Genomic DNA, 115,343 nt, shown 5'->3' with positions numbered 1-115,343 from the left:
CGCTGCCAGCTGCTGAGAGCAAAGCGACGCGGCTATGTGCAGCAGGTCGATTTCGCGGCCCTTCGCCAGCTGGCCATCGACCACGACATGATCGTGCACCTGGACTTCGCGCTCGGGGCCTTCATCGTCAGTGGCATGCCGCTGATGCGCATCGAATGGCCTGCGGGCCTGCCCGAAGGCGTCTCGGCGGGTGATGAGCTCGATGAGCATCATCAGGCAGGACTGATCAAGAAGCTGCGCGCGGCACTGGGCTATCTGGATGGGGAATCCGTCGATGACCTTCACGAGCACGGCCTGACCCAGCTGATGGAAGTCGCCATCAAGGCGCTGTCCCCCGGCATCAATGATCCGGGCACCGCACGCCTGTGCCTGCATCAACTCACCGAACTGCTCAGTGAGCGCATGCAGCTGCCCCTGTGCAACTGCTGCGTGGATGAGGAAGATCACATACGGGTCAGCTGGGAGATGGAGAGCTTCGACAGTCTGCTCTACCGCAGCATCTCCCCCATCCTGCACTATGGTCGTGATGACCTCTCGATCTGTCTGGCACTGCTCTCGCTGCTCAAGACACTGTCACTGCTGTGCAGCGATGACGCGCAACTGGCATTGCTGCAACAACATGCCGACAAGGTGGTGGAGGCCATCCTTGCCCAAGCACAGTTCGAGGTGGACAGGCGCTTCATCGAGCAGGGCCTCAAGGCCGGGCATCATCGTCTGACGCTGCCAGGTACCCCGTGGTGACGTGCTGGCCTGATGACTTGCTGCTGGCCTGATGACTTGATGGCTTGCTGACCTGCAGGCCTGATGGCCTGTTGAACACGCAAACGCCCGCAGCGGTCGCTACCGTCTGCGGGCGTTTGCGTCGTGATGAAAGCCGTCCGTATCAGGGCTTGCGACGCCCCTTGAAGAACGACACCAGGAACAGCACCAGGAAGACGACGAACAGTACCTTGGCGATGGTGGCCGCAGTACCTGCGATACCGCCAAAGCCGAGTACGGCGGCAATCACGGCAACGATCAGAAAGATGATGGCATAGTTGAGCATGGCAATTCCTTATGTCATGGAGAACCGGTAGTGGGCGACGACCGCAGCGGCACGACGACTGCCTCTGCATGTGGCGCCTCATTCGACGCGCTCGCCCTTCGCTCATCAGGTGTGGCTGCTGACGTGATTGCCAGAGGGCGGAGTCACGACAGACCGCTTGATCACCTTGTCCATGTGAAGATGGTAATCAATACAAGTAAAGTCAAGGCCATGTCTCGAATCGGTAAAAGATTTTCCCGCGCGGGTTGAAAGCCTCCCTCATCATCCGCAGGTCTATTTTCAGGCACACGGCAGGCGGCATCCGGTTGGCCGCACGCATGCAGCTCGGACAAGTGGCGCTGCTTGTCGGGTGCCGCCTGATCTCCATCGAAAACGCCCCGCCAGGAAGTTCCTGGCGGGGCGTTTTCGATGATGCCCATGCGTGTCGCGTCACGGCAGATCTCGTCGGCTCACACATGGGCTCAAGTGACGTTTACAGCGCCGCGATCATGGCCTCGGCATAGGCGATGAGCTCCGGCTCGCTCATGACCTCGACCCGATTCAGGCCACTGTCCACGCTGGCAGGCCGCCCTTCCTTCACCAGCAGCGTACGCGGATAGCCCGCCCCACCGATGCGCTCGCTCAGCTGCGCATGTGCCTCACTCAGATAGACTCCGCGAGTCTCCTGCACGCACAGGGTCACCAGCGGCAGACCACCTCGCGCCAGAGCCGCCTCGAAGGCCGGCAGCGCCGGACGCTGACGCACGGTGCAGTCCGGGCACCACTGCGCAATCTGATTGAGGACGAAGGTATCGCCGGCCGCCAGGCGTGCTTCGACATCGGCCAGAGTGGCGAGAGAAGACGTGTCATTGCTCATGGTTCACCTCAATACAGGGACGGATCGGATTTCTCTGGACGAGTCTTGAAACGGCGATGCAACCACAGGTACTGCTCGGGATGCTTGCGGATCGCCCCCTCGATGAAGGCATTGATGCGCGTGGCATCCGCGACATCATCGCCACTCGGGAAGTTGTCGAGTGCCGGGAGATACTCCAGCGTATAGGTACGATTGTCCGGATTGCGATGGAACATCAAGGGCATCACCGGCGCCCCTGTCATGCGGGCGATCTTGGCCGTCAGCTTGATGGAGGCGGCATCGATACCGAAGAACGGCGCGAAGACGCTGACGTCCCGACCGAAATCCTGATCCGGCGAATACCACACGCCATGCCCGCTCTTGATGCGGCGCACCACACCCCGCAGGTCATGACGGTCGATGGCGGTGCCGAAAATGCCATTGCGCGCGCGCGTCATGAAACGCTCGAACAGCGGGTTGTCATGCGGGCGATAGACGACATCGGCCGGGAAGAACAGCGAGTGCAGTGCGCCACCGAGATCCAGTGTCGAGAAATGGATGCCCACGATGAGCGCGCCCTTGCCCTGCGCCATGGCGCGCTCCATGTGCTCCTGACCCTTGAAAGTCACGCGGTCGCGCATGTGCTCCGGGTCTCGACACCACCCCGTGGCGGTCTCGAAGATGCCGATGCCGTTGGCATGGAAGGTCTTGCGTACCTGACGCGCACGCTCCGCTTCGCTCCATTCGGGGAAGCACAGCTTGAGATTGGTGTCCGTGATATGGCGACGACGCTTGCCGAAACGCCATGCCAGCTCACCGATGCCGCGCCCCAGCCACAGCTTGGCGCACCAGGGCAGGAAGGCCGAGGCCTTCATGGCCCCGATTCCCAGCCAGGCCGGCCAGTAACGGGGATGCGCAAAACTCTCGGGGTAGGTCTTCTTGGCCATGACTCTCTCGTTCAACGGGCAACGGCGGCCATTGTAGACCGCCCGAGCCCTGCCGTCAGGTCAGGCGCACGTATCCACAGCCTGAGAGGCCATCGGGTCCGCCTCGCGTGCCTGACCACCGTGATAATGCTTGGGAACACGCGGCAGGATCCCTGTCAGCAGGGTATAGCTGATGGTGTCACAACTGGCGGCCACGCGATTGACCTCCAACCCCTCGCCCCACAGCACCACGCGAGAACCGACGCCCGCTTCCGGCAGGTCGGTGATGTCCACCGTCAGCATGTCCATCGACACCTTGCCGGCCAGCACGGTCTCCTGGCCATCGACCAGTACGGGTGTCCCGTCCACCGCATGGCGATCGTAGCCATCCCCATAGCCACAGGCGACGACACCGATACGTGTCGGACGCGTCGCCACGAAACGTCCGGCATAGCCCACCGGCTCGCCGATGGCGATTTCGCGTACGGCAATGATGGCAGAAGACAGGGTCATCACCGGCTTCAGACGGCGGCTGGCATCATTGGCCCCTTCCAGCGGGTCCGCGCCGTACAGCATGATGCCGGGACGATTCCAGGCGGCATGCGATTGCGGCCAGGCAAGCGTCGCCGGGGAGTTGGCCAGACAGAGTGGCAGGGCAAGCTCAGCGGCCAGCGCTTCCACTGCCGCCATCTGATGCTGGAAATAATCGGGCGTCAGGCTGTCGGCCGTGGCGAAATGCGTCATCAGGTGAAGGTCCTGCGCCTTGCCACTCGCCACCAGGCGTTTCTTGACCGCCTTGGCCTGCTCGGCATCGAAGCCGAGACGATGCATGCCGGAATCGAACTTGATCCAGCAGGATATCGGCCCGGGGAGCGTTGCCGCCTCCAGGGCGGCCAGCTGCCATTCACTGTGGATGGCACACCAGAAGTCATGCTGCGCCGCCAGCTGGTATTCCGATGCCTCGAAGACACCTTCGAGCAATACCACCGGATGCGTGATACCGCCTTCCCGCAGCGCGAGCGCTTCTTCGATGGTCGCGACGGCAAATGCCGGTGCCAGATCTGCCAGCGCACGGGCACATGCCACGGCCCCGTGGCCATAGGCGTCTGCCTTGATCACGGCGAGCGAGCGGGAATTCGGCGCCAGCTCACAGGCCAGCTGATAATTGTGGCGCAGGGCATCCAGATCAATATCAGCACGCAACGGGCGGGACATGGGGCAACTCCAGACAATGAGAAAGAGGGACAGACACGACGAATCACGCACGGGTGACGCAGCAAGTTGGGACCTGCCAACGAGCGAGCAAGGCACGCACCATGAAAAGGAGGCGGCCAACCGGAGCAGGCGTTCTCCAGCCATCAATTATTTTCCATCATCGCGCCAAGGTCACGGTGAAAACCACCAAACATCAAGCCAACTTCTTGACGTTATCTCTGGTTTCCATCAAATCAATGGCATATTCCTCCAGATAAGCATCACAGCTGTTGTCATTCACGCTTAACGGCGAGATTTCTGCCCCCCGATACGCGAACACCCCCACCGGCAATGGCCGATGGGGGTGTCAGGAGAAGCCGGTCAGGCCAGTATCAGATCACTGGGCCGGGCCATCCAGCTCGGTGTCGTCTTCGTCCTGCAGAACCAGTGATACCTGACGATCGCGCTTGAGGCTCTCGTTCAGATCGCGCACGGTGTTGACGTCGATGATGCCCGCCGCCTGGCGCAGGTTGAGCAGATCCAGCACGTAGGTGTAACGCGAGGAGGCATAGTCCGCCAGGGCTTGATAGAGCGCCTGCTCGGCATCCAGCACATCGACGATGTTACGGGTACCGACTTCATACCCCGAGCGTGTGGCTTCCAGCGCGCTGCGGCTGGAGACGATGGCCTGCTTGCGCGCCTTGACCGTCAGGACGTCGCTGCGGACCTGACTGTAGAGCGAACGCACGCTCTGGGTAGTGGAACGCTGCTGGTCCAGCAGGTCGTACTGGCTCTGTTCCAGCAGGTGCGTGCTCTGGCGTACCTGCGCGGAAGTGCGACCACCGGTATAGATCGGCAATGACGCCTGGATACCGATCTGGTTGTATTCCTGATATCCCCCGGAGGATGCGACGTCGGTTTCATCATAGGAGTAGGTCGCGAAGGCACCGACTTCCGGCAGATGACCGGCACGCGAGGTCTTGACGTCACCCTTGGCGACATCGACACCCTTCTGCGCGGCACCGATCAAGGGATTGTTGACCAACGCCATCTCGACCCACTTGCCACGACTGGCGGGCACCGGCGCTTCGATGGCGAGATCCTCTTCCAGCCCATCGATGGAATCGTATTGCTGGCCGGTCAATTGCTGAAGTGCCTCGAAGCTGACCTGCAGGTCGGCTTCCGCGGCAATCCGCTGGGCGCGTGCGTCATCAAAGGACGCTCTGGCCTCCTGAACATCGGTGATCGCGATCAGCCCGACCTCGAACTGCTGATTGGCCTGATCCAGCTGACGGGAAAAGGCCTTCTCCTGCGCGATGCGCGCATCCAGCACATCCCGGTTGTTGAGGATGGTGAAGTATGCGGAAGCCACATCGTACAACAGCTGCTGCTGATCGGAATCCAGCAGCAGTTTCTGCTGCTCGGTACTGTCCTTGCTGGTCGCCAGCTCATACCAGTCGGCAGCGTCGAACAGCTGCTGATTCACGTTGAGCACGATGTTGCTGTCGGTGTAATCCCCTTCCACACCGCTCTGGGAATTGCCCGTGACATCGGTGCGTGACACGGTGCCGGTGGCCGAGATCTGTGGCAGCAGATCCGAAAGCTCGATCCGCTCGTTGTCCTCGACGCTCTGATACAGAGAGCGAGAGGACGACAGGCTGGCATTGTGGGTCAGCGCATCACGGGTAATGTCGAGCAGATCGGCAGCCTGGGCCTGGGTCGCGAAACCCATCGCCAGCACCAGAGGCAGTATGCGTATGTTGGCCATGTATGCGTATTCCTGATCGGTAACAGTCAGTCGTGACCTGCATGATGCGCCAAAGGCACCAAGGCAAGGGGAGATAAGGTCGTTTCACGGGCCGGCTGATGACGGCATCAGCCCCTTCGGGGGCGGGTCGTGGAAAAAGGACTCAGTCTAATCGTCGCCTTGCAAGGCGTCCAGTTAGTTGGCTAACTTCATTTGCCTTACAGCGTTTCCATCCCAGCAACAATGCAACACGGCCCCGGTGTCGAATCATATGCACCGTCATCTTTCTGCCAACCCCATAGCCTGCCAAACCAATGCTCAGAAAATATGAAAACGGCCCGCCCGCAAGCGGGGGGCCGTTTTCATGTCGTGTTGCGTCCACTATCCAGCAGGATGTCACGGATATCGGGCCAGACGATGACAGCTGCCAGCCCTGACGATGACATGTCAGCGAATCATTCGAAGATGGATTCCAGCGACAGGCCCTGTTTCTCGAGCATGCGACGCAGTTTCTTGAGCGCCTCGACCTGAATCTGACGCACTCGCTCACGCGTCAGACCGATCTCCTCGCCGACCTCCTCCAGCGTGGCGGCTTCGTGACCCCGCAGCCCGAAGCGGCGTACCACCACTTCCATCTGCTTGTCGGTCAGCTCCGCCAGCCACTCATCGACATGTGCCTTGACGTCGACATCGACCAGACTGGACTCGGGGCTGGTGTCATTTTCATCGGCGATCGTCTCGATCAACGGCTTGTCACTCTCGCCGCCCATCGGATAGTCCACCGAGGACACTCGCTCATTGAGCCCCAGCATCTTCTTGACCGTCTCCACCGGCTTGTCGAGGAAATCGGCGATTTCCTCGGCCGTCGCCTCGTGGTCAAGCTTCTGCGTCAACTGGCGAGCAGCGCGCAGATAGATGTTGAGCTCCTTCACGACATGAATCGGCAACCGGATGGTGCGCGTCTGATTCATCAACGCGCGCTCGATGGTCTGACGGATCCACCAGGTGGCGTAGGTCGAGAAGCGGAAACCGCGCTCGGGGTCGAATTTCTCCACCGCGCGTATCAGGCCCAGATTGCCCTCCTCGATCAGGTCGAGCAGTGACAATCCGCGATTCAGATAGCGCCGCGCGATCTTGACCACCAGACGCAGGTTGGATTCGATCATGCGCTGCCGGCCGGCAGGGTCTCCCGCCTGCGCCAGTCGCCCGAAATAGACTTCCTCTTCCGGTTTGAGCAATGGCGAGAAGCCGATCTCGTTGAGGTAGATCTGCGTTGCATCCAGGCTCTGGTAGTGCTTGCGCTCTTCACGGTTCAGGGCGCGTTCGAATGCCGCCTCTTCCGCTTCAGCCTCAAGCGTATCGTCTTCCTCGACATCATCGAGGGACAGCTCCACCTCGGCCTGATCGATATCCTTTTCCAGCATGCTCATGTCGATACCCCGTTGTCTCTGGTCTGGTGCCAGGAACTTCTTGTTGTGGCAGCGGTGGACGTCAGCGCTTGGGCAGGAACTTCAAGGGATCCTTCGGCTGCCCATCCTCGCGGATCTCGAAATGCAGCTGCGCACGTTCGGCGTCAGTGGCTCCCAGAGTGGCGATTACCTGTCCGGCCTCGACAACATCATTCTCCGAGACGCGGAGGCTGTCGTTGTGGGCGTAGGCACTCAGATAACGGTCATTGTGCTTGAGGATGATGAGGTTGCCGTAACCGCGCACTCCACTCCCCGCGTAGACCACAATCCCCGGCCCTGCTGCCTTGACAGGTTGCCCCTTTTGACCAGCGATATCAATGCCGCCCGTCACACTCTCGGACTCACCGAATTTGCCGATGATCTCGCCTTGCGTAGGCCACTGCCAGTCAACGTTTTTTACCGGCACATAGGTTTTCTTGGCCGGTGCCGCCTCGGGTGTGGCGCCCGCAACGTTGGTCCCCTTTTCAACCTTGTCGGAGGCACTTTTCACGTTTGCCGCCGCCTTGTCACGCTCGGCCTTGGCCGCTGCCAGCTGCTCGGCCTTCTCGCGATCCGCCGTCTCCTGCGCCGCCTTGCGAGCAGCAGCCTCGGCCTCACTCGCCCTGGCCTGGGCATTGCTGCCGGCACTCTCCAGTGCCTCGCCGGCTCGGGAAGCATCGTCCGCGGCCTGTGCACGCGCAGACTCCGCCAGCGCCTCTTCACTGCCTTCCTGATACACGGGCCCCGGGCCGACGCCCGCAGCAGCGGCCGCGCCCGTGGCAGCCGCCGCGACGCCGCCGCTACCGGTGGTCAGGGACTGCGCCTGGGAAGCACGCTGCTTCTGCTGAGCAATGTCCGACTCATCCGGAGCCAGCCAGTCCGGCACCTCGCCGCCGCTGGCGATGGCGTCATCGCTGCCGCCAAGCCCGGTCGCCACCACGCCCGTGCCTGATGCCGACCCCGATGCCGTGCCGGCCGTACGGGAGTTGCCGGCATTCGCGGGCAACGGTGCCTGAGGGTCGAGGCGCAGAGTCTGCCCGGGCTGCAAGGTGTAGGGCGGGCGCAGGCCATTCATGCGCGCCACGTCACGGAAGTCCTGGCCACTCTGCCAGGCGATGCCATAGAGCGTGTCACCGCGCTGGACCGTATAGCTGTCTGCAGTGATACGTGTCGTGTCACCACTGAGATCCTGGATCTGCGGACGCGTCGTGGCGGTACTGCACGCCGTCAGAGCGCCCAGCGCCAGACCCGCCAGCGCCAGCTTGAATCCCTTGTCCATCATGTCAGGCATGTTCCTGCTCCTTGCGGGAATCACTGGAAGAATCATCCGGTCCTGAGCGCTCACCCGCGAACCAGACCAGCAGGATACCTGCCAGCATCAGGGCAAGCGCCGCCCACAACTGGGCAGGCTCACCTGTCACGCTGGTATAGGTCTCCGGCATCATGAATTGATAATCTAGCGGTACCTGCTCCCCCTTGGGGCCCAGTCGATAATCGGTAATCGTGCGCCAGGGCCACAGCACCGGCAGCGAGCCGAGGATGAAGCCGACCAGCAGCATCAGTGTCGCGGTGTGATGGTGACGAAACAACCATGACAGTACACGCGAGAAGGTGAACAGTCCGATGGCGCAGCCACTTCCGAACAACAGGATCAGCGTCAGATCGAAGCTCTTGATACCTGTCATCACGGTGCCATAGAGGCCCATGGTCAACAGCAGGAAGCTGCCGGAAACGCCCGGCAGCAACATGGCACTGATGGCGATGGCCCCCCCGGCGACGATGACCCAGGGCGCATCAGTGCCCGCTGGCAGAAGGCTGGGCAGCTGAGTGGCCAGTACCAACCCCAGCACCAGCCACACCAGATACCCGACCCTGAAGCCGGTAATGCGCCGCGCCACGACCACACCGGAACACACCACCAGACCGAAGAAGAAGGCATTGAGCAGCAGCGGCTGCGCCTCCATCAGCCAGGTGACGAGGTGCGCCACGCTGATCAGGCTGGCGAGAATGCCGGCGGCAAGCGGTAGCAAGAACGCCAGATTCAAGTGCTGCCATAACGCCTTGACGCCCTGTTGACGCCAGACACCGATGGCGGAAGGTCCGAAGCGCTTGATGGTTTCGATCAATTCTTCATAGATACCCGTCACGAAGGCTATCGTGCCTCCCGAGACGCCGGGCACGGCATCGGCAGCGCCCATGCCCGCCCCCTTGAAGAACACGCTCAATGCTCGTTTCACCTGATCACTCCCTCGAGCAACGGCACGAAGCGCACAGCCTCGAGCCGCTGAATATCCTGAGTGTCGCCGACGTGGCGCACTCGTGTCAGCCATTGACGATCACTGCCGTCTTCCGCCAATGGCACGATCATCACTCCCTCCGGTGCCAGCTGCTGGAGCAATGCCTGTGGCAAGTGCGAGGCACATGCCGTCACCACCACCAGATCAAACCCCGGCAGGGTCACCGACTCCTGTGCGGCCGTCTCACGCGCCGTGGTCTGCCAGCCGTGCCCGCCATCGGCGTGACGCAGCTGGACATTGTCCAGCCCGAACCACTCAAGCCGCTGCCGGGCACGCAGATGCAACAAGGCGATGCGCTCCAGCGAGGCCACCTGACCGAACAGCCGCGCCAGCAGCAGGGTCTGGTAGCCCGAACCGGTGCCGACCTCCAGCACCCGACACTGCTCGCGCGGGCGCGGTGCCGAGGCCAGAGCCAGCTCCGTCATGCGGGCATGCATGTAGGGCTGCGACAATGTCTGCCCCTGCCCCAGCGGCAGGGCGGTATCCTCATAGGCGCGATGCGCCAGCGCCTCATCGAGAAACAGATGGCGCGGTTCCGCCGCCATCAGATCCAGTACCCGCTCGTCCTGGATGCCGGCCTCTTCCAGTCGCGTGACCATGCGATCACGCGTTCGTTGAGAGGTCATGCCGATACCGCTCAACTGCGCGGCATTCGGGCGCTCCAGGCGCATGGGCACCGGTGGCGATGAGGTTCGAGTGGCCGACGAATCCGCCATGGCTTGCCCACTCTCAGACTGCACTGCGGGAAAACCGTTCTGATACACGTCCTTCATGACATCGAATTACATCCTGTCGACCGACGCGCCTGCGCCGGCTTGCTGATCGATCCCCGACACCCCTGACCGCCAGGCGGTGGCGCGCGAGGTCAACTCAGTGCTTCCAGCCACTGCTCCACATCCTGACGCGCCGCATGGGAGGTCAGGTCGGTCATCAACGGCGTGATGGACACATAGCCGGCCGCGATGGCCGCGAAATCGGTGTCCTCACCATCGTCGACTCCGTCCCCGGCCAGCGCGATCCAGTACCGGGTGCGCCCGCGAGGGTCCTGCACGGCGATCGGTGCGCCCGCCGGACCACGATGCCCCTGACGCGTGACGCGAAATCCGCGGATCTCGTGCCAGGGAACATCCGGCACATTGACGTTGAGCAGCGAACGCGGCGGCAAGGCCAGCGTCTCGGCCGCGCCGACCAGACTCGCCGTCACACGCCCTGCCGTCTCGAAATGGGTCTTGCCACACAGCGACATCGCGATCGCCGACATGCCCAGCGAGCGGCCTTCCATCGCCGCTGCCACAGTGCCGGAATACAGCACATCGTCTCCCAGGTTGGCACCGTGGTTGATGCCGGAGATCACGATATCCGGTTTCTCGTCCCAGACACCGTTGACCCCCAGATAGACGCAATCGGCAGGGGTGCCGTCGACACTGTAGAAACCGTTGTCCATCGCGGACAGCATCAGCGGGCGACTCAGGGTCAGGGAGTTGCTGGCACCCGAACGATCACGGTCCGGTGCCACCACGCGAATTCGCGCGTGATCACTCAGCGCATCATGCAGGGCCTTGAGCCCGGGGGCATGTACCCCATCATCATTGGAAAGCAGAATCTTGCGCATCGTCTCACCTGTTCATGTTCATCGCGGTTTCATGTCGTGGCGCACGCTGGGTAGGCCGCTACAGCAGCGGGTGGGCAATCAGCTCACGCAACAGGCCGGTGGCGAAGCTGCCGCGCGGAAGATCGAAATGCAGCCACGCACTGGCCGCAGTCGCCTCGGCATCGGCCTGGGCCGGCGTGATGGCCCACTCCAGGCGGGCATTGGCAGGCATCAGGCGCAGTGGCCGACGCTCGGCCTTCACGCCAGCCTTCTCGAGGCCGTCACAGAGCTGGGGCCAGCTGGACGCCAGCACCTGCTCAAGCGCCGCGACCTGCGCATGGGACTCGCCACGGCCGGTGCCCCACAGCGGGCCCGTGGGGTGGATATCCCCGTCGGCAAGGCGCCGGGTCAGCGTCTCGACAGCTTCGCTGCCATCGGTGACGAAGCGCGATCCCGTCCCGTCGAGCGCGAACACCTCACCGCTCAACGCCGTCGCCCAGCAGCCAGCCTTGAGACGCGCGGCCAGCACTTCGTTGAACAGGAAGCTGCGCGCGGTGGACAGCAGCATGCCGCTGCGATCATCACGCTTGCGCCAGCCACGTATCAGTACGGCGCGTGCACGCCCCAGGTTATGCCCCTGGTGCCCGAAACGCTGCGGACCGAAATAGTTGGGCACCCCATCGCGTATCAATGTCTGCCAGCGAGTCTCGAAATCCGGATGGGCCACGGCCTCGCCGCTCACCCGCAGCGCAAAGCGATTGCCACGATGCACGCCCCGCTTGAGCTTGCGCGGGTGCCGCACGCTGGCCAGCACGCGGGCCCCCTTCTCGGCCAAGGCCTCACTCAGATGCTCAGGGGCTTCACGCCCCGGCAACCATACCGAGACCCACTGCTGGGTAATCGCCTGCTTGTCCTTGAGTCCCGCCACGCCAATGTCACGCGGTGCCACGTCACAAAGACCTGCCAGTTCGCGGCACAGCTCGTCAGTGGTCAGACCGCGCTTCTCGATCCAGAGCCACTGGTGCTCCCCGTGACCTTCGGGCACGAAGTCCATCAATTCCGTGACGCGAAAGTCTTCCGGCGTGTGTCGGAAGTCACCTGCGCCCAGCGGGCCGCCATGGGCATGCGGCCAGCGCTGCATCAGCTCGGCTTCCTTGACCCATGGCTCGCTGCCGGCGGCTTCCAGTGCCGTTCGCGCCGCGACAGACAGCGCATCGGACTCGGGCGGCTCAGACATGGCATTCACTTCAGACATGCTCGGCTCCACCCGCGGCGGGCAGCCTGCCAAGCACCGCCACGGCCTCGGCGGCGATGCCTTCCTTGCGACCGGTGAAACCGAGACGCTCGGTAGTGGTGGCCTTGACGTTGACGACCGCCACCGGCACACGCAGGTCCTCGGCGATCACCTCACGCATCGCCTGGATGTGCGGCGCCATCTTGGGGGCCTGCGCCATCACGGTGAGATCGACATTGCCGACCCCGAAACCAGCGGCATTGATCAGCCCGACGACGTGGCGCAGCAGGCCGCGACTGTCCGCCCCGGACCACTCGCTGTCGGTATCCGGGAAATGCTTGCCGATGTCGCCCATCCCGCAGGCCCCGAGCAGCGCATCGCACAACGCATGCAGCAATACATCGCCATCGGAATGCGCCACGAAGCCGTGTTCGTAGGGGATCTTCACGCCGCCGATCATCAGATGATCGCCGTCGCCGAAACGGTGGACATCGAAGCCATGCCCGATGCGCAGTGACATCGGGACATGCCCGGAGGTCGCGGGGGAGGTCGTGGAATTCGAAGTGTCGGGGGTCACGGGGTGATCCATCATGTCAGGCAGGTGTCCGGGGTCTGTCGGCGTGATCCTCGCGGGCCGCCAGCAACAGGCGTGCCATGGCGAGGTCTTCCGGATGGGTGATCTTGAGATTGTCGCGCGCCGCGGGCACCAGCACGGGGGATCGTCCACAGGCCTCGAGTGCCGAGGCCTCATCGGTGATGCGCTCGGGCTGCTCCGCGAGGGCGGCACGCAGCGCCGTGCGCAACAGGCCCAGCGGAAATGCCTGGGGCGTGAAGGCATGCCACAGCCCTGTCCGGGATTCGGTATGCGCGATGCGCTGCGCTGAGCCATCGGCACGCTCCACGGCATGGCTCAGCGCAGCGGCCCGCTTCATGGTGTCACTGGCGGGAGCGGCCAGGATGGCGCCGTCGTCACTCTCGCGTGCCGCCTTGACCAGCGCCTGAATGTCGCTCTCGCGGACACAGGGACGCGCCACATCGTGTACCAGCACGAGGTCATCATCACTCGCCACTCGGCTCAGACACTCGAGTCCCGCCAGCACGCTGTCGGCACGCTCGCTGCCGCCATCGGCGCGTAGCCACTCCTGCCATGGCACCATCGTCGGCGTGAAATAGGCATCCTCCGCGCCCAGCACCAGACACAATCCGGCCTCGGGCAATGCGCGCCTGAGGGTGGTGAGGGTCGCCTCCAGGACACTGCCGCCGGGCGTCAGTTCCAGATACTGCTTGGGACGGTCAGCCTGCATGCGGCTGCCCACGCCTGCGGCGGGTACCAGATACCAGAGACGCGGCGCCGGGGCATCATTCATGCGAGTCATGGATTGAGCACCTTGGGCAGGCCCTCTTCCAGTCCCTTGCCTTCCAGCGCCCCTTCCGCCACTTCATCCGCGGACGAGACCTGGCGCTTGGGTACCTCGACGTTGGGCACCCACAGGAACTGCTCATCCTTGCGCACCATGCCGAGATCGTTGCGCGCACGCTCCTCGATGGCCGCCAGACCATTCTTGAGATCGACCACTTCAGCGCCCAGGCGTTGATTGCGGTTGTCCAGCTGCGCCGCTTCCCTGGAGAGCTGCTGCACGCGGGCACGGATGTCGAACAATTCGGTGACGCCATTTTCGCCCCACCACAGCCGGTACTGGAGCAGAGCCAGCAGTAGCAGCAGTGAGATATTGATCCATTTGAGCATGGCAGTGTCCTTGGCCGTTGCAGCGGGCATTATGCCATCATCAGGGGACGCCGCGCAGGCTCTGCCACGCTTGACTGCGTCCTCGCCAGCGCACGTCTTTCCCCGGGGCGATTGGCGCCCTGGCACTCATCGCCCGTCACGTCCCTCAAGGAGGCCCACCATGTACAAACTGGCATTCTTCGTTCCACACGAAGCACTGGAAGGTGTCAAGGAAGCGCTTTTCGCCACGGGTGCCGGACGCATGGGCGAGTACGAGGCCTGCTGCTTCGAGACGCGCGGCACGGGGCAGTTTCGTCCGCTGGCCGGTGCCAATCCGCATATCGGCGAACGCGGCACGCTGGAACGTGTCGAGGAGGTCAAGGTCGAGATGGTGTGTGAGGACGCGCTGATTCGCACGGCAGTGGCCGCACTGCGCGAGGCGCACCCCTACGAGGAAGTGCCGATTGACTGCTGGCGACTGGAAAGCTTCTGAAGGTGCGATGCCCACCCCGGTCACGCCGTCAAGCGACGGCAGGTCCCGGGGTGAAGCCTGACCACGGCCCGCTCAGTGCTTGGGCAGATGTGTCGTCTTGAAGAAGCGCTCGCGCGTCTCGAGATCGATCTGTTCCAGATGCAACGGGAATTCGCCTTCTCCCTGGCGGGCACGACGGTCCTCGAAATAGCGCCTCAGCGTCACTTCCATGGTCGGGAAGGCCAGTGACTGCCAGGGAATCTCCTCTTCGGCGAACAGCGCCACCTCGAGACTCTCGATACCCGCGGAGAAATCACTGGTCAATTCGGCGCGAAACAGCATGTAGACCTGATTGATGTGCGGCAGATCAATCAGGGTGTAGAGGCCCTGGAGATTGACCTCGGCCCCCGCTTCCTCACGCGTCTCACGGGCAGCGGCCTCACTGGTGGTCTCCGCGTTCTCCATGAAACCGGCCGGCAGTGTCCAGTACCCCAGGCGCGGCTCGATGGCGCGGCGACACAGCAGCACCTTGCCATCGCGTATCGGCAGGGTACCGGCGATGATGCGTGGGTTCTGATAATGGATGGTGCCGCAGCTATCACACAGGTAGCGCAGTCGATCATCTCCTTGTGGCACCGCCAGACGCACCGTCTCACCACAATGGCTGCAGTAGTTCATTCGCTCTCCCGTGAAACTCTTGAACGCCGATGCCCGGGCTCGGCTTCTGGAAATGGTGCCGCTGACTCGGCCGGCTGTCACCTCACATCTTGACCGCCTCACATCCCACGCCACAAGATGAAGGTCAACGAGGACCCGACATGCTAGAAGCTCTGCGCCAGCGCCTGCAATCCCATCACCCCCGTATCGTGAGCAACGACCAGCCACGCGCTGCGGTACTCATCGCGTTGATCGACCGCCCGGAACCGACGCTGCTGCTCACGCAACGCGCCAGTCACCTGAGTCAGCATGCCGGCCAGGTCGCCTTCCCCGGTGGCAAGGCGGAGCCGGAGGATATCAGTCTGCTGGCCACGGCGCTGCGTGAGGCCGAGGAGGAAGTGGCTCTGCCCTCCGGCGAAGTGGAGATATACGGGCAACTGAGCGATGTGATCTCGCTGCACGGCATGACCGTGACGCCTTTCGTGGGGCGCATCGCTCCCGACCTGCCGCTGCGCGCCGACCCCGGCGAGATAGCGCATATCTTCGAGATGCCACTGAGCATGCTGCTGCGCGATGAACGCGCCCACACCGACGTCATCCGCGTGGGCGATGACACCTGGTACGTGCCCGGCTATCAGGTGGCCGGGCAGCTGCTGTGGGGGCTTTCCGCGATGATGCTGGTGGAGATGATGGCCATCGGGTTCGGACACACCATCAGCCTGTCCTCCCCGCCACCGCCCGGGGCTCCGTTGCGCCACCTGCCACCTCGCCCCCATGCACCACGGGCATGAGCCTCTGGCGTGATTGACGCATGTCTCGCGGGCTGAGGATTGCCAGGCCTTCACTCAAGGCATTGCGCCCCTGCGCGCGCTGCTCTATAACACTGCGCCTTGATGCCTTCTGCCCTTTTTCCGGAGCGCCCGATGCCCGCTGCACCCGCCCCACTGCTGGACCCCACCGCGCTCAACCTGCTGATCGATGAACTGGTCGAGCATGGCTACAGCGTGCGCCCGGACTTTCTGCCGGCACACCTGATCCGCCATCTCAATGACGAGTTGCGGGCGCTGGAGAGCCATCAGCGACTGACGGCTGCGGGAATCGGACGCGGGCGAGAGCATGACCTTCGCCCGGACATCCGCGGGGATGCGATTCGCTGGCTGGATCGCGATTCGCGTGCCCAGCGTGCCTATCTGGAGGCGATGAATGTCCTCAAGGATGAACTCAACCGTGCCCTCTATCTGGGACTGTTCGAGTACGAGGCGCATTTTGCCCACTATCCGGTCGGCAGCTTCTATCGCAAGCACCTGGACAGCTTCCGCGGGCGTGGCAATCGCCTGATTTCCAGCGTGCTCTATCTCAATGCCGACTGGCCGGCGGACGCCGGTGGCGAGATCGTGCTCTACGACCCCGAAGATGACAGCCGTGAAATCCGGCGTGTCACCCCCGAGGCCGGGACCTTCGTGTGCTTCCTTTCCGAACGGATCCCCCACGAGGTGCTGCCGACGAAACAGGCGCGCGCCAGCGTGACCGGCTGGTTCCGCCGCAACGCCTCGCAGGGCAACCTGGTCGACCCCTCCCGCTAGTGCGACCTACTCCTCTACCCTCAACTCCCCCCTTGCGACGCACGTGAGGCATGCCGCTCACACAAGTCCTCAATCTGCGTTGCGCCCGTCGGAAGCCTCGCCATGGCGGGACGTCTGGCGCTGGCTTTCGCCATCATGAGTCTCGATCTCCTCGAGACTATCCAGGGACGCCTCGGTGATCAGCTCCGGCATGTCGACGGCCAGCTCGCGAGTCACCTCGACCAGCGGGTCATTGACCTCGGCATCCCGCAGGTGCTCCTCGGCGGCCTCGACCAGTTCCGGCCCGACGGCAAGCTCCGTTCCCAGTGGTGTCTGTGGCGCATGGGTCTCGAAGGGGGCCAGCGGCTGCGGCGCCGGACGCATCACGCGTCGCCAGACGAAGAAGGCCAGCATGCCACCGCCCATCACCGCCAGACTCAGCGCCATGCCGGGCATGGCACCCATCTCGGCCATCGGCAGTGATACGGCCGGCGGTGACAGGGTCGAGCCCACGGCATTGATCAGCAACAATCCCTGACTCATGCGCACCAGCGCCCCGGCGGGGGCACGGTCTGCCGCATGGCTGACCGCGACCGGATAGAGCGTGAAGGCCGCGCCGCCGAGCAGGAACAACACCGTCAACTGCGCGATGCCTTCGCGTGCCGGCCCCATCAGCAAGGCGGCGAACCCGATGATGGCCACCGACAGGATGATCAATACCTGCTGACGATCATGACTGTCAGACCAGCGCCCGATGGGGTACTGCAGCAGCATGCCGCCGAGAATCACCAGCGCCATGCGCTGCCCGATCTCCGCGGTGTCCAGCACGCCGCCCTCCCCCAATGCCAAGGGCAGCAGGCTGTAGAGCACTGCCACCACCAGCCCCGAAGCCAGGCAGCCGAACACGCCGGTCGGCGTGATGCGAATCAGACGCCAGGGACTCAACGGCTCGGATTGCTCGATCAGCGGTGATACGCGCGGCAGCAGCACCAGCGGCAATACGGACGCCGCCGCTAGCATCGCCACCAGCATGAAGGCCGCCTCGAGACTCAGCATGGCGGTTACTCCCAGCAGCAGCTGCCCCAGCACGCCCGCGCCATAAAGCACGATCATGTAGAGCGCCAGCAGGCGTCCGCGTACGGCGGGGTCGGCGGCACTCAGCAACCAGCTCTCGATGACCAGATACACGCCGACCAGCGACCAGCCGATCATCATGCGCAGCAGGAACCACACCACGGGATGGTCTCCCAGTCCCATGGCCAGGGCGGCGACTGCCACCAGCGAGGCGAAGCCGGCGTAGGCTCGGATGTGTCCGATGCGCAGCAGCAGGCGGTCGTTGACCAGCGCTCCCAGTCCAAGCCCCAGATAGTAGGCGGAGCTGATCAGGCCGATCGCCTCGCTCGAGACACCGGCGGCAGACAGCCGCAGGGGGACCAGCGAAGTCAGCATGGCATTGCCGATCCCCAGCAAGGCAAGGCCCAGCAAGGGCGCGAGAGACATCAACAACAGATGACGGGGCATGACCAGTTCCTCGGCCAGGCGCAGGACTGCGTTCGGCCAATGCCGCAAGGTGCGGAGAGCTACGGGAGAGGGAAGCGCCCTGCAGGAATCTCGCAAGGCGCGGGCAATATAGTGACAGTCTGCGCCAAATCCAAGTGTTTTTGCGTCAGCTTCACGTCATTTCGCGACATCGTTCATTGTCTCGCCCCGAATCTCGCGGCCAGCCCGGTCAGGCGCACACGCGTGGGGCGGCTGGATCATGCCTCGGTAGCGGGCATCCTCCCTCCACACCTGCCACGCGAGCCCTTCAGGACATCGGTACACGGAAGATGACGCTATCGCTCGCAACCTGCTCGAAGGCCAGGCCATGGGTCCGCGCCAGCCAGGCGAAGGTCGTCGGGCTGAACAGGCAGACATGGGTCGGGTCACGCAGATAGTGCCAACGCTTGAGCGCATCCAGATCATCCGCGGCGGGTTGCGTCATGATCCCCAGCAGGCCACCGGGTTTGAGACACCCAAGCCACTGACGGAAGACATCGCCGGGCGCGTAGAGATGCTCGATCACCTCGGTACTGACGATGAAATCATGCTGACGGGCGAGCGCTGCCGGGTTCGGGTGGTAATACAGATCATGCAATGCCATCGGGTGGCCGACTTCCTCGAACATCCGTGCCAGGGCTGGCCCCGGCCCACAACCGAAATCGAGCCCGCTGGCACCGGCCGCCAGCCGCTCGCACATCGGCGTGAACAGCCTGGACAGGAAGGTGCGATAGCGCGGGTCTGCCGGGTCGTTCTGATGCTGGTCGTAGATATCCTGCTCTGCGCGGGCATCCAGTCGTTGAGAGGGCGCGAGATACAGCAGATGGCATTCGCCACACCGCAGGTAATCACGCTCGTCGGCAGGCGGACGCTGACCGGTCCGCGGACATGGCTTGCGTCGTTGCACCAGATGCAGCACAGGTTGACTGCCATGCGTCGCGCATAGCGGGCATTGATGGTCGGATTCAGGCAATGCCTGTGCCGGGGACTCGGGGGCAATGGGGGAAGATGACATCAGGGCTCCGCACAGGGCAAGGGACACGACAGGCACAAGACATGACAGGACGAGCACATCAGGGAAAGCGCATCAGGGAAAGCATCACCGAAAAGCACTACTGGAAAGCACTACTGGAAAGCACGGCACACGAGAACCGCTCGGGCAGTGCCGTGGTCTGACTGTCTGACAGAGCGCCTCGGGACCACGCCAGCGACGTGATCCCGGATGTGCCGATGCCAGCATGATACTGGCAGAGCAAACGGGCCGCACGCCCCGTGCCACACACGACGAAGGTCACTGCGTGCCCCCCGATGCCTCGAACCTGCATGACGTTCGCCCCTCTGGCACAATGGGGCGCGACGGGCAGCGCAGGACTCGCCCTCTGACCAGTGCGGTATCTCACGCCAGACCACCGGAACTTCATGTGTGACGATGGAAAAGACTCTCAAGCGTTTTGAAAAGGCCATGGAACAGCGCCTTTTACCCCTCAAGGCCAATGCCGTCGCCTGGCTATGGCAGCGACTCTCGGGCCTGACCACCCGCCAGCTGTGGTGGATGGCGCGCCCGCTCGCGCGTCTCGTGCAACTGCTCAATCCGCGGGAACGGCGCGTCACGCGCAGAAATCTTGGCCAGGCCTTCCCTCATCAGCCGCGTGAGACACGCGCACGCCTCGTGACCGAGAGCCTCGCCCACTCCACCGCCACCATGCTGGAGCTGGGCAAGGTATGGCTGGGTGATGAAGACGCGGTGCGCGATTCGATTCTCGAGGTGCACGGTCGCAATCTGCTCGACGAAGCCCGTGCCGAGGGACGTGGCGTGATCGTGCTGGCGCCGCACTTCGGCAACTGGGAAGTGCTCAATTTCTGGCTCTCGAGCCATTTCCCCTTCACTGCCATGTACGAGCCGCCCAAGTTCGAGCGGCTCGACCCGATCATTCGCAACGGGCGTGAGCGCATGGGGGCGAGACTGGTGCCTACCAACTCCCGCGGCGTGGCAGCGTTGCTGAAGGCGCTCAAGCGCGCCGAGGCGATCGGCATCCTGCCGGACCAGGAACCGGGACGCGGCAGCGGTGTCTTCGCCGACTTCTACGGCCGACCCGCCTACACCGCCACTCTGCTCCCCAAGCTGGTGGCGAGAACCGACGCCCGCGTGGTGACCGGTGTCGCTCAACGCCTGGAAGATGGCCATGGCTTCGCCATCCACTTCCTTGCGGCGGATGAGGCGGTCTACGCCGAAGACGAGGTCATCTCGGCGCGGGGAGTGAATGCATCAGTGGAAGCCGCGATCGCCCTGGCGCCCGCGCAGTATCAATGGGAATACAAGCGCTGGCGCAAGAGCCCGGAAGAACTGGACGAGCAGCCGGGCTGGCGTGAGAAGCGCTTCTATCCCCGGGACGATTCCTGGCTTTCCCTCAAGGGCTGGCGCCGCCACCTCAAGTACCGCCGCCGCAACGCGAAACGCTCCTGACTCTCCAGGGACAGGGCAGCACTGGCGCAAACCGGCACAAGCTTCCAGACTTTCCTGCACGGCGGCGAGCGATGCCAGTCGACTTGCCGAGGCAGCCGCGACAGGCCAAGGAGGCAGTGGAGCACATGAGCAAGCGCCAACAGGACATCCGTGGATGCGCAAGCATCAGACTGCTGATGGGGACGGCACTCATCGGCTGTCTCTGCGCGTCGTCTCCTGCCTGGAGCGAGGCAAGCAGCAGCGACACCCTCGATGGCGAGACCTCTGCTCATGCCCCGGCTCTGGCATTGCAGGCGGCAAGCTCGGTTCCCGAGGACGCCCCCTCCCTGAGGCTGCCACCAGGGGCCGGCATGACTCGGCTGGCATCGCTTCAGGCACCTCGCATGCTGCACCTCACCGCTCACGATGAGGTGTTGATCGGCTCGCGGGCCGGCAAGCTCTATCGAGGCCAGCTGGCCGATGATGGCAGCCTCAAGCGCATGGAAGTGCTGGTCGAGCTGGAAGGCTATCCCCACTCTGCCGTCGTCCGCGATGCGCGCCTGTATGTCGCGACCACGGACGCCCTGCTGGTCGCGGACTACCATCCCGGGATCTCCCTTGCCCCGAGCGACTTCCAGCGCGTGATCGCGATTCCCGGCGGCGGTGGCCACAACTCGCGTACGCTGAGCCTGGGCCCTGACAATGGCCTGTATCTGGCGCTGGGGATCCAGGGCAACTGCTCCGATCAATATCTGGCGGGCACCTCGCCTCGCTATCCACAGCAACAGCGCCGTGGGGGAGTGATGCGCCTTGAGGAAAGTGGCGAGCCTCCCGAGTGGCGTGCGTGGGCGAGTGGTCTGCGCAACCCCGTCGGCCTGGTCTGGCAGGCACTGGCGACAGGAGAGACGCGCCTGCTGGCCACCAACAACGGACCGGACCATTGGGGCTACGAGCATCCCCGCGAGCTGGTGGTCGCTGCCCGCGAAGGCAGCTTCCATGGCATGCCCTGGTATCAGTGGATCGATGGCCGCTGGCAGGCAGATGATTGCATCACGAGCGATTCACCGCGCGAGCGTGACGAGATTGCACCGCCACTGGCCGAGATCCCCGCTCGCAGTGCGCCGATGGGAATCGCGGTGGTACCGCCTGGGCATCCATTGGCTGCTGACATGGATGTCGTGGTGGCAGTCCACGGCAGCTGGGGCACGGCACCCTCCGGCAAGGCGTGGGGAGACCCCGCCAGTCGTCGTGAGCCTCGCCTGCTGGGCCTCAAGCTGGCGACGCCAGACACTGAAGCACACCTAGTGCCGGTACTGACCGGCCTGCAGGATGCCGCCAGCGGCGAGCGCTGGATACGCCCACTGGATGTAGCATTCGGCAAGGATGGCAGCCTCTACCTGACCAGCGATACCGGAGCCTCAGGACTCTATCGGATCACCTTCTCTCAGTGACCTCCAGCCGCCTCTGACTCGACACGGCGGCTCACGCGTTGATTCTTCGCCCAAGCGTTGAGCGAGCTTCTCGACGCTCTGCATCCATGGGGTGATCACATGCGTATGCTCTCAGGACGACGCCATCGCCGGAGCCTGCGCCATGACAAAGCCCTCCATCTTCTCGCCAGTTGCCAGCCCTTCCCCCGGGGCTGTCCGTTCGGGCAGCGCCCTGACACGCACCCCGTGGCTGAGCATCATCATGCCAGTCCACAACGAGGCATCCGGTATCGTCTCGGCCTTGATCGCCTTGAGTCCACTGCGCGCGAGCGGGGATTGCGAGGTCATCGTGGTCGATGGCGGCTCCACGGATACTACCCGCGAGCTGGCAACGCCGCTGTGCGATCGCTGCCTGAGCAGTGATCCGGGCCGGGCAACGCAGATGAACGCCGGTGCCTCTCAGGCTCGTGGCCAATGGCTGCTGTTCCTGCATGCCGACACGCGCCTGCCGGCACATGTCCTCTCGGTACTGTCAGAGACCCTCGCCGAGCATCGCGAGTGCGACTGGGGTCGCTTCGATGTCGACATCGAAGGAGATTCTCCGCTGCTGCCCGTGATCGCCATGCTGATGAATCTGCGCTCGCGCCTGACCAGCATCAGCACAGGTGATCAGACCCAGTTCGTACGACGCTCCACCTTCGAGGCCATCGAGGGCTTTCCCGTCGTGCCCCTGATGGAGGACATCCAGCTGAGCGTCAGGCTCAAGCGACTGACCTCGCCGCTGAACCTCTCCGCCAGAGTCACTACCAGTGGAAGACGCTGGGAAACCCATGGCGCCTGTCGCACCATCCTCAAGATGTGGGGGCTGCGCCTGGCAGCCTGGGGTGGCGTATCTCCTGTCCGTCTAGCGCGTCTCTATGGTTATGGTGCCGCCGCTCAGGCGTGTGAACAGCGTGGCTTGCCTCATGCCTGAAGCCTCGCTTGCTGACAGGGAAACCGACACGGCAGCATACGACATGCGCCCGACGCTCATCATCTTCGGCCGCCTGCCACTGGCCGGACAATGCAAGACGCGGCTGATCCCTGCCCTCGGTCCCGAGGGGGCGGCACGCCTCTACTCGCGCATGCTGCGCAGAATCGTTCAGCAGGCCTGCGCCTCACGCCTCGGCAAGGTGGTCGTGATGCTGACTCCCTCCCCCGAGCACGCCCGGCAGCAACCTGAGCTGGCAGCCCTGCTGACGGACCTTGAGGATCAGTTGCGTGCAGAGAGCATGGCGGCATATGGCAAGCGAATCACGCTCGAGGCACAGCCACAGGGTGGGCTTGGGGAGCGCATGCATCAGGCCATGCTGCGCCACCTGCCCGCAGGCCCCGTGCTGCTGATGGGCTCTGACCTGCCCGCATTGGACAGTCAACGTCTGCGCGAGGCGGCGCGGTGCCTGCATGACCATGAGGCGGTGCTGCAGCCCAGCGAAGACGGGGGATACGGATTGATTGGCCTGAAAGCAGCCTGCCCGGCGGCCTTCCAGCTGGATCACTGGAGCCATGCCGACGTGAGCCGGGAGACTCTTGCACTGCTGGCTCAGGCAGGCAGAAGCGTCGGTTGCCTGCCTGTCAGCTGGGATGTCGATGAGCCTCACGATCTGGTGCGCCTGAGGCGACACTTCCCAGCCCTGATGGCGAACCTCTCCTCCTGTCAGCCTGCATGACATCTTTCCTGCAGCGCATGACACGCTTCCCGCATCGCAGGAAGCCCTTTCAGCATCGCAGAAGGCCTCCCAAAGTCGCATGGGTTTTAGGGCGGCAGAGGCTTTTCCTGCACCGCAGGACTGTTACACTCGAGATATCGTGACGTCTGAGTCACAGCTTGACGGGGTGCCGGTAAGACCGGCTGAGATGTCATTCGCACTGTTCGAGGCCTTGCATCGAGGTGCGTGAATGACGATCCCGCCGAACCTGATCCGGTTAGTACCGGCGTAGGGATCAAGCGCGAAGTGTTGCCGCACATCATCTTCACCTCTTCCAGGTGAACGCCGCACCTCCCCCCGCTTTTTCCCTGCAGATTGCCGGACCTGACCACGCTCGAGCCAGACCTTTGCCACTCCATCACGGATTGGCAGCACGCTCACCGAGGGATGCGTCGATGCCCAGCTTTTCAGACCTGACCAGTGCCTGCGCCGAGGAATGGCGCGACTATCTCGAGCATGATTTCGTTCGCCAGCTCGGGGAAGGTCATCTGCCAGAGGAGTCCTTCCGCCATTACCTGCAGCAGGACTACCTGTTCCTGATCCACTTCGCGCGCGCCTGGGCGCTGGCCGCCTACAAGAGCCGCACCCTCGCGGAGCTGCGTCAGGCCACGGCCAGTCTCGACACCATCCTCAATACCGAGCTCGATCTGCATATCGGCTACTGCAGCGAGTGGGGCATCAGCGAGGATGACCTGAGTGAGCTACCGGAATCCCGCGCGACCCTGGCCTATACCCGTTACGTACTGGATTGCGGCCAGCGCGGCGATCTTCTCGATCTTCACGTGGCGCTCGCGCCTTGCCTGATCGGCTACGGCGAGATCGCCGAGTGGCTGCTGGATCAGGACACCACCGAGATCGAGGACAATCCGTACGCGGACTGGATCGCGATGTACTCCAGCGATGACTTCAAGGAAGCGGTGGACGCCGAACGTGAATGGCTGGACGCTCGGCTCTCGGAGGTCTCGGAGCGCCGGCTGGGCGAGCTGGTGGATGTCTTCCGCGATGCGACGCGTCTCGAGATCGACTTCTGGCAGATGGGGCTTGATCGCGACTGATCCGTGGCAGGCCCTTGCGTGACAGGCCGCGCCAGCGCGAACGGAAGACTCATCGATTTTCGTCGGCCTGGGGACGTGGTCCTCTCGCCAATCATCCAGACACACCACAGGCCATCAGAGCCTGAATGCGAGCACGATGATCTGGGCCAACACTACGCTCAGCACAGGTCATGCCCGCATTGAACTCTGAGCACGCTTGACGGGGTGCCGGTGGAACCGGCTGAGATCCTGCATGCATCACCTCGCCGCCAAATGGGCGAGGCTGCCAGCAAGGGGTCCCGTGGAACCTGAACCGGTTAGGACCGGCGTAGGAATCAAGCTGATGGTCAGCCGCTGCCCGCGGCCGCCTCGCTCCCGGGCCACCTGTTGGCAAGGAGTCGGCGATGGCCATCCTCTCCCTGCGCACGGTCTTCCCATGATGACGTCTGCCGTGACGTCGCCCTTTGAGGAGACCTGCATGAGCACTACCCCCACGACTCAAGATCCGCAAGCCACCAACGCCGCAGAACCGTCGTTCGCCCCCCAGCCTGAGGCTGCGCCGAAGGCGCGCGCACGTGCCGGTCGCAAGGATGGCAGTCGCCACCTCGCCAGCGAAGCCCGCGTCGACGCCGCCGCCATCGCGCCGCTGAGCGGCTCGCGCAAGATCTATATCGAAGGCTCCCGCCCGGACATCCGCGTGCCCATGCGCGAGATCGGCTGCTCGCCGACCCAGACCTCCAGTGGTCTGGAAGAGAATCCGCCGATCGTCGTCTACGATACCTCCGGTCCCTACACCGACCCGGCGGTCGAGATCGACATTCGTCGCGGGCTGGCGCCACTGCGCGAGAAGTGGATCGAGGAACGCGACGATACCGAACAGCTCAATCAGCTGAGCAGCGAATATGGTCGCGTGCGCCAGGCCGACCTGCGCCTGTCGTCCCTGCGTTTCGAGCTGGACCACCGCCCGCGTCGTGCCCTGCCGGGCAAGAATGTCACCCAGCTGCACTATGCGCGCCAGGGCATTATCACGCCGGAGATGGAGTACATCGCGATTCGCGAGAATCAGCGTCGTATCGCGCTGCGTGAGGAGTATCAGGGCAGTGACTCCGTCGAGAGCATTCTGGGCCACCAGCACCCGGGTCACAGCTTCGGCGCCAACCTGCCCGACGAGATCACCGCCGAATTCGTGCGTGAGGAAGTCGCACGCGGCCGCGCCATCATTCCCGCCAACATCAATCACCCGGAAAGCGAGCCGATGATCATCGGCCGCAACTTCCTGGTGAAGGTCAACGGCAACCTGGGCAACTCGGCGGTCACCTCCTCCATCGAGGAAGAGGTCGACAAGATGACCTGGGCGATCCGCTGGGGCTCCGACACCGTGATGGATCTTTCGACCGGCGCCAACATCCACGAGACACGTGAATGGATTCTGCGCAACTCTCCCGTGCCCATCGGCACGGTGCCGATCTATCAGGCGCTGGAGAAGGTCGATGGCGTGGCCGAGAATCTTGATTGGGAGATCTTCCGCGACACGCTGATCGAGCAGGCCGAGCAAGGCGTCGACTACTTCACCATCCACGCCGGCGTCCTGCTGCGCTATGTGCCGCTGACCGCCAGCCGCGTGACCGGCATCGTCTCGCGCGGTGGCTCCATCATGGCCAAGTGGTGTCTGGCGCATCACGAGGAAAGCTTCCTCTATCGCCACTTCGAGGACATCTGCGAGATCTGCAAGGCCTACGACATCAGCCTGTCACTGGGCGATGGCCTGCGCCCGGGCTCGGTGGCCGATGCCAATGACGCCGCCCAGTTCGGCGAGCTCGAGACGCTCGGCGAGCTGACGAAGATCGCCTGGCAGCACGATGTCCAGGTCATGATCGAAGGTCCGGGTCACGTGCCGATGCACCTGATCAAGGAGAACATGGACAAGCAGCTCAGCGAGTGCGACGAGGCGCCCTTCTACACCCTCGGCCCGCTGACCACCGACATCGCCCCGGGCTACGACCACATCACCTCCGGTATCGGTGCCGCGATGATCGGCTGGTTCGGCTGCGCCATGCTCTGCTACGTGACCCCCAAGGAGCACCTGGGCCTGCCCAACAAGGACGACGTCAAGACTGGCATCATCACCTACAAGATCGCCGCGCATGCCGCGGATCTGGCCAAGGGGCATCCGGGCGCGCAACGTCGTGACAATGCACTCTCCAAGGCACGCTTCGAGTTCCGCTGGGAAGACCAGTTCAATCTGGGCCTTGACCCGGACACCGCGCGCAGCTTCCACGACGAGACGCTGCCCAAGGATTCGGCCAAGGTCGCCCACTTCTGCTCCATGTGCGGGCCGAAGTTCTGCTCGATGAAGATCACCCAGGAAGTCCGCGACTACGCCAACGAACACGGCCTGACCGGTGACGCCGACAGCGTGATGGCCGGCATGCAGGAGCAGGCTGACAAGTTCAAGCGCGAAGGCAGCCAGCTCTATCAGGAGGTATAGGTAGAGGGATTGGCGCACGAAAGGCTGACGTGCTGAGCCGCACGAAAAACGCCCCGACCATCACTGGTCGGGGCGTTTTCAATGGCCTGCTGCCAACCGCTCATGACACGTCATGAGCGTGATCCAGAGATCACGTGCGGCTGGTGACTTCCAGCAGGTGATAACCGAACTGGGTCTTCACCGGGCCCTGCACGGTGTTGATCGGTGCGCTGAACACGACTTCGTCGAATTCCTTGACCATCATGCCCGGGCCGAAGGCGCCCAGGTCACCGCCACTGCGACCGGACGGGCAGGAGGAGTGCTCGCGAGCGGCATCAGCGAAATCGCGGCCGTTCTCGATTTCGGTCTTGAGAGCTGCACACTGTTCTTCGCTGGAAACGAGAATATGACGCGCTGTGGCCTGTGCCATGTCTATCACCTGTCACTGATCGAATAAATGCCGCCGGCAATCACCGGCGGCGTGGCAGCACATTGTGGCCCAAGGCGACGCTCGCCGCTAGCGTCCGCCACAGACCCGGCGCTGATACTGGATGGCATCAAGGTCGCTGCTGCCCAGCAACGCCGCTGTGGCAGCATTGCATTCCGCCTCTGCCAGTTGATCGGCACCTGATGATTCAGCCCACTGGATATTGCCGATGCTGGGCTGATAGCTGACCGCCGCATGGCAGGCCATGCGCCGCGTACTGTGGTAACGCTGGGAGGGCAGGGTCGGAGGATTGGCGGTCATTTCCTGACAGGTGGAAGCGAACATCTCACTGGCCGCCTGGCTGCAGCGGGTATGTGCCATGGCATTCTGCCGCTGGTTGGCACACACGGAATCATTGAGAACACGCCACTGCAAGGTATCGAAATCGATCATCTGCCCTTGATAGCGGGTCTCGACATGTTCTCGCTGAAGCCCTGCTGTCGACGTCAGATGAGACGCTACTCCCTCCCCGAATTGCCCACTCATGCCGGATACCGCGTCCATTAATGCTGCCAATGCCGCACTGACAGAATTCATCACACACTCCTTGTGTTGATGCCTCCCGACATATGCCGCCGGGGAGCCTTGCTCGATCATCCATGACCGTCACTTGCGGTGACATGACCTGATAGCGCTGCTTCATAACGAGACTGATAGCGCCGACTGACAGCGTCAGTGCGCTCACTGCGATATTACCCGCTCACCGCCATCATTGCCTTGACGCTCAAGGGGATGGTTCCAACGCTTCCTCCTCCCGCAACGAGCCGTCAGATTCAAGACTCCAGACGCGCGAACGCCCACCCGGAAGACCGGATGGGCGTTGTAGACGCTCGCCTGAGAGCGTCAGCAGCAGTCGCTTACTTGGCGACTTTCTGCATGGCCTCGGAGGCGGACTTGGCATTGTTCTCTGCCAGTTCCTGACCTTTCTTGGCGTATTCCTGGTTCAGCTCGACCACCTTCTGGGTGTCGTTCTGAAGCTTCTCGCCCAGAGACTTGACCGTCTCCTGCTGTTCCTTGACGAAGTTCTTCAGGCCTTCGCTGTCCTTGATCTCGAGCATGGAACGCGCCTGCGCCATGGAGGTGTCAACGTAGGACTTGGTCAGATCCATCTGAGCGCTGACCAGCTTCTCGCTGTAATCGAGACTCAGGGCGCTGAAAGCACGCAGCGGAGCGAAGAACATGTCGTCGAACTGCTGAGTGGTCTTCTCAAGATTGGTGTTGAACATGGGGCACCCTCCAGGGTTTGGCATCACACGGAAAATGAAGCGGAGCTTTGCTCCGTTGGCTACCAGGACTGAACCAAGCTTGTGAGCCATGAGGTCGAGATCTCACTGCAAGCCAGCATTCTCGACAGGTTCCATCCTCGCTGCAGTGCAGCATAAGCCACCTCTTGCTGCACTGCAACATCAGGAACGCAATATTGATCAACCACCTTGCCCTGCGAGTCTGCTGCCGGGCTGACTGCCCTCTTGTCCAGAGACGCCAAGCCCCTGAATGTCATGAAGATTTCAGTCGCTCGCACGACATCGCTGGCACAACATCCTGTCGCCCAGCAATTCGCGCTGACCCTCGCTACGACATAACGCCACACTGGCCTTGGACAACCAGCGACGACACTCATCACAACGTGGCTGCAGGTATTGCATCTCATCATGGCCAGACCCCATGCCACGATGGCCGTGCGACACGTCAGAGGATTTCGCGCCAGAGGAAGACACGCCCTCCAGCCTCACGTCAGAAACTGAAGGCTGCCAGTCCTGAGCCTGCAAGCCGTGGCACGTGGACGAGGGCATGGTCTGCGTCATGCCGGACATCAGTGTCTGGAAAGAGGATGAGGTGGCCTTTGGAGGAGTGGCCTGGCGAGTCTCGGAAGGTGTTGGCCCCTCCTCACGAGGCGTGACCTGAGGAGCGTCATCCCCGCTTGAAGAAGGGATGGCGTCATCACGCACGGGGGCCACCGAGGGGGAAGCGGATGGGTCCTGGGGTGGTACCCAGGCGTAGGCCGTCTGCTCATCGGGATGGATGGCCACGGTGGCATGTTCTGACAAGCCGAGTCGCGACGCCCAGTCGACCCGTGATGGGCCATGCTGCGCCAGGATGGCACGACCGAGACGCCTCAGACGACGCGGGTCGATCCGGTGGGTGAAATCACGCATGCGGGCGACGGAGGCCGCCCCGCTCCCCAGATTGAGGCATTCTTCGGACAACCCGCGCAGGTCCACCAGCGCTCGACTGTCCAGAATATCTTCGGGAGGCCGGCTGACCTGTTCCTCGGCGGCAATGACCAACCGATGCGTCAATTGTGGCTGCAGCACCATCCCGAGCCTGGAAGGCAGGAGACCTGAGCTCTCCAGCCAGCGGCGAAAGCACTGCTGCTGTTCCTTGAGTGCCAGCAGCGGTGATGGCGTCAACCGCAACTCATCACCGCTCTGAACGACCTCCTCGATATCTTCCAATGAGCCCTGCCCGACGGAAGCGCCTTGCTCGACAGAGGGGCTCTGGTGCGCGCTCAGCTCGCCAAATGGCGAGATCGTCAGCGGGAGATCAAAGCAGGACGCATCCAGTACCCAGAATTGCATGAGGCGATTGATCAACACGTGATCCAGCTCGATCACGCCATCATCCCCTTCCAGGCGCAGGTCATGCAGCACGACCCAGTCATCGCGCGACTCGAACAGGGTGTTCAGGAATCGGGCGAGCGAACGACGACGCTCCTGATGCGCTCGAACGCCTCGCAGCATCCTCAGAACCTGCTGGCGCTCCTGGGTGCTCAAGGTGGCATTCTGCGCCAATACCTCAAGTACCAGAACGTCATACTCCCTGGAGTCACAATCCTTGAGCAGCATGGGAGCCTCTAAATTTAGAACATTAAGATGTTTTCAGTGTAGTCATCGCAGTACCATCTCTGCCACCTGCTACCTGTCAGGGCATCCAGCCAGGGGGAACAAGCAGGGGAGAAACGGGTACCGGGCAGATCTTGAGGATAGCGCTTCAGGACAGACCTTAAGAATAGCGCTTCAGGACAGACCTTCAGGATAGATCAGGCTGATGATGATAGGGCAGCATCGCCTCCACCTGGCGTCGCGCCCCGCTCAACCAGCGCGCTTCCTCCTCAAGCGCGTCAGCCACGGCTGACTGCAGGCCGGGGTGTACCAGCCAGTGCAATGACCAGGTGTCATAGGCCGAGAAGCCGCGGCTGATCTTGTGCTCACCCTGTGTGCCCGGATCAAAGCGCGTCAGTCCCCGCTCAAGGCAGAACTCCAGCCCCTGGTAATAGCAGACCTCGAAATGCAGGCAGTCCGCCTGCACTTCACTGCCCCACCAGCGCCCATAGAGGCAATCGGCACCGACAAGGCACAACGCAGCCGCCACAGGATCGCCATGTTCATCACGCGCCTGCACCAGCAGCAGCTGTTCGGGCATGCTGCGCCTTAAGCGCTGAAAGAACGCCAGTGTCAGGTAGGGCCGTTGTCCGCGCTCCAGATAGGTCATGCAGTAACAGCGATGGAAAGCTTCGAGATCGCTCTCACCGATGGCTTCACCGCTGAGACGCGCGAGGGTGATGCCCTGCTCGAGCACCTTGCGGCGCTCGCGGCGGATCTCCTTGCGTCGCTTGGAGCGCAGACTGCCCAGCCACTCATCGAAGTCTCGCTCACCTCGCGACTGCCAGTGATACTGCATGCCACCACGCAGCATCAGCTGCGGGCTGACGGCTTGCCAGTCACGGCACTCGTCGAGATCCGCGAACAACAGATGAAAGCCACTGTGCTCAAAGCGTCGCAAGGGCCCGCCTGCGTCGACGGCGGGTGCCACGCCGGCCTGAAGCCTGGGCCACAACCAGGCAAGCAGCGCTCGGCGGGAAGGGCCTCCCGTCTCCGATGAGGCCAGGACCAGCCGCGGACCAGCGCTCGGCGTGAAGGGAACTGCCGACAGCTGCTTGGGATAATAACGCCCACCGGCCTGCTCCAGCGCCTCGGCCCATTGCTGATCAAAGACATACTCGCCCCGCGAGTGCAGCTTGAGATAGCGCAGCAAGCCGGCGACAAGCCGTCCTGACTCGTCACGCACCAGCAAGTGCGCCGGGTACCAGCCCGTAGACGCGCAGGCCGCGCCGCTGTCTTCCAGTGCACGAAGATAGGCATGTTGCAGAAAGGGATACTCTTTTCCCGCCAGCGCATCCCATTCTGCGGGCGTGACAGCGCTGATCGACGAGAGCACGTCCAGATGCCAGTTCGCGCCACGTCTGTCAGTGGCCTCAGTCCCGATCTGCCTTCGCGACGCATCACTCTCCTGATGCCCTGCTTCCCGGTGCTCGCTCACCCTGCTCTCCTCTGAAGATGCCCACCCTGCCGCCCGGCCGATATGCCGCCTGCCCCAGGACATGCTAGTGTGTCGCCATGATGCAAGACAATGAGACTGCCATGACTGATACATCGCCTCCCGCCGACAAGCCTGAGCCCACGCGCGATACGGCGACGGCTACCGAGCGTCCCGCCACTCCCTCTGCGCAGGAAACCCGCGCCGAGACCAATGCCATGGCACTGGCCTCCTTTGCCCTGAGCGTGCTGGGCTGTCTGCTGGCACCCGCGGCATTGGGTGGCATCGTCTGCGGTCATCTCGCCCGCCGACAGATCCGCCAGCGCGGTGATGCCGGCGATAGCTGGGCGCTGGCCGGCCTCATACTGGGCTACCTGCTCATCGCGTTGTCATTGGCGGGTCTGCTGATGTTCGGCGGCATGATGCTCACCATGTTCGGTATCATGGCGTTCAGCAGCTGACGCAGGACGACCCTCCTTCAGCCTGCCCCCCGATTTTCATGCCAGCGGGACACCCTGCCGCCTTGAGCACCTGGTGTGCTCCCGCCAGCGATTCCGGCTCCTGTGAGCCGCCTCATACCTGAGCGAGCCTCGATGCTGCACTCGATTCTCGATAATGATTTCTACAAGTTCACCATGCAGAACGCGGTGGTGAAACTGTTTCCCTACGCACGCACCCGTTACGCCTTCATCAACCGGGGCCAGCATGCCTTCCCCCCGGGATTCGGCGAAGCACTGCGCGCGGCCGTGGATGACATGGCACGCCTGGCGCTGAGTGCTGAGGAAAAGGAGTTTCTGGAGCAACAGTGCCCCTTCCTCGACCCCACCTATCGTGACTTTCTTGCCGGCTTTCGCTTCGATCCCGCGGAAATCACCATCACCCAGTCGGGTGAGGAGCTTGAGGTCCATATCGAGGGCTACTGGTACCGCACCATCCTGTGGGAAGTCCCGCTGATGGCGATGATCAGTGAGCTCTGGTACCGCCTTGGTGGCGATCAGCGTGACAGCGACAAGAGCGTACGTGACAGTACGCTGACCAAGATCGAGCACTACAAGCGTCTGGGGGTACGTGTCGCCGAGTTCGGGACGCGTCGTCGCCATTCCTATGCGGTCCATGATCAGGTAGTGGCCGCCCTCAAGGAACAGGGCCGTGGCTGCTTCATCGGCACCAGCAATGTCCACATGGCCCAGCGTCATGGCACCAAGCCCATCGGGACGCATGCTCACGAGTGGTTCATGTTTCACGCAGCGCGCTTCGGGTTCAAGATGGCCAACATCCTGGCGCTGGAAAACTGGGTGAAGGTCTACCGGGGTGATCTGGGGATCGCGCTTTCAGATACCTTTACCAGTCGTGCCTTCTTCAGAAGCTTCGACAAGAAGTTCGCCAAGCTGTTTGATGGGGTACGGCACGACAGCGGTGATCCCATCGAGTTTGCCGAAGCGACCATCCGCCACTATGAGTCGCTGGGCATTGATCCCAAGACCAAGACGATCATCTTCTCGGATGGTCTGGATACCGACAAGGTTGACCGTATCGTGCGCTACTGTGCCGGTCGTATCGGCATGTCGTTCGGGATCGGCACCAATTTCACCAATGACGTCGGCCCCCAGCCGATGAACATGGTCATCAAGATGACGGAAGCCCGGCCCGAGGGTCAGGATTGGGTGCCGGTGATCAAGCTGTCGGATGTGTCCAGCAAGCATACGGGTGATCCGGACATGATCCGTCTCGCGCATCAGGTGCTCTCGCTCAAGGAGCTGGATCAGACGGCAGACTGACACGCTCGCCCCTGACACCGTCACCCCGCAATGAAGAAGCCCGTTCAGGATGATGCCTGAACGGGCTTCTTCATGTAGGTCACGCATTCGGCGTCACGACAACCTGCTCACGTCTGCGGCTGGGTCTTCGGTGACTTGAACACGCCATTGAACAGATTGAGCATGACCTGCCAGGAGGCAGCATCCGCCGACGCATCATAGCCGAGCGGGAGGTCGTACCTGGCGGCCTTGGCATCCGACTCCGGATTGGTGAACGCATGCTTCGCCCCCGGATACTGGATCAGGGTCGTCCGCGTACCGAGGGATTCAAAGGTAGACAGCAGCGTGTCCAATCCTTGCTGCGATACCAGAGAATCCGCCTCGCCATTCTGGATCACGACGCGTCCGGCGAAGGGCTCGGGATTCTCGACGGCGATTCCAGGGCTGCCGTGGAAGCTGACGACAGCCTTGAGCGGAGCGCCGGAAAGCGCCATGTTCAACACGACACCTCCCCCGAAGCAATAGCCGATGGCCGCAAGGCGGTCACCATCCACCTCGGGGCGAGAACGCAGCACCGCCAGCGCCGAATTGAAGCTGGATTCGGCCTTCGGCCAGTCACTCATCACCGCCGACGAGAAGGCCTTGGCATCCTCGGGATGCTCCGCCGTGCGGCCTTCACCGTACATGTCTACCGCCATCACGACATAGCCGAGCCCCGCCAGCTGCTCCGCGCGCTTGCGAGCATAACTGTTGAGCCCCCACCACTCATGGACCAGCAGTATGCCGGGACGACGTCCCTTGGCCTTGGCATCACGCGCGATCAGCCCGACATGCTCCTCACCATTGGCACGATAGGTCACGACCTCGGTGACGACCTGCGGTCCTTCGAGGCGGTCGACGAGGGTGCCATCATCGGCCGCCAATGCCTGCCCCGCGGACAGCACCGATTGTGCAAACAACAGACTTCCGGCGCACCAGCCACGTAACATACGCATCGCCCACTCCTTGTGCAGATTGACAGAGTACAGAATGATGGAACGTGCCCACTGTCGTGTCGCGGTCACATCCCTTCCTCCCGATTGTCCTCGCTCACCGAGCTTGATGCCACTACCACCCGGTTACGACCACTCCGCTTGGCACTGTAAAGCGCCATGTCAGCACGATGCAGGAAGTCGTCACGGCTCTCCCCGGGCAGCGGCGTGGCGACGCCGAGACTCACGGTACACAACAGCTCCTGCTGCATGAACGCGAAGGTCATGCCGGCAATCTTCTGACGCAGACGCTCTGCCATGCCGACAGCGGTGGCGACCCCGGCATCAGCCAGCAAGATGCCGAATTCCTCGCCCCCCAATCGCCCGAAATAGTCATTGCGCCGCAATTGCTGCTGACAGATGCCGCCCAACCCACTCAACAACTGGTCTCCGGCGGCATGACCGAAGCTGTCATTGACCCGCTTGAAGTGATCCACATCGAACAGGACTAGGGCAATCTGGTCCCGCGAGGCGGATACCAGCAACGTATCCAGCATGGAGAGGAAGCAGCTGCGGGTCATGGCACCGGTCATCGCGTCCGTCATGGCTTCATGCTCGCGCCGCTGTTCGATCAGCTTGCGTTCATTGATATTGCGCGAGACCGACAGAATCCGGAGATAGCGGCCGGTCTTGGGGTCCATCGAGGGCGTGGAGATGGATTCGAACCACAGCGTATGGCCCTGCTTGTGGAGAATTCGGAAGTCGACACGAAAGACCTCTCCAAGACAGGCGGAACGATGGACCTTCCTGGCGACGCGATCTCTGTCATCCGGATGAATCAGCAGCTTGATCTCGCTGCCCTCGATGTCATTCACGCCAAACCCGCAAAGCCTCTCGACGGATGGACTGATGTACTGACAGATCCCGTCACTGCCTTCAATGCTGACCATGTCGCTGACGGAATCGAGAATGAATCGATAGCGCTCCTCGCTCTGACGCAGCGCCCGCTCGATGTGATGGCGCGCCGTGATGTCGTCACAGTAACCATTCCATGTCACGCTGCCATCGATGGGGTCCATCGGTTGGGGCAAGGCCACGCAGGCCAGTCGCCGGGTTTCCCCATCTGGATGCTCATAGTAGATATCCGGCTCCCAGGGCGACTGGGTTTCGGCACTGGCGCGTGCCGATTCAAGCAGTCTTTGCCGCTCCTGGTCATTGAGATGCGACAGGAAGCGCGAGGCATCCTCAAGTGTCGCGTCAACTTCCTCTCCCAGCAGTTGATGGGCGACCGGCGATAGATAGGTATAGGTGAACTCATCCTCCCGGCTGAGCCGGCATTGAAACACCATGCCCGGCATCTGCTGTATCAGATACTCCAGCTGGCGTCGGTGAGCCTCGCTTTCACTGATGTCACTCAGTTGCCCCAACACCTCTCTGACGGCGCCTCCGGCCGCATAGTAGAGGTGCATGTCATCCTGCAGATAGCATTGACGGCCATCCACATGGCGGAAGGAGTAACGCAGGCTGACGCTGGCACTGCGCGAGTCGACGGCCTCCTGAAAGCGTGCCTGACATTCCGCCAGGTCATCCTCGCAGATGCGTGACTGCCAGATTCGCGGGCTGGCCAGCAGCAGGTCCCGCGACAGGCCCGCCAGCATCTCGACGCCGGAGGAGATGGATTGCAGCTCCTCCAGTGGCCAGGGGCCTCGCGCACAATAGCGCACCCCCGGGGTGTCATTGAGCTGAGTCATCAACCGCTGACGTTGATTGACCGCCTGCTCCAACCGGTGGTGAGTCGCGCTGATGTCACGCACCATCACGGCGACTCGAGGCGAGTCTCCTTGCTGCGTCCGGCCCAGACTCACCAGCTGGACGGAAAGACGACAATCGCCACGTGGCAAGCTCAGGCTGACGTCACACTGCAAGGTCCCGGCTCCTTCCAGACAATGCATGACGTGGGAGTGATACACCCGCTCCAGGGTCTGTCCCGCATGTGCCATGGCGGCGTCATGGTAGAGGTGCCATGCCGGATTCGCCTCATGCAGGTACAGGGAGGTTCCTCTCACCTCCAGCATGGCCATGGGGTCTCTGCTGCGCATCAGCATCATGCGATATGCCTGAAGCTGCTGTCGCTCGTGGGCAAGTGCCTGTTCTCGTAGGGAGATATCGACGACTCGACCGCAGACCGGGTGATTCGCGCCGGAGCGCCAGAGTGTTTCCTCCACCAGCACGCCGTGTCCACTGCGATCCCTGATGCGATAGGTCATCGACCCGGCAGGAGCACCGGAGGCCCGGAAGTCTCTGACTCGCTGACGATCTGCCGCCACGATCAGGGAGAACCACAGTTCGGGATGCTTGAGGAAGTCGCGCTCGCCATACCCGAGCAGACGCTCCACTGCAGGATTCAGGGTAAGGAAGCGCTGGCCGTCCGCGCTCAACATGAACAGGACATCCCCTGCGACGGCATGGTAATGGTGCAGCAGGCGGGCATCTGAGAACGATTCCAGCAATGTGAGACTCCCCTTTGGATCAGACGTCGCCCCTCAGAGTGCGTCATCACCCCGCGCAAGACCAGTGCGTCACGCCAACGCTGGAGGGCACGTCACCGTCAAGGGCAGGCAGGCCCATGCCGCCTCCGGACTGACAATCTCGATGGGCAGCACGAAAACGCCCGACCCGGAACAGAGTCCGGGTCGGGCGTGAAGGGGTCAGAGCGGAAGGTGCTAGCCTTGTGCGGTACGTGCACCGACCATGGCATCAGCCTGCAGGGTATCCGGCTCGCTGACCGTGTCATTCGGGGCGCCGTCGCGGGCGACATCCTTGCGCACTCGGCTCGCCGCAGAGGGCGCCTTGGCTCGCCTCTGAGCCGCGCCGGTAGCGTGACGTCGCGTGGCAGCTTCCTGCCGCTCTCCACCACGGGCGCGGGAGTGCTCCAGCAATGAACGAAAGTCATCCGGCGTCATGTCAATGCGCTCTGCGGCGGCACTCTCCTGCCAGAGAACATAGATGGCCGGCTGCTCACGCCCGAGATCCATGCCGACCACGCGTCCCTGACGTTGTGTCCCGGGGTCGCGCAGCGTCGCACCGATCAGTTCGTGGGCTTCGCGAATGGCATCGTGCATCTGAGACAGCCTGCTTTGGAAGTCAAGAGATCTGCCGAGAACAGCGGCAGTGTGGCAATACCTTCCCTGCATTGCCCCAGTACATGAACATTCGCAGGACGAAAGCGTGCCTGCATGATCTGACATGCCACCCGCGCTCACGAGCGACGTACACGGCGCATGTCAAGAGCAAAGTGTAACACATGTTCATAGTTTCGCTAATCACACCGACACCACCCACAAGAAAGCGGCACATTGCCTGCCATTCGGCACTTTTCACCGCACGTTATGCCGACCAACTTCAGAGAGTGTCGCCATCTTTGTAATCTCTGTCTCTCATGCCCCACGCGAATGATGCCAAACGAAGACACGAATGCCTGGAGGACGAGCATCGCGAGACAAGCCCTCATCTCGAGATTCAGGCGAAAAAAAACCTCCCATGACTGGGAGGTTCAAAGAGTGGATGACGCGATGTCATTCCGAGCAGCATCGAAGCCGGTCTTGGCGCCAACCCTGACCGACACACGATTGAGAGGGGACGAGTGACATTGCCTTGTCCGTGGAGCCTGAGCGCGACGCGAGAATCCTCGGGCCACTCGTCCTCACCTGGGGGAGCCTGTCGAGTCTCTGACAGGGCTCCGAATTCTGAGACCTCACCTGTGCCGGCCTGAAGAGATGGCCTCTTCAGGGAACCTCAGGCGAGGCCTTGAGTCATCTTACTTGGCGGCCTGCATGGCCAGTGCGGTGTCGAGCATGCGATTGGAGAAGCCCCATTCGTTGTCGTACCACGCCATGACCTTGACCAGACGCCCTTCGCTGACGCGAGTGTGGTTGCTGTCGAAGGTGGAGGAATGCGCATCGTGGTTGAAGTCGATGGACACCAGCGGCAGCTCGTTGACGGCCAGCACGCTGGAGCCTTCGGCAGCCTTGGTCACGATGGCATTGATCTCTTCGATGGAGGTATCGCGAGAGGCCGTGAAGGTCAGATCGACCAGCGAGACATTGATCACCGGCACGCGAATCGCCAGACCGTCCAGCTTGCCATTGAGTTCCGGCAGCACCAGGCCCACGGCTGCCGCGGCACCGGTCTTGGTCGGAATCATGGAGTGCGTGGCACTGCGGGCACGGTACGGGTCGGAGTGGTAGACATCCGACAGGTTCTGATCGTTGGTGTAGGCATGAATGGTGGTCATCAGACCGTTCTCGATGCCGACTTCGTCGTTCAGCGCCTTGGCGACTGGTGCCAGGCAGTTGGTGGTGCAGGACGCGTTGGACACGACCTGATGCTCTGCCTTCAGCGTGTCTTCGTTGACACCGAACACGATGGTGGCATCGGCATCACCGCTCGGCGCGGAGATCAGCACACGCTTGGCGCCGGCTTCGATATGCTTGGCGGCAGCGGCACGCTTGGTGAACAGACCCGTGCATTCCATCACCAGGTCAACATTCAGGCTGGACCACGGCAGTTTGGCCGGATCGCGTTCCGCCAGGATACGAATCTTGTCTTCACCGACGAACAGGTTCTCTTCGTCATGAGAGACCGTCTCGGCGAAACGACCATGCACGGTGTCGCGGCTCAACAGATGAGCGTTGAGCTTCGGATCTCCCAGATCGTTGATGGCAACGACCTGAATGCGATCATTGTATTGGCCTTCATACAGCGCACGCAGCACGTTGCGACCGATGCGACCAAAACCGTTGATGGCGACGCGTAATGTCATGACTCAACTCCTGTGGCGTATGGCAGGTGCAGGTTGGCACATGGCTTCACTGCTCGGGAAGACTTGGCGCATCCCGGGCAGACCAACGTGGCTCATGAAAGTATCCTACACGCTTTTACGTTAATTTGGCCGAAAGTCGTCCAGTCTTCAAGCAGTTTTTTTGTTAAGTTTACCGAATATTTCGAACAAATGCGTTTCCTGAGCAACGTGACGCGCTACTGTAGCCTGCTCTCGGCAGGATGACCGAGACTCCAGACTTTACAGTGCCGCCGTCACTGGCTAGCGTCGCCCTAGACAGGCACGCCCGATGCACGGGAAGCCCCCATTTCTTCGCCAGCCTCGGCGCCCTGCGCCGCCTGACCCATGAGGTAAGAGCATGTCCGTCAATCCGACCGTCGAGCGCGTGACTCAGCGCATCATTGATCGCTCCAGCGAACGTCGTGCTGCCTATGAGCAACTGATGGAAAGCCAGCAACGCCGTGGCGTCCATCGTTCCGAACTCTCCTGCGGCAACCTGGCGCACGGCTTCGCTGCCTGCGGTGAGACCGACAAGAATCGCCTCAAGCTGATGAACTCGGCCAACCTCGGCATTATTTCGTCATATAACGACATGTTGTCCGCGCACCAGCCATTCGAGGATTACCCGCGCATCATCAAGGAAGCGGTGCAGGCGATGGGGTCCACGGCCCAGTTCGCCGGCGGCGTACCCGCGATGTGTGATGGCGTGACCCAGGGACAGCCTGGCATGGAACTGTCGTTGTTCTCCCGCGACCTGATCGCCATGGCCGCCGCCATCGGCCTGTCACACAACATGTTCGACGGCGCCCTGTTCCTGGGTGTCTGCGACAAGATCGTGCCGGGCCTGTTCATCGCCGCGGCGCGCTTCGGTCACCTGCCGAGCCTGTTCGTGCCCGCGGGCCCGATGCCCTCCGGCCTGCCCAACAACGAGAAGGCGCGGGTACGTCAGCTGTTCGCCGAAGGCAAGGTGGGCCGCGACGCGCTGCTGGAAGCCGAGTCCGCCTCCTACCACAGTCCGGGCACCTGCACCTTCTATGGCACCGCCAACTCCAACCAGCTGATGATCGAATTGATGGGCCTGCACCTGCCGGGCGCCTCCTTCGTCAATCCGGGCACCCCGCTGCGCGACGCCCTGACCCGTCACGCTGCCGAGCAGACCATCCGCAACAGCGAAGTCGGCGGCGACTATCGTCCCTTCTATCGCCAGATCGACGCTCGCGCCATCGTCAACGCCATGGTCGGCCTGCTGGCCTCCGGCGGCTCCACCAACCACACCCTGCATCTGGTCGCGATGGCGGGTGCGGCAGGCGTGACCATCACCTGGGATGACTTCACCGAGCTTTCCGCCGTGGTCCCCAGCCTGACGCGCATCTATCCCAACGGTCAGGCTGACATCAACCACTTCCAGGCAGCCGGTGGCATGAGCTTCCTGATTCGCGAGCTGCTCAAGGCGGGACTGCTGCACGACATCACCACCCAGGACGGCGGCACCCTGGCCGGCTACGTGCGTGAGCCCTTCCTCGAGAACGGCAAGCTGGTCTGGAAGGATGGCCCCACCGACAGCCTCGACGAGGACGTGCTGCGTCCGGTCGCCAATCCGTTTGCGCCGACAGGCGGCCTGACCGTGCTCGAAGGCAATCTGGGGCGTGGCGTGATCAAGGTCTCCGCCGTCAAGGAAGAGCACCGCCTCGTCGAAGCCCCCGTGAAGCTGTTCAGCGATCAGGACGAGCTCAAGGCCGCCTTCGAGGCCGGCGAACTGGAGCAGGACATGGTCGCCGTGGTCCGCTATCAGGGTCCGCGCGCCAACGGCATGCCGGAACTGCACAAGCTGACGCCCTATCTCGGTATCCTGCAGGACCGTGGTTTCAAGGTCGCGCTGGTGACGGATGGCCGCATGTCCGGCGCCTCCGGCAAGGTGCCGGCCGCCATCCACATGACCCCGGAAGCGCTGGACGGTGGCCCGCTGGCACGACTGCGCGAAGGCGATGTCGTTCGTCTGGATGCCAACGCCGGCACACTGGAAGCCCTGGTCGAGGAAGGCGAATGGCAGGCTCGTGAGGCCGAAGGCATCTCCCGTGACAGCTACCACCATGGCCTGGGCCGTGAGCTGTTCTCCGGGATGCGCTCCCTAGTCGGTGGCGCCGAAGAAGGTGCCTCCAGCTTCGCAGGCTACGGCGACCAGCCCGGCAGCGGCCACGACCGCAATACCCACTGAGCAGCCACGCAAGTCGACTGAGGACGCCACACGATGACTCGTGAGACACCGAGCCGCTTTGCCTTGGTAGGCGACATTGGTGGCACCAATGCCCGGCTGGCGCTTGTCCAGCCGGGCAGCCACACCCTCCATGACATCCACACGCTGGCCTGCGCCGAGCATTCCGGACTCGTGGAGGCCGTCCAGGCCTACTACCAGAGACTGGGGCTTGCCCCTGACGAACAACCCAAGGAGGCCTGCCTCGCCTTTGCCTGCCCGGTCCATGAGGAGCAGGTCAGCATGACCAACAACCATTGGTCATTCGCCAAGAGCGACGTGCGCGAATCCTTGGGCCTGACACGCTTCAAGTGCCTCAATGACTTCACCGCCATGGCACTGGGCGTGCCGCACATCGAGCCCGATGAGCGACTGCCCATCGGTGAGGAACTCACGGAAGGAGCGGGCAATGATGCCGCCCCCCGTCTGATCATGGGCCCGGGAACAGGGCTGGGTGTCGCGGGTCTGGTACATGGCACCCACAACTGGATTCCGCTGGCCACCGAGGGTGGGCATGTCAGTTTTGCCCCCACCGATGCGCTCGAGGATGCGCTGCTGAAGATCTTCCGGCGCCGGCACGGCAGAGTCTCGGTGGAACGCCTGCTCTGTGGCCAGGGAATGCTCGAGATCTACCGGGCGCTGGGCGAACTGCGCGGCCTGCCGACTCCGCTCGAAAGTGCCGCGGACGTCAGCCAGGCCGCCCATGCCCGCGATGCGCTCGGGCAACCCAAGGACAGCCTGGCTTGCGATGCCGTGCTGCGCTTCATGAAGATTCTGGGAGACGTGGCCGGGGATCTTGCCCTGGCACTCGGCGCACGTGGCGGCGTGTATCTCTGCGGCGGCGTCCTGCCGCGCAACCTTGACCTGCTCAGGCAAAGCGATTTTCGCCGCGCCTTCGCCGACAAGAACCGCATGAGCCGTTACAATGCCGCGATCCCTACCTGGGTGGTGACCGCGCCGTGGACCGGTCTGCTGGGGGCCGCCGAGGCACTGCACAATGAAGAGGTGGCCTGACGCGATGCCGTCGGCCACGCTCCTGAACCGTCGAGGAAGCTCGAGATGATTCCTGAAAGTCTGCGCGCACTGGTGGATGCCACTAGCGGCCAACGTACCTGCGAATGGCAAGGCCGCATGCTCCTGATCCTCAACCGCGCCTGGGGCGAGCTGGTCGTCTGCCACCAGGGCGCCCAGGTGCTGCATTACCAGCCAGCATCCCAGCGCCCCTGGCTGTGGGTCACCGAGACGCCGGCGGCGCTTCCGGGCAGCATTCGTGGCGGCATTCCGCTGTGCTGGCCCTGGTTCGCTGACGAGTATCCTGAGGGCGAGACAGAGCTGCATGGCCCGGCGCGCAAGGCCGAGTGGCGCATCGACGCGGTAGAGGAAGACGAGGAGGAAGGCGTCGAGATCCACGCCTCTCCGCAATCTCCCCTGCACGCGGCACTCTCGCCTCGCGTCGTCATCTTCGCGGGTCGCCACTTCCTGAAGGTGGAGCTGATCACGGAAAATCGCGGCGAGGACCCGGTCAAGATGACCGGCGCCCTGCATACCTACTTTGCCGTGGAAGATGCCTTCCAGTGCCGCGTCACCGGCCTCGCCGGCGCCAGCTATCTGGACAAGCGTCAGGACTTCTCGCGTCTTGATCAGCAAGGCGAGCTGGGCATTCGCGGCCCGCTGGATCGCATCTACCAGTCAAGCCAGGTCCAGGTGCTCGAGGATGGCCAGCGCAGTCTGCGCATTGCAAAGCAAGGCTCCGACTCCACGGTCGTCTGGCACCCGGGCGATGCACCGCCGGCCGATACCAGCGTCGAGAACGCCCGTGGCTTCCTGTGTGTCGAGGCTGCCTGTACCCGCCTTGACCCCGTCTGGCTGCCGCCGGGCGCGCAACATCTGCTGGTACAGCACATCTCCCCTCTCGAACAGGAAGGGTGACACTCACGATCCATACACCACCTGTCAGCCTCCCACTGACAGGTGGCTACCGAGCGGCGATCAGCAGGCAATCATCGGCAAGTGCCTTTCCCATGGCACTGAATCGTGTCATGCCACGCCTGCCAGCGTCATTCGTCAGCTCAAGGCGCGCTGGTCAGCGACGGACTGCAGACTGGCGACACAAGCTATCCACAACCCATACGATGGACACTTCCATGCTGCAATTGACCCGTAGTGTTTCCTGGCAGGCGCTGACCCGGCTAGGCGAGGTAACCCGCAACGACCGTATTCGCGACTACTTTGCCGCGGACCCCAAGCGCTTCGAGAAGATGAGTCTCCGGGTCGGCGGCCTGTTCCTCGACTATTCCAAGCACCACATTTCCGACGAGGTGATGAAGGCACTGATCGAGCTGGCAGACCACTCCGCCCTCGTTCAGCGTCGCTCCCAGATGTTCTCGGGTGACATCATCAACGTGACCGAGAATCGCCCCGTCCTTCACACGGCCCTGCGCAGCCAGTCCAATACGCCGGTCATCGTCGACGGCAAGGACGTGATGCCGGAGATCCACAGCACTCGCGAGCAGATCCGCGCCTTCTGCGAAAGCGTGCGCAGCGGCGAATGGAAAGGCTATGACGGACAACGCATCCGCGATGTCGTCAATATCGGCATCGGAGGCTCCGACCTCGGCCCCAACATGGCCTGCCGCGCCCTGCTCAAGCATCGTCATCCGGAGCTGAACTTCCACTTCGTCTCCAACGTGGATGGCAACCACATCCAGAAGGTGCTCAAGCGCCTCGATCCGGCCACGACCCTGTTCATCGTCTCCACCAAGACCTTCTCCACGCAGGAGACCCTGCTCAATGCGAAGTCAGCACGTCGCTGGTTCCTGGAGCAGGCAGGTCAGGATGCCGACGTCGGCGCCCACTTCGTCGCGGCCTCCACCAACCGCAAGGCGGCCAAGGAATTCGGCATCCGCGAAGAGAACGTCTTCGAATTCTGGGCCTGGGTCGGGGGCCGCTATTCCATGTGGTCATCCATCGGTCTGCCGATCGCCCTCTCCATCGGCTATGACGGCTTCATGGAACTGCTGGAAGGCGCCTATGAGATGGACCAGCACTTCATCGAAGCGCCGCTGGGCGAGAACATGCCGGTCCTGATGGCCCTCATCGGTATCTGGTACATCAACTTCATGGGTGCCGAGACCCAGGCCATCGTGCCCTACGATCAAGCCTTGCATCAGCTGCCCGCCTTCCTGCAGCAGCTCGACATGGAATCGAATGGCAAGTCGGTGGACATCTTCGGGCGTCCTGTCGACTACAAGACCGGCCCGATCGTGTGGGGCGAGACCGGTTCCAACGGTCAGCATGCCTTCTTCCAGCTGCTGCACCAGGGAACTCGCTACGTTCCCATCGACTTCATCGCTTCCCTGAAGCCGGAGCCGGGTACCGAAGAGCACCACTTCGCACTGATCACCAACATGCTGGCCCAGGCCAATGCCTTCATGGAAGGCAGCCAGGACGGCAGCAACCTCGACCCGCATTACAATTGCCCGGGCAACCGTCCCTCGAGCACGCTGCTGCTTGATGAGCTGACACCGCGCAACCTGGGGGCACTGATCGCTCTCTATGAGCACAAGGTCTTCGTGCAGGGCGTGATCTGGAACATCAACTCCTTCGACCAGTGGGGCGTGCAGCTCGGCAAGCGCATCGCAGGCGAGATCAGCGCACGCATCGATACTGACGTCCAGGCCTTCGATCCCTCCACCCAGGGCCTGCTGGCACTGGTACGCGAGCACTTCCCGGCCGCAGGAGACAGCCTGCAGCCAGAGGCAGGCGTGACCAGCACCAAATCAAGCAAGAAGGCCCCGACGGCCACCACCAAGGGAGCAACCTCCTGATGACTCCGGTAATTGCATTCGGCGAAGCGCTCGTCGACATGCTGTCCAACAAGCTCGGCGGCCAGGCCGTCGAGCAGGAAACCTTCACGCCCTACGCTGGTGGTGCGCCCGCCAATGTCGCCGTGGCCTGCGCACGTCTCGGGCTGCCCAGCCACTTCGTGGGCATGCTGGGCCAGGACAGCTTCGGTGACTTCCTGCACGACGAACTGGCCACCCATGGCGTACGCCTGGATCACGTCAAGCGCACCAGCGAGGCACGCACCGCGCTGGCCTTCGTCTCGCGGGACGAGGATGGCGAGCGTCGCTTCGACTTCTATCGTCCGCCGGCAGCTGACCTGCTGTTTCGTCCGGAACATGCAGGCCCGGAGCTGTTCGCTCAACCCGCCATCTTCCATCTGTGCAGCAACAGCCTGACCGACGCCGGTATCGCGGACACCAGCTTCGTGCTGGCGTCTCGCGCACGTGCTGCTGGCTCCCTGGTCAGCGTGGATGCCAATCTGCGTCACAACCTGTGGCCGAATCAGCAGGTCGACGTGTCACTGGTCACTCGCCTGCTGGACAACGCCGATATCCTCAAGCTGTCCCAGGAAGAGGTCGAGGCACTCACTGATGGCCAGCAAGAGTCCGATTGGCTGCAGGCACGCCTGCAGGCCGGCGTCCGCCTGATCGTGCTGACCGACGGCCCGGGCACCATCCGTGCACTGGTGCGCAAGCAGAGCGGCGAGACCAGGACCGTCAGCATCACGCCGCCGGTGGTCAAGGCCATCGATACCACGGCCGGCGGTGATGCCTTCATCGGCGGCTTCCTCTCGGCGCTCAGCGAAGCCGGTGTGGATGCAGCCCTGCTGCGTGACTGGTGCGAGGAAGAGAGCCATCTTCAGTCTGCGCTCGAGCGTGCAGCAGCCTGCGGCGCCTTTGCCGTGACTCGCCCTGGTGCCTATGCCGCGCTACCGACTCGAGAAGACCTCACTGCCATGCAGTGAGCGGACCGAGTGACGTCACTGGCCACCCCAGAGCCAGCGACAATCTTGAGATGCGCACGTAAAAGCCCCGCTGATCATCAGATCAGCGGGGCTTTTGGTTTTCTGAGTTCAAGTTCTTGCCTCATTTTCTGAGTACATGTCTTGAGTACATGTTCTACGTACACATGCCAGATGTCATGACAGCCCTGCGTCTTTTGGCCAAGACCAACCAACAACAAATATGCCTGCGAAGCGCAGCAGAAAGCCACGCAATTTCCGTCTCAAGTCGGCACCTATCAGACGTAAAAAAGCCGGCCCCCAGGGACCGGCTTTCGTTAGCTTGCTAGACGTTTGAGAGCGTCTTAGAAGCCGTAGTAGATGCCGACTGCAGCGCCGTCACCAGCGTCGCCAGCACGATCCAGCTGACGATACTCGACATAGGTGTACATCGCGGAAGAGATGTTGTAAGTCACACCCAGGTTGAATTCGTTGAAGCTGTCGTCTCCATAGCTAGTTGCATAGCCGGAATTATCTTCAGCATCGACGTACTGATAGGCACCGTAGACATCGCCCATGCCGTAGCCATAACGCGCGCCGACACCATAGAAATCGACATCGGTATCATCGCCTTCGCCCGCAAAGCGCTCAGCCTTGACGGCAACACGCAGCGCATCGACGGTGTACTGACCGGTGATACCGTACTGGTCGCCGAGATCTTGACCGTCGGTAGTATTAGCCTCGAACTGATCCAGGTTGTCGTATACAGCCGCAACGGAGAAGCCGCCTACGGTGTATTTGGCACCAGCGAAGAAGGACGCCTGGTTGGAGTTGGAGATGTTGTCAGGAGCGCTGTCACTAGTGTCGCCATCACCCTTGAAGTTGGAACCGACAGCGAACTGCAGGCCGCCCATGACCGGGGACATGTACTGCAGCTTGTCACCTTCACGCAGAGCGACGTCATCACCAACATCTACTCCATCAATTGAGGTTGCAGCAAGTGCAGTGCCTGAGTCGCTCAGATCGAAGAATTCGTTGTTGGTGATCGGATCCTGGATCCAGTCGTCCATCAGCGGATCCCAGGAACCGATACGCGCGTCACCGAAGGAGCCCTTGGCACCGACGTAGGCTTGATCGCCGCCGTCAAGACCACCATTCTTGGCTTCATCAGCGTCGTATTCCCATTCAGCCTTGAAGTAGCCGACGATGTCGTCAGTGATCTTGTGCTCGCCCTTGGCGCCGAAGGTAGAACCGTTGTCGCCGAGGTCGCTGTCTTCAGCACCGCCATACTGATCGACATAAGAGTATGCCAGCTGGACGTTACCGTAGATGTCCAGCTTGGTGCCGTCCTGGTTGTAGACAGTAGCAGCGGAAGCGGAGGTAGCAGCCAGGGCAGCAGCGCCGGCGATGGCAGTAGCCAGAAGTGTCTTTTTCATCGCGATAGTTCCTTAACTAGCGTTAACTGTTCGATCGTGTCTGCCGGTGGCAGTGGCCAAGGTTCCGGACGCTTGATGACGCCTCTAAAACCCTGTGACCTTGTTATTATCCAATGCTCGCAGGGAAACCATATACCGGGCTTTCAGGATGTGCAACAGAAAAAAACACTGTTTTCGATCACTGGTCCTGAACCAATACGCCGGTCAATTGTCTGGCGTGCCAACACTCTAGAGCGGAAGAATGAAGGATTCATGACAACCATGGGTTTTCTCGAGGGTTTTGACGTTCACTGATTTCCCGGCAGTCAGAGCGAAGACACACTTGCCTCAGCCATGACATGCAAGACAAAAGTAGCATGCACTGAGCCGATGAATTCTTTGTCATCTCACGCCATTGGAAGCTCATCATTCCCCTTGCATGCCATCGTGCAAATCTCTGGAATCGAAAGGAAAACGAGCATGGACGCGCCTCGGTGAAAAATGACATGGCAGTCAATTTTCGGTGTCTTCTTCAACGACTCACCGCTTTCCTCCGATGACCTTGACGTGATGAAACCCCGATCACTCGATGGAGTGACCGGGGTAGTCCATGGTGGCCTGATCATGATCAGGCTGAATGCCGCTGGTCAGAGCATCACTGACGGCAGTACCTCACGTCGCGACTCTGGTGAGGGATAGCGCAGGATCGACATGTCGCCTGCACGAAGTTTCCACATTCCTGTCGCCTCAAAACCGCGATGGAGCATGGCGCCATCATTGGCTTAGCCAGTTGGGCAGGAAGAGTGAGATCGACGGGACATAGGTGATCAATACCAGGAACAGCAGCAACAACGACAGCCACGGAAGTGCGGCACGAATGACCCAGGTCATCGGCTTGCCGGTGATACCCGCGGTGACGAACAGGTTGAGCCCCACTGGTGGCGTCAGCATGCCGATCTCCATGTTGACCACCATGATGATGCCGAGATGGATCGGATCGATGCCCAGCTGCGTCGCGATGGGAAACAGGATCGGGGCCATGATCAGCAGGATGGCCGAGGGCTCCATGAAGTTGCCCGCCGCCAGCAGCAGCAGATTCATCACGATCAGGAATCCCCAGGCTGGCAGCCCCCAGCCGATGATGGTCTCGGCGATGGTGTGAGGAATGCGTTCAGTGGTCAGCACATGGGCGAACAGCATCGCATTGGCGATGATGAACAGCAGCATCATCGAGACGCGCGCACCATCCAGCACCACCTTCTTGACCTCCTGGTCCGAGAATGAGCCCACCAGGCCTGCCGGCACCTGCCAGAGAGCACGCAGCCCGGCCCTGCCCCATGCTTCGTTGCCTCTGCGCCATGGCACGTCCTTCAAGGGCCCCATGTCGCGATAGCCCACCACTGCGATGAACCAGGCGTAGACCGTCGCGACCGCCGCCGCCTCGGTGGGGCTGGCCACCCCGCCGTAGATCGAGCCCAGCACGATGAAGATCAACATCAGCCCGCCCATCGCGACCAGCCCCGAGCGAGCCAGCGTCCTGAGACCCGGGAACGGCTGTGAAGGCAGTTTCTTGATTCGGGCAGCGATATAGATGGCCACCATCAGGATGCCGCCCATCAACAGCCCGGGGATCAGGCCCGCCATGAACATCTTGGCCGCCGAGACCTCCGTGGCCGCGGAGTACACCAGCATCACGATGGAGGGAGGAATCAAGATCCCCAGGGTACCGGCATTGGTGATCACCCCGGCCGCGAAGGATTCGCTGTAGCCCTGGCGCACCATGCCCGCGATCACGATGGAGCCAATCGCCGCGACCGTGGCCGGAGAGGACCCCGAGACGGCGGCAAACAGCATGCAGGCCAGTACCGAGGCCATCGCAAGCCCGCCACGGACATGGCCGATGGCATCGGTCGCGAAGGTGATCAGGCGGCGTGCCACGCCTCCCGTCGAAAGGAAGGTGCTGGAAAGAATGAAGAAGGGAATCGCCAGCAAGGTGTAGTGATGCGACAGGGCTTCAAACAGCTTGATGGCGACCGAGCCCAGCGAATCACTCGAAAACAGCAGTATCGTCGTGACACTGGAAAATCCGAGCGCGAAGGCGATCGGCATGCCGAGAAAGATGCCACCGAACAGCAGCGCGAACAGAGTGGCTATGGTCATCGTCTGGGTTCCTGATCACTGTCACGTTTACCACCGGCACCATCGGAGCTGTCACCAATGACCGAGTCAGCCGGCTGCACCAGGTGCATGCTGTCCTCGCCTTCGTCGTGAAAGCCGAAACCGCTGGCATCTCCGCGTATCACCTTCCAGCCCAATACCGCGAAGCGCAGCATCAGCAGCAGCATCGCGATGGGCAGAATCGTCAGGGCATACCACTTGGGTATCGCGATATCCTCGAGTTCGATACCGATCATCTGCATCAAGGACAGATATTCGTAACTGCCGACCAGCAGCATCACGCAGTACGCCATGCAGATGACCAGCGCGGCCAGGGTAGCCACCCGCTGCCAGATCAGTGGCAGCATCTTCACCACGACATCCACACCGATGTGCGCGCCCTGCTTGACGCCCCACGACACGCCGATCAGCACGAACCAGCCCGCCAGATAGAGAGTGGCTTCCTGGGACCAGCTGATACCGGTATTGAAGACGAAACGCAGCACCACCTCGACGAAGACCAGCAATACCATCGCCACCAGCAGCAGCGAGAACAGCGTCTCTTCTGCCTTGTGTAGCCATCCAAGTTTCATGGCAATGTCCTCATGCCCTTCATGGAGACTTGCCCCGCACGAGAGGACGGACATGTCGCGTCTCCCGGCGAGGCAAGTGATTGTCAGCCTGCGCGTCTCAGCGATTGGCATCCTGAGCGGCATCGATGATGTCCTGACCGATATCATCGGCGAATTCGCCCCACACCGGTTTCATCGCATCCACCCACTGCTGGCGCTGCGCATCGTCCAGCGTGATGATCTCGCTCTGACCGGAGTCGATGATGGCCTGCTTGGCCTCGAGATTCTTGGCCTGGGACAGCTCATTGCCATAGGCGATGGCTTCATCCAGCGCTGACTTGACCTCGCCACGCACCTCCTCCGGAAGCCCATTCCAGAAGCGTGCCGAGGACACCACCATGTAATCCAGCACGCCGTGATTGGATTCGGTGATGTAAGGCTGCACTTCAAAGAACTTCTGGGAATAGATATTGGAGTAGGTATTTTCCTGACCGTCGATGGCCTTGGTCTGCAGCAGGATGAAGACTTCGGAGAACGGCTTCTTCAGCGAGACGGCATCCAGCGCATCGAACTGCGCCTCGAGCACGTCAGAGGTCATGATGCGGAATTTCTTGCCATCCGCATCATCAGGCACCGTAAGCGGTGAGGACGCGGAGAGCTGCTTCATGCCGTTGTGCAGATACCCGAGTCCGACCAGTCCCTTGGGCTCCAGCGCCGTCAGCAAGGATTGGCCTGTCTCGCTGCTCTGGAAACGCTCCACCGCTTCCATGTCCTTGAACAGGAACGGCAGATCGAAGACCTGCAGCTGATCCGTGTATTTCTGGAACTTGGAGAGTGACGGAGCCGCCAGCTGGACATCGCCCAGCAGCATGGCTTCCAGCACCTTGTCATCCCCATAGAGCTGGGAGCTGGGATAGAGCTCAACGGCTACCTGATCCCCCAGTCGCTCTGCGACCAGCTCCTGGAACTTCTTGCCCATCTGCCCCTTGGGGGTGTTTTCCGCGACGACGTGAGAGAACTTGATGGTGATGGGGTCGGCCATGACAGCGGTCGAGGCCATCAGAATGGCGGCACTCAGGGCTGTCAGGGCAGGCTTGAAAAGGCGCATGGCAGTTCCTCTCGGAATCTTGGTTGTTATTGGGGTTTGGTCATCTGTTGATCATCCCGCCTGGCGTGTGCTGCATCACGACACTCGGCATGAGCGCGAGTCGCAACGCCAGACATGAGCGCGAGCAGGGACACCTGGGTATAGCGAGTACCGCGCCATGAGCAGCACATTCCCAGTTTTTTCGATTGAATTCAGATACCTGTGGCGAAAACCCTTCTTCGCGACATGAGTGGGCTTGCCGACAACGCCGGCCCGATGTGCGGATTTCCACCCACCAACGACAGAGCCCCTGTGCGGCAATCCGCACAGGGGCTCTGAACACTGACGATCGAGGTGACATGTGCGGGCTGGCCATGGGGCCTGCCTGCACGACACGTCGCTAGCGGTGCTTGGTCATCAATTCACTCAGCTTGTGGCTGATGCGCTGGCTGGCAGCCTGCTCCTCACGCTCCTTCTGCTGACGAGTCAGCTCCGCGAGCTGCTGACGTGCATGCAATGCCTCGTCTTCCGTGACGGCACCCACGGACTGACCTTCAAGATCGACCCGCTGCGTGCCGGCACGAACGGCCTTCAGGTATCGAGGCAAGTGGACGTAGCCCGCCAGAGCGCGGCGCACGAGCTTCTCGTCCCAGGGCTCGTTCTCCAGCAACTCGACATGGATGCCGATCTTCAAGGGGCGGGTGTGGCCCTTGAAGAAGGTATCCGGATAGCGCTTGTACCATTGCTTGAGCAGCGCCTGGGGCGACGGCGGCGTTGCCTGGTCCGGTGTCTCGTCAGAGCCAGCGGATTCGACTGGCGCGTCGTCAGGCATTGCTGGCGACGGTGCAGACTCGGCGTCAGCGGTCTCACCCGAGGCAACACCGGGTGACTCGCTCGCGGAGGCCAGCTGCTCCGCGGCAGCTTCCACCTGCGCAGCACTGGGGCGCGCATCCTCCACCGGCTGTGACGCGGGGGACTGTGCGCTGCGTTCGCGCAACTCGCGCAGCTCGGCATCACGCGCCATCAAGGCCTCGCTCAGCCCGGTCAGCTGCGCCTGCTGCTCCTGCATCTGCTGGCGCAGCGCGGCCAGCGTCTCGCGTAGCTGGGCATTTTCCGATTCCAGCGCCAGACGAGCCTGACGCTCTCCGTCACGCTGCTGTCGCTGGGTGTCGGCTTCATGTTCAAGCGCAGAGTACAGCGCTTCGAGGCGATCCATCGTCAAGGCCTGAGCCTCCCTTGCACGCTATGGGCAGTTCCGTTTGGCACCAGTCTGTGTCAGTACCTGCTGACTGTAAAGTTCCCGCTGGCAGGCGCAAGCGCTAGTCGTCCCTGCGCTCATAGCGCACGAAGTCATAGGCAGGCAGGCCTTCACCACTTTCTCCCGGCACACGCTGAGCTTCTTCCCAGTCAGCACCAAGCTCCGGGAAGTGCGCATCGCCTTCGATCTCGACCGCTACCTCGGTCAGGTACAGACGCGTGGCGACGGGCAGTGCCTGTGCATAGATCAGTCCACCCCCGATCACCATGATCTCGTCCACACCCTCGATCATCGCATGGTGATCCGCCATGTTGAGCGCCGCCGCCAGATCGTGACAGACCCGAACGCCATCGTGGTGGAACTCGCTGTCACGCGTGACGATGATATTGAGTCGATTGGGCAGCGGCTTGCCGATGGAGGCAAAGGTCTTGCGCCCCATGATCACCGGCTTGCCCTGGGTCGCATGCTTGAAGAACTTCAGGTCTTCCGGCAGGTACCAGGGCAGATTGTTGTCGACACCGATCACGCGATTGACCGACATGGCGGCGATCATCGCCACCGGGACCACGGTCTCGGCGGCGGCACTCAGCGGAGAAAATTCCTTGTCACTCATACGGCCACCTGCGCCTTGATATGCGGATGGGATTCATAGCCTTCGATGGCGATGTCATCGAAGGTGAAGTCGAACAGATCCGTCACGTCCGGATTCAGCTTGAGCGTCGGCAGGGCCAGCGGCTCGCGCGTCAGCTGCTCACGCGCCTGCTCCAGATGATTGCTGTAGAGGTGGGCATCGCCGAGGGTATGAATGAACTCCCCCGGCTTGAGGCCACAGACCTGAGCGATCATCTGGGTCAACAGCGCATAGCTGGCGATGTTGAACGGCACGCCGAGGAAGATGTCGGCGCTGCGCTGATAGAGCTGGCAGGACAGCCGACCATCGGCGACATAGAACTGGAACAGGGCATGACACGGCGGCAGGGCCATCTCATCCACCAGCGCCGGATTCCAGGCCGAGACCATCAGACGGCGCGAGTCCGGGTTGGTCTTGATCTGCTCGATCAGATGCGTGATCTGATCCACACTGCCGCCTTTCGGATTCGGCCAGCTGCGCCACTGATAACCGTAGACCGGCCCGAGATCGCCATTCTCATCGGCCCACTCATCCCAGATACGCACGCCATTTTCCTTGAGGTAGGCGATGTTGGTGTCGCCTTTCAAGAACCACAGCAGCTCGTGGATGATCGAGCGCAGGTGCAGTTTCTTGGTGGTGACCAGCGGAAAGCCTTCGGCCAGATCGAAACGCATCTGGTGACCGAAGACACTCAAGGTACCGGTACCGGTGCGGTCGCCCTTTTGCGTGCCGTTTTCCAGCACGTGGCGCATCAGATCGAGATAGGGTTGCATGGGCAGCGGGTCCGTACGGCGGATCAGAGGCTGGCTCGGCGAGCGGATCCGGGGGATCGGCCCTGCACCAGCCTCTTCATGAATTCGAATCGTTCACTTGACGATATTTTACGCTGCCAGATACGCAAGAACGCGGCCCGATGGCCGCGTTCTTGCGTATCTGGCAGGGGGCCAGTTTACACCGATTGCCCCCTGTAATCACACCTGCATTCCCACCTCAGGATGCGCGAGGCAGCGGCGGCTGCGCCACGTCCTGACCACGCGACCAAGCCATCAGCAGCAACCCGAACAGCACCATCGGCAGCGACAGCAGCTGACCCATGGTCAACCAGTCGAAGGCGATGAAGCCGAGCTGGGAATCCGGTTGGCGGAAGAACTCGGTGATGAAACGGAAACTGCCGTAGCAGAGCAGGAACAGACCGGAGATCAACCCCTTCTGGCGCGGCTCTCGCGAGGCGAACCACAGGATCGCGAACAACGCGACGCCTTCCAGCGCGAATTGATAGAGCTGAGAAGGATGGCGTGGCTCCGGCCCGTAGAGCGGATAGACCATGCCCCATGAGACATCGGTAATACGCCCCGGCAGCTCCTGGTTGATGAAGTTGCCCAGGCGCCCTGCACCGAGGCCGATCGGAACCATCGGCGCGATGAAGTCGGTCAGCTGGAAGAAGGTCAGCTGGTGACGACGCGCGAACACCAGCATGGCGATCAACACACCCAGCAGGCCGCCATGGAAGCTCATGCCCCCATCCCAGACCTTGAAGATCCACACCGGGTCCGCCAGCAACTTGTCGAAGCCGTAGAAGAGCGCATACCCCAGGCGCCCACCCAGCACCACGCCCAACGCACCGAAGAAGATCAGGTCTCCCACGGCATCCTGACTCAGGCCGACCCGTCCGCGCCGGGCACGCGCCAGCCCCCAGGCCGCCGCGAAGCCGATCACGTACATCAATCCATACCAGTGAATCTTGAAAGGCCCCAATGCCAACGCCACGGGGTCGATCTGAGGATATTGCAACATGAGAAAACCTTGAATGAATAAGTCGGCACGACTGACGCCAGTCGCAAGTCTTTCGCCATCAATCCGATGCGCTACCGGTCAGGTGACGAAGGGTAACAGCTCGCGCATGAACGCCACCTAGCAGCCCTTCCCCGCAAAGCGGACATGCCGAGATGTCTCACGAGACGAGAAAGCGCAGCCCCACGATCACGAGAATCAACGCGAACAACCGCTTGAGCAACAGCGCCGGCAACGCATGGGCCAGCCGTGCGCCCACTCGCGCGAAGGGCACCGACACCAGCACGATGCCGAGCCAGGCAACCCAATGCACATAGCCGATGGCATGCTCCGGCAAGCCCGGGGCATGCCAGCCCACCGCGATATTGGTCAGCGCTGCCACCAAGGCGATGGGAAACCCGGCCGCGGCCGCCGTCCCGACCGCCTCGGTCATGCGCGCCTGCCAGCTGGTCAACATCGGCACCATCACCGTCCCTCCTCCGATCCCGAAGAGCGCGGATACCACCCCGACGGTGCCACCGCCAAGAAACTGCCCGGCACGCCCTGGCGCCTGCGCCAGCTGACCCACCTTGAGATCCAGTCCCATCTTGACGGCGACCAGCAGCACGAAGCCACCGAACAGCAGCTTGAGCATCTCGCTGCTCAGTCCGCCCGCCAGCACCACCCCCAGCGCGGTTCCCACCACCAGTCCGGGCAGCAGGCGCTTGAGCCAGTCCAGACGCACGGCGCCACGCTCATGATGCGCACGCGCCGATGACAGCGAGGTCACCACGATGGTCGCCAGTGAGGTACCTATCGCCAGATGCATCAAGACATCAGTGGCGACACCTTGCAGCGCAAAGGCTGCCGCCAGCACCGGCACGATGACCAGCCCGCCACCGATACCGAACAGGCCGGCGATCAGACCCGCCACGGCCCCCAACACGGGATACCACCACCACATGCCCCACTCCTTGCACCTGTCTTCATCGAGAACCTCTGTCAAAGGGCCGGGTTGAGGCCATGAACCGATGGCTCATCGCTCACCCTTGCCAACTCAGACCCCATCACCCGTCACGCCACCTTCTGCTCCCGGTGCCTTCATCGTGGCCCGAGGCAGCCATTTGCGAACCTTGTCGATCAACGCCTGAGGACGATAGGGCTTGCCAAGATAATCATCCAGACCTGCCGCGAAGAAACGCTCGCGGTCCGCCTCGCTGGCATTGGCCGTCAGGGCAATGATCACGCTACGCCTGTCACTGCCGGCCCCGGCCTCCTGTTCGCGCCAATTCCGGGTAACGCTGACGCCATCCATGCCGGGCATGAAGATATCCATGAACACCAGGTCGTAGAAATGGCGCTCGCGCGCGGCCAGCGCATCTTCTCCACTGCTCGCCGTATCCACCACCAACCCCTGGCGGCCGAGCACCGTGCGCGCCAGCATGGCGTTCACCGGACCATCATCGACGACCAGAATGCGAGTTTCGACAGGATTGTCCGGCCAGGACAACGGCACCAGGATCTCCAGCACCTCCTCCCCTTGCGTCTCATGCTGTCGGTAGCGCCCGCCGAGCTCCTCCACCAGACGACGAGCCATCAACAGCGAGGAAGGGGCATTGCGCCCGACATCGAGGCCACAGTGATCGTGAAGCTCAAGCCTCAGCCAGCATTGACCCCCTGTCTCCGTGTCCCTCAGGCCAGCTCCCGTCGGGCCACCGGCCAGCGACGACGCACCCTCGGCGTCCACCACCTCGACGAACACGCGATGCCGACCCGCGCTGGCGCGTCGACAACCATCTTCCGACAGATGCTCGAAGAGCTGCGCCAGACGCCGTACATCGCCACGCAGCAATGCAGGCAGCGCGCCCAGCTGCCACTCGAAGGGCAGTCCCACGTCGTGGTAGCGCTGCTGCATGTCATTGAGCAGCGCTCCCAGCGCCTCGGCCGGCGTGAACAGATTCTCCTCCAGCGGCGTGCGCACGACATCGTCGCGCTCCGTCAGCACATTCAGCAGCTGTGCCACGCTATCGAGACGCCCCTGCAGCAGGCTCAGCTCGGCATCCTCCAGATGACGCTCGCGACGCAACTGCCCCAGCTTGCGCACCAATCCCTGCAAGGGAGGCGTCAACTCGGCGTGCAGCATGTCCAGGTAGTCACTCTTGAGGCGGGCTTCCTCGCGCGCCCTGTCGCGTGCGACCAGCAACTGCTGGCTGGCCTGATCATGTTCTGATTCATCAATCATCACGCCCAGCACCTGAGCGGGGTCGTTGTTGAAACGGCACAGCTCGAGACGCATGCGCCGCATGCGGCCCTCGGCATCATGGACGCGCAATTCTCGACTGTTGGGTACGCTCGGGTTGGGCTCCAGCATCAGCAGACTCCCGACCGAGCGCCCCAGCGCTTCATGTAGCACCAGCCCGAACAGCTTCTCGAAGGCAGGATTGGCCATCGCCAGCAGGCCATGACGCATCACGAAGGCAGGCAGTGGCAAGGCATCCAGTTCGTGGCCACGACCACGGCGCAGCAATGCCACGGCAGCACGGTGACGGCGCAGAATCTCGTCGGCCGGATACGCCTGATGGGCCGAGACGGGATACTCCTCCATGACCTGCCCCTGCTCGAGCCGCACGCTCTGGCGTGCCAACCATTCCAGTGGCTGCCCCAGGCGCTGATCAAGGCGACGCAGGCGCCATTGCAGAATCAGCATGCTCACCGCGAAGACCAGCAGCAAGGCACCGGCGCTGCCCAGCAGCAATGACAGCAATGGCATCTCGCCCGGCACGTCAAGATCGCGCCGCGCCACCAGTCGCCAGCCATTGACGGGCAAGGTGTCCCAGACGACGGCACGCGCCGCAGGTCCTGGCAGCAAGGTAGCGCCACGCAGACCGCCGTCCACCGCCTGGGCCACGTCATCGGGCAGGCGTCGCGGCCGAGGGTCACGCGTATTGCTGCTGGCCGCCCACACTTCCAGGTCCTGACCGATCAGCCAATAGGGAGCCGTGCGGCCCTGACCGGGCAGCAGCAAGCGAGATTCCATCTGGGGGACCGCGAGATCCAGCCCGACATGGACCTTCTGTCCCGCGTTGAGTTCCACCTCGACCAGCGCGGTGATCTGAGGCAGGCCCGCCGGACCGGGATGTGGCGGCAGCCAGACGACCCGCGGCGCGCCGTTGTCAGAGCTGCTGGCCAGCTGGCGCTGAGTGGCAGGTGTGACATCGGTGTAGGGAAGGAGCCTGGTGCCCGGTGAGAAGGCATCCAGAACGTTGAACCAGGGGTAGAGCATGATCATGCTGTTGTCGAGACTGACGAACAGTCGCGAGATCAATGGGTCCGTGGAATACAGATCCGACAACAGCCATTGCATCCGGATCAGGCGTCGCGCCACGTCGTGATCCTGCTCATCCAATGCGCGGTGAAACTCTCCGTACAAGGCAGCGCCGCCACGCGTGATCGGCCGGAACAGCTGACCTTCCTCGGTCAACACCAGCTCATTCAATGACGAATCCGCCTCGCCCCCGGCATGGTCGAGATGGCGACGCGTGTAGCGCGCCAGAATCTGCAGACGACGCTGCTGCGCCTCGAAGCGCTCATTCACCAAGGCAGTGGCCAGCGAATGCTGCTGGCGAAGCTCGCCCAGGGCGCTGTCCACGAGCTTGTGCCGCTCGCTGTCCCAGGTGACCCAGGCCCCGACCAGACAGCTGAGCGCCACTGCCAGCTCGGCGAGCAGCAGCGGGCCCACCGTCAGACGACTCATGCGCCGCCATACCGATTCCAGTCCACTGGGGCTGCTCTCACTGCGGTTCCCCGCACTGCCGCCATCCTCGAGACGAGTGGCGTCGCCGGTGACGCCGGACGCTCCCGTCGGGGGAGCCTCCGCTTGGGAAGATTCAGCCTCGGGCGAGCGTGACGCTGGCTCGACAGGGGGAGGACGGCGCGAGAACATGGTCTGGGAGCATCCTGTAGATGGACCTGACAGCAAAAACCATCGGGCATGGGTGCAGCGATTCGTGACGTGGCGTGACATTGCCGCAGCAGTACGATCGGGTCGCATCGAGCCATGCAGCCCGTAGCCTGACGTCACGGCAGATCGTCGGCCCGTTCGCCACAAGACTGCAGCATACGCAAGCCACTGACGGGCGTCATGTTCCCGGCGCGACACCTGTCACATCCTGCTCCCCGGGAACCTCGCCCACCCTCACTCGGAGTCTCGCCATGTGCCTGATGGCATTCGATTGGCAGCCAGATGCCACGACAGGTCACTGCCTCACGCTGCTGGGCAACCGCGACGAGTTTCATGCCCGTGCGACCACTGGCCTGTGCCGCTGGCCGGATACCGCCCTGTGTGGTGGTCGTGATCTGGTGGCAGGAGGGGGATGGCTGGTCATGCACCGGGCCGGCGCCCTGGCGACGCTGACCAATGTCCGCCAGCTGGACCGCCCCTCCCATGCAGCCACCATCAGTCGCGGTCAGCTGGTCACGGCCGCCGTGCGACAGGCGGTGGCCAATGCCTCCACCCTGTCGCTTGGGGACTGGCTGGAGGCCCTGAGCGCTGGCGAGACCGTCATGGCAAGGCTCGCGGCGGACTCTCCCGAGCACTGCGAACCCCTGAGCTTGAGCGCACTTGACTGGTGCAATTTGCTGGTCTGCGATGGCCGGACTCTCTGGCGACTCCATCATGGGCCTGACGGCAGCCAGCTGATCCGACTCCCCCCTGGGCTGCATAGCCTGTCCAATGGTCACCCGGACAATGAATGGCCAAAGCAGCGGCGACTCAGACAGCGCCTTGTCGCGCTGAAGGCGTCTGCGGTCATGCACGATGACGATGCCTGTCTGGGTATCCTGCAGGATGGCTGGCGGCCGCCGACGGCACAGTTGCCGGCCACCGGCCTGGCACTTGAGCGGGAAGCCCTGCTGTCCAGTCCCTTCATCACCAGCCCCGAGTACGGCACCCGCGCGGCCACCCTGGTGCGCTGGCAGCGAGATGACAAGCGGGCCTCACTGACACTGCATGAGCGCCGCTTTTCACCACAAGGCCAGTGCGTCGCTCATCGCAAGGCCGTGTCGCACCTCCAGGAGGAAGCGACACGGGGATGGCATCTGAGCTGACGATTGCCTGCAGGGGACGTCTTGAAGGAAGGCCAGCGAGAGGACGCCACCCGAGGCAGGAGCGCAGGTCTGCGGTCCTGCCTGCAAGTCGCTAACGAGAGACTGCCGCCTGGACCGCACTGGCATCCGGCGTGTGGTCACGCGGTGGCAACAGATGCGCCAGCTCCCATGCCTGCATGCGCTCCAGCAGCAGGCCATGCACCTGATTGGCCGTCGGCTGACACAGGACCTCGCTGACCAGCCCTTGGGCTGCCGCCAACGACACGCGGCGAATGGCGGCACGGACACGTGGCAGGCTGGGCGCATTCATCGACAGACCATCAAAGCCCATTCCCAGCAGCAGCAAGGCGCCGGCAGGGTCACCGGCCAGCTCACCGCAGACGCTCACCGGCATGCCCAGCGCTTTCGATTCTTCCGCCAGGCGCGCCAGCGCGCGCAATACCGCCGGGTGACACGCATCATAGAGACTCGCCACTCGTGGGTTATTGCGGTCCACCGCCAGCAGGTACTGGGTGAGGTCGTTGGACCCCACCGAGAAGAAGTCGACCCGGGTCGCGAGCGCTTCCAGCTGATAGAGGGCCGCCGGCACCTCGATCATCACGCCGACGCTGGGCCGTGAGACGTTGACACCGTCTTCCGCCAGCTCGATCAAGGCACGATTGACCAGCGCCAGCGCGGCATCCACCTCCTCGATCCCCGAGACCATCGGCAACATGATACGCAGATTGTCCAGGCCCTCGGCGGCGCGCAGCATGGCACGCAGCTGCACCATCAGGACTTCCGGGTGATCCAGTGTCACGCGTATGCCGCGCCAGCCAAGGAAGGGGTTGGCCTCCTTGATGGGGAAATAGGGAAGATCCTTGTCGCCCCCGATATCCAGCGTACGCATGGTGACAGGCAGAGGGGCAAAACCGGCCAGCTGCTCACGGTAGAGTCGTGCCTGCTCCTGCTCGCTGGGGAAGCGATCATTCATCATGAAGGGCACTTCCGTGCGGTAGAGCCCCACGCCGCCAACCCGGGTCTTGAGCGAGGCCACGGCATCCAGCGCCAGGCCGGTATTGACCATCAATGGCATCACATGGCCATCAGGCGTCACGCTCGGCAGATCCTGCTCCTGCTCCAGCAGCACGCTCAGCGCCTGCTCCTCGGCGATCAGCCGCGAATAATGCACGCTGAGCTCATGCTCCGGACGCACCACAAGGCGACCGCGATGGCCATCGAGGATCACCGGCGCGCCACCCAGGCGTGACAGCGGCAGGTCCACCATCCCGAGCACGGTCGGAATTCCCATGGCCCGCGCCAGGATGGCGACGTGGGAGGTGCTGGACCCGCTGACCGCCACCAGCCCCTTGAGCCGCTCCCGCGGTACCTCGCCCAGTGTCGCCGGGCTGATCTCATGGCCGATCAGGATGGTGTTCTCGGGGTACTCGATCGGGCCGCTGTCGCCCTCCTCCTGCAGATGCGCGAGCACCCGCCGGCCAAGATCGCGGATATCCGCGGCGCGCTCACGCAGATAGTCATCATCCACGCGCTCGAGATACTGAACATGCCGGCGCACGATATCGGCCAGTGCCGCAGGCGCCCACTGCCCTTCCCGGATACGCTTCTCGACCTCCTGACCCAGCGCCGCGTCGCCCAGCATCTGCTGGTAGACCTCGAACAGCGCATGCTCCTGAGTGGAGATACGACTGGCCAGACGCTCTGCCGCGACACGGATTTCCTCGCGCACGGCGTTGATCGCCTCCTTCAGGCGAGCGATCTCGAAGTCGATGTCGGTGGGAATGAGGTCCGGCACCGAGTCCAGATCCGCCGGCGGAGAGAGCACGAAGGCCTTGCCGATGACGACACCGGGAGACCCGGCGACTCCCTTGAAGGTCGCCTGGCCGCTGGTACCGGCCAGCTTGCCCAGTGCCCCGGTCGCCAACGCATGCGCCAGCACACCTGCCAGCTGCGCGCCCAGCGTGACAAGAAAGGCTTCTTCGCCCTCATCGAAACGACGCTTCTCGTGCTGCTGGATGACCAGTACGCCGAGCACGCGGCGCTGATGGATGATGGGGACGCCCAGGAAGCTGGAGAAGCGCTCCTCGCCGGTTTCCTCGAAATACCGGAACTGGGGATGCGCCGGGGCATCCTCGAGGTTGAGCGGCTCCTCTCTGAGCGCCACCATGCCCACCAGCCCTTCACCGCGCGCCATGCTGACCTGTCCCACGGAAGACGAGCGCAGGCCAATGGTGTCCTTGAGCACGAATCGGTCCGTCTCGGGCGCCAGAAGGTAGACGGAACAGACATCCGTCTTCATGGCCTTGCGAATGCGCAACACCATCGTCGCCAGCGCCGCGTCGAGTGAACGCGCGCCATTGACCTCCTGAACGATACGCCGCAATACCTCAAGCATGGTGTACCTCGAGCATGACGCGCCTCACGAGGAAACAGGGTTCCTGGCCCGGACGCGCACGTTGCAGATGATGAGCCCGACCTCAATCGGGGATGTGGCGATCATTTCCCGTCGGCCTGATGGCGACCTTGTCCTCGCTGCAGGGCATGTTGCCTTGCACCGCAGAGAGCGGCAGATTGCCCTGCGAATCCACCAGTCGTTGCAGACGCGGTGCCAGTTCGCGCAACGCGCGCCGGTAGACCTCGCGCTTGAAGGCCACGACCTGACCCAGCGGATACCAGTAACTGACCCACCGCCAACCATCGAACTCCGGCTTGGGCGTGGAATCCACACTCACGCGGTTGTCCTGACAGCGGATCTGCAACAGGAACCACTTCTGTTTCTGACCGATGCAGATCGGTCGGGAGTGCGTTCTCACCATGCGTCTGGGCAACCGGTAGCGCAGCCATCCTCGGGTACAGGCCAGTATCTCGACGTCCTCGGCCTTGAGGCCGATCTCTTCCTCGAGTTCACGATACAACGCCTGTTGCGGTGTCTCGTTTGGCTTGATGCCCCCTTGCGGAAACTGCCACGCATTCTGTCCTACCCGGCGCGCCCAGAGCAGCTGGCCCTCACAGTTGGCAATGATGATGCCAACGTTGGGGCGAAAGCCGTCAGCGTCGATCACGGATGTCACCTTTGATTCGTTAATTGAAACCATTCTTCCACAAAGGCTGAAAGCGCTTCAATACGCGGTTTGGCGGTGTGAAAGGCCAGGCACGTCTGCAATAATCGACCCCTTCACCGTATTGCACTGCAACACCGCCTTCGGAAATCCTCCGTTGGCCCCCGTACACCCGCGCAAACACTGGGCCGGCGACCTTGCCGCGCCCCTCTGTCTGCGTCCGTCGCCCACGCCAACGGCTGGGCTGAGCAAGGAGTTCTCCGTGAGTCTGGCCATCTTTGATCTCGACAATACCCTGATCGCCGGGGACAGCGATCACGCCTGGGGCGAGTTCCTGGTTGAACAAGGCGCTGTCGACGCTGACACCTACCGTGAAGCCAACGAGCGCTATTTCCAGCTCTATCAGAGTGGCGAACTGGACATTCACGAGTACCTGGCCTTCTCACTCAAGCCGCTGGCCGAGAACAGTCCGGAACAACTCGCCGCCTGGCACCAGCAGTTCATGGCCGCCAAGATCGAGCCCATCATTCTGGCACGGGCAGAAGAGCTGCTGGCGCGTCACCGTGCACGCGGCGATACGCTGCTGATCATCACCGCCACCAACCGCTTCATCACTGCCCCCATCGCCGAGCGTCTTGGCGTGGATGACCTGATCGCCATCGAGCCCGAGATCATCGACGGGCGCTACACCGGCCGCGTCGACGGAATTCCCAGCTTCCAGGGCGGCAAGGTCACTCGCCTCGAAGCCTGGCTTGCCGAGCGTGATCACACCCTGGATGGCAGCACCTTCTATAGTGACTCCATCAATGATCTTCCGCTGCTCGAGCGTGTCGATACTGCCATTGCAGTGGACCCGGATGAGCAACTGTTGGCGACCGCCCAGCAGCGCGGATGGCGCATCATCTCACTGCGCGACTGACAAGCCATTGATTTTAAAACAAATAATCGACCTATAAGGGAATGCAGCTTCATCTATAAGGTTTTCATGTGGCTACAGGCATTCACCATAAAGTCGACCTTATTTGCTGAATCATTTCGCGTCCGATGTGTCTATAATGTGTGTCCATCGAACCGTCGAGCCTGACGAGGCATGCCCCGTCACGGCAGGACGGCCCCCGGTAGCCCGGTCGGGTGCCGGGGGATGTCCCTCACCAACTCTGAGCGTGAGCAGCCATGTCCTCAACGACATACGATGTCCTGATTGTGGGTGGCGGCGTGTCCGGCACCGCCCTTCTCTATGAACTCGCCCGCTACACCGACCTCTCGTCGGTCGGCCTGGTGGAAAAATACGACCATGTCGCGATCGTCAACTCGCACGGTCGCAACAACTCCCAGACCATCCACTGCGGCGACATCGAGACCAACTACACGGTCGAGAAGGCGCGCGTGACCAAGCGCACCGCAGGCATGGTGGTCAACTTCGCCACCAAGCTCAGCGAGAGTGAGCGCGATCACATCGTCTACAAGTACCCGAAGATGGTACTGGCGGTCGGTGCCAAGGAATGCCAGTTCCTGCGCAAGCGCTTCGAGACCTTCAAGCCACTGTTCCCGAATCTGAAGCTGCTCGAGCGTGATGACATCGCCGAGCTTGAGCCGAAGGTCGTGGAAGGTCGCCGTCCGGACGAGGAAATCGTCGCGCTGGGTTCCACCGACGAATACACCGCCGTCAACTACACCACCCTGTCGGAGGCCTTCGTCAGCGAAGGCGAGAAGGCAGCGGCCGAGAAAGGCATGAACTTCGACGTTCGCCTCTCGACCGCCGTGGAAGACATCCGCAAGGAAGGTGACGTCTACAAGGTCAAGACCGACAAGGGCGAGCTCAGCGCACGCTATGTCGTGGTCAGCGCCGGTGGTCACTCCCTGCTGTTCGCCCACAAGATGGGCTACGGACTGGACAAGTCCTGCCTGCCGATGGCTGGCTCCTTCTACTTCACGCCGAAGGTGCTCAACGGCAAGGTCTACACCATCCAGAACGAGAACCTGCCGTTCGCCGCCGTCCACGGCGACCCGGACGTGCTGGTGGAAGGCAAGACCCGCTTCGGGCCGACCGCTCTGATGCTGCCGCTGCTGGAGCGCTACAACGGCAAGACCTTCTGGGAGTTCCTCAAGGTACTGCGCATGGACCGCAACGTCGTCAAGGCCCTGTGGGACCTGATGAAGGTGCGTGACATCCGCAACTACATCTTCAAGAACTTCATGTTCGAGGTGCCGGTACTGCGTGAGCGCCTGTTCCACGGCGACATCAAGAAGATCGTCCCGAGCCTGGACGTCAAGGATGTCAGCTTCGCCAAGGGCTTCGGCGGCGTGCGCCCGCAGCTGATCGACAAGAGCAAGCAGAAGCTCGTGATGGGCGAAGCCAAGATCAATCCGGGCACCGGCATCGTCTTCAACATGACGCCGTCACCGGGTGGCACCAGCTGTCTGGGCAACGCCGAGAAGGACATGTATCTCGCTCAGGAATTCCTTGGTTTCAACATCGACAAGGATGCCTTCGAGCGTGACCTGCTCACCGGCGAGATCGAGCTGACCGAACTCGAACGCCCGGAAGCCTCTTCCCTGATGTGATGCGCCGCGCGGCGCCAACCGCCGCGCAGGTGAGCTGAAGGAAGTCGAGCCGAACGAAAAGCCCCCGCCAGCATCTGCTGACGGGGGCTTTTTCGTGTTGCCACTGACGGCGGCTGGCACTCAGCACTCAGTACTCAGTACTCAGTACTCAGTACTCAGGCGGACAGCATGTCTGCCTGAGTCATTCGCTCATGCCACGGGTTGCCGCGAGTGAGCCAGTGGCTCGTGTACCGCATGCAGGCGCTGAATCAGTTGATCTTCCAGCGCGAAGCGCACCGTCAGCCCCTCCTGAAGACGGGCCAGCCACTCGGGCAGGCGTGTGCGGTAGTGCTGGCAGCGGGTCGGACTCGAGAAGTCTTCATCGAAGGACAGTACCAGCTCCGTCGAGGGCTCCAGACGCAGCATCAACTTCTCCGCAGCGGCCAGAGCCTGGGTATCCTCGAAGACACGCCCCTCTTCCTTGAGCTGAGGATAGACTTCGAAATGGCCCGCCGAGATGTAATCCATCAACAGCTCGATGAAGCGATTGACGCGTGTCATGTCGAGCTGCTCAAGATCATTGACGCAGGCCTCGTGCAGATCCATGAAGCAGACCAGCATCTCGCGTCGCTGATCCAGCCAGCGATCAACCAACTGATGAACGCCACGAAAGCGTTCCGCCGCAGTGGTGCATTCCTCCAGCATGGGCGCCTCCTCTGGCATGACCCGAACGGTGGGGCTGACATCAGGTGCTCACCCCGCTGCCAACCCACTATCCTCCATGCGACGGACGCTGCCAACCCCCCACCATGGTGGCAGGCGTCATGCCCTCAACGCCGGAAGCTGCTCCACAGCATGGCCAGCGGTACCAGTGCCAGAGCACAGAAGCCGATCAGCGACCACTGAGGGATCGAGAGCCCCAGCCACTGGGCACTGATCTGCGCGCATTCACCGGAGGCATTGAGCACCTGGGTGATCACGTCCCATACCGGCAGCACTTCCAGCATGTAGTTGAGGCCCGGGCCACAGGCCGGCACCTGATCCGGCGGAAGGGATTGCAGCCAGACATGACGACCGGCCAGCACGATGGCACCCACACTACCCCCCAGCGCACCCAGCGCGTAGACGCGGGTACCGATACGCCCCGGTCCATGCACGGCACCCAGCAGGAAGAAGACGCCTGCCACGGCCACCGCCACGCGCTGGAAGATGCACAGCGAACACGGTGCCAGACCAAAGGCAAACTGCAGCACGAAGGCGACACCGAGCAGCAACGCGCACCCCAGCGCCCCCAGCAGGCACCACTGACGACCGCTCCAGCGCGCCAGACAGACGAGCCCCCCACCCTGGCGTGTCGGCTGTTGTCCTGATTGATTGTCCGCGTGTGTCATTTGCTGTCCTTGCCGTCCGACTCCACTGGAGTCATTGGTGAGAAATGGCGCGATCACGAAGACATCTCTCCATGACCACCTCAGAGCATGCGTGGCGTCATTGCCTGGCCAGGACGCACGCATGGGCCAGAGACATCATCGGCGCCTCAAGTCTGAGGCGCCGATGATGTCGCGATGGCCGGTGTCGCCGCGATCAGCGATGGATGCCTATCATGCCGCGCAGGGATGACCTGAACATGAATCGGCGTTGCATCGACGAGTCAGGCCGGTTGCGTAGCATGCGCCGAGGCAAAGTATTCGGCCATGAAGGTATCGAAGTCCTGATGGTCGCCGGCCTCGATATCGCCCTGTTGCTGCAGGGAGGTCTCGACCAGTTGATCCAGCAGGTAGCCACGTGCACGCTCCATCGGCTCCGTCTTGAACTGCTCGGCCTGCCCCTTGGCCAGTGCCAGCACTTCATCGACGAAGTTGCTGCCGTTGTCGAGCATGCTGGTCAGCAGACGGCCCGAGGGCGTGGTCTGGGCATCGTCAAAGCGCGGCGCGAGTGCCGCCAGCGCATCGCGATGCTCGCTGCCTGACTTGTGATTCTCGTCCAGCAGGCTTGCCACTTCGCCAAGCTCATCCATCACGTTGGCGGCCAGTTCACGCAGACGCCACTCCTCACCCTTGACGTTCAGGGTCAGCTCGGGGTCACGCCCCGCCTCCACGACGCGTCGCTTGCTGTCGTCAAGGTTGGCGCATTCCTCATCATCGATCCATGGGCTCTCGGTCAGCAGACACCAGATCAGGAAGGTATCGAGGAAGCGGATCTGCGTCTCGTCGATCCCCACCGGCAGGAAGGGATTGAGATCCAGACAGCGCACCTCGATGTATTCGACACCCCGGCCTTCCAGCGCCTGACTGGGCGTCTCGTTGTGCCGGGTGACACGCTTGGGACGGATGTCGGAGTAGTACTCGTTCTCGATCTGCAGGATGTTGCTGGAGAGCTGCGACCAGCTGCCATCGGCCTGCTTCACCCCCAGCTTCTCGTAGTCCTTCCACGGCGTGACGATGGCGTGACGCAGCGTCCCGACGAAGTTGTCCAGCGAGTTAAAGCAGATCTTGAGCTGCGCCTGCACCTTGTTCTGGTAGCCCAGGTCCGACATGCGCAGGCTGGTGGCATAGGCCGAGACCAGACTGCGGTCGGCCTGACGCTTGAGACGGTCATCATTGCCGCCATCCAGGAAGCTTTCGTCGATCCCCGGCGAGGCGCCGAACAGATAGAGCAGAATCCAGCTATGGCGACGGAAGTTGCGGATCAGCTCGAAGTAGCGGCGCGAGCGGAAGTCACGCGCATCCTCGCCTTCGGCATTCTCCATCTTCTGAAGCAGCGTCCAGAAATCATCCGGCAGCGAGAAGTTGTAATGGATACCGGCGATGGACTGCATGATGCGCCCGTAGCGCACATCCAGTCCCTTGCGGTAGACATGCTTCATGGTGCCGGTGTTGGAGGTGCCATAATCCGCGATCGGCACGCTGTCATTGCCGTTCAGCCTTGGCGGCATGCTGGCCGGCCAGATCAGCTCATCCCCCAGATTGCGATAGCTGAAACGATGCAGGTCCGCCAGAAACTCCAGGGAATCCTTGGGACGCGAGAAGACCGGCGTGATGTACTCGAGCAGCGACTCGGAATAATCCGTGGTGATGTACGGGTGAGTCAGCTTGGACCCCAGAGCACGCGGGTGCGGGGTCTGGCTGATGCGGCCGTCGGCGTCGACCCTGAGGCCTTCTTTCTCGATGCCACGGCGCAGACGCCCGAAGAGTCCCTGACGGGCGGGGGCCTTGAGTCGCGCAATGGCGGACGCGAGTTGCTCGGACAAGGTATTGACCCTTTCGCATGGGGAGAAGCCCAGCCTCTCCGGTCGAGTTGGATGACCATGGCCCGCGGACTGCACCGGATGCCATGCAAGACGCGAACGGCATCCACCGTTCGCGTCAGTCAGTATGCCCACATTATGGGCGCGTAAAAAATGCTTTCAAGGCTTATGATTTCGACTTGCGTGCATTGAGCAGGGCCGCTGCCATGGCATTGTTGGCGGGTGCCGCTCCGCCTCCTGCACTGGAGCCGCTGCCGCGACCGCCTCGTTCCTGACGGCCACCGCCGGTCTGGGAGCGCCCTCCACGATTGCCCTCGCCCCCGCGTCGCGCCTCGCCCCCCGCGCCTTTTTCACCGGGAGTATCGCTCATGCGCATGCTCAGCGCGATGCGTCCACGCGGTATGTCGACCTCCATCACCTTGACGCTGACGATGTCACCGGCCTTCACAACCTCACGCGGGTCGGCAACATACTTTTGCGACAGAGCAGAGATGTGTACCAGGCCATCCTGATGCACACCGATGTCCACGAAGGCCCCGAAATGGGTGACGTTGGTCACGACACCTTCAAGTTTCATGCCCGGTTCGAGATCCTTGAGCGTCTCGACCCCTTCCTTGAACTCGGCGAAGCGGAATTCAGGACGCGGGTCGCGCCCCGGCTTGTCCAGCTCCCGCAGGATGTCCGTGACTGTCGGCAACCCGAAGTGATCATCCGTGAACTCGGCAGGCTTCACGCTGCGCAGGAAGCTGCTGTCGCCCAGCAGGCTGGGTAGCTCACGGCCATGCGCCTTGGCGATACGCTCGACCAGCGGGTAGGCCTCAGGGTGAACGGCGCTGGCATCCAGCGGGTTCTCACCCTCGGCGATACGCAGGAAGCCGGCGCACTGCTCGAAGGTACGTGGCCCGAGCCGACTGACCTTCAGAAGCTCCTTGCGCGAGGCGAAGCGGCCATTGGCATCACGATGCGCGACGATGTTCTCGGCAAGCGTGGTATTCAGACCCGCGACGCGTGACAGCAGCGCACTGGACGCCATGTTGAGATCGACACCGACGCCATTGACGCAGTCCTCGACCACCGCCTCCAGACTGCGCCCCAGCTGCACCTGACTGACATCATGCTGATACTGGCCGACCCCGATGGACTTGGGCTCGATCTTGACCAGCTCGCCGAGCGGGTCCTGCAGGCGACGGGCAATGGAGACCGCACCACGAATGGTCACGTCCAGATCCGGGAACTCACGCGCGGCATATTCCGAAGCGGAGTAGATGGACGCCCCTGCCTCGTTGACCATCACCTTCTGCAGGCGACGACCGGACAGGCGGGTCAGCACGTCGGCGGCCAGCTTGTCGGTCTCGCGTGATGCGGTCCCGTTGCCGATGGCGATCAGCTCGACATCATGACGCTCGACCAGCCTGACCAGCTCCGCCACCGAGGCCTCCCAACGATTGTGAGGCGCATGCGGGTAGAGGGTGGCCTGATCGACATACTTGCCGGTGGCGTCCACCACCGCGACCTTGACGCCGGTACGCAGGCCCGGGTCCAGCCCCAGGGTGGCCTTGGGCCCCGCCGGGGCTGCCAGCAGCAGATCCTTCAGGTTGTCGGCGAAGACCTGGATGGCCTCCTGCTCGGCACGCTCACGCAGGCGGCCGATCAGCTCGCTTTCCAGATGGGTATAGAGCTTGACCCGCCAGGTCCAGCGCACCACCTCCTTCAACCAGCGATCCGCGGCGCGCCCCTGGTCCTCGAGGGAGAAATGCGCCGCGATGGCACCCTCCATCGGGTGCCGCGGCAACTCGTCCTCGCCTTCCAGCTTGAGCGCGAGGCTCAGCACGCCTTCATTGCGACCCCGCAGCATGGCCAGCGCGCGATGCGACGGTGCCTTGTGCAGCGGCTCGTCGTGCTCGAAGTAATCGGAGAACTTGGCGCCTTCCTGTTCCTTGCCCTTCATCACCCGGGCACTGAGGATACCGTCATCCCACAGACGCTGACGCAGACGACCGACAAGCGCGGCGTCTTCCGCGAAGCGCTCCATCAGAATCTGCTTGGCCCCATCCAGTGCCGCCTTGGGGTCGGCCACGTCCTTGTCGGCATCGACGAAGCCAGCTGCCTCGTCTTCCGGCACGAGCGTCGGGTCGCCAAGCAAGACATCCGCCAACGGCTCAAGACCCGCCTCACGGGCAATCTGGGCCTTGGTACGACGCTTCTTGCGATACGGCAGGTAGAGGTCTTCCAGACGCTGCTTGCTGTCGGCAGCCAGCACATCGCGCTCGAGACTCGCGGTCAGCTTGCTCTGCTCGGCAATGGATTCGAGTACCACCTGACGGCGCTCTTCCAGCTCACGCAGGTAGCGCAGGCGCTCTTCCAGAAGACGCATCTGGGTGTCATCCAGCCCGCCGGTCGCCTCCTTGCGGTAACGCGAGATGAAGGGCACGGTGGCGCCGCCATCCAGCAGCTCCACCGTCGCGGTGATCTGTTCTTCACGCACGTCCAGCTCCGCCGCCAGCGCCTGCTGGATACGGCGAGCGGTAGCAGCAGGCGACAGCGTCGGTGCAGGGCGAGCGGTAGTGGCGTCAGTTGCGGTAGCGTCCATGAAACATCGATCCCTTCACGACTATGATTCTGGTGACAAGACGCAGGCGGCCCGGTCGCTGAGTCGACCGGGCCGCCTGCATCACGATGCCGTCACGTTACCACAAAGCCCGTGGATTGCTTTAGCTTCACAGGCCCCCTCAGGCCGGCACGAAACGCAGCGCCACCCCATTGTTGCACCAGCGCAGTCCCGTGGGCCTGGGGCCGTCCTCGAACACGTGTCCCTGATGCCCTCCGCAGCGTGCGCAGTGATATTCGGTACGCGGCCACACCAGCCCGTAGTCCGTCTTGGTCAACAGATGCCCTTCGATATGATCGAAGAAACTCGGCCAGCCAGTGCCGGACTCGAACTTGGTACGCGAGGTGAACAGCGCAAGGTCACAACCGGCACAACGGTACTCACCGTCACGCGATTCCTTGTTGAGCGCGCTGGAGCCTGAGCGCTCGGTGCCTTCCTCGCGCAGCACGCGATACTGCTCTGCACTCAGGCGTGCGCGCCACTCGTCGTCATCCAGCACGAGCTCGGCAATGTCCGGCGAGCGCTCCAGCTCAAGCTCCGGGCGAGCGGCAGCCAGTCCCGGCAGTGCCAACATCGCACCGCCACCCAATACAAGCCCCATGAATTGGCGACGTTGCATGACGAATCTCCTTTATCCGATATGAACCGCGATACCGGGATTACGCACGGCACGCCTCGTTGGATGCATGTCACCTTGGCCCTCGCACGCAAGTCGACTCTCTCGCATGCACGAAAAAGCCCCCATATCGGCAGATCCGGCATGGGGGCTTGCGCATTCACAGAGGGAGGCATGACGTCAGGCAGGAGACATCGGCTCAGATACGCAGACCGCCATCACATTCGATCACGCGCCCCGTGAAGTAATCATTGTCGAAGATGAAGGCCACGCTGCCCGCGATGTCTTCCGGACGTCCCAGATCACGCATCGGGATGCCACTCTTGATCTTGTCGAGCATCTCCGGCTTCATGCCGGCGGTCATTTCAGTGGCGATGAAGCCCGGTGCCACGGCACCGACACGAATCTTGTAGCGCGCCAGCTCCTTGGCCCAGGTGACGCTCATCGCGGCGACACCCGCCTTGGCTGCGGTGTAATTGCTCTGCCCCATGTTGCCGGCGCGCGAGATGCTGGAGATGTTGACGATCACGCCCGGCTGACCGGCCTCGATCATCTGACTGGCGGCTTCACGCGTGCACAGGAAGACACCGGTCAGATTGACATCGATGACCTGCTGCCAGCTGGACAGCGACATGGTCTTCTCCACGACTCCATCACGCGCCTTGATCAGCAGACCATCTCGGGTAATGCCGGCATTGTTGACCAGACCACTCACCGGGCCCAGCGCCGCCTTGATGGCAGAGAAGGCTTGCGTGACGGAGACCTCGTCCGCGACGTCGGTCACGAACCCCTGCGCCTTGATGCCCGCCGCTTCCAGGCTCGAGACAGCGTCATCCAGACCGCCCTGTTCGATATCCAGCAGCGCCAGCACGGCGCCCTTCTTACCCAGATGTCGCGCCATGGCCAGCCCCAGCCCACGAGCGCCGCCCGTAATCGCGATGACCTTGTCGTCAAGCTTCATGTCCCGTCTCCCAGGTTGTCTGCCGACAGCGAGAAATGCCTGCCGGGTGCGAGGCCCGCATGCCGTACGAGCGTCACGATCAATGTGTCGAGTGTCCCGCACCGCGTCCATCCGCGTGTGCCACCGTGACTGGAGCTGTCACGGATGACGAACGCTGCAGGCTCACGGCGAATCTGCATGACGCAGTGCAACAGATTGCGACGTGTCCTGCCTCAACGCTGGCCCAACCGGCCAACGCAACCGGTCTCGTCATCAACGTAGCGGCCTGCAGGCGGGTGCTGATGCGACGTGCCCGCGTCCTTTCCGGCCGCCATGGGGCCCGCCTGGTCAGGCGTATCGTTGCCACCTTCGGACACTTGAGACATCCGTCGCGCCTGACACGGTATCACTCGCTGTCATTGTGCACTGCAACATCCAGCATGGCACCGCTCTACCACCAGCGCCAGCCATCCACGTCGGCCGGCATGAGCCTTTCATGACACCGATTCGACTGTTCCCCATCCTGCTGCTGGTTTACCCTTGACGCATTGGTGCAAGCTGCCATTTACCGGATTCGGGAGAGACGATGCCCATACTGCTAGTGATTACCCTGTTCGGGTTATTGGATTTCGTGGTGCTGTTCAGTCTTGGCAGCCAGATAGGGCTGTTGCCGACGCTGGCACTGGTACTGATCACCGGCGCCGTGGGCCTGCATCTGATTCGACGCGAAGGTCGCGCGACATTGATGCGTGCCCAGGAGCGCCTGCAACGTGGCGAGATGCCCTCCGGTGAACTGATGGAAGGCGCGGCGCTGATCTTCGGTGGCGCGCTGCTCATGGCACCGGGATTTCTCTCGGATGGCCTGGGACTGCTCTGCCTGCTGCCGGCCTCGCGTGGACTGCTGACCCGAGGCCTGAGCGGCAACAATGTCATCGCACGCTTCTTCAAGGGTCGCTTCTCCGCACAGAGTCAGTCACGTCAGACGCACTCCGGCAACTGGCAGTCCACGGATCACGGCACTGCCCAGCAGGAGGAGCCACAGCGCGAATCAGGCCGCGCCAATAGCGGTGACAAGGGTGGGCAGCCGCTGGAAGGCGACTACATCAGCCGCGATGAGCCCCGTCTGTAGGCCGGCATCGCGTCTCGACAGGCAAAGAGCCCGACGAGCCCCCACTGCATGATGATGATCTAAGCCCGGTACGGGAGCCCATCTCCCCTGCCGGGCTTTTCGTTGCCATGCATGGCCGCGCTGTGCATGGCCGCGCTGTGCAACGCGCCTCATCGCTGACACCTAGTACCAATGGACGTCATTCACCGTCGGGCGTCCACATGCCAGAGGCGTATGGCTCAGATACACTCAACTGCTTGATTCAACTCACAGTAGTGCATCGGGATAGTCGGCACCTCAAGTGCGTGCCTTTCAGGCGACGCAGTTGATGACGAGATTTGAAATTTTTTTATGTTCGCCTACTTGAAAGCTGTCCTCTCGCCACCATAAAAGCGGTGCAATGGATAACGGCCTCGCCTCTGCGAGGCCCAACACTCGGTAGGCAACCCCATTGAACGCCAGACGTGCCGGCAAAGACCGGCAGATGGCGGGATTTACCATCAGGAGAACGTGAGCAATGAACATCCGTCCCTTGCACGATCGCGTCGTGGTCCGTCGCGTGGAAGAAGAACAGAAAACTGCAGGTGGCATCGTTCTGCCCGGCAGCGCTCAGGAAAAGCCGACGCGCGGTGAAATTCTTGCCGCCGGCAACGGCCGCATCCTCGAGAACGGTGAAGTTCGCCCGCTTGACGTGAAAGTCGGCGACACCGTCATCTTCAAGGATGGCTACGGCGTCGAGAAGCAGAAGATCGACGGCGAAGAAGTGCTGATCATGAGCGAGAGCGACATCCTCGCCGTGGTGGAAGGCTGATTTCCAGCGTTTCCGGTTTAAATGCTACGACTTACTGATTAAAGGTAGAGATAACAATGGCTGCAAAAGACGTTCGTTTCTCCGATGATGCTCGCAAGCGCATGGCGCGTGGTGTCAATGTCCTGGCGGATGCCGTCAAGACTACCCTCGGCCCGAAAGGCCGCAACGTGGTGCTGGAAAAATCCTTCGGCGCACCGACCGTGACCAAGGACGGTGTGTCCGTCGCCAAGGAAATCGAGCTGAAGGATCGCTTCGAGAACATGGGCGCCCAGATGGTCAAGGAAGTCGCTTCCAAGACTTCCGACGTCGCGGGTGACGGCACCACCACCGCCACCGTGCTGGCTCAGTCCATCGTCAATGAAGGCCTGAAGGGCGTGACCGCCGGCATGAACCCGATGGACCTGAAGCGCGGCATCGACAAGGCCGTCATCGAAGCCGTCAAGGCCGTGCGTGAGCTGTCCGTGCCGTGCACCGACACCAAGGCCATCGCCCAGGTCGGTACCATCTCCGCCAATGGCGACTCTCGCATCGGCGAGATCATCGCGGAAGCGATGGAGAAGGTCGGCAAGGAAGGCGTCATCACCGTCGATGAAGGCCGTGGCTTCGAAGACGAGCTGGAAGTCGTCGAAGGCATGCAGTTCGACCGTGGCTACCTGTCTCCGTACTTCGTCACCAACCAGGACACCATGGCGGTCGAACTCGAAGACCCGTACATCCTGCTGGTCGACAAGAAGATCTCCAACATCCGCGAACTGCTGCCGGTGCTGGAAGGCGTCGCCAAGTCCGGCAAGCCGCTGGCGATCGTCGCCGAAGACATCGAAGGCGAAGCGCTGGCGACTCTGGTCGTCAACACCATGCGCGGTATCGTCAAGGTCGCGGCCGTCAAGGCGCCGGGCTTCGGTGATCGTCGCAAGGCCATGCTGCAGGACATCGCTGTCCTGACCGGCGGCACCGTGATTTCCGAAGAAGTCGGCCTCAACCTCGAGCAGGCCAACCTGGACCACCTGGGCACCGCCAAGCGCGTGACCATGTCCAAGGAAAACACCACCATCATCGATGGCGCCGGCAACGAAGGCGACATCGAAGCTCGTGTCTCCCAGATCCGCGCGCAGATCGAGGAAACCTCCTCTGACTACGACCGCGAGAAGCTGCAGGAGCGTGTCGCCAAGCTGGCCGGCGGTGTTGCCGTCATCCGCGTCGGTGCTGCTACCGAAGTCGAGATGAAAGAGAAGAAGGCTCGCGTCGAAGACGCCCTGCACTCCACTCGTGCAGCCGTCGAGGAAGGTGTCGTGCCTGGCGGTGGTACCGCCCTGGTTCGCGTCCTCAACCAGCTGACCGAGCTGAAAGGCGACAACGAAGACCAGACTCACGGTATCGCCATCGCGCTGCGCGCCATGGAAGCGCCGCTGCGTCAGATCGTCACCAACGCTGGCGAAGAAGCCTCCGTCGTGCTGAACAACGTCAAGGCAGGTGAAGGCAACTACGGTTACAACGCCTCCACCGGTGTCTACGGCGACATGTTCGAGATGGGCGTGCTGGACCCGGCCAAGGTGACGCGTTCTGCCCTGCAGTCCGCAGCCTCCATCGGCGGCCTGATGATCACCACCGAATGCATGATCGCCGAAGACCCGGAAGACAAGGCAGCTGCCGGCGGCGGCGACATGGGTAGCATGGGCGGAATGGGTGGCATGGGCGGCATGATGTAAGCCAGCCTCACCCCACGACTCACCCGTCGTGACCCGAACCGCTCCTGCGTAAGCAGGGGCGGTTTTTTCATGCCTGACATTCACGCTTCCCGCCGTGACATGCCTCGCTTGCACGGCGCAGGCCGCTACCTGACTCCTCTCGCCCGTCACGCTACACTAGGCGCCACTTTTTTGCGGCGACCTGAGACATTGCCTCTTCGTGATGACAGTGCATGACGCTGGCAGTACACGAGGCTGGCAGCGCATTGACGCCCACGATCAATGACGACAACCGCTCAGGCCGCGCGCCTCGCTTGCCCAGGATCTTCTTCTCATGACTGATACCTCCAGCTCTGCCTCGAGCCCTGCCACCCTCGACAATGTGCGTGTCGTGCTGGTGCAGACCTTCCATCCCGGCAATATCGGCGCTACCGCTCGCGCCATCCTGACCATGGGCATCAAGGACCTGGTGCTGGTCAACCCGCGCTGCTTCCCCGATGAGGAAGCCACACGCATGGCCAGCGGCGCCGCGGAGCTTCTGGAAAACGCCCGCGTGGTCGAGCATCTCGAAGACGCCGTCAATGACTGCCAGCTGGTCATCGGTGCCAGTGCCCGCCTGCGCAGTCTGCCGCTGCCTCACTTCGATGAGCCGAGCGAGATGGCCGCGCGCGTCATCGATACCGCCCAGGATGGCAAGGTGGCGCTGGTGTTCGGCCGTGAACGCTTCGGGCTGACCAACGAGGAGATCGGCTGCTGCACGCACCAGGTGTCCATCCCCACCAACCCCGACTACGGCATCCTCAATGTCTCCCAGGCCGTACAGGTACTCGCCCACGAGTGTCGCAGCGCCTGGCGTCGCACCCTGGAGCCAACCAGCGAGGCTCCGGTCGCGCGTCGTGAGGATGACCAGCTGCCGACCCGCGAGCAGCTCGGCCACTTCCACGAGCACCTCGGCCGTGCCCTGCGCGGTTCCGGCTTCCTCAATCAACCGCACTCACAGACCGAAGAGCGTCTGCGTGCACTGTTTGCCCGCGCCGAACCGACCCGCCGTGAGCTGTCCATCCTGCGCGGCATGCTGGCCAACCTGGAACGCCAGACCGCGGCCGCTGAAGCCACCAAGCCCGATCAGAGCGAGAACGACTAGACCACGCAGGGCTGGGCGGGGATGGACCAATCCAGAGACGATGGGGCCGGCAACGACTGGTACTTGGTCTGCTGGCCCGCCCCGCCAATTCCACAGGCAGACTGTCAGCTCGACGTCATCGTCCTGACATGGATCAAGGCGCACGCTTGAACATCGTTCAGACTGTAGTGGTCACGACGATGACTCGCGACGGAAGGTGGCAGGGTCACGCAGACCCCGCCGCCCCTGTCGCCACCTCAGGCAAAGACTCCCGATGAGCGCGCGACAGCTCGCCACGAGAGGCGTCACGCCTGACCCTTGCAATGATGTTCATTGAACTCAAGGAGCGCCCACCATGACTCAGACAGCCTCTCTCAGCCCTCAGCAACTGGCCCGCGACATCCAGCAACTGGAAAAGCGCCTGCATCAGATCGACCCGACGGAGCAGCCGGCACAGTACCGCAGCCTCTACTGCACCATCTCCCTGCGCCAGATGCAGCTTCTCGCCCAGAACAGTCAGCGTGTGGACTCCGGGCATTCTCTCGCCAGCGGAATCAACCGGTAACGTCCGCACAGCGAGGACAGGGTGCACAGGCACGATCTCTGCACTTTCCAGACACGATCTCCGCACTTCCCGGACACGCTCTCTGGACACAAAAAAACCGCCACCCCGAAGGGTGGCGGTTTTTTTCGTTCCTGCGCATGACATGCGTCGTGTGCAGGATACCGATTCGGAGACGCTGAGGTGGCAACCAGAGGCATGTCACCTCAGCGTGGATCCGGACATCCCGCCTCACGAGGAGGCGGAATGTCTCGGGATCACTCCTGACCCAGCTGCTGCTTGATCAGGTCACCGATGGTCGTCGGGCCGTTGCTCTCGACTTCCTGGGTACGCGGCTTGGCAGCATCGCGACGCGGTGCTTCCACCTGGTCCTTGGACTTGACGGACAGGTTGATCAGGCGGCTCTTGCGATCCACACCGACGATCTTGGCTTCGACAGCATCGCCGACGCTCAGGACGTTGCGTGCGTCTTCGACACGATCAGCGCTGATTTCAGACGCCTTCAGGATGGCGATGACGTCAGTGGCCAGCTCGACCTGAACTTCCTTGGCGTCGATGTCGACAACACGACCGGACACGATGGCGCCCTTGTCGTTGACGGCCAGGTATTCAGAGACCGGATCGCTCTCGAGCTGCTTGATGCCCAGAGAGATGCGCTCACGTTCCGGATCGATGGACAGGATGACCGCTTCAGCTTCTTCACCCTTCTTGTAACGACGCACGGCTTCTTCGCCAGCTTCGTTCCAGGAGATGTCAGACAGGTGAACCAGGCCGTCGATGCCGCCTTCCAGACCGATGAAGATACCGAAGTCAGTGATTGACTTGATGGTACCGGAGACACGGTCGCCCTTGTTGTGCTTGCCGCTGAAGTCTTCCCACGGGTTGGTGGTGCACTGCTTGATACCCAGGGAGATACGACGACGCTCTTCGTCGATGTCCAGAATCATCACTTCCACGTCATCGCCGACATTGACGACCTTGGACGGGTGGATGTTCTTGTTGGTCCAATCCATTTCGGACACGTGGACCAGACCTTCGACGCCCTCTTCCAGCTCGGCGAAGCAGCCGTAGTCGGTGAGGTTGGTGACGCGTGCGTTGATCTTGGCGCCTTCCGGGTAGCGAGCCTTGATGTTGACCCACGGATCTTCACCCAGCTGCTTGAGACCCAGAGACACACGGTTGCGCTCGCGGTCGAACTTCAGCACCTTGACGTTGATCTCGTCGCCGACAGCAACGATCTCGGACGGATGCTTGATGCGCTTCCAGGCCATGTCGGTGATGTGCAGCAGGCCGTCAACGCCGCCGAGGTCGACGAAGGCGCCGTAGTCGGTCAGGTTCTTGACGATACCCTGAATCTGCTGACCTTCCTGCAGAGTGGCCAGGAGGGCTTCACGCTCAGCGCTGTTCTCGGCTTCGAGGACGGCACGACGAGACACGACAACGTTGTTGCGCTTGGCGTCGAGCTTGATGACCTTGAAGTCCAGTTCCTTGTTCTCGAGGTGGGCGGTGTCGCGCACAGGGCGGACATCGACCAGAGAACCCGGCAGGAAGGCACGGATGGTGTTGATGTCGACGGTAAAGCCACCTTTGACCTTGCCGTTGATCACGCCCTTGACGATCTCGTCCTTCTCGAAGGCGGCTTCCAGCTCTTTCCACGCTTCGGCACGCTTGGCCTTCTCGCGGGACAGGCGGGTCTCACCGAAGCCATCTTCGACGGCTTCCAGCGCGACCATGACTTCGTCGCCGATGCTGATGGACAGCTGGCCACTTTCGTCACGGAACTGTTCAGACGGAATCTGACCTTCAGATTTCAGACCGGCATTGACAGTGATCCAGTCGCCATCGATATCGACGATGGTAGCGGACACGATTGCGCCCGGCTCCATGTTGATGTCCTGGAGTGACTGTTCAAATAAATCAGCAAAGCTCTCGCTCATGGTATTCCTACATGATCAACGTTTGGGGCGGCTTGCACCGCAGTCTCCGTACCACCAGCAAGCACGGGCCATATCTACATATCCCCGGGGGCGTTGACGCTGGTTCGAGATACACCGGCTTTCCGCTTGCCGCCGATGCACCCCATGACACCTGGCCGGGGGGTTGATGACACCGCAGTGTCATCTGGGTCGTGCCTTGTCCTGCGTCTCCGCTCGCAGAGCGAGCGAAGCCTGCCACTGCCCGGCCCGAAGGCCTTGATGCAGCAGCAGGCTATCAATCGATTGTCCTGACACAACAGGTACGCTTGCCGATGAAGGCCACGGACATGCCGTTTCAGCGTTCCGCCACCAGGCCATACTCGACCAGCAGCTGCTGGATGCGCTCGACCACCTGCTCGATGTCGAGATCCGTCGTATCGAGGATCACGCCATCATCTGCCGGCTTGAGCGGGGCGACTGCCCGGCCCATGTCGCGTGCATCGCGCGCCTGTATTTCTGTCAAAAGGCTCGAAATATTAGCATCCACACCCGCTTCCTGCAACTGGGCATGACGTCTGCGCGCACGTTCCTCGGCCGAGGCGGTGAGGAAGATCTTGAGCGGCGCCTCGGTGAAGACCACCGTGCCCATGTCGCGACCGTCGGCCACCAGGCCCGGCGCACGCGCGAAGGCACGCTGACGTGCCAGCAGTGCGGTGCGCACGCGCGGCTGGGCCGCGATGATGGAGGCGTTGTTGCCGACCGTCTCGAGACGAATGTCACGCGTGACGTCCTCGCCCTCGAGAATCACGCGAGTGGCATCCCCCTCGGCATCGAACTGGACATCGAGGTGCTCGGCGATGGTGGCCACCGCGGACTCGTCCTCCAAGGCCACACCGTGACGCTCGGCGGCCAGAGCCGTCAGGCGATACAGCGCACCGGAGTCCAGCAGGTGCCAGCCCAGGCTCGCCGCGACCAGACGGCTGATGGTGCCCTTGCCGGCCCCGCCGGGGCCATCGAGGGTCAGCACCGGCTCATCGCTCACCTGGCTGTGATGCGGAGTCGCTTCACCACTCATGACGCCTCCTGTCCGGGTGCCACGGCACCGAGGTTCTCGACCTGCATGCCGACTTCACTGGCCAGCGCCACGAAGTTCGGGAAGGAGGTCGCGACATTGGCACAATCATCGATCAGGATTTCGCCCTGCGCACGCAGCGCCGCCACGCTGAAGGCCATCGCGATACGGTGGTCACCGTGACTGTCGACCAGACCGCCACCGTAGGCACCGCCACGGATGTCGATACCGTCGGCGACGACTTCGTGCTCGACACCGATCTGCGCCAGACCGTCCGCCATCACCTGGATGCGGTCGGACTCCTTGACGCGCAGCTCCTCGGCGCCACGCAGGCGGGTCATGCCCTCGGCATTGGCCGCCGCGATGAACAGCGCCGGGAATTCGTCGATGGCCAGCGGGACCTGATCTTCCGGGATGTCGATCCCCTTGAGCGGCGCATAGCGGATGTGCAGGTCCGCCACCGGCTCACCGCCGACTTCACGCTCGTTGGAGATGCTCAGATCGGCACCCATCGCCTTGAGGATGTTGATCACGCCGATGCGCGTCGGGTTGATGCCGACGTGCTCCAGCACCAGATCGGCACCTGGCGTGATGGCCGCGGCGACCAGGAAGAAGGTCGCGGAGGAGATGTCGGCCGGCACGTCGATCGGGCAGGCCTCGAGGCTACCACCACCGGTCAGCCATGCCTCGGCGCCCTGACGCTCGACCTTGTAGCCGAAGCCGTTGAGCATGCGCTCGGTGTGGTCACGCGTCGGTGCCGGCTCGATGGCGCGGGTCTCGCCTTCGGCGTAGAGACCGGCCAGCAGCAGGCAGGACTTGACCTGAGCGGACGCCATCGGCATCTCGTAGCGGATCCCCTTGAGCGGCTGACCACCGTGGATACGCAGCGGCGGACGGCCATTCTCGGCGGTATCGATCACCGCGCCCATCTCGCGCAGCGGGTTGGCGACGCGGTCCATCGGGCGCTTGGTCAGCGAGGCATCACCGGTCAGCTCGGTATCGAAGGCCTGACCGGCCAGCAGGCCGGCGAACAGACGCATCGCGGTGCCGGAGTTGCCGACATATAGCGGGCCCGGCGGCTGCTTCAGGCCGTTGAGGCCCACGCCGTGAATGGTCACACGTCCCTGATGCGGGCCTTCGATGACCACGCCCATGTCGCGGAAGGCCTGCAGCGTGGCCAGGCTGTCTTCACCCTCGAGGAAGCCCTCGACCTCGGTCACGCCGTTCGCCAGCGCGCCCAGCATGATGGAGCGATGTGACATGGACTTGTCACCCGGCACACGAATGCGCCCCTGAACCTGCCCACCCGGCAGTGCACGGTACCGCACGTTCTGCTGTTCCATTGTCTGATAACTCGTCTGTTTCAATAGGGTATTGAAGTAGTGTCGAGCGTGGCTGGCGCGGGTGAATATCCCCAGCATCGCCTCGCCATCGCCCGCGGTCACGGCAGCACGCACTCGCGCTACCCCGGCCTCGAATTCATCCAGCGCCTCCAGCACCGCATCGCGGTTGGCCAGATAGACGTCACGCCACATCACCGGGTCACTGCCCGCGATACGCGTGAAGTCGCGGAAACCGCCCGCCGCGTAGCGGAAGATCTCCAGGCGCTCATCCTGACGCGCCAGGCTGTCCACCAGCGAGAACGCCAGCAGATGCGGCAGATGGCTGGTGCGTGCCAGAACCTCGTCGTGGCGTGCCACGCTCATGTCCAGCAGCTGAGCACCACACACCGACCACATGGCGGCCACGCGTGCCACGGCCTCGGGGTCACTGTCCGGTTCCGGCGTCAGAATCACCTTGTGATCGCGATAGAGCTCGGGATTGGACGCCGCCACCCCGCTCTTCTCGGAACCGGCGATCGGATGCCCGAGCACCAGATTCGGCGGCATGTGACCGAACACGCCGATCGCCGCGTCGCGGATCGCGCCCTTGGTACTACCGACATCGGTGACCACCGCATCATCGTCCAGCAGCGGTGCGATCTCCGCCATCACGCCCTTCATCGCCATCACCGGCACGCACAGCACCACCAGCGAGGCGCCGGGCACCAGCCCAGCCAGCTGAGTACTGCCGCCATCGATCAGCTTCATGCGCTGACCGAGGCAGATCTCGTTGGAATCCCGATCACAGGCGAGAATCTCGCCGCGATGACCCGCCGCACGCAATGCGGCGGCAAGCGAGCCACCGATCAACCCCAGCCCGACCAGCAGGATACGCCGCTCGCCGGCCAGCCGCTCCGAGGACAGCATGTCCGCCGCCGCGCCAGTCACTGCCTGTTCCGACTCGCTCACAGCACACCGACCGGGTAGGACCCGAGCACCTTGACGTCCGCCGCGCACTGACGCAGCTCTTCCAGCGTCTCCGTGATGAGCGGATCATCACGGTGGCCACGGAAGTCGATGAAGAAGACATAGTTCCAGGCACCCGAGCGCGACGGCCGCGTCTCGACACGGGTCAGATCGATCTGGTGGCGATGGAACGGTGCCAGCAGGTCATGCAGCGCGCCCGGCTGGTTGCGCATCGCCACCACGATGGACGTCTTGTCATCGCCGGACGCCGGCACCGAGCTGTCGCCGATGATCAAGAAACGCGTGGAGTTGTCGGGGCTGTCCTCGATCTTCTCCTCGACCTTCTCCAGCTCATAGAGCTTGGCCGCCATGTCACCGGCAATCGCCGCACTGTGCCACTCGGTGCGCACCTGACGCGCGGCCTCGGCATTCGAGGACACCGCGATGCGCTCGGCGTGCGGGAAGTGGGCATCCAGCCACTTGCGGCACTGGGCCAGCGACTGGGCGTGGGAATAGATGCGCGAGATCTTCTCGCGACGCGTATTCGGGCCCACCAGCAGGTGATGGTGAATGCGCAGCACCACTTCGCCGGAGATCTTGAGCTGCGAGCCCATGAACGAATCCAGCGTGTGATTGATGACACCCTCGGTGGAGTTTTCCACCGGCACCACGCCGTACTGCACCGCGCCGGCTTCCACTTCGCGGAACACCTCGTCAATGGCGGCCATCGGCTTGGTCACGGCACTGTCACCGAAGTGCTTGAGCGCGGCCTGCTGGGTAAAGGTGCCTTCCGGGCCGAGATAGGCCAGACGAATCGGCTGCTCCAGCGCCAGACAGGCGGACATGATCTCGCGGAACAGACGCGCCATCTCCTCGCCCTTCAGCGGGCCGGGGTTGTCGGCCATGATACGGCGCAACACCTGGGCTTCACGCTCAGGACGATAGAACTGCACCTGGCCATCCTCGCCCACGTCACCGGCCGCCATCTTGACCTCGGCCACCTGCTGCGCACAGCCCGCCCGCTCGCTGATCAGGCGCAGCAGCTCGCTGTCGATGGTATCGATGCGCTGACGCAGCTCGTCCAGCGTGACCGCCTTGGCAGCCACCTGCGGCGCAGGATTCTGCTTGGAATCCGTCATCTCACCTCTCCCTTAGCCGTGACGACGCGCAAAGTCGCCCATGAAGTCCACCAGCGCAGTGACGGCAGCTTCCGGCACGGCGTTGTAGAGACTGGCACGCATGCCACCGACACTGCGGTGACCGGCCAGATTGAGCAGACCCGCCGCCTCGGACTCGGCAAGGAAGGTCTTGTCGAGACGATCATCGGCCAGCACGAACGGCACGTTCATGCGTGAACGGTTCTCGGTGACGATCGGATTGGAGTAGAAGTCGTTGCCGTCGATGGCCGCATAAAGTGCCTGCGCCTTGCGATCATTGATCGCATTCATGGCATCGAGACCCCCGACCTCATCCTTCAGCCACTCGAACACCAGGCCTGAGAGATACCAGGCATAGGTCGGCGGGGTGTTGAACATGGAGCCCGCCTCGGCGGCCGTCTTCCAGTTCAGCATGGTCGGGCAGTCCTTGCGCGCACGCTCGAGCAGATCTTCACGCACGATGACCAGCGTCAGCCCCGCCGGACCGATGTTCTTCTGGGCACCGGCATAGATGACACCGAAACGGCTGACATCCAGCGGCCCCGACAGGATGGAAGACGACATGTCACACACCAGCGGCACGCCATCCGCTGCCACCTCGGGAATGTAGTCGAACTCGAGGCCGCCGATGGTCTCGTTGGCGGTGTAGTGCAGATAGCCCACATCACCCGAGAGCTGGATCGCATTCTGACGCGGCACGGCAATCAGGCCATTGCTCTCGCTGGAGGCGGCCACATGGCTGCCCACGGCCAGATGCTCGGCTTCCTTGATCGCCTTCTTGCCCCAGATACCGGTATACAGATAGTTGGCGCTGCCGCCCTCGCCCAGCAGGTTCAGAGGCACCCCCGCGAACTGGGTGGAAGCGCCGCCCTGCATGAACAGCACGCGATAGTGGGACGGAATGTCGAGCAGTTCGCGCAGATCCGCCTCGGCCTTCTCGGCGATGGCCACGAAGTCGTCGGAGCGATGACTCATCTCCATGACGGACAGTCCGCGGCCCTGATAATCCAGCATCTCGGCGCGTGCGCGTTCCAGGACAGCGGTCGGCAGTGCAGCAGGACCGGCGCAGAAATTGAACTTGCGTGTCATGTCGTCTTAATTCCCGAAAGTGAAGCGACCGCCCCGAAGGCGGTCGCAATCCAGCGTCTTATTCCACGTCTGTCGGCGGGGTATCCGTCGACTCGGCAGCGTCTCCCGCCTGCACCTGTTCATCGGTGCTCAGCGCGTCCTTCTTGCCTTCTTCCTGACCCTCGACGTCGTGAGCGACCGTACCGTCTTCGTCGATCACCACGACATCTTCCGGCTCGTCGACACGCACCGTGGTCACCAGTCGCTCCTCTTCCGCCGTGCGGATCAGGGTCACGCCCTGAGTGTTGCGCGAGGTGATGGACACCTCGGCCACACGGGTCCGCACCAGGGTGCCGCGGTCGGTGATCAACATCAGTTCATCGTTGTCGCTGACCTGAACCGCGCTGACCAGATCGCCGTTGCGCTCGCTGGTCTGCATCGCGATCACGCCCTGGCCACCGCGGCCACGCAGCGGGAACTCTTCCAGGCGCGTACGCTTGCCGTAGCCATTGGCCGAGGCCGTCAGGATGTAGCACTGCGGCACCTCACCGGTCGCAACGCCTTCATCCGTCGCGACATCAGTAACTGCCACATCAGCGCTCTCGACGCCATCCGCCGTCACATCCAGCGAATCATCGACGTCAGCCTCGTTGTCATCGATGGCCGTGGTGCGCGGGATGATCAGGCTGATGACCTGAGCATCGCCGATCAGACGCATGCCGCGCACACCGCGAGCGGTACGGCCCATGACACGCACGTTCTGCTCCTCGAAGCGGATCGCCTTGCCGTTGGACGACAGCAGCATGACGTGGTCGGAGCCGGAGGTGATGTCGGCGCCGATCAGACGGTCGCCTTCCTCGATGTCCAGCGCGATCAGACCGACGCTGCGCGGACGCGAGAACTGGCTCAGCGCCGTACGCTTGACCGTGCCGTTGGCCGTGGCGAAGAAGATGTAGCTGTCGGCGGCGTAATCACGCACCGGCAGGATGGTGGTCACCCACTCGCCTTCCGCCAGCGGAATCAGGTTGACCAGCGGCTTGCCACGCGAACCACGCGAGGCCTGCGGCATCTCGTAGACCTTGAGCCAGTACACCTTGCCCTTGTTGGAGAACAGCAGCACGGTGTCATGGGTCGAGGCGACCAGCAGGTGCTCGATGACATCCTCGTCCTTCATCGCGGTCGCCGACTTGCCACGGCCACCGCGCTTCTGGGCCTGGTAGTCAGACAGCGGCTGCGTCTTGGCATAGCCACTGCGCGAGACCGTCACCACCATGTCTTCCTCGTTGATGAGGTCTTCGATGGTCAGGTCACGACGGCTGGTCATGATCTCGGTGCGACGCTCATCGGCGTACTGGGCGCGCACTTCACGCAGCTCTTCGCGGATGACCTCCATCAGGCGATCGGCAGAGGACAGGATCTCCATCAGCTCGGCGATGCGCTCGAGGATGGAGGAGTACTCGGCCAGCAGCTTCTCGGTCTCGAGACCGGTCAGGCGATGCAGGCGCAGCTCGAGGATGGCCTGAGCCTGAGCCGGCGACAGACGATAGTGTCTGGCATCTTCAGACAGCCCCAGACCTTCCGGCAGGTCTTCCGGACGGCAGGAAGTGGCACCGGCGCGCTCGAGCATCTCGACCACCTGACCCGGCTGCCATTCACGATCGATCAGCTTTTCCTTGGCTTCCGCCGCACTCGGCGAGCCCTTGATCAGCTCGATCACCTCATCGATGTTCGAGATCGCCACCGCCAGACCTTCAAGAATGTGGCCGCGTTCGCGCGCCTTCTTGAGTTCGAACAGCGTACGACGGGTGACGACTTCACGACGGTGACGCACGAAGGATTCCAGAATCTGCTTGAGATTCAGGATCTTCGGTTGACCTTCGTGCAGCGCGACCATGTTGATGCCGAACACGGTCTCGAGCTGGGTCTGGGAGAAGAGGTTGTTGACGACCACTTCACCGGATTCGCCACGCTTGGTCTCGATGACCACGCGCAGACCGTCCTTGTCGGACTCGTCACGCAGCTCGGCGATGCCCTCGATCTTCTTGTCCTTGACCAGTTCGGCGATCTTCTCGATCAGACGCGCCTTGTTCACCTGGTAGGGAAGCTCGGTGATGATGATGTGGTCACGACCGCTCTTGTCGTGGTGCTCGATGGTGTGCACGGCACGCACATAGATGCGACCACGGCCGGTGCGATAGGCATCGAGGATGCCGGCACGGCCGTTGATGATACCCGCGGTCGGGAAGTCCGGCCCCGGGATGTATTCCATCAGCTCATCGATGGTCAGGTCGCCGTTGTCGATCAGCGCCAGACAGCCATCGATGACCTCGCCCATGTTGTGCGGCGGGATGTTGGTGGCCATGCCCACGGCGATACCGGAGGAGCCGTTGACCAGCAGGTTCGGGGTCTTGGTCGGCAACACGGCAGGAATGCGCTCGGTGCCGTCATAGTTGTCGACCCAGTCGACGGTGTCCTTCTCGAGGTCGGCCAGCAGCTCGTGCGCCAGGCGCGCCATGCGCACCTCGGTGTAACGCATCGCCGCGGCGCTGTCGCCATCGATGGAACCGAAGTTGCCCTGACCATCCACCAGCACATAACGCATGGAGAAGTGCTGGGCCATGCGGACGATGGTGTCATAGACCGCACTGTCACCGTGCGGGTGGTATTTACCGATCACATCGCCGACGACACGGGCGGATTTCTTGTAGGCCTTGTTCCAGTCATTGTTCAGTTCGTGCATCGCGAACAGCACGCGACGGTGAACCGGTTTGAGGCCATCGCGGACATCCGGCAAGGCACGCCCGATGATGACGCTCATCGCGTAATCGAGATACGACTGTTTGAGCTCGTCCTCGATGTTGACTGGCAGTATCTCTCTGGCGATCTCACCCATGATTCGTCAAATCCTTGAACTCAACTGTTGGCGCCACTGCGGCAGCGACAATGTTTCGGGGCAGCAACCGTATTTCGGGCAGCATCAGGTTTCGGTCGCTACTGCAGCGCGGCAGTGGCGTGAAGCGGACACGGGGTGCCAGCTCCGCGGCACCGAAGTGGCGGGATTATATCACTTGCGCGCTCACCTAGCAGCTCACACGAGCCCGCAAACGGATGTCAGTACGGTAGTACGGCCTCAAGGGCACGCGGCCCACTGCCGCGCCCCTGTCGCTGACAGCGCTCATTGCGGCTCGGGCGACAGCAATGATACCAGCAGCGTGCCGATTTCTCCCTCCAGCGGCATGGCCCGTCCGGTCTGGGTATTCATCAGCACGAAGGTGAAATCCGCGCGGGAGACCAGTGCGCCGGAGCGCGGATGCACCTCGCCCATGCGCGTCTCGCCCAGATGGATCTCCTGATGCATGATCATCTTGCGCCGCCCGACCCGAGCGAGTCGCGTGGTGATCACCAGCTCATCATGCACGGTGGCCGGATAATGCCAGTCCAGATTGACATTGACCGCCACCATCGCGATGCCCTCGCGCTTGAGGTCCGCCAGGTCCAGATGCGCGAGCATGAACTCCCAGCGCCCTTCTTCGTAGAACTCCAGATACCGGGCGTTGTTGACGTGCCCATAGCCATCCAGGTGATAACCTCGCACTTTCAGTGTCGTGCGACTGAAAGTGCCGGCGGTCTCATCGGCGGCGTCCTGTTGACGGCTGTCCTGTTGCATCCTTGCCTCCTGTGCGGGAAACGGATGAGCCTGCTCGGCCCTCGTCATCAGATCTTAGGCCGGGCACGAGCAGAAAAACAAACGCTTGGTTGAATGATCGCGCCTGCCCTGCACGCCATCCTGACAAGGCGGCGGGATCTGCCACGGACGATGCCCTTCACGTCCAGACCTGCAGGACGGCTACTCGCCGGGCGGGCCCTGCGGCGGCCTCTCGCCTCCCTCCTCGTCGAGGAAGTGCCCCTTCTCGCCCATGAAACAGCCGAAGATCTGGTTAACCCCCGGCGCGGAGGCGTGGTAGTGATAGCCACGCACCGGGTCCGTCTCGCCGCCACAGTCATCCAGGTCAGCGGGAACATTGCCGTCCTTGTCCTCTCTGGCATAGATGGAATAGCCATCCAGCGCATAGCCGATCATCGGCGAATGGCCATCCTCCTGAATGCCGATCTCGGAGCAGCCGGTGGCGGTGTGATAGTGATAGCCCTCATGCGGATTGGCATGCGCGCCACAATCATCGAGCACCCCCAGGGTGTGAGAGCTCAGGATCAGCTCCAGCGGTGCCGGCGGGCCGAACAGCACGCCATTGAGCGCCACGCCGGTGTTGGCGCGGCCGGCCAGCGAGGTCGGCTCGGCGGCCGGTACCGGCACCCTGGGGATCACGACAGTCTTCTCGATGCCGCCGCCCAGTTCCTCCAGCGGACACTCGAGACAGAAGTTGTCGAAGCCTTCGATGGGATTCGGGTTCCCCGCCACCTCGCAGCCACGCGCGCCATCGATCACGGTGATCTCCCCCGTGTTGACGTCGTACATCTGCCACTCCTTGTCCTGATAGAGAGTGGCCAGATTCTTGATGAACTCGCCGTCCACCTGATAGAGGGTGCCCTCGCCATCCATCCAGGTGCCGCCTTCCTCCTCACCGGAATGGGTATTGGGCGGGCAGAAAGGCCCCTCCGGCGAGGTTTCCGGGTCCGCGGGCGCACCGGCCACGCGGAACTGATAGCAGGTCGTCTGCGTGCCGCCGCTCAAGGTACAGTCGACGGTCTCGACCTCACCGACGATCGCGCCCGCGGCAAACATCTCAGGATCCAGTCCAACCGCCGCCGGGGCAGGTTCGCCGTCAGTGGCTTCCTCTGCAACGACTGTCTCTTTCGTGACCGTTGCACTGGCCGCCGCCGTGCTGGCCGCCCTGTCGTGCGCGTCATCCTCCCCGCTGCAGCCGAACAGCAGCAGGGTCAGCGCCGCCAGCGTCAGTGGTCGTGTCCGTTTCAGCGCGCTCGCGCCCGACGCTCTGCTCTTCACAAAAGCCGCCACAACCGTCTCCTCAGCAGTCCCCACAGCAGTCTTCATAACACCGTCGTCGATCACTCTGCCGCCCTCCGCGTCTCAAGTCTGATGGTCGATGCCTGCGGGTCGATGCCTGCTGATCGATATCTGTCGGTCGATACCGCAAACCGCCAGACCGCGAACCGCCAGGTCGACTCCAGACTAGCGCCACAGCGTGCACACAGTATGTCTTTGTGCTTGTGCGCGATGGTCGGCAACCGCAGTGTGACGCAGGGTCACGTCCACGGCGGATGACCCGCCGCATGAGTTTCGCCATAATATGCGCCATTCAGACGGGCAGCCCCCGTTCACCGGACTCAAGGACTGGTCGCATGTGGTTCAAGAACCTGCAACTGTATCGCCTGCACGATAGCGCACCGCTGGAAGAGGGTCGTCTCGCCGACGCCCTGCCGGAGCATGTTTTCCGCCCGGTCACCGGCGTCGAAGCCAAGCGTATCGGCTGGGTGGCACCGGGCGGTCGCAACAGCGACATGCTGGTCCACGAGATCCAGGGCCATTATCTGATCAGCGCACTGCGTCAGGAACGTGTCCTGCCCACTGCCGTGGTCAAGGAAGAACTCGAGGAGCGAGTCGCCGAGCGCGAGACGGCGGAAGGTCGTCCGCTGCGTCGCCGCGAGAAGCTGACCCTCAAGGAGCAGATCTACGAGGAGCTGCTGCCACGCGCCTTCACACGCTCCTCGCGCACTGACCTGTGGTGGGACAGCCGTCGCGGGCTGATCGCCGTCAACGCCTCGAATGCCAAACGTGCCGAGGAAGTCCTCGACCTGCTGCGCCAGACGCTCGGCTCGCTCAAGGTCACGCCGCTGGCCGTCGCGCAGCCGCCCTCCCAGGTGATGACCACCTGGCTGAAGGACGTGGCCTCGCGCCCGGATGACCTCATCGTCGGTGATCAGGTCGAGCTCAAGGCGCCGGGCGGCGAGGATGGCGTGCTGCGCGCCCGTCAGTTCGACCTCGACGGCGAGGAAATCCAGACGGCGCTCACTCTGGGCCGCGTGGTCAGCAAGCTGGCACTGGAAGTCGAGGGCCGCGTCGCGTTGATCCTCGGCGAGGACATGGCGCTCAAGAGCCTCAAGTTCGCCGATGCCGTCATCGATGAAGCCAATGCCCAGGAGGATGGTGAAGACCCCATCCTGCGACTGGAGACCGACTTCGCGCTGATGGCCCAGGTGCTCTCCGGCGTGATCGAGCAGATGACCGCCTGGCTGGGCGGCGAAGCTCAGCCGGGAAGCTGAGCGCCACCCCCTTTCTTCTCTTCTCAAGAATGACAATCCGGATGACGTGCGTCGATGACTGACACAGCAACGCCCAAGCCTGCCACGCCTGACGAACAGGACCCGTTCGCCAGGATTCGCCCCTACCACGATCACGAGGTAAGTGAGGTACTGGTGCGCCTCGAGCAGGACCGCGAACTGCTCGACACCCTGACTCGCTTCCGCCTGCCGGGACTGACCCAGCGCTTCCCGTGGCTGGCGCGCCAGATCGCTCGCCTGGCCATCAAGCGCGAGATGATGGGCGTGAAGGACGTGGCCAGTTTCCAGACCCGCATCGCCAGCTACATGGCGCGCATGATCCATACCACCACCACCAGTTTCGAGACGGTGGGACTCGAGCGGCTGTCGGAAGACACGCCGTATCTGTTCCTGTCCAATCACCGCGACATCTCGCTGGACCCGGCCTTCGTCAACTACGCGCTCTATCGCCACGGCCGCGACACGGTGCGCATCGCCATCGGCGACAACCTGCTCCAGAAGCCCTTCGTCACCGACCTGATGCGCCTCAACAAGAGCTTCATCGTGCCGCGCTCCGCCAAGGGCAAGCGCGCGATGCTGGCGGCCTACCAGTCACTGTCGGGCTATATTCGTCACTCCTTGATCCACGATCGGCACTCCATCTGGCTGGCCCAGCGGGAAGGGCGTGCCAAGGATGGCCGTGACGGCACCGAAAGCGCCATCATCAAGATGCTGACCATGGCGGCCCGCACCGCCGACAAGACACGCCCCTTCAGCGAGAGCGTCAGCGAGCTCAACATCGTGCCGGTGTCCATCAGCTACGAATTCGACCCCTGCGATCTGCAGAAGGCGCGCGAGCTGGCGGCCATCGCCAATGAAGGGCGCTACGAGAAGGTGCAGTACGAGGACATCCAGTCGATCGCCGCCGGCATCAGCGGTCACAAGGGGCGCGTCAAGCTGGTGTTCGGCGAGCCGCTCAAGGGCGATTTCGCCACTCCGGACGACGTGGTCGCCGAAGTCGACCGCCAGGTACTCCAGCACTACACCCTCTACCCGAGCCACCAGCTGGCACTCGAGAAGCTGGCCGCCAGCCGTCCGCAGCTGCGTGACGAGCCACGCCTGGCCGCCGCGCTGGATGTCTCCGCCATCAGTGGTGCCGAGCGCGCCGTGTTCGAGAATCGTCTCGCCGGCGTGCCGAGTGAGCTCAGGGACTGGTGGCTGGTGCAGTACGCCAACCCGATCCTCAATCGTGAAGGCCTGTCCATCGATCTCGACGAGAAGCTGGACGCCGCCGAGGCCACCGCCACCGACTGATCCCGCTCACGGGATACCGCCCTGGACACGACAACGCCACCGTCCTGCGACGGTGGCGTTGTCGTGTCTGGCCGCTTCATGCAGCCTGCTGCCGGCGAGCGCCTACTTGCGCCAGAAGCTGGGCGAGAACAGCACCAGCACGGTCAGGATCTCGAGGCGCCCCATCAGCATGCCGATGCACAGCAGCCATTTGGCGCTGTCAGGCAGCGGTGCGAAGTTGCCGGCCGGGCCGATGATGTCCCCAAGCCCGGGGCCGACGTTGGTGACGGCGGTCACGGCACCGGTCACGGCGGTCACCAGATCCAGCCCGATCAATGACAGCGCCAGTGCCAGCCCGCCGATGGTGATGAAGAAGAAGAACGAGAAGGCGATGACCGCGCGCACCACTTCATCCGGCAAGGCGCGCCCGTTGTAGCGCTGGGAGAAGACCCCGTTGGCATGGATCAGCGAGCGCAGGTGATTGCCGAGCATGATCAGGCCGATCTGCAGGCGGAAGATCTTCATGCCCCCGCTGGTGGAGCCGCTGCAGCCCCCGACGAAGGTCAGATAGAAGAAGGCCACCACCGCGAAGGGCCCCCAGGCACTGTAGTCATCGCTGGCATAGCCCGTGGTGGTCACCACCGACATGACATTGAAGGTCACCTGGGTCAGCGCCGTGAAGAGATCCTCCCCCAGCACGACGCGATAGAGCGTCAGCGCCGCGATCACCCAGCCCAGCAAACTCAGGAAGCCGCGCACCTGAGCATCGCACCACATCACCCCGGCACTGTCCTGCCAGGCGCGGATGAACAGCACGAAGGGCAGCGCCCCCAGCAGCATGAAGGCGGAAGCCATCCACAGCAGATGCGGGCGATCGGAATAGATACCCATCGAGCTGTCGTAGTTGGCGAACCCGCCCGTGGCCAGCGAGGTCATGCCATGCACCACGGCATCCAGCGGCAGCATGCCCCCCAGCCAGTAGCTCAGGATCGCCAGCAGCGTCAGCCCCACATAGACCAGCCCGATCGCCTTGGCGACACCCCCGGCACGTGGCAGCACCTTGTCGGACCAGTCCGAGGATTCGGTCTGGAACAGACGCATGCCACCCACCTTCAGGAACGGCAGGATCGCGATGGCCATCACGATGATGCCGATCCCCCCCACCCACTGCATCAGGCCCCGCCACAGCTTCAGGCCATCCGACAGTCCTTCGATGTGGGTCAGCACGGTCGAGCCGGTGGTGGTGATCGCCGAGACCGACTCGAAGACGGCATCGGTGACGCCCAGGTGGGTCGCGCCGAAGATCAAGGGCAGGCTCGAGTAGGCTGACACCAGCACCCAGCTAAGGGTCGTCAGCACGAACATCGCGCGGGGCTTGAGCTGCAGCTCCACCTGGTGCGAGACCAACAGCATCACCAGAGCCGATCCCAGCGTGATGCCCAGCGATATCGCGAAGGCCCACGCATCCGCATCGCCCTCTTCCAGCAACAGCAGCAACGGCACCAGCATCATCACCGCCACCACGCACAGCAGCAGGCCGAGCACCCGGACCACCGGCAGCCACTCCGTCACCTGCAGACGACGCATCAAGGCGGCACCGTGGCCCCCCGCTCTCGCCTCCCTCGGCGTGCTCATGACGTTGCCTCACGCATGATCGGCTTCATTCCCCATCCTCACCCTTCGTTATGACCACCAGAAGGCATGACAGGACCGCCCGGCAGGCGCACACGCCCCCCGCTGCCGGCGCTCCCATCGCCCTCAGGCCCTCGGCCTCTGGCTCGCTGAAGCGACACCTTACACCGTCATCGCGGGCAGTCCAGTGCTCATGCCCGCAAGGCGCCCAGCGCGCGGTGGCGCGAGCCGCCGGGTCCGCGACGTCTCACTCGCGCGGCATCGGGCATTTGTCCACCAGAGCACCAACGCTCGGCCTGATGGGCCGCTGGCTTGGGCTGGCCGTTTCCCCTGCGGTACACTGAGGCTCCAATATGGCAACGATGCGTTCACGGACAGGAACCTCATGCGTCTGACTGATTGGCGAGCCTGGCAGGCGAGTGCGACACGCACGACCCACGACGGTCGCACCGACATCACCCCCTCCCCGCGTGCCGAACAGGTACCGGCGATGCTGCGCCGCCGACTGAGTCCGGTCGGGCAGGCATGCTGCAAGCTGCTGTTCACCCTCGACCCTGAGGGTGATCTGCCGATCATCCACGCCTCCCGACATGGCGACACCAGCAAGATACTTGCCCTGCTCGACTCGGCCACCCAGCCGCAGGAAGCCTTGTCACCCGCACGCTTCTCGCTCTCGGTGCACAACGCCATCCTTGGCATGTACTCGATCACGCGTCAGTCCCATCAGCCGCTCGAGGCGCTCGCCGCCTGCGGTGACGAGTTCGATGCACTGATGAGCGAAGCGCTCGGCTATCTGGGGGAGCGGGAGGAAGTCATCGTGCTGTTCTCCGATATCGCCGCGCCAGAGGCCTTCCAGCACCACGGCGACTATCCCGAGCATGCCAGTGCCGTCGCCATGCGCTTGAGCCGTACCTCGCCTGAGGCCCCGCGGCTCGCCGCCTTGCCAGTCGACGCCGAGGAGCCGGCCCACCACGCCCCGACCCCCATCGAGGTGATCGAGTGGCTGGAAGCCGCCGGACAGACACCGCTCGTCTGTCGCCGGCAGGCCTGGCAACTGAACCCTCCTCCCGCCACTGACGCCGCGCTGCAGTGATGACGCCTCGTCGTGCCTTCGGGCTATCCTCCCCCCTCGGGCGACTGTGGCGTGGCATCGCCACCGCCATCAGCTTCAGCGTCTTCGGGCTGGGTGGCCTGCTGCTGGGGGGGCTGCTGCCCCTGCTGACAGTGAGCATGCGCGATGGCGAACGCCGCCAGCGCCTGGCGCGCCGCATCATCCATCACGCCATGCGCGGCTTCCTCCAGCTGATGCGCGGCCTGGGTGTGCTCGACTACCGTCTGCACGACTGTCAGCGTCTGCAGCGCCCGGGGCTGCTGGTGCTGGCCAATCACCCCACACTGATCGACGTGGTCTTCCTGATCGCGCTGATCCCCCACGCCGACTGCGTGGTCAAGGGGCGTCTGGCCCGCAACCCGTTCACTCGCGGCCCGATCCGCGCCGCCGGCTATATCACCAACAACGAGCCACAGGGCGTGCTGGATGCCGCCCGCGAGAGCCTGGCCAAGGGCAACGCCCTGATCCTGTTCCCCGAGGGGACGCGCAGCGTGCCGGGCCGCGCCCTGAAGTTCCGTCGCGGCGCCGCCAACATCGCCCTGCGCACGCCCTGTGACATCACCCCGGTGCTGATCGACTGCCAGCCCAGCACGCTGACCAAGGGCGAGCCCTGGTACCACATCCCCGCGCAGCGCGTGATGCTCAATCTCAAGGTACTGCCGGACATGGCCCCCGAGGTCTCCCGTACACAGGAGCAGGATGAGCCGGAGGCGCCGCTGTCCCGGGATGCCCGCGAACTGACCCGCCAGCTGGCGGGCACCTTCGCCACGCAGCTCGAGCGTTTCCAGCAGGCCATCGCGGAGCCTGACAGCCCCCATCAGGCATGAAAGTCTGTGCAGGAAGGCCAGGCATGAGTGGCAGACATGTCACGAAGGCATGCCGCAGATTCATCCAGATGGCATATCTGCCGTTATTGAATGACTGACCCCCGACATCATCGCTGATCCATGGATCAACGACCCTGACGCGCTAGAGAGAGGATTTCCCATGAGTGATACCACCTCGCTGGAACTGGAACTCAAGCAGCTGATCATCGATACGCTGGAGCTTGAAGACATCACCCCGGACGACATCGTCGCCGATGAGCCGCTGTTCGTGGACGGCCTGGGACTGGATTCGATTGATGCCCTGGAGCTGGGCCTCGCGCTGCAGAAGCGCTACGGCATCACCCTGGATGCCGAATCCGAGGACACCCGGGCCCACTTCGCCAGCCTCAACGCGCTGCGCGAGATGGTGGAGGCCCGTCGTGAGCGCTGATCAACCGACCCCCTCCCGCGAGGAGATCTACGCCCATGTCCGCATCACCCTGATCGAGCTGTTCGAGATCGAGGCCGCTGACATCCACCCGGAGGCGCGCCTCTACGAGGATCTCGACATCGACAGTATCGATGCCGTGGACCTGGTGGTCGAGCTCAAGAAGTTCACCGGCCGACGCATCGACGCCAACGACTTCAAGAGCGTGCGCACGCTCAATGATGTGGTCACCGCCGTCGAACAGCTGACACAGCGCCAGGCATGACGCCGTCGTCCCCTGACAGCCGCACGCGCCCCGCACTGAGCAGGGTGCTGCTCGGCGTGCTGGGCATCGTGGCCGCTCTTGGCTGGCCACTGCTGGTCTACGCCCTGCTGTCGCGCCTCACCGCAGACAGCGGCGCGGTCAGTGGACACTCGTCGCCCTGGGTGTGGGCCTTGATCCTGTTCGGCGCCCTGCTGATCCAGCGCCTGCCGCTGCACCTGGCACTGCGCCTGGGGCTGGCCGCCCTGCTGGTGGGCATCAGCGTGGCGAGCGAGGCCGAACTCGGGCTGCGGGCCTATCCGGTACTGGTCAATCTGGCCATGCTCAGCGTCTTCGCCACCAGCCTGTGGCGCGGCATGCCGGTGATCGAGCGCCTCGCACGCCTCAAGGAACCCGACCTGCCCCCTGCCGGCGTGCGCTACACCCGCCAGGTCACCCGGGTGTGGTGTGCCTTCTTCCTCTTCAATGCCAGCATCGCCGGCTGGACGGCCCTGCATGCCGACCTGGCGACCTGGACGCTCTACAACGGCCTGATCAGCTATGTGCTGATGGGCCTCCTGTTCGGCGGTGAATGGCTGGTTCGCCGTCGCCTGCGGAGTTCACACACCTGATGCCTGACTCATCTCCCGTCAGCCCGGATACGCCGGTCACGTCGCTGTTGACGCAGCATGTCTGGCGTCAACTCGCCGAACAGTCACCCGAGGCGCCGGCCTGCTGGCTGGCCATCCCCGGTCACCCACTGCGCGCATTGACGCGTGCCGAACTGATGGCGCGCGTGGACGCCTGGCATCACTGGCTGGACTGCCTGCCCGGTGATCACGACGCCCGCCAGCCCGGCGCACGCTGGGTGCTGTTCCAGCCCACCACGCTGGGCGCCTGCGTACAGCTGCTGGCGCTGTGGGAACGCGGCATGCGGGCGATCCTGCCGGGAGATGACCGCCCCGAGACCCTGGCACGTCTGGCGGGCGACAGCGCCGGCCAGCTCCCCGAGACCACCGCCGATGGCTGGCCACCGGGACAGCCCGACCCTGCAGGTACTGCCGCGACGGCTTCTGCACCTGCCCCTGTACGACCGGACACCACGCCCGATGCCGCACGCATCGCACTGGAGCTTTGCACCTCCGGCTCCACCGGCGAGCCACTGCGCATCGCCAAGCGCTTCGACCAGCTCGAGGCCGAACTGGCCGTGCATCGCGCGCTATGGCCGCTGGCGACAGGCCCTGACACTGCCCTGGCGTCCACGCCGGACACCGTCAGCCTCAGTCAGGTCAGCCATCAGCACATCTACGGCCTGCTGGTCTCGCTGCTGCGTCCGCTCAGCGAAGGCGTGCCGTTCCTGAGCGAAGCCTGCCACTACCCGGAGCAGCTGGCCGCCGCCATCGCCCAGCTTTCCGGGCTTGGTCATCGCTGCCAGCTGGTCAGCTCTCCGGCCCAGCTGGCGCGTCTGCCACAGACCGATGAACAGACGCCATCCGCCGCCCCTCTGGCGGAACTCGGTCAGGTATTGCGGGTCTTTTCTTCGGGCGCTCCGCTGCCGGCAGAGGCCGCCCGTCATGCCGAGGCCAGCCTGAAGGCACCGGTGATCGAACTCTACGGCAGTACCGAGACGGGCGGCATCGCCCGGCGCCGCCAGCAAGAGACAGCCTACTGGACGCCGCTGCCGGCAGTGGAGATCACCTTCTCGCCGGGCTTCGCGGTGCGCTCGCCATTTCTGGAAGCGCCTGATCAGTGGTGGCAACAGGCCGACAAGGCGGCGCTGGTGGAGGACGCGGCAGAGGGTGACGACGCACGGAACGCGGCGCCACGCTTTCAGCTGCTGGGGCGCAGTGATCGGCTGGTCAAGCTGGCCGGCAAGCGGGTCTCGTTGAGCGCGGTGGAGCGCTGCCTGAGCGAGCAAGCGGAGGTGCTTGAAGTGCGTTGCCTGACGATGCCCACGCGTGAGCATCGCCTGGGCGCGGTGGTGGTGATGGATGAGCACGCGCTGCCGCAGGATCACGCCAGCCGCCGCGATCTGATCGCCCGCCTGCGCCGCGCGCTGATGCCGGGCTTCGAGCGCATCGCCCTGCCGCGCTACTGGCGCTTCGTCACGCGCCTGCCGCTCAATGCCCAGGGCAAGTTCACCGCGGATTCCATCGCGCGGCTGTTCGCCGATCTCGATGATCCGCGCCTGCCACGCTGGCTGGGAGACACCTCCAGCGGGCCACAGCAGAACACCCTGGAAGCCGAGGTGCCTGATGGTCTGGTCTATCTCGACGGCCACTTCGCCGCCCAACCGCTGGTGCCGGGCGTGGTGATGCTCAAGTGGGCACGCGAGCAAGGCAGGACACTGCGGGTGAACGGCGTAGGCATGGACGATGCGCCCTTTCTGCGCCTGGAACGCCTCAAGTTCTCCAACCTGCTGCTGCCCGGCATGCGCTTCACGCTGGGCACTCACCTGCTGGAAGACGCCCAGGGCCTGCGCCTCGACTTCCGGCTGGAATCCCGCGCAGGCCTGCATGCCAGTGGACGGCTGCGTCATGGTCAGCCGCATGCTCCGGACGTCGCCCGCGACGACAGGCCCGCGGCCATCCCATCCCCCCATTCCACCTCGGAGGCGTCATGAGCCAATCCCCTGCGCCTGTGAGCGACTCGCAGTACGATTCTGAGCAGCATCTCTCTCGCCAGAGCGCCCCTGAACAGAGCAACGCCCTGCGCGCCTGCGTGGTGATCCCGGTCTACGATCACCCCGCCACCATCGCCGGCGTGTGTGCGGGCCTGGCGCCGTTCGGCCTGCCCATCGTGCTGGTGGATGATGGCTGCAGTGCCCCCTGCGCCGAGGTACTCGATCAGCTGGCGGCCGAGGGCCATCACCTGGTGCGTCGCACGCACAACGGCGGCAAGGGAGCGGCGGTGCGCAGTGGCCTGCAGGCTGCCGAGCAGCTCGGCTTCACCCATGCCCTGCAGGTGGACGCCGATGGCCAGCACGATGTCAGCGACCTGCCCGCCTTCCTGAAGGGCATGCAGGACAATCCCGACTGCCTGCAGATCGGCTATCCCGAATACGATGCCAGCGTGCCGCGCATCCGCTTCTACGGTCGCTACGCCTCACATGTCTGGGTATGGATCAACACCCTGTCGCTGGCCATCCGCGACACCATGTGCGGCGTGCGCCTCTACCCGCTGGCCGCCACCAATCGCCTGTTGGCGCGCAATGACTGTGGCGATCGCATGTCCTTCGACACCGAGGTACTGGTGCGCTGGTACTGGGCCGGGGGCGAGGTGGCCAACCTGCCGGTGCGTGTCAGCTACCCCACCGGAGGCGTCAGCCACTTCCGCCCCGGCCACGACAACCTGTTGATCAGCGCCATGCATACCCGCCTGTTCTGCGGCATGCTGCTGCGCTCGCCGTCACTGGCCTGGCGCACGCTGAGCCGCCGAGGCGGCAAGCGGCAAACCGCCCACGCTCAAGATGACGCGCTGACAGATGGCGAAGACCGTGCAGCACAGACCGCCGACGACAGCGTCGCGCCCAATCACTGGGCCCGCCTGTCCGAAACCGGCTCATTGAGCGGCATGCGGCTGATGGTGACGATCCGCCGTCGGCTCGGGGCCTGGCCGTTTCGCATCGCGCTGTTCCCGGTGCTGATGTGGTACTTCCTGCTGCGCGGCGTGGCGCGACGTGCCTCCTTCGATTACCTCAGACGCCTGGAGCCCGGACTTGGCGGCTTGCGCCTGTGGGCCAGAAGCTTCGCCCACTTCATGCAGTTCGGTGAGGCGATCATGGACAAGGTCTCGGCCTGGAGCGGCGAGATTCCGCTCTCCTCGCTGACCGGCACCGGTCCGGAAGACCTGCGCGATGCCGCGCTGCGTGGCGAGGGCGGCATCATCCTCGTCGCCCACCACGGCAATCTGGATGTGATCAATGCCATCGGCGAGCGCCACGACATCGACCTGTGCGCGCTGGTGCACACGCGTCACGCCGAGAAGTTCAACCAGTTGCTGGAACAGGCCACCGGGCGCAAACCGCCGCAGATGATCGAGGTCAGCGAGATCACCCCCGCCACCGCCATGGCGCTGGGTGACCGCGTCAATCGCGGTGGCTTCGTGGTCATCGCCGCGGACCGCGTGCCGATTCCCCCCGAAAGCGATGCGGCAGAACGGGAAAACGCGGGGGGAAGCGAGCGGGAGGGTGTGGAACAGAGCGCCGTCACCCGCGCCCGTGTCCAGCACTGCGACTTCCTCGATCAACCTGCGCCCTTCCCCGTGGGTCCCTTCATGCTGGCGGCGCTGCTGCGCTGTCACGTCTACACCCTGAGCTGCGTGCGCGAGCAGGGCGGTGCCAATCCCCGCTTCCGGGTCGATTTCGCGCCCTTCGATGACAGCCGCGCCGTCAAGCGCAGCACCCGCGAGGCATGGATTGAGCAGGCCATGCAGCGCCATGCCGGTCATCTCGAGGCGCGTGTCAGACGCCACCCGCTGCAATGGTTCAACTTCTTCGACTTCTGGCACCAGGCGCCCGACGTCCCGACCTCTAGCGAAGGTGCCTCGGGGTCCGAGCGAGTGACCTGACGGCTGGCGCGTCACCCCGTCTTTCTCTGTTTCAGGTTCAGATTCAGATTCAGGATCAAGCTCAGGCTCAGATTCAGGTTCAGATTCAGTTGTCCGTCTTTCAGGCTCTCGGCTTTCAGGTACCTCGTCATGTCATATCCCGTCTCAACCACTGCCCCGGCGCTGACGCTCGACGGCAGTGATATCACCCTCGAGCAGCTGATCGACGTCGCCGAGGGCCGGTGTGGCGTACGCCTGAGTGATGCGCCTGCCTTCCAAGCGCGCATCGAGGCAGGCCCTGCCCTGCTGGAACGCTTGCTGGAGGAGGAAGGCGTGGTCTACGGCGTCACCACCGGTTATGGCGATTCCGTGACCCGCGCCGTGCAGGGGGCAGAGGACCTCGAGGCCCTGCCACGCCACCTCTACACCTTCCACGGCTGTGGCATGGGCGCGGACCTTGACGTAGTCAGCAGTCGCGCGGTGGTGATGGTGCGCCTCGTCTCGCTGTGCCGTGGTGTCTCCGGGGTCAGCCTGGCGCTGCTGGAACGCCTTGTCTGGCTGCTCGACCACGACATCCTGCCGCGCATCCCCGAGGAAGGCTCGGTGGGGGCCAGTGGCGATCTCACTCCGCTGTCCTATCTCGCCGCCGTGCTGTGCGGCGAGCGCGAGGTGTGGGTGCGCCCCGGCGCAGGCCAGCCCCATGCGCTGCGCCCGACCGCTGACGTCTTCGCCCAGCACGGCCTGACACCCTATGTGCTGCGCCCCAAGGAAGGCCTGGCGCTGATGAACGGCACCGCCGTGATGACGGCCCTCGCTGCACTGGCCTTCGGTCGCACCTGCTACCTCAGCCGTCTGAGTGCGCGCATCACCGCGCTCAGCGTGCAGGCGCTGGAAGGCAATCCCTACCACTTCGATGCCGACCTGTTCGCCGCCAAGCCGCATCCCGGTCAGGCCCGCGTGGCGCAGTGGCTGCGCGATGATCTGGCCCACCCGGCGGCGCCGGAAGTCGATGCCACACCGATCAACTCACCGCGCCTGCAGGACCGCTACTCGACGCGCTGCGCGCCCCACGTCATCGGCGTGGTCGAGGACAGTCTCGACTGGTGGCGCCGCTTCCTGGAGACCGAGCTCAACAGCGCCAACGACAACCCGCTGATCGATGTCGAGGCCGGCAAGATCCTCCACGGCGGCCACTTCTACGGCGGCCATGTGGCGATGGTGATGGACAGCCTCAAGACGGCGGTCGCCAACCTGGCCGACCTGCTCGACCGCCAGCTGGCCCTGCTGGTTGACAGCCGCTACAACCGTGGCCTGCCCAGCAACCTCAGCGGTGCCACGCCTGAGCGCGCGCCGCTCAACCATGGCTACAAGGCGGTGCAGATCGGTGCCTCGGCCTGGACGGCGGAAGCCCTCAAGCTGACCATGCCGGCCAGCGTCTTCTCGCGCTCCACCGAATGCCACAATCAGGACAAGGTCAGCATGGGCACCATCGCCGCGCGGGATGCCCTGCGCGTGCTGGCGCTGGTCGAGCAGGTCGCCGCCGCCACCCTGCACGCCGCCGCACAGGGCTGCGAGCACCGCGCCGCCATCGCCGGCCACAGCGCCACGCCGCCGAGCCTGGCGGCCTTCGTCAGCGAGCTGCGCGAGGACATCGCCCCGCTCGAGGAAGATCGCGGCCTGGAAGCCGACCTGCGCCTGCTGTGTGCACGCATCCGTGAGCGCCACTGGGCCCTGAGCGCAGACGAGGCCCACGCATGAGCGAGCAGACAGCCCTGAGCGAGCAGACAGCCTTGAGCGAACAGACAGCCTTGAGCGAGAAAAACGCCATGAACCAGCCCGCCGAAACGCCGATGCCCAGCGCCACGGTGGAAATGGAAGTGCCCTTCCACGACGTCGACATGATGGAAGTCGCCTGGCACGGCCATTACGTGCGCTATCTCGAGATCGCCCGCTGCAAGCTGCTCGACATGCTCGACTACAACTACCCTCAGATGCGCGAGTCAGGCTATGCCTGGCCGGTGATCGACCTGCGCCTGCGCTACGCGGGCCCGGCGCGCTTCGGCCAGCGCATCGCCGTCACCGCGCGCCTGCGCGAGTGGGAAAACCGCCTCAAGCTCGATTACGTGATCCGCGATGTCGAGAGCGGCAAGCGCCTGACCCGTGGCCATAGCGTGCAGGTCGCCGTCGGACTCGCGGATGGTGAGATGCTGCTGGCCTCGCCGCCTGCGCTCAGCGAGCGGCTGGCCGCCTGGCAGGCCAGCCAGTCACAGACCAGCCCGTCACAGACAGGCGACGAGGACGCGCCTGCCACCCCGCCCCCGACACGAGGAACGCCGTGATGACGTCACGCCTTGCCATTGCCGCCACTGCCCTGCTGCTGACTGCCAGTGCCTTCGGGGCCAGCGCCGCCGAATTCGACGCCCGCGCCCTGACCCAACAGCTGGCGCGCACCGCTCCTGTCTGCGGTGATTTCCAGCAGACCCGCTGGCTCGAGGATGTCGGCGCACAGCTCAAGAGTCGTGGCCAGTTCCATCTGATCGGGGATCCGAACGCGCCCGAAGGCCTGGTGTGGGACACCACCTCCCCCATCGAGGACCGTCTCGAGATGCGCCCGAATGCCAGCGAAGGCCCGGATGGCGAGCCGCTGCCCGCCGACCAGCAGGCGATGGCGGAGCTGTTGGTCAACTTCTTCCACGGCGACTGGCAGGCGCTCGAGGAGCACTTCACCCTGACGCTCACCGGCAGCGCGGATGACTGGCAGGCCAGCCTGACACCGCGTGATGCCCGTCTGGCCGAGGCCATCGAGCACCTCGAGATCGAGGGTGGCAGCTGGCTTGACCACCTGACCCTCACCAGCGGCGACGGTGACCGTCTCGCCCTGACCCTGACACCGCGCGATCAGTGCCCCGAATGACAGGGCGCGGCGACTCGCATGACACGGGGCTGGATCGCGCCGCCTGGCGCTGGCTGTGGGCTGGCGTGCTGCTGCTGTGCGCGGTGCTGCTGGCCGGGAAGCTCGCCCCGCAGAGCCCATGGCGAGGCGCCATCGACACCCGCATCACCGCCATGCTGCCAGCGCAGGAACGCAGCCCGTTGGCGGCGCGCGCCGAATCGCTGGAGGACACCGCCAACCGGCTGGTGATGCTGGTCGGCGCACGCGATGCCAGCGCCGCGTCACTCAAGCAGCGTGACGCCGCCGCCCAGGCGCTGCGTCAGGCGCTCGCCCCCCTCGCGACGCTGGATGACGGCAAGAGCCTCGCCAGCCTGCGCCTGCCGGCCGAGGTCCAGCCGGCCCTGATCGCCCCGCGGCTTGCCGAGCTGAGTGACGAGCAGTGGCAGGCGCGCGCCCTCAGGCAGCTGTTCCAGCCCGGCGGCCAGCGCGACCTGATCCATGACCCCTTCGGTCTCGCCGGCGCCTGGCAGGACTGGCTGACACCCGCCAACCTGTCGCTGTCCGGCGGCCAGCTGTTGCTGCGCGCTCCGACGTCAAGCGGTGAGCAGCCTGGCAACGGTTACCGTCTGATTAGCGCCACCCTCACCGGCAGCGCCTACGCGATGGGGGATCAGCAGGCGCTGGAACAGGCCGTGGATGGCGTGAGGGCCGACTACCCCGACGTCAGGCTGCTGCGCTCCGGACTGGTCTTCCATGCCAGTGCCGGGGCGCAGCAGGCCAGACAGGAGATGTCGACCATCGGGCTCGGCTCGCTGATCGGCGTGCTGCTGTTGCTGTGGGCGGTGTTCCGCACCCCGCGACGGCTGCCGTTGCTGCTGGTGCCGGTGGCCACGGGCGTGCTGTTCGCGCTGCCGCTGACCTGGTGGGCCTTCGGTAGCCTGCATGTGCTGACGCTGGCCTTCGGCGCCAGCCTGATCGGCATCTCCATCGATTACGTGCTGCATCTGGAATGCATGCGCCGCCTGGCGACGACAGACGGTCGCGGCGGGCTCGCCGCGCTGTGGCCGGGTCTGACGCTGGGGCTGTGCTCCAGCCTCGCCGCCTATCTGGCCATCACCCTGACGCCGATGCCCGGCCTGCGCCAGATGGGCATGTTCGCCGCCCTCGGCTTGCTCGGCGCCTGGCTGAGCGTGCGCCTGTGGCTGCCGCAACTGCCACTGCCGGCGGATGCCACCCGCAAGGATTCCCCCGCCGCCCGCGCTGCAGGATGGCTGGCACGCGTACTTCCCGGCAGGCGCAGCTGGCAGGCGCTGGGTCTGCTGCTGCTGGCCGCGCTGGCCAGCCTCTACGGACTGCGCAGCGATGACCGTCTCACTCAGCTCAACCCCTCGCCTGCGTCGCTGATCGATGAGCAACGCGAGGTCCAGCGCCTGCTCGCCGAACCGGACGGCCTGCGTTACCTGATCGTGCAGGCCGAGGACGACGCCGCGCTGCTCACGCGCCTGCAGGCACTGGAAGGCACCTTCCAGCAGCTGGATGCCCAGCAGCAACTGGGGCACTGGGCGAGCCTCGCCCAGCAACTGCCGACGCTTGCCCAGCAGCAGGCCAACCTCAGCGCCATGCGTGAGCGCACCCGCACCCTGCTGCCCCAGGTGCTTCGCCAGGCGGGCCTGCCCGCCGCGCTGGTGAAACGTGCCGAGCAGGCCATCGAAAGCGCCCATCCGTTGCGTCCGGCCGACTGGGTCACGCTGCCCGCCGGCGAGATGGGCCAGCGACTGTGGCTCGACTCACGCACTGCCGCCATCGGCATCGTGCGCTTTGGTGACGTCACGGCCGAGGGTAGCGCCGCCCTGGCACGCCTCGCGGCAGGCGATGACCGCCTCGAGTACGTCGATCAGGTCGCCAGGCTTTCGACGACGCTCGGCAGCATTCGCAGCGAAATGGCCTGGCTGGTCAGCACTGCAGTGGTGGTGATCAGCCTGCTGCTGGCGCTGCGCTATCGCCGCAGCACCTGGCGCGCCCTGTTGCCGCCGCTGGGCGGACTGTTACTGACGCTCGCCGCCCTGACGCTGGCGGGCGTCGGCCTCAACCTGTTCCACCTGCTGGGCCTGCTGCTGGTACTGGGGATTGGCCTGGATGCGGGTATCTTCTGTGCCGAGCATCCCGCGCGCAGCGCAGAGAAAGGTAATCCCGCGCGAAGAGCGAATGACAAAACCGAACAAGGCAACGCAGAGGCCACCGCCAGCCGCGCCTCGCAGGCCAGTCTGCTGGCGATCTCGCTGTCATGTGCCTCCAGCCTGCTAGCCTTCGGATTGTTGAGTTTCAGTCAGACACCGGCATTGGCCGCACTGGGGCTGGCCTGCCTGCTGGGGCTGACGGCCACCTGGTGCCTGGTGCCCTTCGCCCGCAGTTGAGGCGATCTCGTCACGCGGGCCAGACGGAGGCGGGAACACGAATGCCGTCATGAACACATAACGACAACGACAGGGGACGATGCCATGGAATCGGCAGATCGCAGCAACAACCCACCACGCAAGGAAGTCATCATCATCGGCGCCGGACCTGCCGGGGCGGCGGCGGCGGCCTGGCTGGCGCGCGCCGGCCATGCGGTACGCGTGCTGGAGCGCAGCCACTTCCCGCGCTTCTCCATCGGCGAGAGCCTGCTGCCGCGCTGCATGCAGCATCTGGAGGCCTGCGGCCTGATGGAGGCCGCCGCCGCCGGAGGCTATCAGCGCAAGACCGGTGCGGCCTTCACCCGCCGCGGCGAGCATCGCGTGATCGACTTCCGCGACAAGTTCAGCGAGGGCCCCGGCACCACCTGGCAGGTGGAGCGCGCCGACTTTGACCAGCGTCTGATCGAAGGCGCACGGGCGGCGGGGGCCGAGGTCGAATTCGGCGTCACCGTCACCGGTTTCACTCCCGCTCGCCCCACGCAGAGTGACACCGCTGGCCATGCTCAGGGGCCGCGTCTCACGTTGGCCGATGGCCGCGAGCTTCACGCCGCCTTCGTGCTGGATGCCAGCGGCTATGGGCGCGTGCTGGCACGGCTCGAGGCGCTTGAGCGTGACCCGCGACTGGAGCCACGCATGGCGCTGTTCGGCCATGTCCACGATGGCATCGCCGACCTCGCGCCGCCCGCCGAGGGCTATCGTCGCGACACTATCCTGATCGCCTCGCACCCGAAGCATCCGGATGTCTGGTACTGGCTGATTCCCTTCGCCAATGGCCGCGCCTCGCTGGGCGTGGTCGGCCCGCGTGAGCTGATCGAGCCTGCCGCCGGGGATGATGTGCAGACACGCCTGTGGCAGTGGGTGATGGAAGAACCGCGCCTGGCGGAGCTGCTTCGCGATGCCACGCCTGCCAATGCCGTGCAGTCGCTGGGCGGTTACAGCGCCGATGTCAGCCGCCTGCATGGCCCGGGCTATGCACTGCTCGGCAATGCCGGCGAGTTTCTGGACCCGGTGTTCTCCTCCGGCGTGACCATCGCGCTGGAATCCGCCCTGCGCGCCGCGCCGCTGGTCGCGCGCGAACTGACCGCGACCCGCGATGAGCAGCGCCCGGACTGGGCCAGCGAATACGAGCTGCCATTGCGACGTGGCATCGAGGTGTTCCGCGAGTTTGTCACCGCCTGGTACGACAGCCGCCTGACCGACATCATCTATCACCCTCGCTCGCCGGACCGCATTCGCCAGATGATCAGTTCGGTCCTCGCCGGCTACGCCTGGGACGAGGCCAATCCCTTCGTCAGCGCCAGTCGTCGTCGCCTGACCGCACTGGCCACGCTCTCGGCAGCGCAGGCGACGCAAGCGGAGACCTGCGAGCCCGCCGCAAGCGCTCTCTCAACGGCCGGCACGCGGCAGAATGACGCCAGAAAAGGTAAAGTATCGTCATGATATCCATGCGTCTCTCGCCTCATGCCGTCTCAGTCGGGCGGCGATCCGTCGGACTGCTGCTGGCGATCAGCCTGTTGTTGAGCGGCTGCAGCCTGCTCGTGCCCGGTCCGCTCAGCGCCGAGAGCCCGATGCCAGCCCTGACGAGCCTGCAGGAGAGCAGCACCCAACGTCTGATTCTGCGCGTTGAGCGTAACAAGAGTGAGGCCAGCGAGAATCGCGCGGCAGCAGACGCCGCTGAGGACGAGGCTCGCGACCTGCCGCCCCTCATCGGCGTGCTGCGCCAATCGCCCGAGGCCATGCGGCTGGTGCTGCTCAGCGTGCAGGGCCAGCGACTGCTGACACTGGTGCATGACGCCGATGGCAGCCGCTTCGAGAAGGCCCGCCCCGAGGTGCTCGACAAGCTGCCCTTCACCGCCGACTGGCTGGCCCGTCGCATCGCCTGGGTCCACTGGCCACAGGCCGCGATCGATGACGCCTTTGCCGGCAGCGTTTGGCAACTGGTGCAGCACGGCGAGTGGGACACGCCTCACCAGACCGCGCAGCGCCTCATCCTGCGCGATGGCGAGCGCATGGCCGAGCTGACCCGCGACGCCGAAGGCCGCGTAATCCTGCGGGACCCGGCCACCGAGATGCAGATGACGCTAGATCCCCTGTCTTCCCCCAGCCCCTGACGACTCACCGGAAGCTTCCCCGCATGACTGAACCCGTCACACCCGAGGCACCTGATACCCGCCATGGCCTCACCCCTCGCAGCCCATGCCGTCTGTCTCGGCCCGGTATCGTCTGTCCGCTGGGCGCCGACCACGGGCTGATCAGCAGTGCGCTGTTCAGCGCCAGTCGCGGCCTGCGCGTCAGTGATGACTTCAGTCCCGGCACGCCGCTGTCACTGGGCCGTGTCACCGCGCGGCTGGTGGATGACAGCGACTGGCCGGCCCCGCTGCGCTCACGCAACAACCGCTTGCTGGCCACCGCGCTTGAGCAGCTGACACCGGAGCTTGAGGCCCTCAAGCGCCAGGGCATCGCGCCGGAGCGCATCGGCGTGGTGCTGGGCACCAGTACCTCCGGTATCGGTGAGACGGAAGCTGCGATGGACGCCCAGCGCGCCGCCGTTGCCCAGGGCACGCCGAGCGCCGACAGCTGGCCGGAGAGCTTTGAATACCGCCGTCAGGAACTGGGCGCGCCCGCCGAGTGCGTGGCCTGGTTGAGCGGCGCGCGCGGGCCGGTCTACACCCTCTCCACCGCCTGCACCTCCAGCGCCAAGGCCCTGGCCAGCGCACGGCGTCTGCTGGCCTCCGGGCAGTGTGATGCGGTGATCGCCGGTGGGGCCGACAGCCTGTGCCACATGACGGTGAAGGGCTTCATGAGTCTGGAGGCCGTCAGCCGCCAGCAAAGCCAGCCCCTGGGCGCCGCGCGCGACGGCATCAATCTGGGCGAGGCCGCGGTGCTGTTCGTGGTCACGCCGGAGCACGGTGGCGTGCAGCTGACCGGCGTCGGCGAATCCAGCGATGCCCATCACATCTCCGCACCCTGCCCGGATGGCAGCGGCGCCGAGGCCGCGATGCGTGGCGCGCTCGCCAGCGCCGGCCGCGCCCCCGGCGAGATCGACTACATCAACCTGCACGGCACGGCCACGCCGCTCAATGACGCCATGGAAAGCCTCGCCATCAGCCGCCTGTTCGGTCCCGATGGCGACGAGGCAGCAAACCGTCCGCCCGCCGTCAGTTCCACCAAGGCCCTCACCGGCCATACGCTGGGGGCCTGCGGGGCACTGGAAGCCGCCTTCTGCTGGCTGACGCTGGAACATGGTCGCCTGCCGCCGCACGCCACCCCGCGTGAGGCACTGGACCCGTCATTGCCCGCGCTCAACATCGTCTATCGTGACCGCCCCGAGACCCCGCCGCTCAGAGTGATGAGCAATGCCTTCGCCTTCGGCGGCAACAACATCTCGCTGATACTGGAACGTCACGCCACCGACCCGGAGTCCTCTGCATGCTGACCCCGACCGCTACCCCCGCCACGCCGCTACCCGACGGCACGTCTTCCCGTGACGGGGGCTATCCCGTCATGCCCTGCGCCATCGGCCCCTATGTGCCACACGAGGCGGGCATGTGCCTGCTGGATGAGGTGCTGGCCTGTGACGAGCACTCGCTGAGCGCGAGCGTGCGCCCCTCGCCCGAGGATCTGTTCGCGGAGCAGGACGGCGCTGGCCAGGCCGTGATTCCCGCCTGGGTCGGGCTCGAGTGGATGGCCCAGGCCATCGCCGCCTGGTCCGGCCTGCAGGCCGCGCGCACAGGCCAGTCACCCCGCGTCGGGTTTCTGCTCGGCAGCCGCCGCTATGAGAGCGATCTGCCCGCCTTCGCCTGCGGGCAACGCTGGCAGATAGACGTGCAGCTCGACTATCGCGCCGACAACGGTCTGGGCGCCTTCAAGGCCACCCTCAGCGACGAGCACGGCACGCAGGTCGCCCGTGCCGGCGTGAATGTCTTCGAGCCGCCCGCCCAGGCCGTGGCGTCTGCCGTGTCGGAGGAAGGAAGCCCTGAAGCAGGCCCACAGGGGCGCTCACCAGAACACTCACAAGAACACTCACAAGAACACTCACCCGGTCAGCAGGATGCTGCCGGTGCCGCACCGCAAGGTAATGTCTGATGTCCGTCACACCCCCCGCTACTCGAACTTCCCCTGCTGACAACCAGGGTGCCGCCGCTGCCAATGAGACGCGCGAGTGGATTCTGGTCACCGGCTCCAGCCGTGGCATCGGCCGCGCCATCGCGCTGCGTCTGGCCCGCGAAGGCTACAATCTGGTGCTGCATTGCCGCTCGCGCCGTGACGCCGCCGAGGAGGTCGCGCGTGAGATCAGCGCCCTGGGCGGTGAATCGCGCATCCTGAGCTTCGATGTCGCCGACCGCGAGGCCGCACGCAGCGCACTGGAGGCCGATGTCGAGGCCCACGGCTGCTACTACGGCGTCATCTGCAATGCCGGCATCCACGCCGACAACGCCTTCCCGGCGCTCACCGATGAGGACTGGGACAGCGTGATCCGCACCAACCTCGATGGCTTCTACAACGTGGTCAAGCCGCTGGCGATGCCGATGGTGCGTCGCCGCAAGCCGGGGCGCATCATCGTGATGTCCTCGGTGTCCGGCATGATGGGCAATCGCGGTCAGGTCAACTATTCCGCCGCCAAGGCGGGGCTGATCGGCGCGGTCAAGGCGCTGGCGGTGGAGCTGGCCAAGCGCCGCATCACCGTGAATGCCGTCGCGCCGGGGGTCATCGCCACCGAGATGACCGAAGAGGTCGAGATGGACGAGGCGCTGAAGATGATTCCCATGCGCCGCGCGGGCGAGGCCGAGGAAGTCGCCGCCACCGTGGCCTTCCTGTGCTCGAAGGATGCCGGCTACATCACCCGCCAGACCATCGCGGTGAACGGAGGGATGTTCTGATGACAGCTCCCTCTTCCCCACTGCGCGGCCATCGCGTCGTCGTCACCGGCATGCATGGCTTCTCGCCCATCGGCAATGACTGGCCGACCCTGCGCGCCAATCTGGCCGCGGGCCGCACCGGCATCCGCTATATCGAGGATTGGGACAAGTACGAGGGTCTCAACACGCGTCTCGGCGCGCCGGTCAACGATTTCGAACTGCCCAAGCACTACAACCGCCGGGCGCTGCGCAGCATGGGACGCGTGGCCCAGCTGGCGACCCGCTCCAGCGAGCTGGCGCTGGAAGCCGCGGGACTGAGTGACAGCCCGCTCAAGGAGAGCGGCCAGATGGGCATCGCCTACGGCGCGTCCGCCGGTGAGCCGGACGCGGTGGCGGACTTCGGCAACATGCTGATCAACCACTCCACCGATGGCCTCAACGCCAACTCCTACATCCGCATGATGGCGCATACCGCGCCGGTGAACATCGGCGTCTTTCTCGGCATCAAGGGGCGGATTCACACCACCTCCAGCGCCTGCACCTCCGGCAGCCAGGGCATCGGCTATGCCTATGAGGCGATTCGCTTCGGCCGCCAGATAGCGATGGTCGCCGGGGGCTGCGAGGAGCTGTCCGCCGCCGATGCCGCGGTGTTCGACACTCTGTTCGCCACCAGCACCTGCAATGACCGCCCGGACCGCTCGCCGCGACCCTTCGATGCCGAGCGCGATGGGCTGGTGATCGGCGAAGGGGCCGGCACGCTGATCCTCGAGGAGCTGGACCACGCCCTGGCGCGTGGCGCGACCATCCACGCCGAGATTCTCGGCTTCGGCACCAACTCCGATGGCCGCCACGTCACCCAGCCGGACGCCGACATGATGGAGGCCGCGATGCGCATGGCCCTTGACGATGCCGGCCTCTCGGCCAGCGAGATCGGCTATGTCAGCGCGCATGGCACCGCCACCGAGCGCGGCGACATCGCCGAGAGTCACGCCACCCATGCCGTGTTCGGGGAACGCACGCCCATCAGTGCCTTCAAGAGCTACACCGGCCATACCCTGGGGGCCTGCGGCGCGCTGGAAGCCTGGATCGCCATCGAGATGATGCGCGAAGGCTGGTTCCACGGCACCGCCAACCTCAAGGACATCGACCCGCGCTGCGCGGCGTTGGACTACCTGCGTGACGGCGGCCGCGAGATCGAGACGGATACGGTGATGAGCAACAACTTCGCCTTCGGCGGCATCAACACCTCGCTGATCCTGCGGCGCTGGCAGGGCTGACGACGCCCGCACGGCCCTCGGTGTCATCGGGTGCGTGACTGTCGCCACCAGACGACTTTGCAGCGGGTCACAACTGGCGCAAGATACGCGCCCGCTGCATGGTCTATGGTGTGATTGGCTCACGCCGTTGGCTGGATGAAGGCGATATTCCCTGGCGTCGAGCCAGTCAAACCCTGTCAGGAGAGGTGTCAGATGGCGTCATCCGTTGCTCAGTCGTTCGTTTCCTCGTCACACCCCATGGCCCACGCCAGCACGGCGCCGGCCGGCCGCCTGTCGCGGGGACGCGTGCTGGTGTCCGCCCTGGTGCTCGGCGCGGCCGGGCTGCTGGCCTCCGCGCCGGCACAGGCGCGGGATACGCAGCACTTCCTGCCCATCATGCCGGTGATGGCCAGCACTGCGGCCAGTCAGCGACTGGGCAAGGATGTGGCCTTCTTCTTCGGTGACAAGCAGCCCTACGAGCGCATCGAGAAGCGTGGCTGGGCACGTGTGAACCCGAAGACCAACGCGACCAACAAGAGCGATGCCGCGGCCTGCCGCTGGGTGTTCCTGTCGGCGCTGCGCGAGCTGCAGGAAAAGGCGCGGGAATACGGGGCCAATGCCGTCATCAACATTCGCAGCGACTATGACAACGTGCCCTACTCCAGCAGCGAGAAGTACGAGTGCCACGCGGGCAATGTCGTCGCGGGCGTCGCGTTGCGCGGGGATCTGGTGATCCTGCATCCGAAGAACTGATTCGCCATCATGACGGCCAGAGAAGGCAAGGATGTGAGCGAGGCAGACGAGCCGGTTGAGGATAACTCGCCAGGCGAGCCAGCGATGCGCCCGACCGATCACCCCGCCTATCGCTGCGTGGTGCTGGGGCATGCGGTATCGCATGGCTCCGCTTCACTGAGCACAGGTTCACTGAGCACTGGTTCACTGAGCACTGGTTCACTGAGCAC

The 115,343-nt window shown here is 63.6% G+C and carries 98 protein-coding genes, 1 pseudogene and 2 riboswitches (1 of these 101 running past the window's edge); of the genes and pseudogenes, 46 read left to right on the top strand and 53 right to left on the bottom strand.

The genetic code is table 11. From position 1 onward, the window contains the following. A protein-coding gene (locus tag PJK54_RS02520) for a DUF2254 domain-containing protein (RefSeq protein WP_271302179.1) crosses the window boundary here: on the top strand, positions 1–741 show its 3' portion. 636 nt of this gene lie to the left of the window's left edge; 741 of the gene's 1,377 nt are visible here — the last part of the coding sequence; the start codon falls outside the window, past its left edge; the stop codon is at positions 739–741. A gap of 142 nt (positions 742–883) precedes the next feature. Here PJK54_RS02520 and PJK54_RS02515 read toward each other — a convergent pair whose 3' ends face one another. The 14 genes from PJK54_RS02515 to ftsB all read right to left on the bottom strand — a co-directional run bounded on the left by PJK54_RS02515 (position 884) and on the right by ftsB (position 14,064). Further along, positions 884–1,045 carry a DUF1328 domain-containing protein gene (locus PJK54_RS02515; RefSeq protein WP_084208047.1) on the bottom strand — a complete coding sequence of 54 codons (162 nt, stop codon included), beginning with the start codon at positions 1,043–1,045 and terminating at the stop codon, positions 884–886. A 472-nt stretch (positions 1,046–1,517) separates the two neighbouring features. After that, positions 1,518–1,901, bottom strand: coding sequence for a TlpA family protein disulfide reductase (locus PJK54_RS02510; RefSeq protein ID WP_136938776.1), 384 nt, complete (start codon positions 1,899–1,901; stop codon positions 1,518–1,520). Between the two features lie 8 nt (positions 1,902–1,909). Beyond that, entirely contained in the window at positions 1,910–2,827 is a 918-nt protein-coding gene (lpxL, locus tag PJK54_RS02505) for an LpxL/LpxP family Kdo(2)-lipid IV(A) lauroyl/palmitoleoyl acyltransferase (RefSeq protein WP_077375072.1), read from the bottom strand. Between the two features lie 60 nt (positions 2,828–2,887). Further along, on the bottom strand, positions 2,888–4,021 hold the full coding sequence (gene alr / locus PJK54_RS02500) for an alanine racemase (protein ID WP_271302178.1): 1,134 nt from the start codon (positions 4,019–4,021) through the stop codon (positions 2,888–2,890). Between the two features lie 376 nt (positions 4,022–4,397). Then, entirely contained in the window at positions 4,398–5,768 is a 1,371-nt protein-coding gene (locus tag PJK54_RS02495; protein ID WP_077375077.1) for a TolC family outer membrane protein, read from the bottom strand. Between the two features lie 434 nt (positions 5,769–6,202). Further along, positions 6,203–7,177: an RNA polymerase sigma factor RpoS gene (gene rpoS / locus PJK54_RS02490; RefSeq protein WP_077375080.1), complete on the bottom strand. Its 975-nt coding sequence runs from the start codon at positions 7,175–7,177 to the stop codon at positions 6,203–6,205. Positions 7,178–7,238: 61 nt separating this feature from the next. Continuing rightward, complete coding sequence (locus PJK54_RS02485) at positions 7,239–8,486, bottom strand: peptidoglycan DD-metalloendopeptidase family protein (RefSeq protein ID WP_271302177.1); 1,248 nt, start codon at positions 8,484–8,486, stop codon at positions 7,239–7,241. After that, the gene (locus PJK54_RS02480) at positions 8,479–9,432 is read right to left on the bottom strand and encodes a DUF368 domain-containing protein (protein WP_271302176.1); all 954 of its coding nucleotides are present in this window, start codon (positions 9,430–9,432) and stop codon (positions 8,479–8,481) included. Before PJK54_RS02480 ends, PJK54_RS02485 begins: the two co-directional genes overlap by 8 nt. Next, a complete protein-coding gene (locus PJK54_RS02475) occupies positions 9,429–10,163 on the bottom strand; it encodes a protein-L-isoaspartate(D-aspartate) O-methyltransferase (protein ID WP_084209621.1) in 735 nt (244 codons plus the stop codon). Before PJK54_RS02475 ends, PJK54_RS02480 begins: the two co-directional genes overlap by 4 nt. Positions 10,164–10,357: 194 nt before the next feature. Next, complete coding sequence (gene surE / locus PJK54_RS02470) at positions 10,358–11,104, bottom strand: 5'/3'-nucleotidase SurE (protein ID WP_271302175.1); 747 nt, start codon at positions 11,102–11,104, stop codon at positions 10,358–10,360. Between the two features lie 58 nt (positions 11,105–11,162). Then, on the bottom strand, positions 11,163–12,338 hold the full coding sequence (gene truD / locus PJK54_RS02465) for a tRNA pseudouridine(13) synthase TruD (RefSeq protein ID WP_308457330.1): 1,176 nt from the start codon (positions 12,336–12,338) through the stop codon (positions 11,163–11,165). Further along, positions 12,331–12,837, bottom strand: coding sequence for a 2-C-methyl-D-erythritol 2,4-cyclodiphosphate synthase (ispF, locus tag PJK54_RS02460; RefSeq protein ID WP_169477230.1), 507 nt, complete (start codon positions 12,835–12,837; stop codon positions 12,331–12,333). The genes truD and ispF overlap by 8 nt, the downstream gene beginning before the upstream one ends. 73 nt (positions 12,838–12,910) lie before the next feature. Further along, the gene (gene ispD / locus PJK54_RS02455) at positions 12,911–13,693 is read right to left on the bottom strand and encodes a 2-C-methyl-D-erythritol 4-phosphate cytidylyltransferase (RefSeq protein ID WP_271302174.1); all 783 of its coding nucleotides are present in this window, start codon (positions 13,691–13,693) and stop codon (positions 12,911–12,913) included. After that, a complete protein-coding gene (gene ftsB, locus PJK54_RS02450) occupies positions 13,690–14,064 on the bottom strand; it encodes a cell division protein FtsB (protein ID WP_077375092.1) in 375 nt (124 codons plus the stop codon). The genes ispD and ftsB overlap by 4 nt, the downstream gene beginning before the upstream one ends. Positions 14,065–14,224: 160 nt before the next feature. Between ftsB and PJK54_RS02445 the strand changes: the two genes are divergently transcribed. Continuing rightward, positions 14,225–14,536, top strand: a complete 312-nt coding sequence (locus tag PJK54_RS02445; RefSeq protein WP_084208043.1) for an NGG1p interacting factor NIF3 — start codon at positions 14,225–14,227, stop codon at positions 14,534–14,536. Positions 14,537–14,608: 72 nt separating this feature from the next. Here PJK54_RS02445 and PJK54_RS02440 read toward each other — a convergent pair whose 3' ends face one another. Next, positions 14,609–15,193: an NUDIX hydrolase gene (locus tag PJK54_RS02440; RefSeq protein WP_084208042.1), complete on the bottom strand. Its 585-nt coding sequence runs from the start codon at positions 15,191–15,193 to the stop codon at positions 14,609–14,611. 140 nt (positions 15,194–15,333) lie between these two features. Between PJK54_RS02440 and PJK54_RS02435 the strand changes: the two genes are divergently transcribed. Beyond that, entirely contained in the window at positions 15,334–15,963 is a 630-nt protein-coding gene (locus tag PJK54_RS02435; protein ID WP_136938781.1) for a CoA pyrophosphatase, read from the top strand. 132 nt (positions 15,964–16,095) lie between these two features. Further along, a complete protein-coding gene (locus PJK54_RS02430; protein ID WP_077375102.1) occupies positions 16,096–16,755 on the top strand; it encodes a 2OG-Fe(II) oxygenase in 660 nt (219 codons plus the stop codon). 69 nt (positions 16,756–16,824) lie between these two features. On the opposite strand, the gene PJK54_RS02425 is transcribed toward PJK54_RS02430, so the two are convergent. Continuing rightward, positions 16,825–18,255 (bottom strand): MFS transporter, encoded by a 1,431-nt coding sequence (locus PJK54_RS02425; protein WP_271302173.1) that lies wholly within the window; start codon positions 18,253–18,255, stop codon positions 16,825–16,827. Between the two features lie 286 nt (positions 18,256–18,541). Further along, positions 18,542–19,288, bottom strand: a complete 747-nt coding sequence (locus PJK54_RS02420) for a class I SAM-dependent methyltransferase (RefSeq protein ID WP_271302172.1) — start codon at positions 19,286–19,288, stop codon at positions 18,542–18,544. A 414-nt stretch (positions 19,289–19,702) separates the two neighbouring features. Here PJK54_RS02420 and PJK54_RS02415 point away from each other — a divergent pair, with 414 nt between their 5' ends. From PJK54_RS02415 to thiC, 6 genes are all read left to right on the top strand, one after another. Further along, the gene (locus PJK54_RS02415; protein ID WP_271302171.1) at positions 19,703–20,737 is read left to right on the top strand and encodes a lysophospholipid acyltransferase family protein; all 1,035 of its coding nucleotides are present in this window, start codon (positions 19,703–19,705) and stop codon (positions 20,735–20,737) included. A gap of 125 nt (positions 20,738–20,862) precedes the next feature. Continuing rightward, complete coding sequence (locus PJK54_RS02410; RefSeq protein WP_271302170.1) at positions 20,863–22,167, top strand: PQQ-dependent sugar dehydrogenase; 1,305 nt, start codon at positions 20,863–20,865, stop codon at positions 22,165–22,167. Positions 22,168–22,309: 142 nt separating this feature from the next. Next, positions 22,310–23,119 carry a TIGR04283 family arsenosugar biosynthesis glycosyltransferase gene (locus PJK54_RS02405; RefSeq protein WP_271302169.1) on the top strand — a complete coding sequence of 270 codons (810 nt, stop codon included), beginning with the start codon at positions 22,310–22,312 and terminating at the stop codon, positions 23,117–23,119. A gap of 43 nt (positions 23,120–23,162) precedes the next feature. Next, a complete protein-coding gene (locus PJK54_RS02400) occupies positions 23,163–23,855 on the top strand; it encodes a TIGR04282 family arsenosugar biosynthesis glycosyltransferase (RefSeq protein WP_271302168.1) in 693 nt (230 codons plus the stop codon). A 152-nt stretch (positions 23,856–24,007) separates the two neighbouring features. Then, positions 24,008–24,146: riboswitch (TPP riboswitch) on the top strand. A 143-nt stretch (positions 24,147–24,289) separates the two neighbouring features. Further along, positions 24,290–24,949, top strand: coding sequence for a thiaminase II (tenA, locus tag PJK54_RS02395; RefSeq protein WP_271302167.1), 660 nt, complete (start codon positions 24,290–24,292; stop codon positions 24,947–24,949). A gap of 190 nt (positions 24,950–25,139) precedes the next feature. Continuing rightward, a riboswitch (TPP riboswitch) is annotated at positions 25,140–25,280 on the top strand. Positions 25,281–25,406: 126 nt separating this feature from the next. Continuing rightward, positions 25,407–27,416 (top strand): phosphomethylpyrimidine synthase ThiC, encoded by a 2,010-nt coding sequence (gene thiC / locus PJK54_RS02390; RefSeq protein WP_271302166.1) that lies wholly within the window; start codon positions 25,407–25,409, stop codon positions 27,414–27,416. 130 nt (positions 27,417–27,546) lie between these two features. Here thiC and PJK54_RS02385 read toward each other — a convergent pair whose 3' ends face one another. From PJK54_RS02385 to PJK54_RS02365, 5 genes are all read right to left on the bottom strand, one after another. Continuing rightward, positions 27,547–27,825, bottom strand: coding sequence for a peptidylprolyl isomerase (locus PJK54_RS02385; RefSeq protein ID WP_043331408.1), 279 nt, complete (start codon positions 27,823–27,825; stop codon positions 27,547–27,549). Positions 27,826–27,912: 87 nt separating this feature from the next. Continuing rightward, entirely contained in the window at positions 27,913–28,419 is a 507-nt protein-coding gene (locus PJK54_RS02380; RefSeq protein ID WP_127734635.1) for a hypothetical protein, read from the bottom strand. 320 nt (positions 28,420–28,739) lie between these two features. Then, on the bottom strand, positions 28,740–29,108 hold the full coding sequence (locus PJK54_RS02375; protein WP_077375127.1) for a phasin family protein: 369 nt from the start codon (positions 29,106–29,108) through the stop codon (positions 28,740–28,742). Positions 29,109–29,390: 282 nt separating this feature from the next. After that, on the bottom strand, positions 29,391–30,728 hold the full coding sequence (locus tag PJK54_RS02370; protein WP_271302165.1) for a nuclease-related domain-containing protein: 1,338 nt from the start codon (positions 30,726–30,728) through the stop codon (positions 29,391–29,393). Between the two features lie 184 nt (positions 30,729–30,912). Continuing rightward, on the bottom strand, positions 30,913–32,202 hold the full coding sequence (locus tag PJK54_RS02365; protein WP_240499667.1) for a GNAT family N-acetyltransferase: 1,290 nt from the start codon (positions 32,200–32,202) through the stop codon (positions 30,913–30,915). Positions 32,203–32,303: 101 nt separating this feature from the next. Between PJK54_RS02365 and PJK54_RS02360 the strand changes: the two genes are divergently transcribed. Together PJK54_RS02360 and pncB are read left to right on the top strand one after the other, a co-directional pair. After that, positions 32,304–32,660 carry a DUF4190 domain-containing protein gene (locus PJK54_RS02360; RefSeq protein WP_254696547.1) on the top strand — a complete coding sequence of 119 codons (357 nt, stop codon included), beginning with the start codon at positions 32,304–32,306 and terminating at the stop codon, positions 32,658–32,660. Positions 32,661–32,792: 132 nt separating this feature from the next. Further along, positions 32,793–33,977: a nicotinate phosphoribosyltransferase gene (gene pncB, locus PJK54_RS02355; RefSeq protein WP_084208033.1), complete on the top strand. Its 1,185-nt coding sequence runs from the start codon at positions 32,793–32,795 to the stop codon at positions 33,975–33,977. A gap of 107 nt (positions 33,978–34,084) precedes the next feature. On the opposite strand, the gene PJK54_RS02350 is transcribed toward pncB, so the two are convergent. The 4 genes from PJK54_RS02350 to gap form a co-directional block, all read right to left on the bottom strand. Beyond that, positions 34,085–34,951: a dienelactone hydrolase family protein gene (locus PJK54_RS02350; RefSeq protein WP_136938791.1), complete on the bottom strand. Its 867-nt coding sequence runs from the start codon at positions 34,949–34,951 to the stop codon at positions 34,085–34,087. A 65-nt stretch (positions 34,952–35,016) separates the two neighbouring features. Then, positions 35,017–37,437, bottom strand: coding sequence for a diguanylate cyclase (locus tag PJK54_RS02345; protein ID WP_271302164.1), 2,421 nt, complete (start codon positions 37,435–37,437; stop codon positions 35,017–35,019). A gap of 213 nt (positions 37,438–37,650) precedes the next feature. Then, positions 37,651–38,049 carry a hypothetical protein gene (locus tag PJK54_RS02340; protein ID WP_141392207.1) on the bottom strand — a complete coding sequence of 133 codons (399 nt, stop codon included), beginning with the start codon at positions 38,047–38,049 and terminating at the stop codon, positions 37,651–37,653. Between the two features lie 695 nt (positions 38,050–38,744). Next, positions 38,745–39,749 (bottom strand): type I glyceraldehyde-3-phosphate dehydrogenase, encoded by a 1,005-nt coding sequence (gene gap, locus PJK54_RS02335; protein WP_077375144.1) that lies wholly within the window; start codon positions 39,747–39,749, stop codon positions 38,745–38,747. A 376-nt stretch (positions 39,750–40,125) separates the two neighbouring features. Between gap and edd the strand changes: the two genes are divergently transcribed. From edd to PJK54_RS02310, 5 genes are all read left to right on the top strand, one after another. Continuing rightward, on the top strand, positions 40,126–41,982 hold the full coding sequence (edd, locus tag PJK54_RS02330) for a phosphogluconate dehydratase (RefSeq protein ID WP_077375147.1): 1,857 nt from the start codon (positions 40,126–40,128) through the stop codon (positions 41,980–41,982). 33 nt (positions 41,983–42,015) lie between these two features. Next, positions 42,016–43,032, top strand: a complete 1,017-nt coding sequence (glk, locus tag PJK54_RS02325) for a glucokinase (RefSeq protein ID WP_176493476.1) — start codon at positions 42,016–42,018, stop codon at positions 43,030–43,032. A gap of 45 nt (positions 43,033–43,077) precedes the next feature. Further along, positions 43,078–43,947 (top strand): D-hexose-6-phosphate mutarotase, encoded by an 870-nt coding sequence (locus tag PJK54_RS02320; RefSeq protein ID WP_271302163.1) that lies wholly within the window; start codon positions 43,078–43,080, stop codon positions 43,945–43,947. 215 nt (positions 43,948–44,162) lie between these two features. After that, the gene (gene pgi, locus PJK54_RS02315) at positions 44,163–45,845 is read left to right on the top strand and encodes a glucose-6-phosphate isomerase (protein ID WP_271302162.1); all 1,683 of its coding nucleotides are present in this window, start codon (positions 44,163–44,165) and stop codon (positions 45,843–45,845) included. Further along, positions 45,845–46,828 (top strand): carbohydrate kinase family protein, encoded by a 984-nt coding sequence (locus PJK54_RS02310; RefSeq protein WP_271302161.1) that lies wholly within the window; start codon positions 45,845–45,847, stop codon positions 46,826–46,828. The genes pgi and PJK54_RS02310 overlap by 1 nt, the downstream gene beginning before the upstream one ends. Before the next feature lie 341 nt (positions 46,829–47,169). Here the strand turns inward: PJK54_RS02310 and PJK54_RS02305 are convergent, their stop codons facing one another. The 10 genes from PJK54_RS02305 to PJK54_RS02260 all read right to left on the bottom strand — a co-directional run bounded on the left by PJK54_RS02305 (position 47,170) and on the right by PJK54_RS02260 (position 59,637). Continuing rightward, positions 47,170–48,240 (bottom strand): porin, encoded by a 1,071-nt coding sequence (locus PJK54_RS02305; RefSeq protein ID WP_271302160.1) that lies wholly within the window; start codon positions 48,238–48,240, stop codon positions 47,170–47,172. A 753-nt stretch (positions 48,241–48,993) separates the two neighbouring features. Beyond that, a complete protein-coding gene (locus tag PJK54_RS02300; RefSeq protein ID WP_077375166.1) occupies positions 48,994–50,379 on the bottom strand; it encodes a TRAP transporter large permease in 1,386 nt (461 codons plus the stop codon). Then, positions 50,376–50,969 carry a TRAP transporter small permease gene (locus tag PJK54_RS02295; protein ID WP_084209616.1) on the bottom strand — a complete coding sequence of 198 codons (594 nt, stop codon included), beginning with the start codon at positions 50,967–50,969 and terminating at the stop codon, positions 50,376–50,378. The genes PJK54_RS02300 and PJK54_RS02295 overlap by 4 nt, the downstream gene beginning before the upstream one ends. A 97-nt stretch (positions 50,970–51,066) precedes the next feature. Continuing rightward, on the bottom strand, positions 51,067–52,056 hold the full coding sequence (locus PJK54_RS02290; protein WP_077375169.1) for a TRAP transporter substrate-binding protein: 990 nt from the start codon (positions 52,054–52,056) through the stop codon (positions 51,067–51,069). A 379-nt stretch (positions 52,057–52,435) separates the two neighbouring features. Beyond that, a complete protein-coding gene (locus tag PJK54_RS02285; RefSeq protein WP_271302317.1) occupies positions 52,436–53,251 on the bottom strand; it encodes a ProQ/FINO family protein in 816 nt (271 codons plus the stop codon). Positions 53,252–53,354: 103 nt separating this feature from the next. After that, the gene (locus PJK54_RS02280) at positions 53,355–53,906 is read right to left on the bottom strand and encodes a dihydrofolate reductase (RefSeq protein ID WP_077375174.1); all 552 of its coding nucleotides are present in this window, start codon (positions 53,904–53,906) and stop codon (positions 53,355–53,357) included. Continuing rightward, positions 53,903–54,697, bottom strand: coding sequence for a thymidylate synthase (locus PJK54_RS02275; RefSeq protein ID WP_084208021.1), 795 nt, complete (start codon positions 54,695–54,697; stop codon positions 53,903–53,905). Before PJK54_RS02275 ends, PJK54_RS02280 begins: the two co-directional genes overlap by 4 nt. 217 nt (positions 54,698–54,914) lie before the next feature. Next, a complete protein-coding gene (gene lgt, locus PJK54_RS02270) occupies positions 54,915–55,718 on the bottom strand; it encodes a prolipoprotein diacylglyceryl transferase (RefSeq protein WP_077375180.1) in 804 nt (267 codons plus the stop codon). A 157-nt stretch (positions 55,719–55,875) separates the two neighbouring features. Next, positions 55,876–56,658: a sulfite exporter TauE/SafE family protein gene (locus tag PJK54_RS02265; protein ID WP_077375183.1), complete on the bottom strand. Its 783-nt coding sequence runs from the start codon at positions 56,656–56,658 to the stop codon at positions 55,876–55,878. A 93-nt stretch (positions 56,659–56,751) separates the two neighbouring features. After that, positions 56,752–59,637 (bottom strand): response regulator, encoded by a 2,886-nt coding sequence (locus PJK54_RS02260; protein ID WP_176503159.1) that lies wholly within the window; start codon positions 59,635–59,637, stop codon positions 56,752–56,754. 269 nt (positions 59,638–59,906) lie between these two features. Between PJK54_RS02260 and PJK54_RS02255 the strand changes: the two genes are divergently transcribed. Continuing rightward, complete coding sequence (locus PJK54_RS02255) at positions 59,907–60,800, top strand: NRDE family protein (RefSeq protein ID WP_271302159.1); 894 nt, start codon at positions 59,907–59,909, stop codon at positions 60,798–60,800. 91 nt (positions 60,801–60,891) lie between these two features. Here the strand turns inward: PJK54_RS02255 and ptsP are convergent, their stop codons facing one another. Further along, complete coding sequence (ptsP, locus tag PJK54_RS02250) at positions 60,892–63,195, bottom strand: phosphoenolpyruvate--protein phosphotransferase (protein WP_084208018.1); 2,304 nt, start codon at positions 63,193–63,195, stop codon at positions 60,892–60,894. 193 nt (positions 63,196–63,388) lie between these two features. Continuing rightward, positions 63,389–63,862, bottom strand: a pseudogene (locus tag PJK54_RS02245) (RNA pyrophosphohydrolase); the annotation flags it as partial. A gap of 259 nt (positions 63,863–64,121) precedes the next feature. Here PJK54_RS02245 and PJK54_RS02240 point away from each other — a divergent pair. Both PJK54_RS02240 and PJK54_RS02235 read left to right on the top strand, forming a co-directional pair. Next, on the top strand, positions 64,122–64,778 hold the full coding sequence (locus PJK54_RS02240; RefSeq protein WP_176503162.1) for an HAD family hydrolase: 657 nt from the start codon (positions 64,122–64,124) through the stop codon (positions 64,776–64,778). Positions 64,779–65,032: 254 nt separating this feature from the next. Next, positions 65,033–66,424 carry an FAD-dependent oxidoreductase gene (locus PJK54_RS02235; protein ID WP_077375199.1) on the top strand — a complete coding sequence of 464 codons (1,392 nt, stop codon included), beginning with the start codon at positions 65,033–65,035 and terminating at the stop codon, positions 66,422–66,424. Between the two features lie 189 nt (positions 66,425–66,613). On the opposite strand, the gene rsd is transcribed toward PJK54_RS02235, so the two are convergent. The 6 genes from rsd to PJK54_RS02205 all read right to left on the bottom strand — a co-directional run bounded on the left by rsd (position 66,614) and on the right by PJK54_RS02205 (position 73,835). Beyond that, the gene (gene rsd / locus PJK54_RS02230; protein WP_271302158.1) at positions 66,614–67,108 is read right to left on the bottom strand and encodes a sigma D regulator; all 495 of its coding nucleotides are present in this window, start codon (positions 67,106–67,108) and stop codon (positions 66,614–66,616) included. 125 nt (positions 67,109–67,233) lie between these two features. Then, positions 67,234–67,794 carry a disulfide bond formation protein B gene (locus PJK54_RS02225; protein ID WP_271302157.1) on the bottom strand — a complete coding sequence of 187 codons (561 nt, stop codon included), beginning with the start codon at positions 67,792–67,794 and terminating at the stop codon, positions 67,234–67,236. Between the two features lie 260 nt (positions 67,795–68,054). Then, positions 68,055–69,653 carry a glutamate--cysteine ligase gene (gene gshA, locus PJK54_RS02220; RefSeq protein WP_271302156.1) on the bottom strand — a complete coding sequence of 533 codons (1,599 nt, stop codon included), beginning with the start codon at positions 69,651–69,653 and terminating at the stop codon, positions 68,055–68,057. Between the two features lie 163 nt (positions 69,654–69,816). Next, positions 69,817–72,240 carry a Tex family protein gene (locus tag PJK54_RS02215; protein ID WP_271302155.1) on the bottom strand — a complete coding sequence of 808 codons (2,424 nt, stop codon included), beginning with the start codon at positions 72,238–72,240 and terminating at the stop codon, positions 69,817–69,819. A gap of 139 nt (positions 72,241–72,379) precedes the next feature. Beyond that, positions 72,380–72,877 (bottom strand): peptide-methionine (R)-S-oxide reductase MsrB, encoded by a 498-nt coding sequence (gene msrB / locus PJK54_RS02210; protein WP_077375214.1) that lies wholly within the window; start codon positions 72,875–72,877, stop codon positions 72,380–72,382. A gap of 196 nt (positions 72,878–73,073) precedes the next feature. After that, complete coding sequence (locus PJK54_RS02205; RefSeq protein ID WP_271302154.1) at positions 73,074–73,835, bottom strand: SDR family oxidoreductase; 762 nt, start codon at positions 73,833–73,835, stop codon at positions 73,074–73,076. 565 nt (positions 73,836–74,400) lie between these two features. Here PJK54_RS02205 and PJK54_RS02200 point away from each other — a divergent pair. The 5 genes from PJK54_RS02200 to PJK54_RS02180 all read left to right on the top strand — a co-directional run bounded on the left by PJK54_RS02200 (position 74,401) and on the right by PJK54_RS02180 (position 79,106). Next, on the top strand, positions 74,401–74,943 hold the full coding sequence (locus PJK54_RS02200; protein WP_077375219.1) for an FxsA family protein: 543 nt from the start codon (positions 74,401–74,403) through the stop codon (positions 74,941–74,943). Positions 74,944–75,439: 496 nt separating this feature from the next. Continuing rightward, on the top strand, positions 75,440–75,733 hold the full coding sequence (locus PJK54_RS02195; protein WP_043331438.1) for a co-chaperone GroES: 294 nt from the start codon (positions 75,440–75,442) through the stop codon (positions 75,731–75,733). Between the two features lie 56 nt (positions 75,734–75,789). Continuing rightward, positions 75,790–77,439 (top strand): chaperonin GroEL, encoded by a 1,650-nt coding sequence (gene groL / locus PJK54_RS02190; protein ID WP_271302153.1) that lies wholly within the window; start codon positions 75,790–75,792, stop codon positions 77,437–77,439. A 313-nt stretch (positions 77,440–77,752) separates the two neighbouring features. Continuing rightward, positions 77,753–78,562 (top strand): RNA methyltransferase, encoded by an 810-nt coding sequence (locus PJK54_RS02185; protein ID WP_271302152.1) that lies wholly within the window; start codon positions 77,753–77,755, stop codon positions 78,560–78,562. Between the two features lie 334 nt (positions 78,563–78,896). After that, complete coding sequence (locus PJK54_RS02180; RefSeq protein WP_077375227.1) at positions 78,897–79,106, top strand: hypothetical protein; 210 nt, start codon at positions 78,897–78,899, stop codon at positions 79,104–79,106. Between the two features lie 254 nt (positions 79,107–79,360). On the opposite strand, the gene rpsA is transcribed toward PJK54_RS02180, so the two are convergent. The 8 genes from rpsA to PJK54_RS02140 form a co-directional block, all read right to left on the bottom strand. Beyond that, complete coding sequence (gene rpsA / locus PJK54_RS02175) at positions 79,361–81,040, bottom strand: 30S ribosomal protein S1 (protein WP_077375230.1); 1,680 nt, start codon at positions 81,038–81,040, stop codon at positions 79,361–79,363. A gap of 334 nt (positions 81,041–81,374) precedes the next feature. Beyond that, complete coding sequence (gene cmk / locus PJK54_RS02170; RefSeq protein WP_084208009.1) at positions 81,375–82,094, bottom strand: (d)CMP kinase; 720 nt, start codon at positions 82,092–82,094, stop codon at positions 81,375–81,377. After that, positions 82,091–84,340 carry a bifunctional prephenate dehydrogenase/3-phosphoshikimate 1-carboxyvinyltransferase gene (locus tag PJK54_RS02165; RefSeq protein WP_084209615.1) on the bottom strand — a complete coding sequence of 750 codons (2,250 nt, stop codon included), beginning with the start codon at positions 84,338–84,340 and terminating at the stop codon, positions 82,091–82,093. The genes cmk and PJK54_RS02165 overlap by 4 nt, the downstream gene beginning before the upstream one ends. Before the next feature lie 38 nt (positions 84,341–84,378). Beyond that, positions 84,379–85,518 carry a prephenate dehydratase gene (pheA, locus tag PJK54_RS02160; RefSeq protein ID WP_371861094.1) on the bottom strand — a complete coding sequence of 380 codons (1,140 nt, stop codon included), beginning with the start codon at positions 85,516–85,518 and terminating at the stop codon, positions 84,379–84,381. A gap of 12 nt (positions 85,519–85,530) precedes the next feature. Next, entirely contained in the window at positions 85,531–86,625 is a 1,095-nt protein-coding gene (serC, locus tag PJK54_RS02155) for a 3-phosphoserine/phosphohydroxythreonine transaminase (RefSeq protein ID WP_077375238.1), read from the bottom strand. A 58-nt stretch (positions 86,626–86,683) separates the two neighbouring features. Next, positions 86,684–89,497 (bottom strand): DNA gyrase subunit A, encoded by a 2,814-nt coding sequence (gene gyrA, locus PJK54_RS02150; protein ID WP_271302151.1) that lies wholly within the window; start codon positions 89,495–89,497, stop codon positions 86,684–86,686. A gap of 282 nt (positions 89,498–89,779) precedes the next feature. After that, positions 89,780–90,271 carry an acyl-CoA thioesterase gene (locus PJK54_RS02145; RefSeq protein WP_271302150.1) on the bottom strand — a complete coding sequence of 164 codons (492 nt, stop codon included), beginning with the start codon at positions 90,269–90,271 and terminating at the stop codon, positions 89,780–89,782. 180 nt (positions 90,272–90,451) lie between these two features. Next, positions 90,452–91,579, bottom strand: coding sequence for a YHYH protein (locus PJK54_RS02140; protein WP_271302149.1), 1,128 nt, complete (start codon positions 91,577–91,579; stop codon positions 90,452–90,454). Positions 91,580–91,923: 344 nt separating this feature from the next. On the opposite strand from PJK54_RS02140, the gene PJK54_RS02135 reads away from it, so the two are divergent. Both PJK54_RS02135 and PJK54_RS02130 read left to right on the top strand, forming a co-directional pair. Beyond that, entirely contained in the window at positions 91,924–92,844 is a 921-nt protein-coding gene (locus PJK54_RS02135) for a recombination-associated protein RdgC (RefSeq protein WP_176503170.1), read from the top strand. A gap of 54 nt (positions 92,845–92,898) precedes the next feature. Further along, the gene (locus PJK54_RS02130; protein WP_077375253.1) at positions 92,899–94,155 is read left to right on the top strand and encodes a 1-acyl-sn-glycerol-3-phosphate acyltransferase; all 1,257 of its coding nucleotides are present in this window, start codon (positions 92,899–92,901) and stop codon (positions 94,153–94,155) included. A 102-nt stretch (positions 94,156–94,257) separates the two neighbouring features. On the opposite strand, the gene PJK54_RS02125 is transcribed toward PJK54_RS02130, so the two are convergent. Then, on the bottom strand, positions 94,258–95,721 hold the full coding sequence (locus tag PJK54_RS02125) for a TrkH family potassium uptake protein (protein WP_271302316.1): 1,464 nt from the start codon (positions 95,719–95,721) through the stop codon (positions 94,258–94,260). A gap of 430 nt (positions 95,722–96,151) precedes the next feature. On the opposite strand from PJK54_RS02125, the gene PJK54_RS02120 reads away from it, so the two are divergent. The 19 genes from PJK54_RS02120 to PJK54_RS02030 all read left to right on the top strand — a co-directional run. Continuing rightward, positions 96,152–96,859 carry a beta-ketoacyl synthase chain length factor gene (locus PJK54_RS02120; protein ID WP_271302148.1) on the top strand — a complete coding sequence of 236 codons (708 nt, stop codon included), beginning with the start codon at positions 96,152–96,154 and terminating at the stop codon, positions 96,857–96,859. Beyond that, positions 96,859–97,704 carry a lysophospholipid acyltransferase family protein gene (locus tag PJK54_RS02115; protein ID WP_271302147.1) on the top strand — a complete coding sequence of 282 codons (846 nt, stop codon included), beginning with the start codon at positions 96,859–96,861 and terminating at the stop codon, positions 97,702–97,704. Before PJK54_RS02120 ends, PJK54_RS02115 begins: the two co-directional genes overlap by 1 nt. A 160-nt stretch (positions 97,705–97,864) precedes the next feature. Continuing rightward, the gene (locus PJK54_RS02110) at positions 97,865–98,134 is read left to right on the top strand and encodes a phosphopantetheine-binding protein (protein WP_077375262.1); all 270 of its coding nucleotides are present in this window, start codon (positions 97,865–97,867) and stop codon (positions 98,132–98,134) included. Beyond that, entirely contained in the window at positions 98,124–98,396 is a 273-nt protein-coding gene (locus PJK54_RS02105) for an acyl carrier protein (protein ID WP_271302146.1), read from the top strand. Before PJK54_RS02110 ends, PJK54_RS02105 begins: the two co-directional genes overlap by 11 nt. Beyond that, positions 98,393–99,004, top strand: a complete 612-nt coding sequence (locus PJK54_RS02100) for a hypothetical protein (RefSeq protein WP_136938815.1) — start codon at positions 98,393–98,395, stop codon at positions 99,002–99,004. The genes PJK54_RS02105 and PJK54_RS02100 overlap by 4 nt, the downstream gene beginning before the upstream one ends. Continuing rightward, positions 99,004–100,995, top strand: a complete 1,992-nt coding sequence (locus PJK54_RS02095; protein WP_271302145.1) for an AMP-binding protein — start codon at positions 99,004–99,006, stop codon at positions 100,993–100,995. Before PJK54_RS02100 ends, PJK54_RS02095 begins: the two co-directional genes overlap by 1 nt. Beyond that, the gene (locus PJK54_RS02090) at positions 100,992–102,941 is read left to right on the top strand and encodes a glycosyltransferase family 2 protein (RefSeq protein WP_271302144.1); all 1,950 of its coding nucleotides are present in this window, start codon (positions 100,992–100,994) and stop codon (positions 102,939–102,941) included. Before PJK54_RS02095 ends, PJK54_RS02090 begins: the two co-directional genes overlap by 4 nt. A 129-nt stretch (positions 102,942–103,070) precedes the next feature. Further along, positions 103,071–104,678: an HAL/PAL/TAL family ammonia-lyase gene (locus PJK54_RS02085; protein ID WP_271302143.1), complete on the top strand. Its 1,608-nt coding sequence runs from the start codon at positions 103,071–103,073 to the stop codon at positions 104,676–104,678. Continuing rightward, a complete protein-coding gene (locus tag PJK54_RS02080; RefSeq protein ID WP_271302142.1) occupies positions 104,675–105,259 on the top strand; it encodes an acyl-CoA thioesterase in 585 nt (194 codons plus the stop codon). Before PJK54_RS02085 ends, PJK54_RS02080 begins: the two co-directional genes overlap by 4 nt. Beyond that, positions 105,259–105,834 (top strand): LolA family protein, encoded by a 576-nt coding sequence (locus tag PJK54_RS02075; protein ID WP_191237576.1) that lies wholly within the window; start codon positions 105,259–105,261, stop codon positions 105,832–105,834. Before PJK54_RS02080 ends, PJK54_RS02075 begins: the two co-directional genes overlap by 1 nt. Beyond that, the gene (locus tag PJK54_RS02070) at positions 105,831–108,227 is read left to right on the top strand and encodes an MMPL family transporter (RefSeq protein WP_271302315.1); all 2,397 of its coding nucleotides are present in this window, start codon (positions 105,831–105,833) and stop codon (positions 108,225–108,227) included. Before PJK54_RS02075 ends, PJK54_RS02070 begins: the two co-directional genes overlap by 4 nt. Before the next feature lie 84 nt (positions 108,228–108,311). Beyond that, positions 108,312–109,706 carry an NAD(P)/FAD-dependent oxidoreductase gene (locus PJK54_RS02065; protein WP_271302141.1) on the top strand — a complete coding sequence of 465 codons (1,395 nt, stop codon included), beginning with the start codon at positions 108,312–108,314 and terminating at the stop codon, positions 109,704–109,706. Further along, positions 109,703–110,377: a DUF3261 domain-containing protein gene (locus PJK54_RS02060; RefSeq protein WP_271302140.1), complete on the top strand. Its 675-nt coding sequence runs from the start codon at positions 109,703–109,705 to the stop codon at positions 110,375–110,377. Before PJK54_RS02065 ends, PJK54_RS02060 begins: the two co-directional genes overlap by 4 nt. 23 nt (positions 110,378–110,400) lie before the next feature. After that, positions 110,401–111,702: a beta-ketoacyl-ACP synthase gene (locus PJK54_RS02055; RefSeq protein WP_271302139.1), complete on the top strand. Its 1,302-nt coding sequence runs from the start codon at positions 110,401–110,403 to the stop codon at positions 111,700–111,702. Next, entirely contained in the window at positions 111,696–112,352 is a 657-nt protein-coding gene (locus tag PJK54_RS02050) for an ApeP family dehydratase (RefSeq protein ID WP_271302138.1), read from the top strand. The genes PJK54_RS02055 and PJK54_RS02050 overlap by 7 nt, the downstream gene beginning before the upstream one ends. Continuing rightward, on the top strand, positions 112,352–113,146 hold the full coding sequence (gene fabG, locus PJK54_RS02045) for a 3-oxoacyl-ACP reductase FabG (RefSeq protein ID WP_271302137.1): 795 nt from the start codon (positions 112,352–112,354) through the stop codon (positions 113,144–113,146). Before PJK54_RS02050 ends, fabG begins: the two co-directional genes overlap by 1 nt. Next, positions 113,146–114,402, top strand: coding sequence for a beta-ketoacyl-ACP synthase (locus tag PJK54_RS02040; RefSeq protein WP_271302136.1), 1,257 nt, complete (start codon positions 113,146–113,148; stop codon positions 114,400–114,402). The genes fabG and PJK54_RS02040 overlap by 1 nt, the downstream gene beginning before the upstream one ends. A 192-nt stretch (positions 114,403–114,594) precedes the next feature. Continuing rightward, positions 114,595–115,134 (top strand): heavy metal-binding domain-containing protein, encoded by a 540-nt coding sequence (locus PJK54_RS02035; protein WP_240499664.1) that lies wholly within the window; start codon positions 114,595–114,597, stop codon positions 115,132–115,134. A 9-nt stretch (positions 115,135–115,143) separates the two neighbouring features. After that, on the top strand, positions 115,144–115,343 hold a 200-nt coding region (locus PJK54_RS02030; RefSeq protein WP_271302135.1), incomplete at its 3' end, for a hypothetical protein.

This window comes from Cobetia sp. MMG027 (genome assembly GCF_027947415.1).
Lineage (GTDB): Bacteria > Pseudomonadota > Gammaproteobacteria > Pseudomonadales > Halomonadaceae > Cobetia > Cobetia marina.
Note: the sequence above shows the minus strand (reverse complement) of the source record. Positions and strands in the feature narration are given on the sequence as shown.

Bases quoted from the DNA above. Each gene is read 5' to 3' on its own strand.
- pncB (WP_084208033.1), top strand. From the start codon at position 32,793: ATGCTGCACTCGATTCTCGATAATGATTTCTACAAGTTCACCATGCAG.
- PJK54_RS02510 (WP_136938776.1), bottom strand. From the start codon at position 1,901: ATGAGCAATGACACGTCTTCTCTCGCCACTCTGGCCGATGTCGAAGCA.
- PJK54_RS02080 (WP_271302142.1), top strand. From the start codon at position 104,675: ATGAGCGAGCAGACAGCCCTGAGCGAGCAGACAGCCTTGAGCGAACAG.
- PJK54_RS02215 (WP_271302155.1), bottom strand. From the start codon at position 72,240: ATGGACGCTACCGCAACTGACGCCACTACCGCTCGCCCTGCACCGACG.
- PJK54_RS02445 (WP_084208043.1), top strand. From the start codon at position 14,225: ATGTACAAACTGGCATTCTTCGTTCCACACGAAGCACTGGAAGGTGTC.
- PJK54_RS02305 (WP_271302160.1), bottom strand. From the start codon at position 48,240: ATGAAAAAGACACTTCTGGCTACTGCCATCGCCGGCGCTGCTGCCCTG.
- PJK54_RS02375 (WP_077375127.1), bottom strand. From the start codon at position 29,108: ATGTTCAACACCAATCTTGAGAAGACCACTCAGCAGTTCGACGACATG.
- edd (WP_077375147.1), top strand. From the start codon at position 40,126: ATGTCCGTCAATCCGACCGTCGAGCGCGTGACTCAGCGCATCATTGAT.
- PJK54_RS02050 (WP_271302138.1), top strand. From the start codon at position 111,696: ATGCTGACCCCGACCGCTACCCCCGCCACGCCGCTACCCGACGGCACG.
- PJK54_RS02260 (WP_176503159.1), bottom strand. From the start codon at position 59,637: ATGTTCTCGCGCCGTCCTCCCCCTGTCGAGCCAGCGTCACGCTCGCCC.
- PJK54_RS02360 (WP_254696547.1), top strand. From the start codon at position 32,304: ATGACTGATACATCGCCTCCCGCCGACAAGCCTGAGCCCACGCGCGAT.
- PJK54_RS02310 (WP_271302161.1), top strand. From the start codon at position 45,845: ATGACTCCGGTAATTGCATTCGGCGAAGCGCTCGTCGACATGCTGTCC.
- PJK54_RS02110 (WP_077375262.1), top strand. From the start codon at position 97,865: ATGAGTGATACCACCTCGCTGGAACTGGAACTCAAGCAGCTGATCATC.
- surE (WP_271302175.1), bottom strand. From the start codon at position 11,104: ATGCGCAAGATTCTGCTTTCCAATGATGATGGGGTACATGCCCCCGGG.
- PJK54_RS02400 (WP_271302168.1), top strand. From the start codon at position 23,163: ATGCGCCCGACGCTCATCATCTTCGGCCGCCTGCCACTGGCCGGACAA.
- PJK54_RS02225 (WP_271302157.1), bottom strand. From the start codon at position 67,794: ATGACACACGCGGACAATCAATCAGGACAACAGCCGACACGCCAGGGT.
- PJK54_RS02280 (WP_077375174.1), bottom strand. From the start codon at position 53,906: ATGAGTGACAAGGAATTTTCTCCGCTGAGTGCCGCCGCCGAGACCGTG.
- PJK54_RS02070 (WP_271302315.1), top strand. From the start codon at position 105,831: ATGACAGGGCGCGGCGACTCGCATGACACGGGGCTGGATCGCGCCGCC.
- pgi (WP_271302162.1), top strand. From the start codon at position 44,163: ATGCTGCAATTGACCCGTAGTGTTTCCTGGCAGGCGCTGACCCGGCTA.
- PJK54_RS02385 (WP_043331408.1), bottom strand. From the start codon at position 27,825: ATGGCACAGGCCACAGCGCGTCATATTCTCGTTTCCAGCGAAGAACAG.
- PJK54_RS02195 (WP_043331438.1), top strand. From the start codon at position 75,440: ATGAACATCCGTCCCTTGCACGATCGCGTCGTGGTCCGTCGCGTGGAA.
- PJK54_RS02485 (WP_271302177.1), bottom strand. From the start codon at position 8,486: ATGCCTGACATGATGGACAAGGGATTCAAGCTGGCGCTGGCGGGTCTG.
- PJK54_RS02235 (WP_077375199.1), top strand. From the start codon at position 65,033: ATGTCCTCAACGACATACGATGTCCTGATTGTGGGTGGCGGCGTGTCC.
- msrB (WP_077375214.1), bottom strand. From the start codon at position 72,877: ATGCAACGTCGCCAATTCATGGGGCTTGTATTGGGTGGCGGTGCGATG.
- rsd (WP_271302158.1), bottom strand. From the start codon at position 67,108: ATGCTGGAGGAATGCACCACTGCGGCGGAACGCTTTCGTGGCGTTCAT.
- PJK54_RS02095 (WP_271302145.1), top strand. From the start codon at position 99,004: ATGCCTGACTCATCTCCCGTCAGCCCGGATACGCCGGTCACGTCGCTG.
- cmk (WP_084208009.1), bottom strand. From the start codon at position 82,094: ATGAGTGGTGAAGCGACTCCGCATCACAGCCAGGTGAGCGATGAGCCG.
- PJK54_RS02055 (WP_271302139.1), top strand. From the start codon at position 110,401: ATGACTGAACCCGTCACACCCGAGGCACCTGATACCCGCCATGGCCTC.
- PJK54_RS02275 (WP_084208021.1), bottom strand. From the start codon at position 54,697: ATGCAACCCTATCTCGATCTGATGCGCCACGTGCTGGAAAACGGCACG.
- PJK54_RS02125 (WP_271302316.1), bottom strand. From the start codon at position 95,721: ATGCGTCGTCTGCAGGTGACGGAGTGGCTGCCGGTGGTCCGGGTGCTC.
- rpsA (WP_077375230.1), bottom strand. From the start codon at position 81,040: ATGAGCGAGAGCTTTGCTGATTTATTTGAACAGTCACTCCAGGACATC.
- PJK54_RS02100 (WP_136938815.1), top strand. From the start codon at position 98,393: ATGACGCCGTCGTCCCCTGACAGCCGCACGCGCCCCGCACTGAGCAGG.
- PJK54_RS02415 (WP_271302171.1), top strand. From the start codon at position 19,703: ATGGAAAAGACTCTCAAGCGTTTTGAAAAGGCCATGGAACAGCGCCTT.
- PJK54_RS02380 (WP_127734635.1), bottom strand. From the start codon at position 28,419: ATGAATTCTGTCAGTGCGGCATTGGCAGCATTAATGGACGCGGTATCC.
- ftsB (WP_077375092.1), bottom strand. From the start codon at position 14,064: ATGCTCAAATGGATCAATATCTCACTGCTGCTACTGCTGGCTCTGCTC.
- ispF (WP_169477230.1), bottom strand. From the start codon at position 12,837: ATGTCACTGCGCATCGGGCATGGCTTCGATGTCCACCGTTTCGGCGAC.
- PJK54_RS02405 (WP_271302169.1), top strand. From the start codon at position 22,310: ATGACAAAGCCCTCCATCTTCTCGCCAGTTGCCAGCCCTTCCCCCGGG.
- PJK54_RS02300 (WP_077375166.1), bottom strand. From the start codon at position 50,379: ATGACCATAGCCACTCTGTTCGCGCTGCTGTTCGGTGGCATCTTTCTC.
- PJK54_RS02035 (WP_240499664.1), top strand. From the start codon at position 114,595: ATGGCGTCATCCGTTGCTCAGTCGTTCGTTTCCTCGTCACACCCCATG.
- PJK54_RS02040 (WP_271302136.1), top strand. From the start codon at position 113,146: ATGACAGCTCCCTCTTCCCCACTGCGCGGCCATCGCGTCGTCGTCACC.
- PJK54_RS02440 (WP_084208042.1), bottom strand. From the start codon at position 15,193: ATGAACTACTGCAGCCATTGTGGTGAGACGGTGCGTCTGGCGGTGCCA.
- PJK54_RS02420 (WP_271302172.1), bottom strand. From the start codon at position 19,288: ATGTCATCTTCCCCCATTGCCCCCGAGTCCCCGGCACAGGCATTGCCT.
- PJK54_RS02145 (WP_271302150.1), bottom strand. From the start codon at position 90,271: ATGCAACAGGACAGCCGTCAACAGGACGCCGCCGATGAGACCGCCGGC.
- PJK54_RS02085 (WP_271302143.1), top strand. From the start codon at position 103,071: ATGTCATATCCCGTCTCAACCACTGCCCCGGCGCTGACGCTCGACGGC.
- PJK54_RS02255 (WP_271302159.1), top strand. From the start codon at position 59,907: ATGTGCCTGATGGCATTCGATTGGCAGCCAGATGCCACGACAGGTCAC.
- groL (WP_271302153.1), top strand. From the start codon at position 75,790: ATGGCTGCAAAAGACGTTCGTTTCTCCGATGATGCTCGCAAGCGCATG.
- PJK54_RS02340 (WP_141392207.1), bottom strand. From the start codon at position 38,049: ATGCACGATGCCATTCGCGAAGCCCACGAACTGATCGGTGCGACGCTG.
- PJK54_RS02285 (WP_271302317.1), bottom strand. From the start codon at position 53,251: ATGGATCGCCTCGAAGCGCTGTACTCTGCGCTTGAACATGAAGCCGAC.
- PJK54_RS02120 (WP_271302148.1), top strand. From the start codon at position 96,152: ATGCGTCTGACTGATTGGCGAGCCTGGCAGGCGAGTGCGACACGCACG.
- PJK54_RS02165 (WP_084209615.1), bottom strand. From the start codon at position 84,340: ATGCTGTCCTCGGAGCGGCTGGCCGGCGAGCGGCGTATCCTGCTGGTC.
- PJK54_RS02205 (WP_271302154.1), bottom strand. From the start codon at position 73,835: ATGAAGCTTGACGACAAGGTCATCGCGATTACGGGCGGCGCTCGTGGG.
- PJK54_RS02200 (WP_077375219.1), top strand. From the start codon at position 74,401: ATGCCCATACTGCTAGTGATTACCCTGTTCGGGTTATTGGATTTCGTG.
- tenA (WP_271302167.1), top strand. From the start codon at position 24,290: ATGCCCAGCTTTTCAGACCTGACCAGTGCCTGCGCCGAGGAATGGCGC.
- PJK54_RS02180 (WP_077375227.1), top strand. From the start codon at position 78,897: ATGACTCAGACAGCCTCTCTCAGCCCTCAGCAACTGGCCCGCGACATC.
- PJK54_RS02295 (WP_084209616.1), bottom strand. From the start codon at position 50,969: ATGAAACTTGGATGGCTACACAAGGCAGAAGAGACGCTGTTCTCGCTG.
- PJK54_RS02515 (WP_084208047.1), bottom strand. From the start codon at position 1,045: ATGCTCAACTATGCCATCATCTTTCTGATCGTTGCCGTGATTGCCGCC.
- PJK54_RS02130 (WP_077375253.1), top strand. From the start codon at position 92,899: ATGACTGACACAGCAACGCCCAAGCCTGCCACGCCTGACGAACAGGAC.
- PJK54_RS02135 (WP_176503170.1), top strand. From the start codon at position 91,924: ATGTGGTTCAAGAACCTGCAACTGTATCGCCTGCACGATAGCGCACCG.
- PJK54_RS02265 (WP_077375183.1), bottom strand. From the start codon at position 56,658: ATGTGGTGGTGGTATCCCGTGTTGGGGGCCGTGGCGGGTCTGATCGCC.
- PJK54_RS02435 (WP_136938781.1), top strand. From the start codon at position 15,334: ATGCTAGAAGCTCTGCGCCAGCGCCTGCAATCCCATCACCCCCGTATC.
- PJK54_RS02090 (WP_271302144.1), top strand. From the start codon at position 100,992: ATGAGCCAATCCCCTGCGCCTGTGAGCGACTCGCAGTACGATTCTGAG.
- PJK54_RS02075 (WP_191237576.1), top strand. From the start codon at position 105,259: ATGACGTCACGCCTTGCCATTGCCGCCACTGCCCTGCTGCTGACTGCC.
- gap (WP_077375144.1), bottom strand. From the start codon at position 39,749: ATGACATTACGCGTCGCCATCAACGGTTTTGGTCGCATCGGTCGCAAC.
- rpoS (WP_077375080.1), bottom strand. From the start codon at position 7,177: ATGAGCATGCTGGAAAAGGATATCGATCAGGCCGAGGTGGAGCTGTCC.
- lgt (WP_077375180.1), bottom strand. From the start codon at position 55,718: ATGTTGCAATATCCTCAGATCGACCCCGTGGCGTTGGCATTGGGGCCT.
- PJK54_RS02370 (WP_271302165.1), bottom strand. From the start codon at position 30,728: ATGCTGCTCAAGGATTGTGACTCCAGGGAGTATGACGTTCTGGTACTT.
- gyrA (WP_271302151.1), bottom strand. From the start codon at position 89,497: ATGGGTGAGATCGCCAGAGAGATACTGCCAGTCAACATCGAGGACGAG.
- PJK54_RS02350 (WP_136938791.1), bottom strand. From the start codon at position 34,951: ATGCGTATGTTACGTGGCTGGTGCGCCGGAAGTCTGTTGTTTGCACAA.
- PJK54_RS02115 (WP_271302147.1), top strand. From the start codon at position 96,859: ATGACGCCTCGTCGTGCCTTCGGGCTATCCTCCCCCCTCGGGCGACTG.
- thiC (WP_271302166.1), top strand. From the start codon at position 25,407: ATGAGCACTACCCCCACGACTCAAGATCCGCAAGCCACCAACGCCGCA.
- pheA (WP_371861094.1), bottom strand. From the start codon at position 85,518: ATGACGGATTCCAAGCAGAATCCTGCGCCGCAGGTGGCTGCCAAGGCG.
- fabG (WP_271302137.1), top strand. From the start codon at position 112,352: ATGTCCGTCACACCCCCCGCTACTCGAACTTCCCCTGCTGACAACCAG.
- ptsP (WP_084208018.1), bottom strand. From the start codon at position 63,195: ATGCTTGAGGTATTGCGGCGTATCGTTCAGGAGGTCAATGGCGCGCGT.
- PJK54_RS02290 (WP_077375169.1), bottom strand. From the start codon at position 52,056: ATGCGCCTTTTCAAGCCTGCCCTGACAGCCCTGAGTGCCGCCATTCTG.
- serC (WP_077375238.1), bottom strand. From the start codon at position 86,625: ATGACACGCAAGTTCAATTTCTGCGCCGGTCCTGCTGCACTGCCGACC.
- PJK54_RS02185 (WP_271302152.1), top strand. From the start codon at position 77,753: ATGACTGATACCTCCAGCTCTGCCTCGAGCCCTGCCACCCTCGACAAT.
- PJK54_RS02475 (WP_084209621.1), bottom strand. From the start codon at position 10,163: ATGCGCCTGGAGCGCCCGAATGCCGCGCAGTTGAGCGGTATCGGCATG.
- ispD (WP_271302174.1), bottom strand. From the start codon at position 13,693: ATGACTCGCATGAATGATGCCCCGGCGCCGCGTCTCTGGTATCTGGTA.
- alr (WP_271302178.1), bottom strand. From the start codon at position 4,021: ATGTCCCGCCCGTTGCGTGCTGATATTGATCTGGATGCCCTGCGCCAC.
- lpxL (WP_077375072.1), bottom strand. From the start codon at position 2,827: ATGGCCAAGAAGACCTACCCCGAGAGTTTTGCGCATCCCCGTTACTGG.
- truD (WP_308457330.1), bottom strand. From the start codon at position 12,338: ATGTCTGAAGTGAATGCCATGTCTGAGCCGCCCGAGTCCGATGCGCTG.
- PJK54_RS02430 (WP_077375102.1), top strand. From the start codon at position 16,096: ATGCCCGCTGCACCCGCCCCACTGCTGGACCCCACCGCGCTCAACCTG.
- PJK54_RS02320 (WP_271302163.1), top strand. From the start codon at position 43,078: ATGATTCCTGAAAGTCTGCGCGCACTGGTGGATGCCACTAGCGGCCAA.
- PJK54_RS02425 (WP_271302173.1), bottom strand. From the start codon at position 18,255: ATGCCCCGTCATCTGTTGTTGATGTCTCTCGCGCCCTTGCTGGGCCTT.
- PJK54_RS02065 (WP_271302141.1), top strand. From the start codon at position 108,312: ATGGAATCGGCAGATCGCAGCAACAACCCACCACGCAAGGAAGTCATC.
- PJK54_RS02410 (WP_271302170.1), top strand. From the start codon at position 20,863: ATGAGCAAGCGCCAACAGGACATCCGTGGATGCGCAAGCATCAGACTG.
- glk (WP_176493476.1), top strand. From the start codon at position 42,016: ATGACTCGTGAGACACCGAGCCGCTTTGCCTTGGTAGGCGACATTGGT.
- PJK54_RS02495 (WP_077375077.1), bottom strand. From the start codon at position 5,768: ATGGCCAACATACGCATACTGCCTCTGGTGCTGGCGATGGGTTTCGCG.
- PJK54_RS02060 (WP_271302140.1), top strand. From the start codon at position 109,703: ATGATATCCATGCGTCTCTCGCCTCATGCCGTCTCAGTCGGGCGGCGA.